This is a genomic window from Pseudomonas putida, from assembly GCF_002741075.1.
GTDB lineage: Bacteria > Pseudomonadota > Gammaproteobacteria > Pseudomonadales > Pseudomonadaceae > Aquipseudomonas > Aquipseudomonas putida_T.
Window position 1 is genome coordinate 655743 of sequence record NZ_CP016634.1, and the last position, 114768, is coordinate 770510.

General features: G+C 60.3%; 98 protein-coding genes, 1 tRNA gene and 3 pseudogenes (2 of these 102 running past the window's edge). 59 read left to right on the plus strand and 43 right to left on the minus strand.

Annotated features, from left to right (window positions below; all coding sequences use genetic code 11):
* The 7 genes from rraA to IEC33019_RS03510 all read left to right on the plus strand — a co-directional run.
* Positions 1 to 85, plus strand: partial view of a ribonuclease E activity regulator RraA gene (gene rraA, locus IEC33019_RS03480; RefSeq protein WP_043206744.1) — the 3' end only. 407 nt of this gene lie to the left of the window's left edge; the window shows 85 of its 492 coding nt (coding positions 408–492); its start codon lies beyond the left edge, outside the window; it ends in the stop codon at positions 83 to 85.
* A gap of 27 nt (positions 86 to 112) precedes the next feature.
* Positions 113 to 1108, plus strand: a complete 996-nt coding sequence (locus tag IEC33019_RS03485; RefSeq protein ID WP_070092518.1) for a zinc transporter ZntB — start codon at positions 113 to 115, stop codon at positions 1106 to 1108.
* Between the two features lie 113 nt (positions 1109 to 1221).
* The gene (locus IEC33019_RS03490) at positions 1222 to 1473 is read left to right on the plus strand and encodes a CrfX protein (RefSeq protein WP_070092517.1); all 252 of its coding nucleotides are present in this window, start codon (positions 1222 to 1224) and stop codon (positions 1471 to 1473) included.
* Between the two features lie 2 nt (positions 1474 to 1475).
* Positions 1476 to 2300, plus strand: a complete 825-nt coding sequence (locus tag IEC33019_RS03495; protein WP_070092516.1) for a mechanosensitive ion channel family protein — start codon at positions 1476 to 1478, stop codon at positions 2298 to 2300.
* A 112-nt stretch (positions 2301 to 2412) separates the two neighbouring features.
* The gene (gene sigX, locus IEC33019_RS03500) at positions 2413 to 2979 is read left to right on the plus strand and encodes an RNA polymerase sigma factor SigX (RefSeq protein ID WP_043206738.1); all 567 of its coding nucleotides are present in this window, start codon (positions 2413 to 2415) and stop codon (positions 2977 to 2979) included.
* A 110-nt stretch (positions 2980 to 3089) separates the two neighbouring features.
* Complete coding sequence (locus IEC33019_RS03505) at positions 3090 to 4124, plus strand: OmpA family protein (RefSeq protein ID WP_070092515.1); 1035 nt, start codon at positions 3090 to 3092, stop codon at positions 4122 to 4124.
* A gap of 240 nt (positions 4125 to 4364) precedes the next feature.
* Entirely contained in the window at positions 4365 to 5390 is a 1026-nt protein-coding gene (locus tag IEC33019_RS03510; RefSeq protein ID WP_070092514.1) for a quinone-dependent dihydroorotate dehydrogenase, read from the plus strand.
* Between the two features lie 100 nt (positions 5391 to 5490).
* On the opposite strand, the gene rmf is transcribed toward IEC33019_RS03510, so the two are convergent.
* A complete protein-coding gene (gene rmf, locus IEC33019_RS03515) occupies positions 5491 to 5706 on the minus strand; it encodes a ribosome modulation factor (protein ID WP_080642046.1) in 216 nt (71 codons plus the stop codon).
* Between the two features lie 552 nt (positions 5707 to 6258).
* Between rmf and rlmKL the strand changes: the two genes are divergently transcribed.
* On the plus strand, positions 6259 to 8451 hold the full coding sequence (gene rlmKL / locus IEC33019_RS03520) for a bifunctional 23S rRNA (guanine(2069)-N(7))-methyltransferase RlmK/23S rRNA (guanine(2445)-N(2))-methyltransferase RlmL (RefSeq protein ID WP_070092513.1): 2193 nt from the start codon (positions 6259 to 6261) through the stop codon (positions 8449 to 8451).
* Positions 8452 to 8548: 97 nt separating this feature from the next.
* The gene (locus tag IEC33019_RS03525) at positions 8549 to 10942 is read left to right on the plus strand and encodes a sensor domain-containing diguanylate cyclase (protein WP_099593045.1); all 2394 of its coding nucleotides are present in this window, start codon (positions 8549 to 8551) and stop codon (positions 10940 to 10942) included.
* A 304-nt stretch (positions 10943 to 11246) separates the two neighbouring features.
* Here IEC33019_RS03525 and IEC33019_RS03530 read toward each other — a convergent pair whose 3' ends face one another.
* Together IEC33019_RS03530 and dacB are read right to left on the minus strand one after the other, a co-directional pair.
* Complete coding sequence (locus IEC33019_RS03530; RefSeq protein ID WP_099593050.1) at positions 11247 to 12209, minus strand: IS110 family transposase; 963 nt, start codon at positions 12207 to 12209, stop codon at positions 11247 to 11249.
* A 597-nt stretch (positions 12210 to 12806) separates the two neighbouring features.
* On the minus strand, positions 12807 to 14270 hold the full coding sequence (gene dacB / locus IEC33019_RS03535) for a D-alanyl-D-alanine carboxypeptidase/D-alanyl-D-alanine endopeptidase (RefSeq protein ID WP_070093504.1): 1464 nt from the start codon (positions 14268 to 14270) through the stop codon (positions 12807 to 12809).
* Positions 14271 to 14457: 187 nt separating this feature from the next.
* Between dacB and IEC33019_RS28100 the strand changes: the two are divergent.
* A pseudogene (locus IEC33019_RS28100) lies at positions 14458 to 14520 on the plus strand (hypothetical protein); the annotation flags it as partial.
* A 413-nt stretch (positions 14521 to 14933) separates the two neighbouring features.
* Here IEC33019_RS28100 and IEC33019_RS03545 read toward each other — a convergent pair.
* Positions 14934 to 15398: a helix-turn-helix domain-containing protein gene (locus IEC33019_RS03545; protein WP_099594126.1), complete on the minus strand. Its 465-nt coding sequence runs from the start codon at positions 15396 to 15398 to the stop codon at positions 14934 to 14936.
* A 217-nt stretch (positions 15399 to 15615) separates the two neighbouring features.
* Here IEC33019_RS03545 and IEC33019_RS03550 point away from each other — a divergent pair, with 217 nt between their 5' ends.
* The 5 genes from IEC33019_RS03550 to IEC33019_RS03570 all read left to right on the plus strand — a co-directional run bounded on the left by IEC33019_RS03550 (position 15616) and on the right by IEC33019_RS03570 (position 20523).
* Positions 15616 to 16362, plus strand: a complete 747-nt coding sequence (locus IEC33019_RS03550) for a metallophosphoesterase (RefSeq protein ID WP_099594129.1) — start codon at positions 15616 to 15618, stop codon at positions 16360 to 16362.
* Positions 16363 to 16377: 15 nt separating this feature from the next.
* Complete coding sequence (locus IEC33019_RS03555; RefSeq protein ID WP_099593052.1) at positions 16378 to 16686, plus strand: hypothetical protein; 309 nt, start codon at positions 16378 to 16380, stop codon at positions 16684 to 16686.
* A gap of 78 nt (positions 16687 to 16764) precedes the next feature.
* Entirely contained in the window at positions 16765 to 17295 is a 531-nt protein-coding gene (locus tag IEC33019_RS03560; protein ID WP_099593054.1) for a hypothetical protein, read from the plus strand.
* Between the two features lie 22 nt (positions 17296 to 17317).
* Positions 17318 to 18468, plus strand: a protein-coding gene (locus tag IEC33019_RS03565) for an IS3 family transposase (protein ID WP_087535084.1) whose coding sequence is annotated in 2 segments (ribosomal slippage) — positions 17318 to 17552 and positions 17552 to 18468 — 1152 coding nt in all. Because the reading frame shifts where the segments join, the coding sequence is not laid out codon by codon here.
* 258 nt (positions 18469 to 18726) lie between these two features.
* Entirely contained in the window at positions 18727 to 20523 is a 1797-nt protein-coding gene (locus IEC33019_RS03570) for a hypothetical protein (RefSeq protein ID WP_157765865.1), read from the plus strand.
* Positions 20524 to 21051: 528 nt separating this feature from the next.
* On the opposite strand, the gene IEC33019_RS03580 is transcribed toward IEC33019_RS03570, so the two are convergent.
* The gene (locus tag IEC33019_RS03580; protein ID WP_099593058.1) at positions 21052 to 21393 is read right to left on the minus strand and encodes a YggL family protein; all 342 of its coding nucleotides are present in this window, start codon (positions 21391 to 21393) and stop codon (positions 21052 to 21054) included.
* A gap of 291 nt (positions 21394 to 21684) precedes the next feature.
* Here IEC33019_RS03580 and IEC33019_RS03585 point away from each other — a divergent pair, with 291 nt between their 5' ends.
* The gene (locus tag IEC33019_RS03585; RefSeq protein WP_172959800.1) at positions 21685 to 22851 is read left to right on the plus strand and encodes a tetratricopeptide repeat protein; all 1167 of its coding nucleotides are present in this window, start codon (positions 21685 to 21687) and stop codon (positions 22849 to 22851) included.
* 20 nt (positions 22852 to 22871) lie between these two features.
* Here IEC33019_RS03585 and IEC33019_RS03590 read toward each other — a convergent pair whose 3' ends face one another.
* Genes IEC33019_RS03590 through IEC33019_RS03605 form a run of 4 tightly spaced genes read right to left on the minus strand, consistent with a single transcriptional unit; the run spans position 22872 to position 29416 of the window.
* Positions 22872 to 24356 carry a site-specific integrase gene (locus IEC33019_RS03590; RefSeq protein ID WP_099593063.1) on the minus strand — a complete coding sequence of 495 codons (1485 nt, stop codon included), beginning with the start codon at positions 24354 to 24356 and terminating at the stop codon, positions 22872 to 22874.
* Positions 24353 to 24976 (minus strand): hypothetical protein, encoded by a 624-nt coding sequence (locus IEC33019_RS03595; RefSeq protein WP_099593065.1) that lies wholly within the window; start codon positions 24974 to 24976, stop codon positions 24353 to 24355. Before IEC33019_RS03595 ends, IEC33019_RS03590 begins: the two co-directional genes overlap by 4 nt.
* Positions 24976 to 27108: a hypothetical protein gene (locus IEC33019_RS27260; RefSeq protein ID WP_157765866.1), complete on the minus strand. Its 2133-nt coding sequence runs from the start codon at positions 27106 to 27108 to the stop codon at positions 24976 to 24978. Before IEC33019_RS27260 ends, IEC33019_RS03595 begins: the two co-directional genes overlap by 1 nt.
* Positions 27092 to 29416, minus strand: a complete 2325-nt coding sequence (locus IEC33019_RS03605) for a hypothetical protein (protein WP_099593069.1) — start codon at positions 29414 to 29416, stop codon at positions 27092 to 27094. Before IEC33019_RS03605 ends, IEC33019_RS27260 begins: the two co-directional genes overlap by 17 nt.
* Before the next feature lie 40 nt (positions 29417 to 29456).
* On the opposite strand from IEC33019_RS03605, the gene IEC33019_RS03610 reads away from it, so the two are divergent.
* Positions 29457 to 29795, plus strand: a complete 339-nt coding sequence (locus IEC33019_RS03610; RefSeq protein WP_099593070.1) for a 50S ribosome-binding protein YggL — start codon at positions 29457 to 29459, stop codon at positions 29793 to 29795.
* A 29-nt stretch (positions 29796 to 29824) separates the two neighbouring features.
* Here IEC33019_RS03610 and IEC33019_RS03615 read toward each other — a convergent pair whose 3' ends face one another.
* The 6 genes from IEC33019_RS03615 to IEC33019_RS03640 form a co-directional block, all read right to left on the minus strand.
* A complete protein-coding gene (locus IEC33019_RS03615; RefSeq protein ID WP_070093502.1) occupies positions 29825 to 33445 on the minus strand; it encodes an ATP-binding protein in 3621 nt (1206 codons plus the stop codon).
* A gap of 8 nt (positions 33446 to 33453) precedes the next feature.
* Positions 33454 to 34074, minus strand: coding sequence for a response regulator transcription factor (locus IEC33019_RS03620; RefSeq protein ID WP_070093501.1), 621 nt, complete (start codon positions 34072 to 34074; stop codon positions 33454 to 33456).
* 274 nt (positions 34075 to 34348) lie between these two features.
* Entirely contained in the window at positions 34349 to 35680 is a 1332-nt protein-coding gene (locus IEC33019_RS03625; RefSeq protein WP_099593072.1) for a deoxyguanosinetriphosphate triphosphohydrolase, read from the minus strand.
* A gap of 75 nt (positions 35681 to 35755) precedes the next feature.
* Entirely contained in the window at positions 35756 to 36085 is a 330-nt protein-coding gene (locus IEC33019_RS03630; protein WP_070093500.1) for a hypothetical protein, read from the minus strand.
* Positions 36082 to 36456 carry a phage holin family protein gene (locus tag IEC33019_RS03635; protein ID WP_070093499.1) on the minus strand — a complete coding sequence of 125 codons (375 nt, stop codon included), beginning with the start codon at positions 36454 to 36456 and terminating at the stop codon, positions 36082 to 36084. Before IEC33019_RS03635 ends, IEC33019_RS03630 begins: the two co-directional genes overlap by 4 nt.
* 9 nt (positions 36457 to 36465) lie before the next feature.
* The gene (locus tag IEC33019_RS03640; RefSeq protein WP_070093498.1) at positions 36466 to 36780 is read right to left on the minus strand and encodes a DUF883 family protein; all 315 of its coding nucleotides are present in this window, start codon (positions 36778 to 36780) and stop codon (positions 36466 to 36468) included.
* A 299-nt stretch (positions 36781 to 37079) separates the two neighbouring features.
* On the opposite strand from IEC33019_RS03640, the gene IEC33019_RS03645 reads away from it, so the two are divergent.
* The 4 genes from IEC33019_RS03645 (at position 37080) to IEC33019_RS03660 (ending at position 39905) form a co-directional block, all read left to right on the plus strand.
* Complete coding sequence (locus IEC33019_RS03645; RefSeq protein ID WP_070093497.1) at positions 37080 to 38288, plus strand: ammonium transporter; 1209 nt, start codon at positions 37080 to 37082, stop codon at positions 38286 to 38288.
* Between the two features lie 73 nt (positions 38289 to 38361).
* Positions 38362 to 38598 carry a glutaredoxin family protein gene (locus IEC33019_RS03650; protein ID WP_070093496.1) on the plus strand — a complete coding sequence of 79 codons (237 nt, stop codon included), beginning with the start codon at positions 38362 to 38364 and terminating at the stop codon, positions 38596 to 38598.
* Positions 38599 to 38661: 63 nt separating this feature from the next.
* Positions 38662 to 38970 carry a transcriptional regulator gene (locus IEC33019_RS03655; RefSeq protein WP_070093495.1) on the plus strand — a complete coding sequence of 103 codons (309 nt, stop codon included), beginning with the start codon at positions 38662 to 38664 and terminating at the stop codon, positions 38968 to 38970.
* A gap of 50 nt (positions 38971 to 39020) precedes the next feature.
* Positions 39021 to 39905 carry a pseudouridine synthase gene (locus tag IEC33019_RS03660; protein WP_070093494.1) on the plus strand — a complete coding sequence of 295 codons (885 nt, stop codon included), beginning with the start codon at positions 39021 to 39023 and terminating at the stop codon, positions 39903 to 39905.
* Between the two features lie 75 nt (positions 39906 to 39980).
* Here IEC33019_RS03660 and IEC33019_RS03665 read toward each other — a convergent pair whose 3' ends face one another.
* From IEC33019_RS03665 to acnA, 3 genes are all read right to left on the minus strand, one after another.
* Positions 39981 to 41546: a methyl-accepting chemotaxis protein gene (locus IEC33019_RS03665; RefSeq protein ID WP_099593074.1), complete on the minus strand. Its 1566-nt coding sequence runs from the start codon at positions 41544 to 41546 to the stop codon at positions 39981 to 39983.
* Positions 41547 to 41743: 197 nt separating this feature from the next.
* Positions 41744 to 42514 carry a CPBP family intramembrane glutamic endopeptidase gene (locus IEC33019_RS03670; RefSeq protein ID WP_070093492.1) on the minus strand — a complete coding sequence of 257 codons (771 nt, stop codon included), beginning with the start codon at positions 42512 to 42514 and terminating at the stop codon, positions 41744 to 41746.
* 145 nt (positions 42515 to 42659) lie between these two features.
* Complete coding sequence (acnA, locus tag IEC33019_RS03675) at positions 42660 to 45401, minus strand: aconitate hydratase AcnA (RefSeq protein WP_070093491.1); 2742 nt, start codon at positions 45399 to 45401, stop codon at positions 42660 to 42662.
* 278 nt (positions 45402 to 45679) lie between these two features.
* On the opposite strand from acnA, the gene rlmM reads away from it, so the two are divergent.
* From rlmM to pdxB, 3 genes are all read left to right on the plus strand, one after another.
* On the plus strand, positions 45680 to 46744 hold the full coding sequence (gene rlmM, locus IEC33019_RS03680) for a 23S rRNA (cytidine(2498)-2'-O)-methyltransferase RlmM (RefSeq protein WP_070093490.1): 1065 nt from the start codon (positions 45680 to 45682) through the stop codon (positions 46742 to 46744).
* A gap of 101 nt (positions 46745 to 46845) precedes the next feature.
* Complete coding sequence (tusA, locus tag IEC33019_RS03685; protein WP_043206710.1) at positions 46846 to 47088, plus strand: sulfurtransferase TusA; 243 nt, start codon at positions 46846 to 46848, stop codon at positions 47086 to 47088.
* Positions 47089 to 47146: 58 nt separating this feature from the next.
* Entirely contained in the window at positions 47147 to 48289 is a 1143-nt protein-coding gene (gene pdxB / locus IEC33019_RS03690; RefSeq protein WP_070093489.1) for a 4-phosphoerythronate dehydrogenase PdxB, read from the plus strand.
* A gap of 165 nt (positions 48290 to 48454) precedes the next feature.
* Here the strand turns inward: pdxB and IEC33019_RS27470 are convergent, their stop codons facing one another.
* Entirely contained in the window at positions 48455 to 48628 is a 174-nt protein-coding gene (locus tag IEC33019_RS27470) for a PA1571 family protein (protein ID WP_170831791.1), read from the minus strand.
* A gap of 263 nt (positions 48629 to 48891) precedes the next feature.
* Here IEC33019_RS27470 and IEC33019_RS03695 point away from each other — a divergent pair, with 263 nt between their 5' ends.
* From IEC33019_RS03695 to mqo, 4 genes and pseudogenes are all read left to right on the plus strand, one after another.
* Positions 48892 to 50655: an ABC transporter transmembrane domain-containing protein gene (locus tag IEC33019_RS03695; RefSeq protein WP_070093488.1), complete on the plus strand. Its 1764-nt coding sequence runs from the start codon at positions 48892 to 48894 to the stop codon at positions 50653 to 50655.
* 767 nt (positions 50656 to 51422) lie between these two features.
* Positions 51423 to 51533, plus strand: a pseudogene (locus tag IEC33019_RS28105) (hypothetical protein); the annotation flags it as partial.
* Between the two features lie 228 nt (positions 51534 to 51761).
* On the plus strand, positions 51762 to 52466 hold the full coding sequence (locus IEC33019_RS28110; RefSeq protein ID WP_372340673.1) for a methyl-accepting chemotaxis protein: 705 nt from the start codon (positions 51762 to 51764) through the stop codon (positions 52464 to 52466).
* Positions 52467 to 52868: 402 nt separating this feature from the next.
* On the plus strand, positions 52869 to 54455 hold the full coding sequence (gene mqo, locus IEC33019_RS03705; RefSeq protein ID WP_070093486.1) for a malate dehydrogenase (quinone): 1587 nt from the start codon (positions 52869 to 52871) through the stop codon (positions 54453 to 54455).
* 190 nt (positions 54456 to 54645) lie between these two features.
* Here mqo and IEC33019_RS03710 read toward each other — a convergent pair.
* Positions 54646 to 54722, minus strand: a tRNA-Pro gene (locus IEC33019_RS03710).
* An 82-nt stretch (positions 54723 to 54804) separates the two neighbouring features.
* A complete protein-coding gene (locus IEC33019_RS03715) occupies positions 54805 to 55026 on the minus strand; it encodes a YgdI/YgdR family lipoprotein (protein ID WP_099593077.1) in 222 nt (73 codons plus the stop codon).
* Between the two features lie 178 nt (positions 55027 to 55204).
* Between IEC33019_RS03715 and moaB the strand changes: the two genes are divergently transcribed.
* Positions 55205 to 55744 (plus strand): molybdenum cofactor biosynthesis protein B, encoded by a 540-nt coding sequence (gene moaB, locus IEC33019_RS03720; RefSeq protein WP_070093484.1) that lies wholly within the window; start codon positions 55205 to 55207, stop codon positions 55742 to 55744.
* 22 nt (positions 55745 to 55766) lie between these two features.
* Positions 55767 to 56954 (plus strand): molybdopterin molybdotransferase MoeA, encoded by a 1188-nt coding sequence (locus tag IEC33019_RS03725; RefSeq protein ID WP_099594131.1) that lies wholly within the window; start codon positions 55767 to 55769, stop codon positions 56952 to 56954.
* Here the strand turns inward: IEC33019_RS03725 and IEC33019_RS03730 are convergent.
* A complete protein-coding gene (locus tag IEC33019_RS03730) occupies positions 56943 to 58190 on the minus strand; it encodes a glycosyltransferase family 4 protein (RefSeq protein WP_070093482.1) in 1248 nt (415 codons plus the stop codon). The two genes, IEC33019_RS03725 and IEC33019_RS03730, sit on opposite strands and share 12 nt — an antisense overlap.
* Positions 58191 to 58373: 183 nt before the next feature.
* On the opposite strand from IEC33019_RS03730, the gene yegS reads away from it, so the two are divergent.
* Entirely contained in the window at positions 58374 to 59261 is an 888-nt protein-coding gene (gene yegS, locus IEC33019_RS03735) for a lipid kinase YegS (RefSeq protein WP_070093481.1), read from the plus strand.
* Here yegS and IEC33019_RS03740 read toward each other — a convergent pair.
* The 3 genes from IEC33019_RS03740 to IEC33019_RS03750 form a co-directional block, all read right to left on the minus strand.
* Entirely contained in the window at positions 59245 to 59904 is a 660-nt protein-coding gene (locus tag IEC33019_RS03740) for a response regulator (RefSeq protein ID WP_070093480.1), read from the minus strand. The two genes, yegS and IEC33019_RS03740, sit on opposite strands and share 17 nt — an antisense overlap.
* Complete coding sequence (locus tag IEC33019_RS03745) at positions 59894 to 60790, minus strand: sensor histidine kinase (RefSeq protein ID WP_070093479.1); 897 nt, start codon at positions 60788 to 60790, stop codon at positions 59894 to 59896. The genes IEC33019_RS03740 and IEC33019_RS03745 overlap by 11 nt, the downstream gene beginning before the upstream one ends.
* Positions 60791 to 61157: 367 nt before the next feature.
* Positions 61158 to 61670: a histidine kinase gene (locus IEC33019_RS03750; protein WP_081337489.1), complete on the minus strand. Its 513-nt coding sequence runs from the start codon at positions 61668 to 61670 to the stop codon at positions 61158 to 61160.
* A 350-nt stretch (positions 61671 to 62020) separates the two neighbouring features.
* Here IEC33019_RS03750 and IEC33019_RS03755 point away from each other — a divergent pair, with 350 nt between their 5' ends.
* Positions 62021 to 62956, plus strand: a complete 936-nt coding sequence (locus IEC33019_RS03755) for a chemotaxis protein (RefSeq protein WP_070093477.1) — start codon at positions 62021 to 62023, stop codon at positions 62954 to 62956.
* 58 nt (positions 62957 to 63014) lie between these two features.
* Positions 63015 to 63818: an MOSC domain-containing protein gene (locus IEC33019_RS03760; protein WP_070093476.1), complete on the plus strand. Its 804-nt coding sequence runs from the start codon at positions 63015 to 63017 to the stop codon at positions 63816 to 63818.
* Between the two features lie 865 nt (positions 63819 to 64683).
* On the opposite strand, the gene IEC33019_RS03765 is transcribed toward IEC33019_RS03760, so the two are convergent.
* On the minus strand, positions 64684 to 66612 hold the full coding sequence (locus IEC33019_RS03765) for a transglycosylase SLT domain-containing protein (protein ID WP_070093475.1): 1929 nt from the start codon (positions 66610 to 66612) through the stop codon (positions 64684 to 64686).
* Positions 66613 to 66834: 222 nt separating this feature from the next.
* Between IEC33019_RS03765 and IEC33019_RS03770 the strand changes: the two genes are divergently transcribed.
* Positions 66835 to 68769, plus strand: coding sequence for an ATP-binding cassette domain-containing protein (locus IEC33019_RS03770; RefSeq protein ID WP_070093474.1), 1935 nt, complete (start codon positions 66835 to 66837; stop codon positions 68767 to 68769).
* 111 nt (positions 68770 to 68880) lie between these two features.
* Here IEC33019_RS03770 and IEC33019_RS03775 read toward each other — a convergent pair whose 3' ends face one another.
* On the minus strand, positions 68881 to 69324 hold the full coding sequence (locus IEC33019_RS03775) for a universal stress protein (RefSeq protein WP_070093473.1): 444 nt from the start codon (positions 69322 to 69324) through the stop codon (positions 68881 to 68883).
* Positions 69325 to 69432: 108 nt separating this feature from the next.
* Between IEC33019_RS03775 and IEC33019_RS03780 the strand changes: the two genes are divergently transcribed.
* The 7 genes from IEC33019_RS03780 to IEC33019_RS03810 all read left to right on the plus strand — a co-directional run bounded on the left by IEC33019_RS03780 (position 69433) and on the right by IEC33019_RS03810 (position 77634).
* A complete protein-coding gene (locus IEC33019_RS03780) occupies positions 69433 to 69870 on the plus strand; it encodes a hypothetical protein (RefSeq protein ID WP_070093472.1) in 438 nt (145 codons plus the stop codon).
* Positions 69871 to 70273: 403 nt separating this feature from the next.
* Positions 70274 to 72421, plus strand: a complete 2148-nt coding sequence (gene fadB, locus IEC33019_RS03785; protein WP_070093471.1) for a fatty acid oxidation complex subunit alpha FadB — start codon at positions 70274 to 70276, stop codon at positions 72419 to 72421.
* Positions 72422 to 72452: 31 nt separating this feature from the next.
* Positions 72453 to 73628 (plus strand): acetyl-CoA C-acyltransferase FadA, encoded by a 1176-nt coding sequence (fadA, locus tag IEC33019_RS03790; RefSeq protein ID WP_070093470.1) that lies wholly within the window; start codon positions 72453 to 72455, stop codon positions 73626 to 73628.
* Between the two features lie 78 nt (positions 73629 to 73706).
* Complete coding sequence (locus IEC33019_RS03795; RefSeq protein WP_070093469.1) at positions 73707 to 73958, plus strand: DUF1653 domain-containing protein; 252 nt, start codon at positions 73707 to 73709, stop codon at positions 73956 to 73958.
* A 100-nt stretch (positions 73959 to 74058) separates the two neighbouring features.
* Positions 74059 to 76668: a type I DNA topoisomerase gene (gene topA, locus IEC33019_RS03800; protein WP_070093468.1), complete on the plus strand. Its 2610-nt coding sequence runs from the start codon at positions 74059 to 74061 to the stop codon at positions 76666 to 76668.
* A gap of 158 nt (positions 76669 to 76826) precedes the next feature.
* Entirely contained in the window at positions 76827 to 77348 is a 522-nt protein-coding gene (locus IEC33019_RS03805) for a DUF6586 family protein (RefSeq protein ID WP_070093467.1), read from the plus strand.
* A gap of 52 nt (positions 77349 to 77400) precedes the next feature.
* Positions 77401 to 77634, plus strand: coding sequence for a hypothetical protein (locus IEC33019_RS03810; RefSeq protein ID WP_043215749.1), 234 nt, complete (start codon positions 77401 to 77403; stop codon positions 77632 to 77634).
* Positions 77635 to 77687: 53 nt separating this feature from the next.
* Here the strand turns inward: IEC33019_RS03810 and sulA are convergent, their stop codons facing one another.
* Both sulA and lexA read right to left on the minus strand, forming a co-directional pair.
* Positions 77688 to 78176, minus strand: a complete 489-nt coding sequence (sulA, locus tag IEC33019_RS03815; RefSeq protein ID WP_070093466.1) for an SOS-induced cell division inhibitor SulA — start codon at positions 78174 to 78176, stop codon at positions 77688 to 77690.
* A gap of 13 nt (positions 78177 to 78189) precedes the next feature.
* Positions 78190 to 78798, minus strand: a complete 609-nt coding sequence (lexA, locus tag IEC33019_RS03820; protein WP_070093465.1) for a transcriptional repressor LexA — start codon at positions 78796 to 78798, stop codon at positions 78190 to 78192.
* A 242-nt stretch (positions 78799 to 79040) separates the two neighbouring features.
* On the opposite strand from lexA, the gene IEC33019_RS03825 reads away from it, so the two are divergent.
* From IEC33019_RS03825 to nagZ, 3 genes are read left to right on the plus strand one after another with little or no spacing between them, the layout of a single operon-like run.
* Positions 79041 to 79754, plus strand: coding sequence for a TetR/AcrR family transcriptional regulator (locus IEC33019_RS03825; protein WP_070093464.1), 714 nt, complete (start codon positions 79041 to 79043; stop codon positions 79752 to 79754).
* Positions 79755 to 79793: 39 nt separating this feature from the next.
* A complete protein-coding gene (locus IEC33019_RS03830; protein ID WP_070093463.1) occupies positions 79794 to 80318 on the plus strand; it encodes a L,D-transpeptidase in 525 nt (174 codons plus the stop codon).
* A gap of 23 nt (positions 80319 to 80341) precedes the next feature.
* Positions 80342 to 81340 (plus strand): beta-N-acetylhexosaminidase, encoded by a 999-nt coding sequence (gene nagZ, locus IEC33019_RS03835; protein WP_170831792.1) that lies wholly within the window; start codon positions 80342 to 80344, stop codon positions 81338 to 81340.
* Positions 81341 to 81472: 132 nt separating this feature from the next.
* Here nagZ and IEC33019_RS03840 read toward each other — a convergent pair whose 3' ends face one another.
* Genes IEC33019_RS03840 through mfd form a run of 3 tightly spaced genes read right to left on the minus strand, consistent with a single transcriptional unit; the run spans position 81473 to position 88823 of the window.
* Positions 81473 to 84790 carry a DEAD/DEAH box helicase gene (locus IEC33019_RS03840; RefSeq protein WP_081337487.1) on the minus strand — a complete coding sequence of 1106 codons (3318 nt, stop codon included), beginning with the start codon at positions 84788 to 84790 and terminating at the stop codon, positions 81473 to 81475.
* A gap of 1 nt (position 84791) precedes the next feature.
* The gene (locus IEC33019_RS03845) at positions 84792 to 85364 is read right to left on the minus strand and encodes a CsiV family protein (RefSeq protein WP_099593079.1); all 573 of its coding nucleotides are present in this window, start codon (positions 85362 to 85364) and stop codon (positions 84792 to 84794) included.
* 9 nt (positions 85365 to 85373) lie between these two features.
* Positions 85374 to 88823, minus strand: coding sequence for a transcription-repair coupling factor (gene mfd, locus IEC33019_RS03850; RefSeq protein WP_070093460.1), 3450 nt, complete (start codon positions 88821 to 88823; stop codon positions 85374 to 85376).
* A 167-nt stretch (positions 88824 to 88990) separates the two neighbouring features.
* Between mfd and IEC33019_RS03855 the strand changes: the two genes are divergently transcribed.
* The 3 genes from IEC33019_RS03855 to sthA all read left to right on the plus strand — a co-directional run bounded on the left by IEC33019_RS03855 (position 88991) and on the right by sthA (position 93182).
* A complete protein-coding gene (locus IEC33019_RS03855; RefSeq protein ID WP_070093459.1) occupies positions 88991 to 90454 on the plus strand; it encodes a glyceraldehyde-3-phosphate dehydrogenase in 1464 nt (487 codons plus the stop codon).
* A 132-nt stretch (positions 90455 to 90586) separates the two neighbouring features.
* On the plus strand, positions 90587 to 91585 hold the full coding sequence (locus IEC33019_RS03860; protein ID WP_070093505.1) for an FAD:protein FMN transferase: 999 nt from the start codon (positions 90587 to 90589) through the stop codon (positions 91583 to 91585).
* A 202-nt stretch (positions 91586 to 91787) separates the two neighbouring features.
* Positions 91788 to 93182 carry a Si-specific NAD(P)(+) transhydrogenase gene (gene sthA / locus IEC33019_RS03865; RefSeq protein ID WP_070093458.1) on the plus strand — a complete coding sequence of 465 codons (1395 nt, stop codon included), beginning with the start codon at positions 91788 to 91790 and terminating at the stop codon, positions 93180 to 93182.
* A 42-nt stretch (positions 93183 to 93224) separates the two neighbouring features.
* On the opposite strand, the gene IEC33019_RS03870 is transcribed toward sthA, so the two are convergent.
* Together IEC33019_RS03870 and IEC33019_RS03875 are read right to left on the minus strand one after the other, a co-directional pair.
* The gene (locus IEC33019_RS03870; protein ID WP_099593081.1) at positions 93225 to 93947 is read right to left on the minus strand and encodes a glycerophosphodiester phosphodiesterase; all 723 of its coding nucleotides are present in this window, start codon (positions 93945 to 93947) and stop codon (positions 93225 to 93227) included.
* A gap of 31 nt (positions 93948 to 93978) precedes the next feature.
* Complete coding sequence (locus IEC33019_RS03875; protein WP_070093456.1) at positions 93979 to 94563, minus strand: PilZ domain-containing protein; 585 nt, start codon at positions 94561 to 94563, stop codon at positions 93979 to 93981.
* A gap of 93 nt (positions 94564 to 94656) precedes the next feature.
* On the opposite strand from IEC33019_RS03875, the gene IEC33019_RS03880 reads away from it, so the two are divergent.
* The 3 genes from IEC33019_RS03880 (at position 94657) to IEC33019_RS03890 (ending at position 97901) form a co-directional block, all read left to right on the plus strand.
* Positions 94657 to 95907: a lipoprotein-releasing ABC transporter permease subunit gene (locus IEC33019_RS03880; RefSeq protein WP_070093455.1), complete on the plus strand. Its 1251-nt coding sequence runs from the start codon at positions 94657 to 94659 to the stop codon at positions 95905 to 95907.
* The gene (gene lolD / locus IEC33019_RS03885) at positions 95900 to 96595 is read left to right on the plus strand and encodes a lipoprotein-releasing ABC transporter ATP-binding protein LolD (protein ID WP_043212877.1); all 696 of its coding nucleotides are present in this window, start codon (positions 95900 to 95902) and stop codon (positions 96593 to 96595) included. The genes IEC33019_RS03880 and lolD overlap by 8 nt, the downstream gene beginning before the upstream one ends.
* Positions 96596 to 96656: 61 nt before the next feature.
* Positions 96657 to 97901: a lipoprotein-releasing ABC transporter permease subunit gene (locus tag IEC33019_RS03890; protein WP_070093454.1), complete on the plus strand. Its 1245-nt coding sequence runs from the start codon at positions 96657 to 96659 to the stop codon at positions 97899 to 97901.
* A gap of 72 nt (positions 97902 to 97973) precedes the next feature.
* Here IEC33019_RS03890 and IEC33019_RS03895 read toward each other — a convergent pair whose 3' ends face one another.
* A complete protein-coding gene (locus tag IEC33019_RS03895) occupies positions 97974 to 99323 on the minus strand; it encodes a heavy metal sensor histidine kinase (RefSeq protein ID WP_070093453.1) in 1350 nt (449 codons plus the stop codon).
* Positions 99320 to 100000: a heavy metal response regulator transcription factor gene (locus tag IEC33019_RS03900; RefSeq protein WP_070093452.1), complete on the minus strand. Its 681-nt coding sequence runs from the start codon at positions 99998 to 100000 to the stop codon at positions 99320 to 99322. The genes IEC33019_RS03895 and IEC33019_RS03900 overlap by 4 nt, the downstream gene beginning before the upstream one ends.
* 205 nt (positions 100001 to 100205) lie before the next feature.
* Here IEC33019_RS03900 and IEC33019_RS03905 point away from each other — a divergent pair, with 205 nt between their 5' ends.
* Both IEC33019_RS03905 and queF read left to right on the plus strand, forming a co-directional pair.
* A complete protein-coding gene (locus IEC33019_RS03905) occupies positions 100206 to 100733 on the plus strand; it encodes a cupredoxin domain-containing protein (protein ID WP_070093451.1) in 528 nt (175 codons plus the stop codon).
* Between the two features lie 65 nt (positions 100734 to 100798).
* Positions 100799 to 101629, plus strand: coding sequence for an NADPH-dependent 7-cyano-7-deazaguanine reductase QueF (gene queF / locus IEC33019_RS03910; RefSeq protein ID WP_070093450.1), 831 nt, complete (start codon positions 100799 to 100801; stop codon positions 101627 to 101629).
* Between the two features lie 44 nt (positions 101630 to 101673).
* Here queF and IEC33019_RS03915 read toward each other — a convergent pair whose 3' ends face one another.
* Both IEC33019_RS03915 and IEC33019_RS03920 read right to left on the minus strand, forming a co-directional pair.
* Complete coding sequence (locus IEC33019_RS03915) at positions 101674 to 101937, minus strand: DUF4404 family protein (RefSeq protein WP_043212894.1); 264 nt, start codon at positions 101935 to 101937, stop codon at positions 101674 to 101676.
* A gap of 123 nt (positions 101938 to 102060) precedes the next feature.
* Entirely contained in the window at positions 102061 to 102624 is a 564-nt protein-coding gene (locus tag IEC33019_RS03920; RefSeq protein WP_070093449.1) for a phosphonoacetaldehyde phosphonohydrolase-related protein, read from the minus strand.
* A gap of 192 nt (positions 102625 to 102816) precedes the next feature.
* Here IEC33019_RS03920 and IEC33019_RS03925 point away from each other — a divergent pair, with 192 nt between their 5' ends.
* Both IEC33019_RS03925 and IEC33019_RS03930 read left to right on the plus strand, forming a co-directional pair.
* The gene (locus IEC33019_RS03925; protein ID WP_070093448.1) at positions 102817 to 103524 is read left to right on the plus strand and encodes an MlaA family lipoprotein; all 708 of its coding nucleotides are present in this window, start codon (positions 102817 to 102819) and stop codon (positions 103522 to 103524) included.
* A gap of 104 nt (positions 103525 to 103628) precedes the next feature.
* A protein-coding gene (locus IEC33019_RS03930) for an IS3 family transposase (RefSeq protein WP_099593083.1) occupies positions 103629 to 104848 on the plus strand; the annotation gives its coding sequence in 2 pieces (ribosomal slippage) (positions 103629 to 103977 and positions 103977 to 104848; 1221 coding nt in all).
* 52 nt (positions 104849 to 104900) lie between these two features.
* Here the strand turns inward: IEC33019_RS03930 and IEC33019_RS03935 are convergent.
* Positions 104901 to 105200, minus strand: a complete 300-nt coding sequence (locus IEC33019_RS03935; RefSeq protein WP_099593085.1) for a PilZ domain-containing protein — start codon at positions 105198 to 105200, stop codon at positions 104901 to 104903.
* Between the two features lie 266 nt (positions 105201 to 105466).
* Between IEC33019_RS03935 and rssB the strand changes: the two genes are divergently transcribed.
* Both rssB and rssC read left to right on the plus strand, forming a co-directional pair.
* Positions 105467 to 106651, plus strand: coding sequence for a two-component system response regulator RssB (rssB, locus tag IEC33019_RS03940; RefSeq protein ID WP_070094528.1), 1185 nt, complete (start codon positions 105467 to 105469; stop codon positions 106649 to 106651).
* The gene (rssC, locus tag IEC33019_RS03945) at positions 106648 to 107130 is read left to right on the plus strand and encodes an anti-sigma factor antagonist RssC (protein WP_008099230.1); all 483 of its coding nucleotides are present in this window, start codon (positions 106648 to 106650) and stop codon (positions 107128 to 107130) included. The genes rssB and rssC overlap by 4 nt, the downstream gene beginning before the upstream one ends.
* A 116-nt stretch (positions 107131 to 107246) precedes the next feature.
* Here the strand turns inward: rssC and IEC33019_RS03950 are convergent, their stop codons facing one another.
* From IEC33019_RS03950 to dusA, 3 genes are all read right to left on the minus strand, one after another.
* A complete protein-coding gene (locus IEC33019_RS03950) occupies positions 107247 to 109133 on the minus strand; it encodes an alkaline phosphatase D family protein (protein WP_070094527.1) in 1887 nt (628 codons plus the stop codon).
* A gap of 121 nt (positions 109134 to 109254) precedes the next feature.
* Positions 109255 to 110181, minus strand: a complete 927-nt coding sequence (gene tal / locus IEC33019_RS03955) for a transaldolase (RefSeq protein ID WP_070094526.1) — start codon at positions 110179 to 110181, stop codon at positions 109255 to 109257.
* A 122-nt stretch (positions 110182 to 110303) separates the two neighbouring features.
* Entirely contained in the window at positions 110304 to 111314 is a 1011-nt protein-coding gene (dusA, locus tag IEC33019_RS03960) for a tRNA dihydrouridine(20/20a) synthase DusA (protein WP_070094525.1), read from the minus strand.
* Positions 111315 to 111418: 104 nt separating this feature from the next.
* Between dusA and IEC33019_RS27700 the strand changes: the two are divergent.
* Both IEC33019_RS27700 and IEC33019_RS03970 read left to right on the plus strand, forming a co-directional pair.
* Positions 111419 to 111580 (plus strand): annotated as a pseudogene (locus IEC33019_RS27700) (site-specific integrase); the annotation flags it as partial.
* A gap of 170 nt (positions 111581 to 111750) precedes the next feature.
* The gene (locus tag IEC33019_RS03970; RefSeq protein WP_081337535.1) at positions 111751 to 113025 is read left to right on the plus strand and encodes a sensor domain-containing diguanylate cyclase; all 1275 of its coding nucleotides are present in this window, start codon (positions 111751 to 111753) and stop codon (positions 113023 to 113025) included.
* Positions 113026 to 113343: 318 nt separating this feature from the next.
* Here IEC33019_RS03970 and IEC33019_RS03975 read toward each other — a convergent pair whose 3' ends face one another.
* Complete coding sequence (locus IEC33019_RS03975) at positions 113344 to 114258, minus strand: LysR family transcriptional regulator (RefSeq protein ID WP_070094523.1); 915 nt, start codon at positions 114256 to 114258, stop codon at positions 113344 to 113346.
* Positions 114259 to 114432: 174 nt separating this feature from the next.
* Between IEC33019_RS03975 and IEC33019_RS03980 the strand changes: the two genes are divergently transcribed.
* Positions 114433 to 114768 carry the 5' portion of an ABC transporter substrate-binding protein gene (locus IEC33019_RS03980; protein ID WP_070094522.1) on the plus strand. Its footprint extends 633 nt past the window's final position, so the window shows 336 of its 969 coding nt (coding positions 1–336); its start codon is at positions 114433 to 114435; its stop codon lies off the right edge, out of view.

Here is a 114768-nt window from a genome sequence, read left to right on the forward strand (position 1 = left end):
GGTGACCTTCCGCCCGGGCGAATACGTGTATGCCGACAACAATGGCGTGATCGTCTCGCCAAGCCCGCTGAAGATGCCGGAGTGATGCGCCGCGCGCGCTGATGGAGCAGGAATGTTCGAGGAAGACAACGCGCAGTGGGGGCTGGTCCACGCCCTGGTGCTCGATGGTAAAGGCGGTGCGCGCTCGATTGCCCGGACAGCACTGGACGATCTGCAGTTGCAGCCAGGGGAAAGCCTCTGGTTGCACTGGGATCGCAGCCATCCCCAGACCCGTACCTGGCTGCTGCAGGAAAGCGGCCTGAGTGAGTTCGCCTGCGACCTGCTGCTGGAGGAGAACACGCGTCCGCGCCTGCTGCCTTTGGCCGATGAACAAATGCTGTTGTTCCTGCGCGGCGTGAATCTCAATCCTGGCGCCGAGCCTGAGGACATGGTCTCGGTGCGGATCTTCGCCGAGGCCCGGCGTGTGATTTCGTTGCGCCTGCGGCCGCTGCGTGCCAGTGATGAAGTGCTCCAGCAACTGGATGAGGGCAGGGGGCCGAAGTCGGCCTCCGAACTGTTGCTGCTGATGGGCGAGCTGCTCACCGAAAAGGTCCAGGCGTTGGTCAGTGACCTGTCGGAAGTGGTCGATCTGGAAGAAGAGAAGGTGGAAGCCGACGAGCGGTATGCCCCGGCCCAGGGCAGCTTGCAGCAGATCCGTCGTCGCGCCGCAGGCTTGCGGCGTTTTCTTGCCCCGCAGCGAGAACTCTATGCCCAGCTCTCGCGCAATAAATGGAGCTGGTTCGCCGAAGGTGATGCCGATTACTGGAACGAGCTGAACAACAGCTTGATCCGCTATCTCGAAGAGCTCGAGCTGACTCGCGAACGGGCCGCGCTGGTGCTGGAAAGCGAGGACCGACGGCGCAGCGAACGGATGAACCGGACCATGTACCGTTTCGGCATCATCACTTGCATCTTCCTGCCGATGAGCTTCGTCACCGGCCTGCTGGGTATCAATGTCGGCGGCATCCCAGGGGCTGAAAGCTCGTATGGTTTTTTGCTCGCCTGCGCCGTGGTGCTCGGGCTGGCGGCAGGGCAATGGTGGCTGTTCCGGCGATTGCGCTGGGTGTGATGGGCTGTCCGGGCAGGGGTGATGCATGAGGCATTTTGAAACATTCGTCCCACATTCATGTGTGACCTGTAGTCCCGAGCCCTCGTCTTTGACAGACATTGCGCGAGGTGCCTATGCACGATCCGTTTGAAGAATCCTTGCGCGACCTGCTCAAGGCATCGCCGTCCGGCAAGGACCGAGACGATGCCGCATGCTTGGGTCGCGTCCTGAAGACCGCTAACCGCCAGGTCGGTGCGGGCGATCTGTTCAGCTTGCTGGGGCGCTGGAGCCAGGCACTGATGATCGCTGTGAACAATGGCTCGGCGCATATCGCGCCGGTGCGTCGCAACCCTGCCGCTGGCAGAAAAGCAGATAAGGCCGATTGAATATGGAACTCGATCTCTGGACCCAGAGTCTGGTCACCGCCATGACCGCCCTTTGGACCAAAGTGGCGAACTTCATCCCCAACCTGTTCGGCGCCCTGGTCGTGGTGCTGCTCGGTTTCGTGGTAGCCAAGCTGCTCGATACGCTGTTGTCCAAGCTGCTGGCCAAGTTCGGCCTGGACCGCCTGATGAGCGGTACCGGTCTGACCAAGATGCTCGGTCGGGTGGGTATCCAGGTACCGATTTCCACCTTGATCGGCAAGATCGTCTATTGGTTCGTGTTGCTGATTTTCCTGGTTTCGGCTGCCGAGTCCTTGGGCCTTGAGCGTGTCTCGGCTACCTTGGACATGCTCGCCCTTTACCTGCCCAAGGTGTTTGGTGCAGCCCTGGTGCTGCTGGCGGGCGTGTTGCTGGCGCAACTGGCCAATGGTTTGGTACGTGGCGCTGCCGAAGGTGTCGGTCTGGAGTATGCCGCAGGCGTCGGGCGTATCGCCCAGGGCCTGGTGATCATCATCAGCATCTCGGTTGCGATCAGCCAGTTGGAGGTCAAGACCGACCTGCTCAACCATGTGATCGTCATCGGCTTGATTACCGTTGGTCTGGCCGTTGCCTTGGCGATGGGCCTGGGCAGCCGTGAAATCGCGGGGCAAATCCTGGCCGGAATCTACGTGCGTGAACTCTACCAAGTGGGCCAGCAGGTGCGGATTGGAGAGGTCGAAGGGCACATCGAGGAGATCGGCACGGTCAAGACGACCTTGCTGACGGATGATGGCGAATTGGTGTCGCTTTCGAACCGAGAATTGCTCGAGCAGCGAGTCAATAGCCGCTAACCGCACAAAAGCTGTTAATGTATGCCGCCGCGAAAACGGCCCAAGGGGCCGCGCGGCGACATTGACCTGACTGTCGGCCAGATCCGTTTTGAATAAAGTTCATTCGCCGCCCATGCGCTATGACCCCCGCGAGCTCACCGATGAGGAATTGGTGGCGCGTTCGCATGAGGAGCTGTATCACGTAACGCGCGCCTATGAAGAGCTCATGCGGCGCTACCAGCGGACCCTGTTCAACGTCTGCGCGCGTTATCTGGGGAACGACCGGGATGCCGACGATGTCTGTCAGGAAGTGATGCTGAAGGTGCTCTACGGTCTGAAGAACTTCGAGGGTAAGTCGAAGTTCAAGACCTGGCTCTACAGCATCACCTACAACGAATGCATTACCCAGTACCGCAAGGAACGTCGCAAACGACGGTTGATGGATGCCTTGAGTCTGGACCCTGTCGAAGAGGCGTCCGAAGAGAAGGCACCCAAGGCCGAAGAGAAGGGCGGGCTGGATAGATGGCTGGTGCATGTGAACCCGATCGATCGGGAAATTCTGGTGCTTCGATTTGTCGCAGAGCTGGAGTTTCAGGAGATCGCCGATATCATGCACATGGGTCTGAGCGCCACGAAAATGCGCTACAAGCGTGCGCTCGACAAGCTTAGAGAGAAATTTACGGGGTTGGCTGAAACTTAGCGCCTCGGAAATATCTCTAACCAATCGGCAAGTTCTGCTAGACTTGCCGTCGAGTTGTCCCCCGGATGTTGGTGGGACTGCTTAACTATCACCAGATGGGGATTTAACGGATGAAATTGAAAAACACCTTGGGCTTGGCCATTGGTTCGCTTGTAGCCGCCACTTCGTTTGGCGCTCTGGCACAAGGTCAAGGCGCCGTCGAGACCGAACTCTTCTACAAGAAAGAGTTCTTCGACAGCCAGCGCGACTTCAAGAACGACGGCAACCTGTTCGGTGGCTCGATCGGTTACTTCCTGACCGACGACGTCGAACTGCGTCTGGGCTATGACGAAGTTCACAACGCTCGTGGCGAAGACGGCAAGAACATCAAGGGCTCCAACACCGCCCTGGACGCCGTTTACCACTTCAACAACCCGTACGACGCCATCCGTCCATACGTTTCGGCTGGTTTCTCGCACCAGAGCCTGGGCCAGACCGGTCGCGGTGGTCGTAACCAGTCCACCTTCGCCAACGTTGGCGCTGGCGCCAAGTGGTACATCACTGACATGTTCTACGCCCGTGCTGGCGTCGAAGCTCAGTACAACATCGACCAGGGCGACACCGAGTGGGCTCCTAGCGTCGGTATCGGCATGAACTTCGGCGGTAGCCCGAAGCAAGCTGAAGCTGCTCCGGCTCCTGTTGCTGAAGTCTGCTCCGACAGCGACAACGACGGCGTTTGCGACAACGTCGACAAGTGCCCAGACACCCCGGCCAACGTTACCGTTGACGCCGACGGCTGCCCGGCTGTTGCCGAAGTCGTACGTGTTGAGCTGGACGTCAAGTTCGACTTCGACAAGTCGGTCGTCAAGCCAAACAGCTACGGTGACATCAAGAACCTGGCTGACTTCATGAAGCAGTACCCACAAACCACCACCACCGTTGAAGGTCACACCGACTCCGTTGGTCCAGACGCTTACAACCAGAAGCTGTCCGAGCGTCGTGCCAATGCTGTCAAGCAGGTTCTGACCCAGCAGTACGGTGTTGAATCCAGCCGTATCGACTCGGTTGGCTACGGTGAGACCCGTCCGGTTGCTGACAACGCCACCGAAGAAGGCCGCGCCATCAACCGTCGCGTTGAAGCTCAGGTCGAAGCCCAGGCCAAGTAATTTGGTTTGATGCTTCACGAAAAACCCGGCCTCGGCCGGGTTTTTCTTTTTCCAGGGTGCAGCTTTGTCGTGCGGCCAGCCCTGGCGTTCTACCTCAAATACCGTATTCAACGGGGTGCTCGCCCTCATAGGAGCATGACGTGCGCCCGTGGCAAAGCAACCCATGTGCCAAGGGCCCTGTCGTCCGAGCCGCGTGGTGGCTATAATCGCCCCCTCACTCACCGCGAGTCTTGCCTGCCCATGTATACCCTGGCCCGCCAGCTGTTGTTCAAGCTTTCCCCGGAAACCTCCCACGACCTGTCCCTGGACCTGATCGGTGCCGGTGGCCGCCTCGGTCTCAATGGCCTACTGTGCAAGCAGCCTGCGGCCTTGCCTGTGACGGTCATGGGCTTGAACTTTGCCAATCCGGTGGGCCTTGCTGCAGGCCTGGACAAGAATGGCGCTGCCATCGATGGCTTCGCCCAGCTAGGGTTCGGTTTCGTCGAGATCGGTACCGTGACGCCGCGCCCGCAACCGGGCAACCCCAAGCCGCGGCTGTTCCGGCTGCCGGAGGCCACCGCGATCATCAATCGGATGGGCTTCAACAACCTGGGTGTCGATCACTTGTTGGCCCGGGTGCGTGCGTCGCGCTATGACGGTGTGCTTGGCATCAATATCGGCAAGAATTTCGACACCCCCGTAGAGCGTGCGGTGGACGACTACCTGATCTGCCTGGAAAAAGTCTACGCAGACGCCAGTTACATCACCGTCAACGTCAGTTCACCGAACACCCCAGGCCTGCGTACCCTGCAGTTCGGCGACTCGCTCAAGCAACTGCTTCAGGCTCTGGCTGTGCGTCGCGAGGAGCTGGTAAACAAGCACGGTAAGCGTGTGCCGCTGGCAATCAAGATCGCCCCAGACATGACTGACGAAGAAACGGCCATGGTGGCCTCGGCATTGCTCGAGACGGGCATGGACGCGGTGATCGCGACCAACACCACCCTGAGCCGTGAAGGCGTCCAGGGCCTGCCGTATGGTGACGAGGCGGGCGGTTTGTCTGGCGCGCCAGTGCTTGAGAAAAGCACTCACACCGTGAAAGTGTTGGCAGGAGAACTGGCCGGAAAGTTGCCGATCATCGCTGCCGGCGGTATCACCGAGGGGCGTCATGCAGCCGAAAAGATCGCGGCTGGTGCGAGCCTGGTGCAGATCTACTCGGGCTTCATCTATAAAGGGCCTGCGCTGATTCGTGAGGCAGTGGACGCGATCGCTGCCTTGCCACGTTCATAAAAAAGGCAGGCATAAAAAAGGGCCCCACGAAGGGGCCCCTGGGCCTCAGCCCGCCGCCCGGATAGGGCGCGCATGGTGACTCGAATTCAGTGTCCTCGTCTCAGCCAACGGCGTGATTTTCGTTGAGTCTCTGGATGCCTGCGGTGCCGGTCATACCATCCCAGTTATCGCCCCGGCCTTCCCGCCAGCCATTGATCCAGGCTTGACGCACGGACGGCAGATTGAAGGGGCAAAGCTCGCGGGATTTGCCGGTAACCCCGTATTGGTAGCCACGTGAATATGCTCTTTCCAACGGATCACGCTTAAGTCTTCTCATAGGGTGTTGCCCTCACTTGTTGACTGTAATGTCCCGTCGGCCTCTCCGAGGCCGGGCAGAATCGTTCTGCCGGTGTGCGCTCGCTGCCGGCGTGGCGAGCAGAAAGTGTTGCCTCGTTGCGAGACAACCTAAAGCCAGTTCTAACCAAAGCGAGTCACAGTGTGAATGATCGATTTGTCATAAGGACGTAACGTTTCATAGAGTCAAAGGATAAGTAAATAAATGCGACTCAACGTGATTTGCCGTTGAGCCCGCTATGATCAGGGTTCAGTGCCCCTTGCAGTCATCTGGCCAGCGTCTTGGGCCGATGTGCGGTAACAATTTGAAATGCGACGAAGGGTCACATTGGCCTCCGCGTCGCTGGAAATTTTCATACTGCCTGACGATCTAACCCACTTCGCAAGGTGTGAAGGGGCTTGTCGTTCAGGTGGCCCGGCCTTCCCGGACTGCGGGCGAGGCCACCCGGGCGCCTGCTGGAAGGGCGTGCGGGCAAACATCGGCGGGGCGATGCGTCGGCCCGTCACTCAATCAGCCCAAGGCTCTGGATTGCTCATGTCGGACCGTTTCGAACTTTATCTCACCTGCCCCAAAGGTCTTGAAGGCCTGCTCGCCGAGGAAGCCCGCAACCTGGGCCTGGACGATGTGCGTGAGCACACCTCGGCCATCCGCGGCTCGGCCGACATGGAAACCGCTTACCGCCTGTGTCTGTGGTCGCGCCTGGCCAACCGAGTGCTGCTGGTACTCAAGCGTTTCTCCATGAAAAACGCCGATGAACTCTATAACGGTGTGCATGGGGTCGATTGGCAAGATCACCTGGCGGCCGATGGCACCTTGGCGGTGGAGTTCAGTGGCCACGGTTCGGGAATCGACAACACCCATTTCGGTGCCCTCAAGGTCAAGGACGCGATCGTCGACAAGCTTCGCAACCGCGAAGGCCAGCGCCCGTCCGTGGACAAGATCGATCCGGATGTGCGCGTGCACCTGCGCCTGGATCGTGGCGAGGCGATTCTCTCCTTGGACCTGTCTGGACACAGCCTGCATCAACGCGGCTATCGCCTGCAGCAAGGTGCCGCGCCGTTGAAAGAGAACCTGGCGGCGGCGGTACTGATCCGCGCCGGCTGGCCACGCATCGCCGCTGAAGGCGGGGCCCTGGCCGACCCTATGTGCGGGGTGGGTACCTTCCTGGTGGAGGCGGCAATGATGGCCGCCGATATCGCCCCCAATCTCAAGCGTGAGCGCTGGGGCTTCACTGCCTGGCTTGGCCATGTGCCGGCGTTGTGGCGCAAGGTTCATGAAGAAGCCCGGGCCCGTGCGCAGGAAGGCCTGGCCAGGCCCCCGCTGTGGATTCGTGGCTATGAAGCCGACCCACGACTGATCCAGCCAGGGCGCAACAACGTCGAACGGGCAGGTCTGGGCGACTGGGTGAAGATCTATCAGGGCGAAGTCGGCAGCTTCGAACCGCGCCCGGACCAGAACCAGAAAGGCCTGGTCATCAGCAACCCACCCTACGGTGAGCGTCTCGGTGACGAAGCCAGCCTGCTGTACCTCTACCAAAACCTCGGTGAGCGCTTGCGTCAGGCCTGCCTGGGCTGGGAGGCGGCAGTGTTCACCGGCGCCCCTGAGCTGGGCAAGCGCATGGGTATTCGCAGCCACAAGCAGTACGCCTTCTGGAACGGCGCCTTGCCGTGCAAGCTGCTGCTGTTCAAGGTCCAGCCCGACCAATTCGTCACTGGCGAGCGTCGCCAGGCCGAGTCGGACCCAGACACCGCACGGCGCCCGACAGCGGTGGCCAATGAGCCGGCGCGCTTGTCCGAAGGCGCGCAGATGTTCGCCAACCGCCTGCAGAAGAACCTCAAGCAATTGGGCAAGTGGGCCCGTCGCGAGCAGGTCGATTGCTACCGCTTGTATGACGCCGACATGCCGGAATATGCCCTGGCGGTAGACCTCTACCACGACTGGGTGCACGTGCAGGAATATGCCGCGCCACGCTCGGTCGATCCGGACAAGGCCCAGGCGCGTCTGCTCGATGCCCTGGCCGCCATCCCTCAGGCGCTGGGTATCGACCCGCAGCGTGTGGTGCTCAAGCGTCGGGAGCGCCAGAGCGGGACGCGTCAGTACGAACGCCAAGGTGCCGAGGGCCGTTTCCAGGAGGTGAACGAAGGTGGCGTGAAGCTGCTGGTCAACCTCACGGACTACCTGGACACCGGTCTGTTCCTCGATCACCGTCCGATCCGTCTGCGTATCCAGCGCGAGGCGTCCGGCAAGCGCTTCCTCAATCTGTTCTGCTACACCGCGACGGCCACGGTACACGCGGCCAAGGGCGGTGCTCGCAGCACCACTAGCGTCGATTTATCCAAGACCTACCTGGACTGGGCGCGCCGCAACCTGGCACTCAACGGTTTCTCTGACCGCCACCGCCTGGAGCAGGGGGACGTGATGGCCTGGCTGGAAGGCAACCGGGACAGCTACGACCTGATCTTCATCGACCCGCCGACCTTCTCTAACTCCAAGCGCATGGAAGGGGTGTTCGACGTGCAGCGCGATCATGTGCAGTTGCTGGATCTGGCCATGGCCCGCCTGGCGCCGGGCGGTGTGCTGTACTTCTCCAACAACTTCCGCAAGTTCCAGCTCGACCCGAGCCTGGTCGAGCGTTATGCCGTCGAGGAGATCAGCAACCAGACCCTGGACCCTGATTTCGCGCGTAACAATCGAATTCACCGGGCATGGCGCATTCAGGCGCGATAGGCGACGTGTACGAGGTTGCGTGGCTAGTGGCCAATAGCTATAACTGACCCGAAGGGCCCGACAAATTCGCAGGACGCTGACGTGATGAGATCGCTTTATGTCGAAGTGTGGCGTTCGTGCGAAGGTGCTCGGCATGTTCCGCGAAGCGCTGCCCGCCTGGGGGGTGGCGCTGGTGGTTTTGGTCGCTGGCGGGCTGTTGACGGCGGCCTTGGCCATTGCCACGCAGAGTTTCTACCTGCAGCAACTGCGTCAGCGCTTCGAGCTGCTGGCCAATGAGCGTTTTAGTCGCATCGCCGAACGCTTCGAGGATCAGGAGCAGCGTCTGGATGGCCTGCGACGGTTTTTCAGTTACTCCAACGAAATCACCCCCCAGGAATTCGATGGCTACGCCCGGCCATTGTTGTACCGGACCCAGGCATATTCCTGGGCGCCCCGGGTCGATGCCGAACAACGCGCGGATTTCGAACGACGCGCAAGCGCGTGGCTAGAACAGCATTACCAGATCCGTGATCAGGACGCCCAAGGTGTCTGGCACCCTGCGCCTGAGCACGACCATTACTATCCGGTGCTCTATACCCAGGCTGTATCCCTGCAAGGGCAGCCCTATGGGCTGCCCTTGCAGGGACAGCCCCTACGGGAAGAGACCCTTGCTCGGGCTTCGTCACCTGGCAACATGGCGGTGTCCGCGCCGCTGGACATGATCAACGTCGAGCCTGCGTATGCCCGTGGGGTGCTGATCGTGGCGCCAGTGTTCGCCGACAGTGATCCTAGTGGATTGCCTTCTGGTTATGTCATGGCCTTGTTGAGCATGCAGCGCTTGATTGCCGAAGGGCTACCGCCTGCAACGGATGACAACTTGGTGGTGCGCATACTCGATGCTTCCGGAGCCAAAGGGGCGGAAGTGCTGTTCGACTCACGAAACACCGTCGCCTCAGTACCCCTGGCCAGTACCCACCTTTTGCATCTGGCTGATCACCACTACCAACTCGACATCCGTCCCAGTCAGGCCTTTCTCAAGGCCAACCGCTCCTCGGCAGTGGTGGCAGTCAGCTTGTTGGGCGGTTTGCTCAGCGTGTTGCTCAGTGCCTTGCTCTACAGTTTGTTCAGTCAGCGCCAGCGTGCGCTTGCACTGGTCGACCAGCGTACCGCCGAACTGCAGATCAGTGAGCAGTCCCTGCGTGAAACTCACAATCGACTGCGCAGCGTGCTGGACGCTGCGACCCAGGTCGCGATCATCGCCACCAATCTCAAGGGGCTGGTCAGCACCTTCAATGCCGGCGCCGAGCGCATGCTGGGGTACTCGGCAAGCGAAGCCATTGGTCAGTTGCGGCTCGAGGAGCTGGTACCCCCCGAGGAGCTCAGTCAGCGCGCCCATGCCTTGAGCGTGCGTTATGGGCGTGAGATGGGCGGTGGCCAGGCGATGTTCGCCGAAACCGTGCAGGAAAAAGGGGCCGAGGCGGGGGAGTGGACCTTGGTGCGCAAGGATGGCAGCCACTTGCTGGCCAACATGCTAGTCACCGCGGTGCTCGACGAGCAGGGCCTGTGGGTGGGGTATCTGGCCATCTGCATCGACGTTACTGAACGGCGGCGTGTCCATGAAGCGCTGGCGGCTCGTGATCGGTTGTTGGAGAAACTCAGTGCTGAAGTGCCCGGCGGGATCTACCAGTACCGCCTGGATGCCGATGGACACTCCTGTTTCCCTTATGCCAGCCAAGGTCTTCACGATATCTATGAAGTCGATTTGCAGATACTGCGCGAGGATGCCTCGGCGGTGTTCGACCGCATCCATCCTGACGACCTGGAGCGTGTCCGTCGCTCGGTCCGTTACTCGGCCGTGCACTTGACACCTTGGCGTGAAGAATACCGCGTGATATTGCCCCAGGCGGGCTTGCGGTGGGTTCGTGGAGAGGCCACCCCGGAGGTCGGCGAGGCGGGGTGTACCTTGTGGCATGGCTACCTGACGGACATCTCCGACCTCAAGCGGGTGGAGGAAGAGCTTCGGGCGCTCTCAGTCACCGATGCCTTGACCGGCATCCATAACCGTCGGCATTTTCAGGAACGGCTGCAGAACGAGTTGGAGCGTGCTCAGCGTGATGGGTTGGACCTGGCGGTGATCATGCTGGATATCGATCATTTCAAGCGGATCAACGATCAGTACGGTCATGCGGTGGGCGATCACGTGTTGCGCAGCCTTTGCCAGCGGATTGGCAATCGCCTGCGGCGTACCGATGTGTTTTGCCGTTTGGGTGGTGAGGAGTTCATGGTGCTTTGCCCTGGCAGCAACGCCGAGCAGGCGCGATCGTTGGCGGTGGAGCTGTGGCAGGGGGTTCGCAGTGTTCCGATTGATGGGGTGGGCCGGGTGACGGCGAGTTTCGGCGTGGCGGGCTGGCGGCCGGGGGAGGGGGCTGATGCGTTGCTGTTGCGGGCTGATGCGGGGGTTTATGCGGCCAAGCAGGCGGGGCGGGACCGGGTCGAGGCGGAGTTGCTCTGAGGCTGGGCTTTTGTGGTTTTGTGTTGGTTGTTGGTTGTTGGTGTTGTGGGCAGATCCGTTTGCTTGGGTGATGCTGCGCAAGCCTCGATCTCGCGACTTCGGCTACGCCGAAGGGCGCTACGCGCCTGCACCTCCAGACATCTCCGCTCGGCCCAAATTACAGGCGGCGCCTGGGTTGGCGTTGTTTTTTCAGTGAGGTGGGTATTGAGTTTTCCGGCCATTCGCGGGTGAATCGGAGCGCCGAACCGCCGCTCCCACAGGTATAGCGCAGCTCTTGAGAACGGCGCAGTGCCTGTAGGAGATTCTATGGTTGAGGGCAAAGCTTTTTTGCCCCTTTGCTGACGTATTCGCCTTGGGTCTTCATCAAGGCGAATGCAACTCTGGCGAGCTTGCGTGACAAGATAACCAGGGCCTGAGTCGTTGCCTTACCTGCCCGGCGATAGTGCTCGTAGACGTCTTTCCAGGCCGCAGACCTACTGGCCGCCATGGCGGCGTTATGCAGTAATCGACGGATCTCTGAACAACCCCGCTTGGTCAACCGTCGACGTCCGGCCTTTTGGCCGGAATCTGCAACTTTCAGGTCCATGCCTAGAAAAGCGATGTATGAATCACTGTTCTTGAATTCGCCCCGAATAAATGCGGTGACGAGGGCAACAGCGGTCAGGAAGCCAATCCCTTCAACTTTCTGACAGCGGGCGACTTGTTCGGCTAGGCCAGCCTCTTTTACCAAGACCTTCAGGCGTTTCTGGATCAGAAGATCAAGCGACTCGAAGTGCTTGGCAAAGCTGTTGAACGCCTCTTTGAGCGACATTTCATTGCCCCAGCTCTGAGTCAGACTTGTCCGCGCCGAAACCAGCGCTGCTCTGCGCCGGAGCAGGCTCTGGAGCTTGCCGTAGACAGCTGGAGGGGGCGACCAAGGACGAAGAGCACTGCCCTCGCGATCCAGGAAGCGAGCCAGCAGGCAGGCATCGGACGCATCGGTTTTAACGCGTCCGCCAACGCCCTTGCGGTAGTTGCTGAGTTGAAACCCGTCGACGACATAGACGGCGAAGCCCTTTTCGTATGCCATCTCAACCAGGTCCAGATGGTAAACATTGGTAGCTTCAACGCAGATAGCGGTATTGGCCGGCTGAAGTGCCAGCCACTTTTGGATTTCAGGCTTGGTGTTTCTAACGGTCTGCTGTTGGGCGGAGTCTTCGTAATAACAGACCAGCTCAGCCTTGGCGACATCGATGCCGATGATGAAATTGTCTACTCGCATTGCCATCGCCTGAACTCCCACGGTATGGTTTTTGAACTCGGAGGGGTTTCACCAAGAGGCGCTGGCTTGCTTCTATCGTCGTTTGCAAACGATGCATTCTTTATCGGCGCTTTGGTGAAGGGGTGGGGCGATGTCTCCCACGGTCTGTACTGCGCCTAACAGTCAGAATCGGTTTGTTCGTCCCACCACCCCTTCGAGTATCACCATACAAGCGGGTTTACCCGCGAATAGGCCGGCACAAACAACAAATAATTAGCTTGTTTGCCGTTGCCATTGTTTTTTATGCGCGATAGTTCAGACACCACCAATCGCGACCTCAGAAGGCCGAGTGTAGGTGTCTGTAGGGGCAGGCGCGCAGCGCCCTTCGGCGTAGCCGAAGTCGCGAGATGGAGGCTTGCGTAGCAAGCCAGAGGCCGCGAAGCCCTGAAAGGCAGCGGAGCGGAGGGAACCCCGGAGCGCAGCGCAGGGGCCGTATGTGGGAGCAAGACGGCTTTGGTGACTTTGGCCAAGACCAAAGTGACCCGCCGTGAAGGCGGAAAGCGCCAGTGGCGCCCCCACCCAGAATGGATAATCACACTCTCTGAAAGCCCAAGCCCAGGCCGATCAAGGCACCCCAGCCGCCGCAGTGCTCCCTACCTTCGGCTGCCGATAAAGATCCAGCAACACCTGATCCAGCACCTGCGATGCCCCCCAAGGCTTGGGATCATTCAGAATCGCTGCCACCGCCCAGGTGTTCCCGTTGCTATCCCGGCTGTATCCGGCAATCGCCCGAACGGTGTTCAGCGTACCGGTCTTGATGTGTCCTTCACCGGTCATGGCCGTGCGTTTGAGTCGCTTGCGCATGGTGCCATCCATGCCCACCAGCGGCATGGAGCTGATGAACTCGGCGGAGTAGGGGCTTTGCCAGGCTGCTTGCAGCAATGCCGCCATCTCGCGGGTGCTGACCCGCTCGGCGCGGGAGAGCCCGGAGCCGTTTTCCATAATCAGGTGTGGCGCGGTAATGCCTTTTTTCGCCAGCCACTGGCGTACCACTCGCTGGGCTGCGCGGGCGTCGTCGCCGTCGGCATCCGTGCGGAACTGTGCACCCAGACTCAGGAACAACTGCTGGGCCATGGTGTTGTTGCTGTACTTGTTGATGTCGCGGATCACCTCGACCAGATCCGGCGAGAATGCCCGTGCCAGCAGGCGTGCGTTCTTGGGCACGTTCTCGATACGGTCGCGACCCTGAATGCTGCCGCCCAGTTCGTTCCAGATCGCTCGCACCGCACCGGCTGCATAGGTCGGGTGATCGAGCAGCGACAGATAGGTCTGGGAGTTACAGCCTTCGCCAAGTTGGCCACTGACGACTACGCTGACGCCGTCGGCCTGAGTCACAGGGTTGTAGCGCACATCGCCAGCGCATTTTCTGGAGGCGACGGCCTTGACCTGGTTGTCGATGCGGACGTTCGCAAGCGGTGGCTCCATGGCTACGGTGACTTTTCCGCCATCGTTGCGGGCCACGAAGCGCAGGGCCTTCAGGTTGACCAGCAGCGAATCGGGGCGGACCAGAAACGGCTTGTTCACATCGCCGCCATCGTCATTGAACTGCGGCAGGTTGGGCTGAACGAAGTGGCTGCGGTCCAGCACCAGGTCGCCGGTCACCGTGCGCACGCCGTTGGCGCGCAGGTCACGCATCAACAGCCAGAGCTTTTCCATGTTCAGCTTCGGGTCGCCACCACCCTTGAGATACAGGTTGCCGTTGAGCACGCCGTTGCTCAGGGTGCCATCGGTGTAGAACTCGGTTTTCCACTGGAAGGTCGGGCCCAACAGTTCCAGGGCTGCATAAGTGGTCACCAGCTTCATGGTCGAGGCCGGGTTGACCGAGACATCGGCGTTGAACACGGTTGGCGTGCCGGGGCCGTTGAGCGGCAGCATCACCAGGGACAGGGCCGAATCCTGCAGTTTGTTGGCTTTGAGCGCCTGTTGCACTTTCGGCGGGAGGGTGGTGTTGGCGGGCGCGGCCTGGCTGGGCATGGCGAGCGGCAGGAACAGGCCGGCGAGAATCAGGGGACGGAGCGTTTTGATCATGTGCAATTTGAACCCTGCGGACGAGGGAAAGTGACATTGGGGCTGAACAGGATGATGGCCCCACGACGAAATATAGTGCGCATTATGCCCCAAGCACACCCTCCATGGGGCATGTTCGACGGAAAAGCGCCGCAGCCGTCCGGAAACTGGTAAAGTGCCGCGCGTTAATACTCAAGAGGATTGTTTCATGGCCACCAACCGTTCCCGTCGTCTGCGCAAGAAACTGTGCGTGGACGAATTCCAGGTTTTGCTAATTTGCTCCAAACCCTGAAAATCTTGCCAAAAATGCACCGCCCCTTTGCCCACTACCTCTGATCGCCCCCGCGCCTAAGCCTTGCCTGTCCACTCATCGGACACCAGACCGTCACATGGATGACTGTCTGAACCTTGCAGCACTTCCAACCCTTCAAACCCGCATGCCTTTGATCGGGAGTGGAACTGAGCCACTTTCACATATCGAACACAATCCCTTAGCCGCAAATCTCTCGACGCTCTGATCACAGCGAATTTGTGCGTGCACGGCAGGGAGTGATGATGGCGTAAGGCTCCTGCAGAAAATGCTCTACAAGGATAGTGATGGGGAGTGCTCAGGCTCAGTCCTTATTTGATCCATCCCGGATATATGGTTGTCCCGGTACCGTTATCCCATAGTGCCCACGTGCCTTAGTCGGCGGTGGCCTTCCAATATCTCTGCACCGTAGTCTTAGAAAGCCCCAACTCCTGAGCAACCTCCAGCCGACTCATACCCTGAGCCTTGAGCCTTTGCACCTCAGCATTCGCCTTGTTTGCACGTGCAGTGGTGGGGTGAGGTGCGTCAATGGCACCAGGCTCAGCAGGGGGGACAGCGTCGAGGAGCTGCAGCTTCTCCAGATCGGCAGTGGCTAGAGCCAGCAGTTGATTTGGAGTAACGCCTCGTTCGGCTGCGAGCGCGATAGCGAGAAGAGCGACCGGCTCCACGCCCAGAGCCCCTGCAAGCTCCACACTGAGCTTAAGGGTCGGGCTAGTCTTTCCTGCTTCCAACTGACTGATGTGTGACGAAGCAATCTGGCCGCCAAGATCTTTTTGATTCAACTGGCGGCTGACTCGCACTAGGCGTAACGCGGACGCGAAGCCTTTGGGAATCGACATTTCACGGCTTCCAAAAAAGGAACGGTATGCCGTGTTTGCGATGATCCAAACAAATCTATATATTTGAATCGTATGGATCTGGTCGTGTGCACGTCGCTGCCTCACCATTTGCCTCACCTGAGTCCCGCCGGCCTCAAAGGGAAGGCAGTTTCAATATAAGACTAAATCGACTTTTACCACCAGGCTCCAAGCGCCTGGCCAAATGCTGGAGAACTTCTTGCGCGTCCGAATCTACTCTGACCTTCACGTCGAGTTCGCCTCCCAACCGAAGCTCGATTTCGAGGGCACCGTTGATGACGACCTCGTGGTCTTGGCGGGTGATATCCACACCAAGGGGCGGGGCGTCTCTTGGGCACAAGACGCCTTCTCAGTCCCGGTTGTGTACATTTGTGGCAATCACGAATTTTATAAGGGCCATATCGATCGCACGCTTCAGTCGATGAAGAGGTCGGCTGCCGGCACTAATGTCCACGTGCTCGATAATGAGTCGATGACCATTGGCGATCTCCGCATTTTGGGAGCCTGCGCTTGGACAGATTTTTCTTCGAAGGGAAGCGTCTACCAGTCTTCTCTAGAAGCTCGCAGTGTCATGAACGACTTCCGTCTGATCAGGGCAGGTGAGGAATACCGGAAATTAAGAATCGACGATATCATTCGGCGAAATCACCAGACCTATGACTATCTAAGTCAAGAACTAGCCAGGGGTTTTGACGGCAAGACTTTGGTGGTCACTCATCATTGTCCCCTTGTTGAATTCTCAGGGCCTGAGAAAGATTCAGAGTTGATGCCTGCGTATTCCAATGAATGGCCAGAACTAGTAGGCCAGGCTGATTATTGGGTGTTTGGGCACACTCACCATCGAGTAGATGCGATGGTTGCCGGGTGTCGCCTAATTAGTAACCCTAGAGGCTATCCCGGTGAAAAGTGCGGGTTTGATCAAGAGTTTGTCCTTGAAATTATTTGAGTTGGTTGGATTGTAATGCCAAATTATGTAGAAAAGTTGGCGGCGGCAGCTCAGCAAAATTTCAGTCGCGCTGTAACCGGCTACTTGCTGGACGCGCGGCTCAAAGAAAATGGCGTCAGAGGTGCGATCTTCAGTGACTCTCTCAACAGACACGAGGATGGCGATAGCATCACGACGAGTGCTATCCAGGAGACACGTCAGGAGCACGGCTACACGCTGTTTTTGACTGTCTCAGGGTCGTGCTATGTAGCTGTCACTCATCTGCTATTCGTAGAGGAGAGCTTCGGCGGTATTTCGCAGACGGTCATACTGCGCGCCAGTTAAATAGGTGTAGATGATGGTTGCTCGGCTAATCGCGGCGTCATAAAAAGTTACTAAGATAGACATAGTTAAGGGAAGTGCATGTCTGAATTGAAGAAGGCCAAGGTCGTCGTAAAAAATTACGATGTTCAGAATGTTGCTGAAATTGATGCGCTTTACACGCGCGTCAGGGTTGAGGATGAGCAGGGCAGGACGTTCTACTACAAGCAAGTCGTGGTTCCAAAGTATCTGCGGCGTCATGGTGCGCTCGTCACGGATTCACCACGCACTTGGTATTATAAGCATTCCTCCAGGAAGTCGATCATTATCGTGGCAGTCGAGAAGTCTGGTGGTAAGGTCGAGTATGATTTTGACGATCTACGAATTATTGCTAGGTCGACTTTGTTGAAAGGCATTCTGATGTCTGTGGCGGCCATTCCAATGGGAGTTATCGCCGCGACGGCCACGTTTGGTCTCGGGCTAATTTTGATTCCTATGGCGTTTTGGTACAGCTACAGAAACATTTTCAAGCTGCCAGGCCTGTTGAGTCGGAAGAAATTGGTGGGCGAGTTTGCGGCTTATGGAGTCACTGTGAATCGCCCCTGGTTTCGTAGACACCTCCAAGCCTCATAATGAGGCCCAAATAGGAGGTGCCATGAGTCGTCAGCGTTACCCCGAAGAATTCAAGATCGAAGCGGTCAAGCAAGTGACCGAGAAAGGCAAACCTGTCGCCGATGTCGCCCAGCGCCTGGGCATGTCCGTGCACAGTCTTTACGCCTGGATCAAGGTCTACAGCAAGCCCCAAGAGCAGCGTCAGCAAGACGACGATCAGCAGGCCGAACTGCGCAAGCTACGCGCTGAACTCAAGCGCGTGACGGAAGAGCGAGACATCTTAAAAAAGGCCGCCGCGTACTTTGCCAAGGAGTGCGGCTGAAGTACGCCTTCATCAAGAAGCACTCGACTGATTACCCGGTGCGGCGCCTTTGCCAAACCCTCAAGGTGCACCCCAGCGGCTATTACGCCTGGCTGGCCGAGCCTCAATCTGCCCGAGCAAAAGAAGATCAACGTCTGCTTGGCTTGATCAAACACGCTTGGCTGGAAAGCGGAGGTGTATACGGCTACCGCAAAATTCACGATGACCTGCGTGAGCTGGGAGAGGAATGCGGCCGAAATCGAGTCAGGCGCTTGATGCAGGCGGAGGGGCTGCGTTCTCAAACGGGCTATCGGCGGCGTCCAGGGTTCTATGGTGGAAAACCAACAGTGGCCTCGCCCAACCACCTCGCGCGGCAGTTCAAGGTAAGTGAGCCGAACAAGGTCTGGGTGACAGATATCACTTACATCCGCACCTATGAAGGGTGGCTCTACCTCGCGGTAGTGCTGGATCTGTTCTCACGCCAAGTAATTGGTTGGTCAATGAAGCCAAGGATGTGCAGCGACCTGGCTATCGACGCGATGTTGATGGCTGTTTGGCGACGCAAGCCTCAGCAGCAAGTTATGATTCACTCAGATCAAGGCAGTCAGTTCAGTAGCTCGGATTGGAAAAGCTTTTTGAAGGCCAACAATGTAATCAGCAGCATGAGCCGGCGGGGAAACTGCCACGACAATGCTGTAGCCGAGAGCTTTTTCCAGCTTTTGAAGCGAGAGCGAATCCGACGAAAGATCTACACAACCCGTGAAGAAGCCCGAAGTGATATTTTCGATTACATCGAGATGTTCTATAACCCTAAACGCCGACACAGCAGTGCTATGCAGCTGTCTCCAGTAGAGTATGAGAAACGCTATTTCCTGAGCTTGGAGAGTGTCTAGAAAACCAGGGGCGATTCACTGTTAGGTAGAGGAAGTGTCGAGGGACTGGGCCCTACCCAGTCTGCTCATGCGTAATAATCACTTCATGGGCTTCTGATCGGAGGCGTCACTCGGTCACAATGAAAGCTGATTAGCCCAAGCTTGGGTGATGAATCTCATGGGCCCAAACGTTAAGATAATCAGGTTGGCCCCCTATGGCTTCGCACCTTGAGTGGTCGCGAGGCAGCCCGCGTGATTGGAGCGTTTTACCGAATGGACATGTCAGCCATCAAGGCACGCCTGCATAGAACCTATGCACTCACTGTCATGCGGATCTTTCAAGCTAAGACAAAATTCGGGTTCTGGCGGTCGCGTCACGGCATGAAATTGATTGCCATCCCCGTCCTCGGTGGAGTGGCTGTGAGCATCCTGGTGATTCCCTTCTTACAGTCTTTAGTAGGTGACTTCTTCAGTAGGCAAGAGAACCTGGGTGCGCTCAGAAGTCTTCTCGCAGGGATGGGGGCGGCATTGATTGGGGCTGCAGCGATAGCATTCTCCATCATCGTTTTCGCGATGCAGACGAACGTTGAGCGGATGCCCCATGGTCTTTTCAAGCAGTTCAGTTCTGATCGGCGGTTGCTCTGCTCATTCGTCGGGTCGTTCCTCACCGCCATCGCAATATCCGGCACATCGTTGATCCCGGATGCGGGTTGGGCGATCCCAGCGATGCTCACCGCTATCTGGGGTATTGCAGCGATCGTGCTCTTTTTTCTTTACGCCTACCGTCGAGCGCTCCAGCTCATCAATCCAATGGAGCAGCTCAACATCATGTCGAACACGGTGAGTCGCGATTTGCGGAGATGGAGCCGACTAGCTGATAACGCCACCATCTTCATGAGAAAGGGGGCGGTTCCTGCGGTCAATGGGGAAGGTGAGGGGTTCCAGTTCAACGAAACGAAAGCGGCCTTTTACCAAGCCAACCCCCAATGGGTCACCGCCGCGCACCAAGCGATTCACTACGGAATTTCATATGCGAAGCGCTTCGCAGGCCAAGGCGATTACGAAGTTACCGACTCTGCTTTCCATCACCTAATGCTGATCAATGCCGCTTACTGCGCTGCCAAAAATGGCACATTTGTTGGTGGCAACGGTTTTTTTGCCGTGCCTGATGAGAGCGACCACACCATCAATACTTCTCTTGAGCAATTGAGGCAGACGATGCAAGACGCGCTATCCAGGGGTGATGAGCGACTTGCAGAGAGCACTATCCGCGCGTTTGGTGGGCTTTATGGGGTGTATCTGGGGATCGACTATTCCGGGCGCGTGCGCAGAAAGCATCACGCCCTGCTTGCCTCAACATATTTGGCTTCCGCAGTTGAATCTGTCGCAGCTCACGACATGCCTGATCTGATGATGCAAGGCATTCGAATAATGGGTAAAGCATCAGCCGTGGCTCTCGAACACATGCCATCCAGCGACATTGGTACTTTAGTGGAGAAAATCGGCACCTTCTCGCTAGTGGGGGTGGTGAAGGCGAGCCATCAACCTGTCACGCTCACCGGCGTCGAGCAGCTCGCCACCATAACCCTTGATCTTCTAGTCAAGGGCGACCGCGATGTAAGCGCGCTTGTCAGTAAGCTGCGTTCTGCAGTGGCGACAGTCTCGAAGAGTTATCTCGGAACTGTGGATGGGGGGCTTGCATCCATTCACAGCACGACGCTCGGCCCATATTTTTCGGGCACCAGCGTAGCTTCATTTAGGGGTCAGCTTACTGCCCTTGTAAACGAGTTGTTGGCAGCGCCTCAGGAGCACGACCAGGCGGCAAGGATCATTGGCAATATCGAGACCTGGGCCCATCAAATCTTCATTACCCATAAGGAGCTCCTCCTAGCAGCTATGCAGAGCCGATCTCAGTTCACCTTTGATGCTATCGGCTGGGCTATCGACATTTCGGCACTCTTGAGTGCCCTGTCCCAAGCCCCCGCCTGCCCGGAACTGTCCAGTCCTATTTGTTTGCATCAACGCCTTCTACGCCTCGCTACAAAAGCCGCTGGGGGAGAATGGACGAGAGCTTAAGGCCAGTGACTTTGTAGACTTGATCCACGCCCTGTACATCCCTTACGTCTCCTATTTCCGGGCAAATCGATACATGTGTGGCGGGTTGCAGCCGCTGGCCAAAATTTTTGGCACGGAGGTGGTGGCATCACCTGTCGCGATTATTGATGCATTGGCGGGAACTGGTCATGTAACAAGAGAGAGGGAGGCCGGACGAGGCAGTCAGAGCTGCCGGGGTGATCACGTGCAAAAGGATCAGGCGCCCTTGAAAGAGCTAGAAAATGTGCGGGGAGCACCATTTCATCAGTCGTTGCTTGGACAATTTTGTCATGCGCGAGCAGGATGGAGAGAGTTTGCGTGGTGACTCTCGCTCTCGACGCACGTTCAGATCAATGAGGGTTTGGGACGTTAAAGTGCGGCCAAAATCTCAACAGTTTTGACCCGGGAGATCGGCGATCTTGAGAATGAGCTGAACAAATGCATGGCTGCGAAAGCTCAATGACGGAGGGATGTCTGGGGCGTCGAATCGACGGCCCAGACTGACCACAGTTAGCCTTTGTTGACTGGCTTTTCTGGGTACCAGGCGTCCAGCAGTGGGCTGACTTCAATTTTAGTCAGCTCGCTACGGCCCTTCAGCCAGGCTTCAACAGTGGCACGCTGCTCCTCGGAAACCGAGCCGCGCTTGGCCAGGCACACCAGGCCGAAATCATCACCACCGACATAGTCCAGGCCATTGGCATCCATGGCTTCTGCAAGGAAGGCGTCCAAGAAAGCGTCGATCGCTTCGTCGCTCAGGTCTTCCTTGAAGTCCAGGTTGAGCTCGAAGCCCAGTTCCTGGAACTCATCCACGCAGAGCTTTTTGCGCAGACGACGGGAGCGGTTAGTGGCCATGAAAAAATCCTCGTAAGTAAATGCGGTGCGGAGTTTAACAGCAACGTGAGGAGCTTGCTTGACCAACCGGTAAGCTCGCTCAAACTGTCTCTGGCCCACCCCTGCTTGGAGTCATCGCTTCACATCTCAATTTGACAGGTGAGGGCGTCGACCTATGCTCACTGAGGCTTCTTGATGACGCTAGCGTAGCGTCACTTGCCTGCAATGGCCCACCGTAGGGGGCCAGACAATGTGAATCGACCATAGCCCCGTATGGCGGGGAGTTCGTTTTCTATTGTCTGGAGACCCTTGATGAGACCAGACATTTCACCTGTTTCACCTTCCTGCATTGATTCCTTATCACCGCAGCTCCCTGTTTGGAGCAGGCTCAGGCTACCTGATGGTCAGAGGGCGGGGGAGGTAGCTCAGCTCGAAGACGAGTTGGAGCAATATTGTCGGACGCATTTCAAGCAAAGCTGGTCAAGCCTGAGACAGGCAGCGGCCCAGCGGCAGGTCGAGCGCTTAGCCGGTATCGAACGGCGTGTGCATGCATTTGAAGCCCTGCTTAAGGCGGGGCAGGCGCCTCATACGCTCAAGCGGGTATTCAAGCAAATCCTCTCTACGCTTGAGGAGATGGTGGGGGATGGATGTCTGGCCGCTCAATTGCTATTGGGGCAGGTGCATCTGCGAATCGGTTACTATTTTCATCCCGAGATTGCAGAGTGTTTTGGTCTTTCTGCGCTCCAAGCCGCGATCAACGAAGGATGTACGCATGGCTACTCAGTACTGGGTGATTACTACCTCAGCGAGGGACATAGCGAGGCTGCTGTTGAAGCCTATACCGAGGGTGCAGCTCACCATTGCGCGAGGTGCTGTTACCAGTTGGCCCAGCTTCATACGCATGGTGTGAATCTGCTGGAGCGCAATCCCGTCATTGTGTTTTCGCTCTTCGAGCGAGCCTATACGCAAGGATTTTCTCTCGCCGCCGTCGGCATGGTGCGTGTTTGGCTGGAGAGCTCGGAGCCTCTGCCGCTTCCCGCGTGTCCTATAGAGATGATGAGGGAGGCGATCGAAAAGGGGTGCGTCGGCGCGAAGCTTGTCCTGGCTGACCTTCACGCAGGTGCTGCAGGCCGCATGCAATCACTTCGAGAAGCGGTATCGTTGTACCGCTGTGCCGCCATCGAGGGGGACGTCGACGCGCAAATGGTGCTGGCAGAAATTCTTCAGAATCCGGCGCTTCGCGGCCTGCCGGTTGAACCAGACATAGATGAAGCAATTGAGTGGTACAAAAAGGCTATCGAAACCGGTGCCGGGTTGGCACGCATTCTCAAAGATGCCCACGCGGAGTTGGGACGACTGTACATGTGGAGGAAGCGGTACTGTGGTGCAGCTGCCGTATTTGAGCGCGCGATAAGCTTGGGAGCTACTGACTTGATACCACTTCTGGACGCTTGCAAGCGACTCGCTGAAGAGGCTTAGGCGCGCTGCTTGCTGGCATCTCACTCTCTGCTTTCGCCGTCGATGTCATCTGGCGGCGTTAGTTCAGCATCGTCCATGGTTGTTTCAACCCTAACCATGGCACTGGTAACATCTTTGTTCTTGTGGATGATGAGCTCGCGCGCGCTCGCACTGAATTCACGAGGATCAAGGCCATTATCGAGTTCCGTAAGTAACCGAAGCAAGTGTGACTCAAATTCTTGTTGGAGCATGGCAAGCTGCACAACACTTACGGTCTCGGGAATTTTGTTGATGCGCGCGTAGGCGCTTTTGATGTAGCGACGCAGTGTTTCGAGATCGCTGTGTGCTGTGTATTGCCTAACTGTTCCTAGGAAAGCTTCATCGCTTAGCAATCGGATTTCGAAATGCTTGTCTGACCTGAACTTGTGTCGTTCGAAGAGTATTACGAACAGGTTAGTGCAGAATGCGTGCCTGAACATGTGTGCGCAGGTTTGTTCGCTCATGTGGGCTGCCTTGGCCAGCACATTAATTTCGTTTGTAATGGTTGTGTCGGCAAGGGGTTTGCCAGTGATTTCAGAGATAAACAATAGGTCGTGGTCAGCTCTGCCGGATTTTGTGAATTTGGCAATAATATCACTTCGAAGATATTTAATATGCGTTCGAGCTTCTTGCAGAAGCATTCTGGAAACAGGTATCTTTCTCGTTGCGCGCACACCCTTTTTCAGTGTAGTGAGAGTGAGCATAGGCTCTTTCATGTAATATGCTTCATTGATCGCCGAAATCGTCAAGTCTGCAAGCTCGCCGCGCCGTGGCCCGATGTACTCCAGAAAACTCATGTGCAGATGTCTTCTAGATTTTAAGAACTGTGAATTATTTGCAGCATCGACTGCACTTCTCAGTGATTGAATTGATCCGTCGCTGATAGGGTTTCGAGTGTCTCCTGAATCCCCGCCAATGGAAAAGGAATGGTGGTGTATCGACTCTGTTTTATATATTTGTCCATTTCTGCCAGTGCGGGTTGACCATCTAAAGGTGACATTGATTATTCCAAGTGGGGCGACAAAATTTGGTTGATTGCTGAGAACCCCTAAAAACTGCAGAAATCTCAAGCACTGCTGCCCTGTTTTATTGGTTGTGTCGGAGTTTTTTTGGTGTTGTCTTATGTTGTCTTTGAATCTCTGCATACGAATTTCAGACATGAAGCGAGTGAAGTCAGAGTCATTGAGTTCAAGAAATGTCTTTTTTATGTTGTAACAAAACCTTATGAGCTGTGATATTTTTCCAGCATACTCTCCAATAGTTCCGCCCTTTCTGCCGTGCCTACTAAGAAGGCCGCCTCGTCCATTGTTGGTGTCGCGAAGTTTCAGCATGTAAAGGTTGGCTGGCGTGCATGCTGTGCCGTCTGGCCAAGTCATGAAAGGAAGATTTGAACCATCCTTGGTATATACCTTGTCGGTCACATGATAGTTAAATAGCTTTAAGTTAGGTAGCGTAGTGTAGCGTAATGGCTCTCCTGCGAGCTTCATGGCTTTTTATCCGGGTGCAATGTGACGATGGTGGCAGTTCGATCGATTTTGTTAAACGGGAATTCGTTGAGACTAAGACACTTGTAAATTATTTCCTTTGCGTCACGGGTGCGCTTGGCTCGCAGTTCTTCGTCTGCAATGGAGACCACGCCATCAAGAATCGTAAGGGCCTGCCCCACCGCTTGAAGTATCCTGAAATTCATTTCCCTTTGTCTTTCTAAATGCAACTCGGCGATGCTTAGAGATTCCTTTAGACCTATCTTTGTGGTCTTTTGGTCTTGTGCTTTTTGTACGTGAGCATGTTCAATTGCGTCATGCGCTTGAATGCGAAGCTTGTCAAACGTCTCCCATGTAAAGCCATCGCTTAGTGTCGACATTTTGGCTTTCAAAGTAGTAATGCTGAGAGGCTTTATGCAATATGTAATGTTGTCATCCTCAAATGTATGATTGAGTGACGCGACGCCTCCCTGGCTCTTTAAGGCATTGCAAATAACAGCGTTATCAAAAAAACGTTTTGGGTCGGCTATCGCGCTTTCAAATAGTTTGATAAGAGCGATAATGGAGTCTTCTATTTGTTTCGATTTGTTGGTTTTGCGTCTCATCATCTGTGCCTTGATCACTAAAGCTCATGGAGTTTGGTCTGATGTTTCCTAGGGTTGGAGTTAGAATAAAACGTTACGATGATTTCCATGCGTGTGCCACATTCATCGGTGAAATAATCAGGCGCGACAGTGATATTTCCTTTTTTTATCTGGGTTTGAATGTACCTGTGAGCCAATTCATCGTCAATTACTGTGACGTCAGTTATGCCGTAATGTTCTTTGAAGAAGTCTTGAAGGTCATGAAAGTTCTTTTCCCTGCCTTTCATGATTTTTTCTACCACGAATTGAGCTTCGGCACCGCGCAAGCTTTCACCGTCTACCACTTGGGTGATGTAGTGCCAGAGGTGAGTGAGATCAGCATGGCCCAAGTGCCAACGCAGTCCGTTGATCCGAACTCCATCATAAAAGTGGAAGAACATTAACGCGAAAAATCTACGGAGCTGGTGTTGGCGGATATAGTAGCGCTCACCGTCTTTGTTCGTTGGTACCTGGAAATAATCGAAGAGAAAGTCAAGGTTTCGGGTGAAGGAAAATACTGAAGCCGGGCACGAGAACATCCCGCTAAGATGGCTTGGCGAATCAAATAGTGTGCCGTACTCATTAATAAACCCGATTTTCTTAAAGTATCGCTGCATCCGCTGCAACTCGCGGATCATCTGAACACCTAAGGGGTCAATGGGGCGTGCTTGTTTATCTCGGATTCCCCACAGTCCCATCGAAGTTTTGGCAATATCAATGATCAACCATTGCTTAGTTCTGTCTAAGCATTTCCGCGTGGGTAGGTCTATAAGTTCGACCGATCGTCGCGCCATTAGTACCCCTACGACGAATTGGACACAACCAACGTAAACGCTGACAAGTTCGATCAATCCCTTATTTGCACGGAGGTTTTTATAGAATGAATTTTTTTCTTGCTTGCGTGAAACATTTCCTGTCCCATCCGTTGCACTGAGATTTCGGCATGCAAGCCCTAGCTTTGTAACTCCAAGGGAAGTCAGCTCTGGGCCAATAATATGTTGAACTTCTTTGTTGGTTAGTTTATCCATTCTTGTTTCTGTCGTAACACAATGCCTGGCTAGTTTCATGTAGCCGTCAAGGATGGTGCGGCCATACTTAAAATGAAATTCAATGCTATTTTTGAGCTGCTCAAATATGATCCCGCTAGGAACTAAGCGGTAACGCTGGGTGGGAACTACTTCAATCGAAAACTCTTCAATGGCTAAAAGGTCTTCTTGTGGAGGTGCATCTAATCCTAATGCATGCAGAATCCTTAGAGAGAAAAGTTTTTGGCGATATGCGTTGTAGGTGTTCTGCGTAACTCCGTCGCCGCCGCTGCTGCGAACTGGAGCGGCAGGCATCTCTCTCCGGTACTTGGGCTCTTCAGGGTAAAATGAGAGTATGTGAATACGAGCCTTCCCAACTTTCTTGCGTAACGTATTTGAATAAATTTCTTTAGCAAGTTTTGCTGTGTTTGCCGTGCGTCCTGAGGCGTAGCAATCTTTGTAGAAGCCATGATGCAGGAGTGCCGCTCGGATTGATGGGATCGTGTGACTAGGACAGTCGAAAGTGCTCTCATCCAAGATTGATTCGCTGATATGTGACAATGCAGGGATTGTGCGCAGCAGATTTTCAATCTTATGGCTGGGAGTCTCTGACATTAATTTTAGGCAGAATTCACTAGCCTTCTGGGTGAATTTGTAAATAGACTCAGAGATTAAGTTTGAAGAGGCAAAATCGGATAGTAGTTGTTTCAAGTTGTTGACGTTAATAGCTGCTAGCCCGTATCTAGCTAGCCCGAAATTTTTTGAGTTTATCAAGATGCTATCTATGACATGAATTGCGCTGTTGAAGTCAGCGCGTTGCGTGGCAATCGAATTCCTGGTTCGATGTATTTTTCGAGTTAAATTTTCAGTGGATGCGGCAAGAAAATATTTGAGGCTTGTAAGAAGTTTTTCATTCTTTGCGTCAGTAAGTAGGCTGTCATCGTCAAGTTGTATGCCCCAGTCGATACTGTCTGGTGTTTTGTGGTCTAGAGAGACTAACCAGATCGGCGCGTCAAAATCTGACTTCAACCACCAAACCTCTCGTAGGCGTTGTTTCGGTTCAAGGGCTGCATTGGTTAGAAAATTAAGGTTATTGAGCTTTTGCATAAATTATCTTCTCCATTTTACTGGGGGCAGCAAAAGCTTTTGCAGTTTTCAAATGCTGTTTTAAAACGCTGTCTGTACCTTCCTCAATGTGTTTCACGATCAATGGTGTCAGTTGTGCCCAGTACTTTGCTGTCTCTTTGACGAGTCGTTGGTCTTGGGACTTTCTGACTGCGTGTTCCAATGAGATAAGTGCGGTCAAGCTCCCCGCGCTTAACTTAACAAGCGCCTCATCTTCGGTGGGATCGATGTTTTGCATTTCGCCCTCCGGGTCAGTGAGAAAACTTGGTATGGTTGTGATAGCGTAGTTTTTCAGGAATTCATCCAGTATTTCGACCGAGTCGAAGTTTGCTCCCGCAACCAAGAATGGGCTATCTTTTAGGGAGTGACAGATCATCGCCTTGTGTAATACTCTGATACCGTGACCTTCTATGAATTGAACGAAGATTTCAGGTAAGTATGATTCCAGTAATGTGATGTCTTCTTTCTCATGCCCTAGGCATTGCCGCATGAGTTCCGTGCTTCCTGTATTTAGGTACTCCTCAACGCACCTTGAAGCTCGGATTTTTGATGGTGATATACGGGTCAAAAACTCCTTCAGCTCATCGTCGCGTAATTCAGTGTGCGGGTGAAATTGTTCGAGAAGGATTTCGTTAGAAGGGTAGTTTATTGTTGTCTTGTTCCAGCGAGGAATTAAGGAAGGTATCGGCTTGTTTACGCAATAAGAGCTGGCAATGAAAAGTTTTCGCGCATTTTCACTTCCGATGGAGCGGAGGTAATGCCTCGCGGGTTCAGTGATTTTCACTACATCAGCAATGATGCTTGCTCCAGTCTCGGACAATTCTACCTTTTGATTCTGATGTCTTGCACCTTTACGTGGTTTCTTTCCTGATATGAGATTTGACTCGCTGCCAACAACTAAATAAGTTTTTCCGCCTTCCTTAATAATCCCTGTTTGCTTTCCATTTTTATCCAATAGGTTGAAATTTGTCAGGAAGCTATTGGTGATGAAAGGGTGCTCTAAAATCAGCAGGCACTGGAAAGGATACAGGTTCCGGGTTGTGGGAATACCGATGGCTTTACTGATCTCAACTGTCGAGATGTCAATTCCGGTTCTTCTTATGTAGGAAAGACGCAAGTCTGCGATTGGCAGATCGTAGGAGTACTTGTCGAAGGCTGCCGCTACATTGCCGATGAAATTGTCTTTGTAGAATTTTTCATGCTGAGTGTTAAGCTGCTTTGCAGTTGCCGCTAGTTTTACACGGTTATCAAACTGCTCAGTTATTTCGAGGGTTTGCTGTGTCGCCCAATTTCGAATTGTCTGAATTTCCGACTTGATGGTTATGATCAGTTGCTCTACCGCTCTCTGCTCGGTCAAATGAAGGGGGATATGTGTGACGAGCTTGGTTCTGACGCTGAAACCATCTCGATTCTTCTCTACGTGGGTACTATTTCCGGGGAGTGCTTTGGCGTCGGCTAAGGTCAACCCGAGGAAGGGAGTGCACCAGATGCGGGAGTCGATATACGTCCTGTAGATTTGACCGATAAATCTGTTCCAGGATTTTTTCATGCTGTCCAAGACAGGGTCATCATGGTTTATACCTCGAAAGAAATATTCCATGAACGCGATAAAAAAATCGTGAATTTTGAGTGGGTCATGAAAAGTATCTGGCTGCCAAGTGCTCTGTTCCTTTTCAAGGAATCTGAGCATGATTGGAAATATGTAGTATACGTGCGCAGCCGATCCTTCCATTCGGATTTTTAAGCCAAGATGGAAGCTTTCAGTAAACTCTTTGCCATGTGAGAGCCAAAGATTCTCCAGCGGAAGATACTGTATTTCTCCATTTTTAGTTTCTACTAACCATCCGCTCCAGTATGCCACCTTATCTGGATCAAGCACGCTATAGTCTTTTTCCCACTGAGAAGCGGCTTCAGGATATCGCTTGGCGAACCACTCAATCCGGGGAAGTAATATATCTATCGTTCGAAGTTCTACCAGAGTGTCTCTAATAGATCGGCAAAACGCTTGACGTTTTACCTTGCTGAAATTTGTAAGACTTGAGGCGTAAACAGCAGAGCAGTAAAGGTCGAAAAGTGATTGCGCTTCTGATGATAGCAATGTGCTCGCAGTCAAGCGTTTCCCGGCCAGATGGCACACACAGTCCAGGAGATGGACAGCCGCCATAGGGTGGACACCCTCTTGCTCCCGGCTTTTGGATGCTGCGGAGCACAGCATCTCGACCGCGTCGTCATCAATGGCGAGGAACGGGTAACGTTTGAGCCGTTCGAGGCGAGTTGTGATAATCGCCATCTTGAAAATCCGCCTATGATATGCTCTTAAGCTAGATAGAATAAGGTCTAGACAAAAATGGCAAGATTGTCAAATTAGCCAAACGCAAGAGCTGGGTTTCGAACTGAACCTGGAATTCAAGGAAGACCTGTCCGACGAAGCCATCGATGCTTTCCTCGATGCCTTCCTCGCTGAAGCCATGGATGCCAACGGCCTGGATTACGTCGGTGGTGATGACTTCGGCCTGGTTTGCCTGGCCAAGCGTGGCTCGGTCAGCGAAGAGCAGCGCGCTATTGTCGAAGCTTGGCTCAAGGGCCGCAGCGAACTGACCAACATCGAGCTCAGTCCGCTGCTGGACGCTTGGTATCCGGACAAGCCGATCAACACCCAGGCTTCCTGATCCGCCTGAGCGGCGCATTTCTGCGCTGCTCATCCAGCCCTGGCCGGGTGTTGTAGATGCCTGGCCAGCGCTTTCTCCGTTCGGCGCATATGCCGTGCCAATACCTGTCTTCGCAGCTTGAGCTGCGCCAATGACAAGGTTTCCTGCTCCAGCGCTTCACACGCCTCCATCAGATCCCTGGCCTCCAGCATCCGGGCCGTGCTGAGGATCTTGTGCGCCTGCGCGGCGATGGCCTGTGCATCCTCCGAGTCGATGGCCATCAGTGTGGCTAGGTCCTGTATCAAACTCTCTTGTAAGGCGTTCAGGAGTCGAGTGCGGCTGTCAGGATCATCGCCGACGATGGCAGACAGGCCCTCGAGCGCCAAGCGCTTGCGTGGCCTGGGCCCTGGCGCCGCATGCCGACCCGGCGCGACGCCCGCCAGGCGCTGGTTCAGCGTGTGCAGGCCAATCGGCTTGAGCAGGCAGTCATCCATGCCGACATCCAGGCATCGCTGACGAACTTCCGGCTGGGCGTTGGCGGTGTAGCCCAGGATCAGGCAGCGCGGCCAGTCGCGTTGGCGCTCTGTGGCACGGATGGCTTCAGCCACTTGATAGCCGTTCATTTGCGGCATGTTGCAGTCGAGGATCACTACATCGAAACCGCCCGCGCGCCATTTCTCCAGTCCCTCGCGTCCATCGCAGGCGGTGGACAGGCTCAGCCCCAGGAAACTCAGTTGCTGCTCCATCAACAACAGGTTGGCTGGGTGGTCATCGATGACCAGCACGTTCAACCCGCTGTTCGGTGCCTCGACGTCCTGCACGAGCGGAGTGGGCACCGGTGGCGCTTCGACGCATTGCAGCGGCATGACGAGGCTCACCTGAGTGCCGACACCAGGCAGGCTCTTGATGGTTAGCGTGCCCCCCATCATTTCGCTCAGGCTGTGGCTGATCGCCAACCCCAGACCGGTTCCCGCCCGTGCACCTTCGCTATGCGGATTGGCCTGGACGAACGGGTTGAACAGCTCCTTGAGCGCCTCCTCGTGGATACCGATGCCGGTGTCGCGGACCTTGAGTTCCAGGCGCGGTCCATTGCAGTCGGTGCCTTCGTGCACGTGCAGATTGATCTGGATCTGGCCATGCTCGGTGAACTTGATGGCATTGCTGACCAGATTCGACAGCACTTGCTTGAACCGCAGCGGGTCGAGCAGCGCGTGGCAGCGGGCGTTTGGCGCGATGACCACCTGTAGGGCCAGGTCCTTCTGTCGCGCGAGACCATCGAACACCCGGGCCACCGACTCGACCAGAACGCTGGGGTCGACCGACTCCGGGGAAAGGCACAGGTGGCCGGACTCGATCCTGACGATGTCCAGGATGTCACCGATGAGCCCCAGCAGGTCCTTCGCCGAATGGTAGGCGACCTCCAGGGACGGTCGGTCCAGTTGCCCGCGATCCGCCCTTCGCACTGCCAGCTCCAGCATGCCGATGACCGCATTCATGGGCGTGCGAATCTCGTGGCTGATGGTTGCCAGGAAGGTGCTCTTGGCACGATTGGCATCGTCGGCCCGTTGCTTGGCCAAGCGCAGCTCCTGAACCAGTTCGCGACGGTCGCTGATGTCGATCCAGCCACCGATGATCCCCTGGACTTCACCCAGGGAGTCGCGATAGGGCAGGATCCAGTGGTAGATGGTCAGCTCCCGTCCTCCCATGCGTAAAGGACGGTCGAGGATAAGGGGGGTGCCGGCGGCGATGACTTGCTGATAGTCGGCCTCCATCTGCTGGGTGTATTCCCGGTCAGCGCCCGGGCTCTCATCCAATCGCTTGCCCATGACTTGGTCGGTCTGGGCTTCGACGGCCTGCAAATAGCTGTCGTTGCAGCTTTGCAGTCGTCCTTCGCGATCGCGTACATACATCGGATGGGGGGTACCGTTGAGCAGGGCGCGCATGAACTCTAGCTGGTCGTTGAGTGCCCGCTCGGCGCATTTGCGCTGCCTGATCTGCCATCGCAGGTGGGCGTTCCAGATCAATGCCAGGAGCAACAGCAAGCCGACGGCCAGCAAGAATTTCAGCGCCAGGCGGCGAAACTCCCGCCAATACACGTCGTCGTGCAGCCGATAACCTCCCCACCGGTTGTTGATCACGCCAAGCTCTTCCGGCGAGATGCTTTGCAGGGCTTTGTCCAGGATGGACGCCAGCGCATGGGCCTGGCTGTTGGTGGCCATCGCGACCGTGGCTGGCTCGCTACCGATTGTACTGCGAATGACCAGGTCCGGGTTTCCGGCCAGGGCGTGGTTGGCGTCGATCAGGGTAGTGATGGCCGCATCGACCTCACCGCTGCCCAAAAGCGCAATGGAGAAGAACGGACTGTCGGTTTCGATCTTGCTGATCTTCGGGTATCGAGCCGAGAGCAACCCGGCCATGATGCTGTCGCGTGTGATCGCGACTTGCCGATTCTGCAGGTGCTCCAAGGACGCCGCTTGGTCACTGCCCGCGCGGGTGACCAGCACATAGGTGCTTTCCAGGTAGGGCCGGCTGATGTGCAGGGCGCCATCGTGCTTTTCGTCACTGGAGATGGCGGCGATGACATCGGCCCGGCCGTCCTTGAGGCGGGCCAGCATGTCCCGTATGCCGCTGGCCCGCTCGATCTCGAAGCGCAGGCCGGTGCGCAACCGGATCAGGTCCAGCAGGTCGGCGGCGATACCGCGGAAATTGCTGTTACTGTCGAAATAGGAAACGGGGGCGGCGGTCTCGTTGATGGCCACGCGCATCACGGGATGTTCCCGCAACCATTGCTCTTCGCTGGGAGAAAGTTGGAGCTTGCGATCGGTCAGCAGATGGTCGCTCCCCGCACCCCAGCGCTTGAAGATGCTGGCGGCCATGATGGGCGTCTGGCTCTCGAGGGTCGTATCGACCAACTCCTTGAGGATGGTGTCCTGACGGCGCAGGGCGAAACTGAAGCCAATGGCCTCGTGCTTGCCAAAGCTGGCCATGCGCAAAGGAGGGAGGTGACCGCGATTGAGTTGATAGTGGGTCGAGATGGTATCGCCAATGAACACGTCGGCCTGGCCGAAAGCGACAGCGTTCAGGGCCAGGGTGGAGGAGCGAAAGGCCAGCAGCTCGGCCTTCGGGTAGGCGCTGAGCACCTCCTTGGGCGAGAGATAGTGATAGAGCATGCTCAGGCGCAGCCCTTTGAGTTCGTCATCGAGTACGCGACGTTCGTGTTCGCGGGTCACCAGCACTGGCTGATCGATCGCGTAGGGGCGTGACAGCGCAAGGCCGGCAACGGCTTCATAGCCGTTGGCGCTGCCAAGCAGATCGATCCGGCCATTCTTCAGTGCCTCGATCGCTGACTGACGGCTGTCGAAGCCCAGCACGCGGACTTTCAGCCCCAGCGCAATGCCGATCAGGCCGGCGTATTCAGCGGTGAGCCCCTGGTAGTCGCGCCCGCCCGTGGTGATATCGAAAGGCGGGTAGTCCGGGAAGGATGTACCGATCACCAACTCCTTTTTTTCAGAGAGCCATTGGCGTTGGGTCGGCGTCAGCACCGGCAGCACCGGCTTGAGCGATGAACGCGTCAGTAGATTGAGTGCCTTGGGCCTGTATTGCGCGGCGTGCGCTGGGTGGCAGGCCAACGCAATGGCAACGATGAACAGGCAGGTTAGATACCGCCCCATGTTGCACCTCAAACCAGCGCGTTGCGCTTGGCAACATCAATCAGGTCGACCAACGTCTGAACCTGAAGTTTTTGCATCAAACGCTTCTTGTAGGTGCTGACGGTTTTGTTGCTCAGAAACATGCCCTTGGCAATTTCCTTGTTGCTCTTTCCTTGGGCGAAAAGTTGCAAAACCATAAGTTCTCTGTCGTTAACGTGTCGGAAAAGTCGTATCTCCTGGTCTGGAATAACCTGGCTGGTGTTAACCGCTTGGCTGGGAAAATAATTGTAACCAGAGAGCACGGCCTTTATTGCGCTAAGCAGTTCACTCAGGTCTTCCTGTTTACCAACATATCCGGCGGCCCCTGACTGCATGCAGCGAACCGCGAAAAGCGCAGGGCTTTGTGCGGTCAATACCAGCACTTTCAGGGGCAAGGCCATGCTCTGGAAGCGGGACAGGATCTCGAGGCCATCGAGTTTGGGGATGGCAATGTCGAGGATGACCAGGTCGGGGCGTGTCTCTCGGACCATCTGCATGGCATGAACGCCATTGTCCGATTCACCGACGACCTTGTAGTTCTGATTTTCCAGCAACATGCGAACCGCCATGCGGATAACGGGGTGATCATCGACAATATATACAGAGTGCATATTCAACTTCCATGCGGCAGGTGTCGGAAATAGTGCGCACCTTAGCTCAGTTGGAAGTCATCGGACATGCGAGGAAGGGCCAGGGCTCGCATATGGGAAAATACCTACAGTAAAAAGCTACGCGCGCTACGAATGGGGCGTATTGATGCCGAAAATGGCGCGGAGTTTGGTAACTTTTTATTTGTAAATAGGGAGTGGCGTTTAATTCTATTGAGGGCTAATAAGAAATTTCCTTCAAATACTAGCCCCCAAGACTATTGGTTTGTCACAACGCTCACAGGGGGCTGGAACGTCCAGTCATTTCACTGGCCATTTCGCTGGCGTAGCTGTCTGTCATCCCAGCGATGAAGTCGATCATGCGCAGGAAGGCGGTATGCAGCGAGTCATGCGGGTCGGGTGCATGATTTCCGATCAAGTCCAGTACACGTCGGCTCTTGAATGAAGGCGTGCGCCCACCGTGCTGTTCCAATGCCGCCCCACAGAAGGCATTGAGGAGAATCTCAAGGGTGGTGTACGCGCCGATTTCGTGCAGGGTCTTACGTTTGTCTTGGAAGATTTTCTTACGCGCCATGTCCTTGGCCTGGAGCACGCAGCGCTTGGCTGGGCCGTGCATGTGCTCGACCAGATCGCCGGACAGGTGCCCCGCCAGCAAGGCGGTCTGTTGCTCGACGAAGGCCTGGGCCGCCGCGTTGGTCAGGTGCTCGATGGCCTTGCCACGCAGGATCGCCAGTTTGCGTCGCCGTGAGTCAGTGGGCCCTAGTTGACGGTAGGTTTCGGGCAAATCGTCGCCCACCAAATCGAGCAGCAGGGCCTCGACCTCGGCGTACTGCAGCAACTCCATCTCCAGGCCGTCTTCGAGGTCGATCAAGGCGTAGCAGATGTCGTCTGCGGCTTCCATCAAGTACACCAGCGGATGGCGCGCCCAGCGCTGTTGTTCAAGCTGCGGCAGGCCGAGCTTGCGGGCGATCTGCTCGAGCAGCGGCAATTCGCTCTGGTAGGCGCCGAACTTGTGTTTCTTGTAACCCAGGGCGTCGGCGTGGCGGGCGCTCCACGGGTACTTGAGATAGGTACCCAAGGTGGCGTAGGTCAGCCGGGTGCCGCCATCGAACTGGTGGTATTCCAGTTGGGTGAGTACACGAAATCCCTGGGCATTGCCTTCGAAGTTGAGAAAGTCGGCGCGCTCGTCCTCCTTCATGTCGTCCAGCCAGCCACGTCCGGCAGCCTGCTGGAACCAGTGGCGGATGGCATCTTCACCGGAGTGGCCAAAGGGCGGATTGCCGATGTCATGGGCCAGGCACGCCGACTGCACGATCATGCCCAGGTCGCTGGGCTCGCACCAGGCTGGCAGGTGGTCGCGCAGGGTTTCACCCACGCGCATACCCAGGGAGCGGCCGACGCAGCTGACTTCCAGGGAATGGGTCAGGCGCGTGTGGATATGATCGTTGCTGGAAACGGGGTGGACCTGGGTCTTGCGCCCCAGGCGGCGAAAGGCACCGGAGAAGATGATGCGGTCATGGTCTTTGTGGAAGGGGCTGCGCCCCAGTTCTTCGGGGCTGTACAGGGCTTTGCCCAGGCGTTCGCGGGTCAGCAGGGTGTGCCAGTCCAAGGCTCGATCTCCCGTCAGGTGGAAGCCATAGCTTCCCGTGTCGGGCGCGCCCGCGCAAGCAGCGGGCGCGATCGATCAGGGACGGCGGCTATTGCGCAAGAACAGTCGCACCAGCGGTGCCAGGCTGGTACCCAGGCGCAGCAGGCGGGTCAGGTTACCGCTGCGCACGCCTTTGCCGGTGAGGAATCCCAAAGCGACCACCGCGCTCAGGCCCCAAAGCGGCGCATGCTTGATCCCTAGGCCTCCGTGCAGTGAATCGCCCATGCCACGCAGGCGTCGGACCGGCTCGAGCAGTTGTGCCGACTCGTGGTGGATCTGTTGGCGATGCATTTCAAGGCGCAGGCGCAGCAACGCCTTGCGCAGCTCACGCGGATTACGGGTGTTGGGCAGTTCGGGCAGGCTCATGGCAACAGGCGCTCCCTGTCCTTGGCGAGTTCTTCAAGGGTGGCGCTGAAGGGGGACGACTCGTCGAACACCGCCGCCTTCAACCGCAGCCCACAGTACAGTGCGGCGATGCCGTAGAACACGCACAAGCCGATGATGCCGGCCAAGCGATAGCTGTCCCACAGCAACACCAGCACCAAGCCCGACAGGGCCGTCAGCAGCAAGAGGGCGAACACCAACGCGAGCCCTGCGAACAACAGCAGGCTCAGGGTGCGGGATTTCTGCTCCTGCAGCTCGATGCCGAACAGTTCGATGTGACTGTGCAGCAGGCCGAGCAAAGCCGCGCCGAGGCGCTTGCCGGAAGCGCTGGCGCCTGGGGCGTCGTTTTCCATGCTCACCCCTTAGCGTCGACTGGCCAGCAGGCCGATCAACAGGCCAACGCCCGCAGCGATGCCAATGGCTTGCCACGGGTTTTCCTGGACGTACTGCTCGGCGCTGCCCAAGGCTGCCTGGCCACGTTCGCGGACCGAGTCCTGAGTCAGTTGCAGGGTTTCGCGGGCTTGGGTCAGACGGTCATGAAGCTGCTCTCGCAGTTCGTCGGCCTGATCGCCGGCCAGATTGGCGGTGTCGGCGAGCAGTTTCTCGGTGTCTCGCACCAAGGCCTGGAAGTCAGCCATCAGTATCTCTTGAGCAGTCTTTGCCGATTTGCTGGCCATGGAGGCTCTCCCTGTAGAAGTGTATGGCTATTTCGAGTGATGGGGTTGGCGGAAGGTTCAGTATGGTCGCTGGTACGGCCCTTGCTATGTCCCGGAGCGTGGTTATCCATCATTGCGCCGAATGCGTGCGCAGGTCACGCAACACCGATAAACCTTAACCCAATCCACGACAAACCCAAGAAAAAACCACGCAGGCCTCGCCCGACTCACCGAAACAGGGCAGGGGCCTGGCACCGAATCGGTGCACGGATGCGGGTTCTTGAACTGTCCTGGTGCCTTTTCAGCAGGTCTGCCTATTCATGGAAAACATGCACAGCGCGATGGACTCCCTCGTTCACGGCTCCAATACCTTGTTCATTCTCATGGGCGCCATCTTGGTCCTGGCCATGCACGCAGGGTTCGCCTTTCTGGAGGTCGGGACCGTACGCCACAAGAATCAGGTCAATGCCTTGTCGAAAATTCTCAGTGACTTCGCGATCTCGGCCTTGGTGTACTTCTTTGTGGGCTATTGGGTGGCCTATGGGGTGAGCTTCTTCCAGCCGGCTGCGGCGCTGGCCGCCGACCATGGCTATGCGTTGGTCAAATGCTTCTTCCTGCTGACGTTCGCGGCGGCGATTCCGGCAATCATCTCCGGAGGGATCGCCGAACGCGCCCGTTTCGTTCCTCAGCTGTGCGCCACGGCGTTGATCGTGGCGGTGGTGTATCCATTCTTCGAGGGGGTGGTGTGGAACGGCAACTTCGGGTTGCAGGCCTGGCTGCAGGCGCGTTTTGGAGCGCCGTTCCATGATTTTGCCGGCTCGGTGGTGGTGCACGCCATGGGCGGTTGGCTGGCGCTGGCAGCGGTGCTGTTGCTTGGAGCGCGTCGTGGACGGTACCGCGAAGGCCGGCTGGTGGCCTTCGCACCCTCGAGCATCCCGTTTCTGGCGCTGGGTTCGTGGATCCTGATCATCGGCTGGTTCGGGTTCAACGTCATGAGCGCTCAAACCTTGCAGGGGGTCAGCGGACTGGTGGCGATCAATTCGCTGCTGGCGATGGTTGGTGGCACCTTGTCCGCCTTGCTGGCCGGGCGCAATGACCCGGGCTTTCTGCACAACGGCCCGCTGGCCGGATTGGTGGCAGTGTGTGCCGGTTCGGATGTCTTACACCCTGTCGGTGCCCTGGCCACGGGCTTGGTCGCCGGGGTGTTGTTCGTCTGGTGTTTCACCGCGGCGCAGAACCGCTGGAAGATCGACGATGTACTCGGGGTCTGGCCGCTGCATGGCCTGTGTGGCGTGTGGGGCGGTATCGCCTGCGGTATTTTCGGGCAGGTGACTCTGGGTGGGATGGGCGGTGTCAGTCTGGGCAGCCAGTTGCTGGGCAGTCTGGCGGGCGTCGTCGTGGCGTTGGTCGGTGGTTTTGCGGTCTATGGCCTGATCAAGCGGGTGCATGGGCTGCGTCTTAGCCATGAAGAGGAGTTCCAGGGCGCCGACTTGTCGCTGCACCGCATCGGGGCGACCAGTCAGGATTGACGCGCATCAGATGCACGAGGGCGGGCATGGTCCTAGAATGGTTATCCCATTCCCGCAGACTCGAGGCGTGTCCATGCTGCCTGAATGCCAATTGTTCGGCACCCTGGGGTGTCACTTGTGCGAAGTCGCCGAGGCCATGCTGATGCCGTTCATCGAGCATGGCCTGTTGGTGGAGCTGGTCGATATCGCCGAAAGCGAGGTGCTGTTCGAGCGCTATGGGCTGAGCATTCCGGTACTGCGCCGGTGCGACACCGGCGCTGAACTGGGCTGGCCGTTCGATGCCGAGCAGGTCGTGGCGTTTCTGGGGTGAGCCGTTGACTCAGGCTTGGGCGAATCCGTATGCTGTATATAAATACAGTATATGGATGCGCCCATGTTCAACGTCGAGCAACTGAAGTACAGCGTCAATCGCATGCCGCCCGAGACGGTATGCGAGGCCGTGCTGGAACTGCGCCTCGAAGGCCTGGTGACCGACGACCGCACACCGTTCGGCAAAGTCCATTTCAACACCTGTTTCGCCGAGATCGAAGCGTTGTTCCAGCGTGCGGGCTATCACCGTGCGTTGGATGTAGTGGGTTATCAGGGGCTTATCTATGCCCTTTACGATCCCGCCCGTTGGGAGCCTGTGCAGGTACTGCGCTGGCTCAAGGAGCGCAGTGAGCTGCAGGCCGAGGCTGGTTGAGCCTGTGGCCATGGGGGATAATGCCCGCCTTTGAATGCCCGAGCCCTCTCATGACTGCCTCTTTCGACCCCGCCCATCAGCAAGCCAGCACTGTTTGTCTGCCTCCGGGCTCGTGGCGAACGGTGCTCGATTGCCTGTGCGACCACTTCAAGGGCATCGGTCGTGAGCAATGGCTGGACCGGTTCGCCCGTGGTCGTGTGCTGGATGCAGAGGGCCAGCCCATAGCGGCGGACTTTCCCTATCGCCGGGGGCTGCGTCTGCATTATTTTCGTGAAGTGCTCAACGAAAAGCCGATCCCTGTCCAGGAGTCGGTTCTGCACGTCGATGAGCACCTGGTGGTGGCGGACAAACCGCATTTTCTGCCGGTCACGCCGACAGGCGAGTATGTCGAACAGACCTTGTTGCGCCGTCTGATCCGGCGCCTGGACAACCCGCATCTGGTGCCGTTGCACCGCATCGACCGGCATACCGCGGGCCTGGTGCTGTTCTCCGCCAATCCGCAGACTCGCAGCGCCTATCAACGGCTGTTCCCCGAGCGGCGTATCGACAAACGCTATCAGGCCATAGCGGCGGCACTGCCCGAGCGCGAGTTCCCGTTGGTGCACCGTAGCCGCCTGGTGCATGGTGAGCCTTTCTTCCGTATGCATGAGGTGGACGGCGTGGAGAACAGTGAAACCCTCGCCGAGGTGCTGGAGAAGAACGGCGAGCTGTGGCGCTATGGCCTCTCGCCGGTGACGGGCAAGACGCATCAGTTGCGGGTACACATGGCAGCGCTGGGCGCAGGTATCTGCAATGACCCGTTCTACCCGGAGCTGTCGAAGGATGAGGATGATTACCAGCGGCCGTTGAAGCTGCTGGCGCACAGTTTGCGGTTCGAGGATCCCCTGACCGGGGAGATGCGCCACTTCCAGAGCCAGTTGGCGCTGGACTGGTGAGCTGTTGTGCTTCTGCGTCGGGTCCAGTCCGCTCCTGTAGAAGCGGGCTGGACCCGACGATAGCACCGACTCGCGTTAGCGGTTGAAGCGTTCCACCAGCGAGTATTGGCTGCCGGCGGTGCTGGTCAGCTCTTCGCTGAGCAAGGCCGAGCGCTGGGCCTGTTCGGCAGTCTGGTCGGCGAGGTTGGCGATGGTGCTGATGTTGCGGCTGATCTCATCGGCCACGGCGGTTTGCTCTTCTGTGGCCGCGGCGATCTGGGTCGCCATGTCGGTGATGTTGGCCACGGCTTCGCTGATCCCTACCAGGGCCTGGTCAGCTTCCATCACCCGCTCCACGCCTTCCTGGGCCTGACGATGGCCATTTTCCATGGTCTGCACGGCATTGCTGGCAGTCTGCTGCAATTTGGCGATCAGGTTGTGGATCTGCCCTGTGGACTCGGCGGTGCGTTGAGCCAACTGGCGGACTTCGTCGGCCACGACCGCGAAACCACGGCCCATCTCACCGGCACGCGCGGCCTCGATGGCGGCGTTGAGGGCCAGCAGGTTGGTCTGGTCGGCGATGCCTTTGATGACATCGACCACGCCGCCGATCTCGTCGCTGTCCTTGGCCAACTGGGTGACTGTCTGCCCGGTTTCACCAACGGCTTGGGACAGGCGAGAAATGGCCTCGCGGGTTTCTCCGGCGATCTGCCGCCCTTGGCTGGTCAGGCGATTGGCCTCCTGGGTCGCATCGGCGGTGCGCTGCACATGGTTGGCCACTTCCTGGGTGGTGGCTGCCATCTGGTTGACCGCGGCGGCGACCTGTTCGGTCTCCACGCGTTGACGCTCCAGGCCGGTGGAGCTCTGGTGGGCCAGGGTGTCGGACTCGCGTGCCTGGTCACTGAGCTGTTCGGCGCTGTCCTGCAGGCGGGTCAGGCAGGTCTTCATGCGGGCGTCCTGGCTGAGCATGGCCATTTCCAAGCGTGCCTGGACACCGCGGCTGTCGGTAAACATCTGCGCGATCAGTGGGTCAGAGGTGGTCTGTTCGGCCAGGCGCAGCAGGCGCTTGAGGCCACGTTGCTGCCAGCTCAGGCCGAGCAGCCCCAGCGGTACCGACAGGCCCGCGGCCAGGGCGAACCCCCAGGAATGGCCGAGCCAGTTGCCGATCAGGAAGCCGATCTGGCTGACCAGAATGAACGGCAGCCAGTCCTGCAGGACGGGCAGCCACTTGTCACGGCGCGGGACCGCAGGCTTGCCCTGGTTGATGCGCTGGTACAACGCCTCGGCGCGGCGGATCTGCTCGGCAGTGGGCTTGATCCGCACCGACTCGTAGCCGATCACCTGGTTATTGTCGAAGATCGGCGTCACGTAGGCATTGACCCAGTAATGATCGCCGGACTTGCAGCGGTTCTTGACGATCCCCATCCACGGCAGGCCCTGCTTCAGGGTTTGCCACATATGGGCGAACACGGCCGATGGCACGTCGGGGTGGCGGACCAGATTGTGGGGCGCTCCCGTCAGTTCCTCGCGGGAGAAGCCGCTGATATCGATGAACGCATCGTTGACGTAGGTGATCACCCCCTTGGCATTGGTGGTGGAGATCAACCGCTGTTCGGCAGGAAACGTCCGTTCTCTCTGGGTAATCGGTTGGTTGTTACGCATGAGGTTCAATCCGCAAGGCTTTGGATACGTATCGGCCAGCCGCTGGTTTTATTGAATGTTTATTTAATTTACTTGATCTAGCGCAATGATTAGCGCCAGATTTTGAGTAAAGAAACGTCTGTTTTTGCGTCATTTATCGTCAATATTGCCGATTTTTTAAGTTTATGTGACGCTGTAGTCCGATCATGACCGATTGCTTAGCCAAGTGCCAGCATCGGATAGCTAAAGCCTGCGAAGTGCGCAAGGTTGACGCCGAAGTGGCAGAGGACCGCTGCCATCAATCCGCCGTGGCGATAAGCCAGGCCGTAACCCATGCCAGCGAGGCTGGCCAGGCAGAACCATTGCCAACCGGCCCCAAGGTGGGCCGAGCCGAACAGCAACGCGGCGGCGAATAGCGCCAGATGGTCATGGCCGAACAGGCGTTGCAATCCTCCTTGGATGTAGCCACGAAACAGTAGCTCCTCGGAAAGGCTGACCAGCAACAGATTGTTCAGCAGCCAGAGCCAGGCCTGATTTGGCCATTTTGGTGCCCAGGTCACGATGCCCAGCGCCCAGGCGCCGCCGAGGCAGACGAGCACGGTAAGGGGCAGAATGAACACAAGGCTGGTGCGCCACATGCGCCAGGCCAGTACCCAAGGGCAGGTCAACAACAGCCAGAAGCCGATCAGCGGCTTGTCGAGATTCAAGTACATGGAAAAGGGCAGGGCGCCTTCGCTGAAGATCGCTTGGTCGATCACCTTGGCGCCATGAAAACCAGGCAGCCAGTGCACTGCCAAGGCGATGGCAAGCGCGATGAAGAGTATGTGCCCGGCCACCTGTTGCCAGCGTACCGGACGGCGGGCCAGCAGCGCGGCACATACCAGGGCGCCGAATGTCGGCAGACTGGCCGGTCCCAGGTTGCCGTAGACCAAGGCCAGGCTGTAGCCGAGCCCGAGTGGAAGCAGAGCGGGCCAGGAAAGAGCAGGCATGGGAATTCCTTGTCATGAACGCGTCGAATACCGTTTCGACAGAGCTGCGAGTGGCCAGGACACGTGCGCCCACGCGCAGGCTGACGCCAGCTCCTATCCATCGGTCTGGGAAAGGCGTTGCCTGCGATGGGCGCAAAGCGCGCGATCAGGCGGCGATCAACTGGCGCAGCACATAGTGGAGGATGCCGCCGGACTTGAAGTACTCCACTTCGTTCAGCGTGTCTATCCGGCACAGTACTTCAATTTGTTGCTGCTGCCCGTCCTCGCGGGTGATACGCAGCGGCAGACTCATGCCGGGGCGCAAAGGCGCATGGGTGAGGCCCAGCACGTCGATGCGCTCCTTACCCGTCAGCCCGAGGGTCTTGCGGTTTTCGCCGGCCTTGAACTGCAACGGCAACACGCCCATGCCCACCAGGTTGGAACGGTGGATACGCTCGAAACTCTCCGCCAGCACAGCCTTCACTCCCAGCAGGTTGGTGCCCTTGGCGGCCCAGTCGCGGCTGGAGCCTGTGCCGTATTCCTGACCGGCGATCACCACCAGCGGGGTGCCTTCGCCCTGGTAGCGCATGGCGGCGTCATAGATCGACAGCTTTTCGCCGCTGGGCACATGCAGGGTGTTGCCGCCTTCTTCACCGGCGAGCATTTCGTTGCGGATGCGGATGTTGGCGAAGGTGCCGCGCATCATGACTTCATGGTTGCCGCGTCGTGAGCCATAGGAGTTGAAGTCCCGTGGCTCCACGCCCTTGCTGCGCAAGTATCGCCCCGCGGGGCTGTCGGCCTTGATGTTGCCGGCGGGAGAAATGTGGTCGGTGGTCACCGAATCGCCGAGCAGGGCCAGAATGCGCGCGCCCTGGATATCGCGGACCTCCGGGAGCGGGCCGCCGATGGTGTCGAAGAACGGTGGGTGCTGGATGTACGTGGAGTCGTCCTGCCAGACATAAGTGGCTGCCTGGGGGACCTCGATGGCCTGCCATTGGGCATCGCCCGCGAAGACTTCGGCGTATTCCTTGTGGAACATCTCCGTGTCTACCTTGGCCACGGCCTCGGCGATTTCTTGCTGGCTGGGCCAGATATCGCGCAGGAATACCGGTTGGCCGTCCTTGCCGATGCCCAGCGGGTCGCGGGTCAAGTCGGTGCGCACGCTGCCGGCCAAGGCATAGGCCACCACCAGGGGCGGGGAGGCCAGCCAATTGGTCTTGACCAGCGGGTGCACACGGCCTTCGAAGTTGCGGTTGCCCGAGAGCACCGAGGCCACTGTGAGATCGGCGGTGCCAATGGCCTGCTCGATGGCGTCGTCCAGCGGGCCGGAGTTGCCGATGCAGGTGGTGCAGCCGTAGCCGACGAGGGCGAAGCCGAGTTGATCCAGGTAAGGCGTCAGGCCGGCGGCCTTGAAGTAGTCGGTGACCACCTTGGAGCCTGGGGCCAGTGAGCTTTTCACCCAGGGTTTGCGGGTGAGGCCTTTTTCGAGGGCTTTCTTGGCCACCAGGCCGGCGGCCATCATCACGCTTGGGTTGGAAGTGTTGGTGCAGGACGTAATGGCGGCGATCACCACCGCGCCGTCACGCAGGGTGTGGGTCTGGCCGTCATGGGTATAGTCGATTTCCCCGGCCTGGTCGGCGTTGCCCACGGCCACGCCACCACCCCCTTCGCTCTCCAGGCGTCCGACCTCCTTGGTCATCGGTTTGGGCTGCAGTTCGATGAAACCATCGAAGGCTTGGCTGACCTGTGAGAGGGCCACGCGGTCTTGCGGGCGCTTGGGCCCGGCCAGGCTGGCTTCGACATCGTGCATGTCCAGCGACAGGGTATCGCTGAAGACCGGCTCATGGCCGGGCAGGCGCCACAGGCCCTGTTCCTTGCAATAGGCCTCGACCAGTTGCACCGCCGCTTCCGGACGTCCCGAAAGACGCAGGTAGTCGAGTGTCACCTGGTCCACGGGGAAGAAACCACAGGTGGCGCCATATTCCGGCGCCATGTTGGCGATGGTGGCGCGGTCGGCCAGGGGCAGGTCGGCCAGGCCATCGCCGTAGAACTCGACGAATTTGCCCACCACGCCCTTCTTGCGCAGCATCTGGGTGACGGTCAGCACCAGATCGGTGGCGGTGATGCCTTCGCGCAGCTTGCCGGTCAGCTTGAAGCCAATCACTTCGGGTATCAGCATCGATACGGGCTGGCCGAGCATCGCCGCCTCTGCCTCGATCCCGCCTACGCCCCAGCCGAGCACACCCAGGCCGTTGATCATGGTGGTGTGCGAGTCGGTCCCGACCAGGGTGTCGGGGAAGGCATAGGTGCGGCCGTTCTCCTCGCGTGTCCAGACGGTGCGGCCGAGGTATTCCAGGTTGACCTGATGGCAGATGCCGGTTCCCGGTGGTACCACGCGGAAGTTGTCGAAGGCGCTCTGACCCCAGCGCAGGAAGGCGTAGCGCTCGCCGTTTCGCTGCATCTCGATGTCGACGTTCTGGGCAAAGGCGGCGGGGCTGGCGTAACGGTCGACCATCACCGAGTGGTCGATCACCAGATCCACCGGCGACAACGGATTGATTCTTTGCGGATCGCCGCCGGCCTTGGCCATGGCGGTGCGCATGGCGGCCAGGTCGACCACGGCGGGCACGCCGGTGAAATCCTGCATCAGGACTCGCGCAGGGCGGTACTGGATTTCCCGATCGGAATGACGTTCGCCCAGCCAGCCGGCCAGGGCGTGCAAATCGTCACCGGTGACGGTCTTGCCGTCTTCCCAGCGCAGCAGGTTCTCCAGCAGCACCTTGAGCGACATGGGCAGGCGCTGCAGGTCACCCAATTGCCGGGCGGCCTCGGCGAGGCTGAAATAATGATAGGTGTGGTCGGCCACCGTGAGTGTCTTGAGGGTCTTCAGGCTATCGAGCGAGGGCATTGCCAACTCCTTCTGCGCCGGTGCCCGGTCATTCCTGTATCGAGTGTGCGGACTCGCCACACAGGCCAAGGGGATGCCGGTGTCACCGCTCTGTGACGGTCCGTAGGCAACGGACCTGGCTGAATGGTCAGGGTAGACCGGTTTGCCGGCCCTGACCCACTTCTGGACAGGTGGGGCGTGTCGCAGGTTCCGATCTTCCTTTATCATCGCCGCCCTGCCGGCGCCAGCCTTGCGCCGGATCAAGGCTGGCGATCCAGGCCAGCGACGTGGAGTGAAAGATGAATACCCTGTTCATGCATTGCCGGCCCGGTTTCGAGGGCGAGGTCTGCGCCGAAATCAGCGAACACGCCGCCCTCCTGGGCATCGCCGGCTACGCCAGGGGCAAGCCGCAGAGCGCCTGTGCCGAGTTCGTCTGTGCCGAGCCCGACGGCGGCGAGCGCTTGATGCGTGAATTGCGTTTCGAGCGGCTGATCTTCCCGCGCCAGTGGGCCCGCGGAGCGTTTGTCGAGCTGCCGGAGAGCGACCGGATCAGCGTTCTGCTTGAACACCTGGCCGATTACCCGGTATTCGGCAGTCTGTGGCTGGAGGTGCTCGACAGCAACGAGGGCAAGGCGCTTTCGACCTTCTGCCGCAAGTTCGAGATGCCACTGCGCAAGGCGCTGCAGAAGGCCGGGCGCCTGTCGGAGAGTGCCGCAGGGCCGCGCTTGTTGCTCACGTTCATCAGCGGGCGCCGAGTATTCGTCGGGCTGGCCGAGTCGAACAATTCGGCCCTGTGGCCCATGGGTATCCCGCGGCTGAAGTTCCCCCGTGAAGCGCCCAGCCGCTCGACCCTCAAGCTGGAGGAGGCGTGGCATCAGTTCATCCCGCGCGAGCAGTGGGACCTGCGCCTGAACGACGACATGACCGGTGTCGACCTGGGCGCCTCGCCAGGCGGCTGGACGTATCAACTGGTCAAGCGCGGCATGCTGGTGACCGCCATCGACAACGGCCCAATGGCTGAAAGCCTGATGGAAACCGGCTTGGTCCAGCACCTGATGGCTGATGGATTCACCTGGCAGCCCAAGCAGACCGTGGACTGGATGGTCTGCGACATTGTCGAGAAGCCTGCGCGTACCGCTTCGCTGATCGAAACCTGGCTGGGCGAGGGACTGTGCCGCGAGGCGGTGGTCAATCTGAAGCTGCCGATGAAGCAGCGCTATGCCGAGGTGCGCCGCCTGCTCGACCGGATCGAGGCAGGCTTCAAGGCGCGCAAGGTCAAGGTATCGATCGCCTGCAAGCAGCTGTATCACGACCGTGAGGAAGTGACCTGCCACCTGCGTCGGCTGGACCTCAAGCCGCGTTGAGCGATGGCAGCCTTTGCCAGCCTGCCATCGTCGGGCTGGCAAAGCCCCTTGGACCCTGCCGCCCGATGCGCGACAATGCCCCATCATTTGTGGAGCCTCCCATGACCGAATTCACCCCTGATGCCATCCTCGATGCCACCGGCCTGAACTGCCCGGAGCCGGTGATGATGCTGCACCAGCACGTGCGTGACCTGGCGGCCGGTGGCCTGCTCAAGGTCATCGCCACCGACCCCTCGACTCGCCGCGATATCCCCAAGTTCTGCAACTTCCTCGGCCACGAACTGCTCGAGCAGCAGGAGCAGGCTGGCACCTACCTGTACTGGATCCGCAAGAAGGCCGACTGAGCCTGGATCGCGCACCGCAATAGGGCCTACACTGCGCTCCCCCTGACAGGAGAGCGCCATGCTGATAGTTGCCGACGAGAATATCCCGCTGCTCGATGCCTTCTTTGCCGGGTTCGGCGAGATCCGCCGCTATCCCGGCCGCAGCATCGATGCCGCCTGCGTCAAGGACGCCGATGTGTTGCTGGTGCGTTCGGTGACCCAGGTCGACCGGCGACTGCTCGAAGGCAGCCAGGTACGTTTCGTGGGTACCTGCACCATTGGCACCGATCACCTGGATCTGGATTACTTCGCCCACGCGGGCATTCACTGGAGCAGTGCGCCAGGCTGCAACGCCCGTGGCGTGGTGGATTACGTGCTGGGCAGCTTGCTGACCCTGGCCGAGTTGGACGGCGCCAAGCTGAGCGAGCGCGTCTATGGAGTGGTCGGGGCAGGGCAGGTCGGCGAGCGCCTGGTGCGTGTGCTGCATGGCCTGGGCTGGAAAGTGCTGGTCTGCGATCCTCCCCGTCAGGCGCGGGAGGGCGGGGACTTCGTCAGCCTCGACACCCTGCTGGAAACCTGTGACGCAATCAGCCTGCACACCCCACTGCAGCGCGATGGTGAGCACCCCACCTGGCACCTGCTGGGCGCCGATCAGTTGGCGCGTCTGCGTCCGGGGACCTGGTTGATCAATGCCAGCCGTGGCCCGGTGGTGGACAACCATGCCCTGCGCGAACTGCTGCTCGACCGAGAGGATGTGCATGCCGTGCTCGATGTTTGGGAGGGCGAGCCGCAGGTGAACCTGGACCTGGCTGACCTGTGCACCCTGGCTACGCCGCACATCGCCGGTTACAGCCTGGACGGCAAGCAACGTGGCACGGCGCAGATCTACCAGGCGTTCTGCCGTTGGCGGGGTGAACCGGAACAGGTGCAATTGGCCGAGCTGTTGCCTGCCCCGGCGCTGGCGCAGATCGATCTGGACGCGAGCTGTGAGCCGGACTGGGGATTGGCCACCCTATGCCGGGCGGTCTATGACCCCCGTCGGGACGATGCCGATTTTCGTCGCAGCCTCAGTGACGACCCGGCCGAGCAGCGCGCTGCGTTCGACCTGTTGCGCAAGCACTACCCGCAGCGGCGGGAGATCGAGGGGCTGGCAGTACATCTGCGTGGCGAGGCGCCACAATTGGCGCAGATGGTCTGCGCGCTGGGGGGCGTGCTGGTCTGATTCGGCAGGTTGAAATCGCGGTGGTCGATTCGTGGGTGAACCCGCTCCCAGACTCACCGCTGCCCGCGAACACGGGCGAAGCCCGTGCCATCCTTCGCGCTCCGGCATCTACGGGCCTGCCAATAAAAAACCGGCGCATGCGCCGGGTTGTAAGGAATGCTTGGCTCAGGCCTTTTTCACACGTTCGACCCGGCTTTGCTCCAGGTCTTTGCAGGCCTTCTGGATCATCTGCTCGGTGATCGGGATTTCCCGTCCCTGTGCGTCGATGATCGAACCACAGACCTGAGGTTGTGGTGGGGTGGGGGCCTTGGGTGTTTCACTGCCATGTTGCAGGCTCATTTCCTGTCTCCTCATCAGGTTCAAGCTCAGGATAAACCGTTGCCGTGACTGCCTTGTGACACATTCCTGGCGTCGCGACAGGGGTAGTCCACCAGAAAGTTCATGAAAGCTCCAGCTTCGTTTTAGAACGAAGGCGCATAGGTACTGATCTATGCTCCCTTGCACGGCGTCTCGCTTGTTAACGATGGCTGCAGACTGGGTACAGTTCCGCGCTGTCCGATGAGTGGTAGGCTGCTGGCTCTTCGCAGTGGATGGCTCCTTTCATGCCTGAACCGGTTTCCATGCGTCAACGTCGGGCCTTGCGCCTGGCTTGGCAGTTCATCCGCCCGTACCGCAAGCAGGTCGTGCTGGCTTTGTTGGCATTGGTCGTGACAGCCGCCATCACCTTGTCGATGGGGCAAGGTATCCGCCTGTTGGTGGACCAAGGCTTCATGACCGGCTCGCCGCAACAGCTCAACCAGACCATCGGCCTTTTCCTGGTGCTGGTGCTGGCCTTGGCGGTCGGTACCTTCAGTCGTTTTTACTTGGTTTCATGGATCGGCGAGCGTTGCGTGGCGGATATCCGCAGGGCGGTGTTCGATCACTTGCTGGGGCTGCACCCTGGGTTCTTCGAGGACAATCGCAGCTCGGAGATCCAGTCGCGGCTGACGGCCGACACCACCTTGCTGCAATCGGTCATCGGTTCGTCGCTGTCGATGTTCCTGCGCAACGCCTTGATGGTCGTCGGCGGTGTAGGGCTGCTGTTTGTAACCAACCCCAAGCTCACCAGCATCGTGGTATTGGCCCTGCCGCTGGTGCTGGCGCCGATCCTGCTGTTTGGCCGGCGGGTGCGCAGCTTGTCGCGCCAGAGCCAGGATCGGGTCGCGGATGTCGGCAGCTATGTGGCCGAGACTCTGGGTCAGATCAAGACTGTGCAGGCTTACAACCACCAGCCGCTGGATCGCGAACGCTTCGCCGAGACCGTGGAAGCGGCCTTTGCCGTGGCCCGGCGGCGTATCGCTCAGCGCGCCTGGTTGATCACTTTGGTGATCGTGCTGGTGCTGGGCGCGGTGGGGGTGATGCTCTGGGTCGGTGGTATGGACGTGATCGCCGGGCGCATCTCCGGTGGCGAGCTGGCTGCATTCGTGTTTTACAGCCTGATTGTCGGCAGCGCCTTCGGCACCCTCAGCGAAGTGATGGGCGAGTTGCAGCGCGCGGCAGGTGCGGCTGAGCGCATTGCCGAGTTGCTGGCGGCTCGCAGTGCGATCCTGGCGCCGGTCCAGGCTGGTGAGGTCTCGGCCTGGCGGGCGAGTGGGCACATCGCGTTGCGGGAGCTGCACTTTGCCTATCCTTCGCGCCCGGGCGTGGCGGCCATCGATGGTCTGAGCCTGACCATCGAACCAGGACAGACCGTGGCACTGGTCGGGCCGTCCGGTGCTGGCAAGTCGACCCTGTTCGACTTGCTGCTGCGTTTCTACGAGCTCCAGCAAGGGCAGATCCTGCTCGACGGGCAGGTGATCACGGCGCTGGATCCCTCCTGCTTACGCCGTCAGTTCGCCCTGGTGGCGCAGAACCCGGCGTTGTTTCGCGGCACCGTGGAGGCCAACATTCGCTATGGTCGACCCGAGGCCAGTCTGGCCGACGTCGAGGCCGCGGCGCGTAGTGCCTATGCCCATGAGTTCATCGAACAACTGCCCCAGGGTTACCAGACGCCATTGGGGGAGGGCGGTATCGGTTTGTCCGGCGGGCAGCGTCAGCGTCTGGCGATCGCCCGGGCCTTGCTGGTGGATGCGCCGATTCTCCTGCTTGATGAAGCCACCAGCGCCCTGGATGCCCAGAGTGAATACCTGATCCAGCAGGCTTTGCCACAGCTCATGGCCGGGCGCACCACCCTGGTGATCGCCCATCGCCTGGCCACCGTGCAGCATGCCGATCGCATCGCGGTGATCGACAAAGGGCGCTTGGTGGCGGTGGGCAGCCATCGGCAACTCATCGAACAAAGCCCGCTCTATGCACGCCTGGCAGCGCTCCAATTCGCATCGGGTTAAGCGTGTAGCGAGTTTGTAACATTTCTGTAGCAATTGCCTGAGACTATCTAGCTCAACTGTTGCGTAAGTGCTCGACCTGGCTGCTATCGATTGATGGCAGCTTTTTTTTGGCCTGCGAACGAAGACAAGGATGTCTTGCGCGGCATTGCCTTCGGCCTGTCGTTTCCCCAAGCCTTGCTCCCGAGATCCTCCCGATGTTGCATAAATCCCTCAGAGTGCAAATTCTCACCTTGCTTGGTGGCAGCCTGGTGGCGATGCTGCTGATCGCCCTGGTGTGCTTCCAGTTCCTGTCTGCCAATGTGCGTGGCTATGCCGAGCTGGTCGATGGCCCGCTGCGTGACTCGCAGTTGATCGACGAGGCCAACCTGCAGTTCAAGATTCAGGTGCAGGAATGGAAAAACGTGTTGCTGCGTGGTCGTCAGAGCGCCGAGTTGGACAAGTACTGGCAGCAATTCCAGGCCCGGGAACAGCAGGTGCAGCAGTTGCTTGGGCAGTTGATCGACACCCGCGAGGGCGAGCTGAAGACCCGCTTGGAGCACCTGCGCGACAGCCATCGGCAACTGGGTCAGGCCTATGTCCAGGGGCGTGAGGCGTTTTTGGCGGCAGGCGGTGATCCGGTGGCGGGTGACCAAGCGGTAAAAGGTGTGGACCGCGCCGCCAGTGAGCAAATGAGCGAGCTGGTCGAGCAATTGCGAGCCGATGCCCGTGAACGCGCGACTCAGCTCAGTGCGGCAGCCGAGCGTACGGTGTGGCTGGGCATGTTGGTGATGCTTGGCTCGGCGGTGCTGGTGGGGCTGTTCAGCCTCTGGTTGGTCAACCGCAGCCTGGTCGAGCCTATCCGTGGTTTGATCGAGTATGTGGCGCAGTTGAGTCAGGGCCGCTTTGGCGCTCGGGTCGACAGTCGCCGGCAGGATGAACTCGGGCGTCTGGCCCGTGCCGCCAATACCCTGCGGGACTTCCTGGCCGAGACCGTTGGCCGGCTCAAGGACAACGCCGAGGAACTGGAAACCGCCAGCGGCCAATTGCGCACCATCGCTGGTGGCATGGCCCGGGGCACGGATGATCAATTCCAGCGCACCGACCAGGTGGCCACGGCGATGCACGAGATGTCCGCCACGGCCCAGGAGGTGGCCCGCCACGCTGCCGAGGCGGCTCGGGCGGCAGACGATGCCGACCACAGCGCCCAGGCCGGTGAACAGGTGATGCAGGCGACCATCGATATCATTGGCGTGGTCAATCGTGAGATCGCAGGCACGGCCCAGGTGATCCGCGACCTGGAAAGTGACAGCACACGGATCGGCAAGGTGCTGGAGGTCATTCGTGGCATCGCCGAGCAGACAAACCTGCTGGCGCTCAACGCGGCTATCGAAGCCGCTCGGGCCGGAGAGGCGGGGCGTGGCTTCGCGGTGGTCGCCGACGAGGTCCGCAGCCTGGCCCAGCGCACGGCGGCGTCGATCGCCGAGATCAATCAGATCATCGAGGCCGTGCAGGTGGGCGCGGTACACGCGGTCAAGGCCATTGAAAGCGGCCAGCGGCGCAGCGAAGAGGGCGCCGAGCAAGTCGAGCAGGCAGGGCAGATGCTGCAGCGCATCACCACGGCGGTGGAGGCGATCCGCGACATGAACCGGCAAATCGCAACGGCAGCCGAAGAGCAGACCAGCGTGGCTGAGGACATTTCCCGCAACCTGGTGGAGATCACCCGCATCGCCACGGCCAACCAACAGGCCGTGCAGCATACCGAGCAGGCGGGTCAGCGCCTGCATGGGTTGTCCGGGCAGTTGGGTGAAGTCACTTCACGTCTGAGTGCGTGATCCCGTTCGGGGCCGCGATGCGGCCCCCCAGTACATCCGGCGGCGCCTGCTCAAGCGCGCAGTGGGGAAACCCGCCATTTCGCCCCTAGTAGCCTCTTCAATGTGGCGGATTGTCGCCAGCCAAACCGCTAAAGATGGGCTGCGACCAAACGTCCTGGCTATTAGCCGTTGGTCTTGGCATAACTGGCACAACTTCTGCTTAAGGGCGAGCCGGGCCAAAGCCCACGGCGATCCTGTCCCGATCCCTCGAAACCCCAGGCGTTGACCTTCAGCGACCCTGCCGGCCAGTTGCCGCAGGATGCAGCGTCGCCGACGCGAAGGTCGCGTGAGTCAGAACAACAACCGGGCGTGCACAGCAAGGGCAGCGAAAGGCCAGTCACTTCACTTCAATTGGATTGAATCATGAAAAAAATCCTGCTGACGCTCCTGTGCCTGAGCGTCATCGGTTGCTCCAAGCCCGGTGAACCGGAAAAATCCGTCGACGTCCTGCTGATTGGCGGCGGCATCATGAGCGCGAGCCTGGGGACTTACCTCACTGAGCTCGAGCCAAGCTGGAAAGTCGATGTGTACGAGCGCATGGACCAGGTCGCCGAAGAAAGCTCCAATGCCTGGAACAACGCCGGTACCGGCCACTCTGCCTTTTGCGAGCTGAACTACACCAGCGAAGGCAAGGACGGCAAGATCGACATCAGCAAGGCGGTCAATGTCAACGAGCAGTTCGAGGTGTCCAAGCAGTTCTGGGCCTATCAGGTCGAGCAGGGCGTGCTGAGCAACCCGAAGACGTTCATCAACAATGTGCCGCACATGAGCTTCGTCTGGGGTGAGGAGAACATCGCCTTCCTGCACAAGCGCGTCGAAGCCCTGCAGCACAGCTCGTTGTTCCGCGGCATGGAGATTTCCGAAGACCACGAGCAGATTCGCAAGTGGGTGCCGATCGTGATGGAAGGCCGTTCGCCTGAACAGCGGGTCGCAGCGACTCGCATGGCCATTGGCACCGACGTCAACTTTGGTGAGATCACTCGTCAGCTGTTCGCCTCCATGGCCCGCAACCCGAACGTGCAACTGCACCTGCGCCATGAAGTGCGCGACATCGTGCGCAACGATGACGGCTCCTGGAATGTGGTGGTTGCAGACCTGGCCGATGGCGGCAAGCAGACCCGCGTCAAGGCCAAGTTCGTGTTCATCGGCGCCGGTGGTGGCGCGCTGAAGCTGTTGCAGAAGTCCGGCATTCCTGAGGCCGAAGGCTATGCAGGCTTCCCGGTAGGTGGGCAGTTCCTGATGACCGACAAACCGGACATCGTCGCCCGTCACAAGGCCAAGCTGTACGGCAAGGCTTCGGTCGGTGCGCCGCCCATGTCGGTGCCGCACCTCGATACCCGGGTGATCGATGGCAAGGAGGTGCTGCTGTTTGGCCCGTTCGCGACCTTCTCCACCAAGTACCTGAAGAACGGCTCGCTGCTGGACATGTTCGCGTCGTTGACCAGCCACAACATCATGCCGATGATGCACGCCGGTATCGACAACATCGACCTGAGCACCTACCTGATGGGTCAACTGATGCTCAGTTTCGATGACCGCATGAATGCCCTGCGCGAGTACTTCCCCAACGCCAAGAACGAAGACTGGAAGCTGCTGCAGGCTGGCCAGCGTGTACAGGTGATCAAGAAGGATCCCGAGCACGGCGGCATCCTGCAGTTCGGTACTGAAGTGGTTGCCTCCCAGGATGGCTCCATCGCAGCGCTGCTGGGCGCCTCGCCAGGTGCCTCCACTGCCGCGCCCATCATGCTGACCGTGCTGGAGAAGACCTTCAAGGATCGCGTCAAGAGCCCAGAGTGGCAGGCCAAGCTTCAGCAGATCGTGCCGACCTACGGCCAGAAGCTGAACAACAACCTCGAGCTGACCAACAAGACGCGCGAATGGACCAGCTCGCGCCTGCAGTTGCTGTACGTTCCGGTGCAGCCTGAACAGGCGGTGGTTCAAGCGCAGTGAAGAGGCATTGAAGAACGCCCTGCGGGGCGTTTTTCTGTGTCAGCTTTTTCGTGGGGAAAACCACTCCACCGATACGGCGCTGTACTTAGTGCAGTGCCGAACCTTGGGGGTACCCGCGAAAAAGCAGCGCCGTGATTTTCAGCGCGCAACAAAAAGCCCGCACAAGGCGGGCTTTTTGAAAATCAGGATTTGGTCGGAGAGACAGGATTCGAACCTGCGGCCTTCTCGTCCCGAACGAGACGCGCTACCTGGCTGCGCTACACTCCGATGAACAAAATCCTACTGCATCGTATTTTTCAACGCAAGCCCTTGTTGCGAAAAGGAGGTTTGCAAAAAAGGGCCTGTCAAATCACAGCTCTTTGACCGTGCGGATCTGGTCTTTGTTGACGCGAGTGCGCTTGCCATCGAGCTGTTCGAATTCGTAGAAACCGGAGTCCTCGTCATAGGAAGGGGTATCCACTGCCTGGATCTCGCGGCCGTCGTTCAGCGTGATGACGGTCGGCGATGCACACCCGGCCAGGGCACCCAGGCCGAGGGCGAGCAGGAAGGCGGAAAGGGTCCGTTGAATCATTGCTTTTCTCCAGTACGATCGTGCTTGATAAGTTGTAGGACGCTCGGTGTCCCTGCAAGTTCCTTCTCAGTGCAGCATAGCGGCAATACGCTGGCATTGACGGAGAACAACGGCGGCGTCGCGCCGTGCTGGCCTGTGATATAACAACGGCCATCTTTTCCTCCTGCGACGCACTCTCATGAAAGCCAAGGCAGACACCCCCTTCGTGCCGCTGAACATCGCGGTGCTCACCGTCAGCGATACCCGTACCTTCGAAACAGACACTTCCGGCCAGTTGTTCGTCGACCGCCTGAGCGCAGCCGGGCATCGCCTGGCAGACCGTGTGCTGCTCAAGGATGACCTTTACAAGATTCGCGCCCAGGTCGCTGCCTGGATCGCCGACGAGCAAGTGCAGGTGGTGTTGATCACCGGCGGTACCGGCTTTACCGGCCGAGACAGCACGCCGGAGGCGGTGGCGTGCCTGCTGGACAAGCAAGTCGAAGGTTTCGGTGAGCTGTTCCGGCAGATCTCCGTCGCGGATATCGGCACCTCTACTGTCCAGTCCCGTGCCTTGGCAGGCCTGGCCAATGGCACCCTGGTGTGCTGCCTGCCGGGCTCGACCAACGCGGTGCGCACCGGATGGGACGGCATTCTTGCCGAGCAGCTCGATGCGCGTCATCGCCCATGCAACTTCGTGCCTCACCTGAAGCAGGCAGCGGCCTGTGACAGCCGTGGTTGAGGTCAAGCAGCCACGGCCTTTGATGCCGGTTGAAGAGGCCCTGGAGCGCTTGCTGGCGCTGGCCGAGGCCGCCCCGATCAAAGACAGCGAAGAAGTGACGCTGGCCGAGGCCGAAGGCCGTGTGCTGGCTCGCGACCTGGTGGCGAGCCTGGACCTGCCGCCTTGGCCGAACAGTGCCATGGACGGCTATGCCTTGCGCGTGGCTGACTGGCAGGGCGAACCTTTGCCGGTGAGCCAGCGCATCTTTGCCGGCCATGCCCCAGCGCCGCTTCAGCCGGGCACCTGCGCACGGATCTTTACCGGGGCGCCATTGCCCGAGGGTGCCGATTGCGTGGAAATGCAGGAAAACGCCGAGGTCCTGGAGGACGGTCGGGTGCGTTTGCTCGAGCCGCTCAAGGTCGGTCAGAACGTACGCCCGCAAGGGCAGGAGACCCGCGTCGGCGAACAGGTGATGGCCGCTGGCACGCGCCTGGGGCCGATCGAGCTGGGACTGGCGGCGACCCTGGGGCATGCTCGCCTCGAGGTGGTGCGCAAGGTCCGTGTTGCCGTGCTATCCACTGGCGACGAGTTGGTGGAACCGGGGCTGGCACTGGGCCCGGGGCAGATCTACAACAGCAACCGACGCCTGTTGGTCAGCTGGTTGCAACGCCTGGGGTGCGAAGTACTGGACGTTGGGATTCTCGCCGATGACCTGCAACGTACCCGTGACTGCCTGGCCGGTCTGGGCGAGGTCGACCTGATTCTTTCCACAGGCGGTGTCTCGGTAGGTGAGGCTGATTACCTCGGTATGGCCTTGCGCGAGGCCGGCGAACTCGCTTTGTGGAAGTTGGCGATCAAACCAGGCAAACCCCTGACATTCGGGCACTTCCGTGGTGTGCCGGTGATCGGCCTGCCGGGTAATCCGGCCTCGACGCTGGTGACCTTCGCCTTGCTGACCCGTCCTTACCTGTTGCGTCGCCAGGGCGTCGAGCAGGTAGCGCCCCTGCGTTTTCCCGTTCCGGCGGGTTTCGAGTGGACCAAACCCGGCAGCCGGCGCGAGTACCTGCGTGCACGCATCGAAGAGGGCAAGGTACGGATCTACAAGAACCAGAGTTCCGGCGTGCTGCGCAGCGCAGCCTGGGCCGAAGGGCTGGTGGAAGTGCGCGAGGGCACCACGGTGCGTGAAGGCGACAGCGTGGCGTTCATCCCCTTCAGCGAACTACTTGGCTGACCGGCCGAGCCACGCATTGTCCAGGGGCGAGGCGTCCGCCGGCCCCAGTTGGCTCAGGCGCATGTGCACGTTGGTCAGTTGTTGCGCCGCCACGCTCCAGTCGTGGCGCTGGCGCGCGAACTTTCGGCCTGCCTCGCTCAACTGACACATGCGCCAGGGCTGGTTGAGCAGTTGGGTGATCAACAGCGCCAGTTGGCCGCTGTCGTCGCTGCCCAGATAGTGCTCGCCATTGTTGGCTGCCAGGCCTGATACGCCCTTGCTGGTGGTAATGACCGGCAGGCCGGCGGCCATGGCTTCAAGGATCTTCACCTTGGAGCCGCCCGCGTAGCGCAGCGGTGCGAAGAACAGCGCCGAGCGCCGCTGCAGCTCACGCAGGTCCGGGCGGTAGCCGACCCATTCGATGCGCGGGTCGTTCCAGTGCAGTTTCCAGCTCGCTGGCAGGGCATGCCCGGCAATGGCCAGACGCACGGCCGGATTGCTCATCCAGACTTGCGGCAGGATTTCTTCGAGTGCCCATTCGATGGCTTCGAGGTTGGCGCCGTACTCGAAGTTGCCAACGAACAACAGGCGCTGGCTGTGGTAGGCGGGGTGCACGTCCTGGTAGTAGTCACAGTCCACCCCATTGACCACCACGTTCACGGGCCGTCCGCTGATCTGACCGATCAGCTCGGCGTCATGGGGACTCACGGCAACCACTTCGCTGGGCTGACGTAGCACGCGTTGCTCCCACCGCCGATAGCGCCAGCGATCGAAGGCATTGAGAGGGCGTAGCCACAGCGGCAAGCGGTCGTGACAGGCCGCACCCATCACCGATTCCAGATTATGCTCGCAGAGCACAAAGGGTAGGCGTCGGGCCTGCAGGGCTTTTTCGAAGGGCTGGAAGCTGTAGCTGTGTTCGATTTGGATGATGTCCCAAGGCTCGTCCAGCAGTTGCTCGAAGCGATGGCGCAGGCAAGGCGCCAAACCATTGATGATGGCGCGCATGGGGTAATCGATGATGGGTGAGGCCAGCAGGTTGAGCGGGCTGTGCAGCGGGCGCCTGGGCAGGACGATCAAGCGTTCGACCACCGCTTCCAGCGCTTGCCGGGCGGCGTCGCCAAGCGGGACTTTGGACTGCGCCAACAAGGTGATCCGGTGGCCCTGGCGCGTCAATTCGCGCAGAAGGTGGTATTGCCGGGTCTTGCTGCCGCTGGTGGTGGGCCAGGGCAGGTAGGGCAGTGTCCAAAGTATACGCATGGCCCCGCTACCTCGTAGTCGGCTGGTATGGTCGGTCCGCTGTATGGCAGAAGCTTAGTCAATAAAATGGCCTGCTAGCCGTGCAGATGGTCCGATAGCCAAGTATCTGGCGAATGGTGTGTGCAGCAATTGGTCTTCGCCGGTGGTCGAGATTGAAAACCGTAGCTTTCAGGGAGAGGCGTGATGGACGAACGCAAGGCAATGTTGATCCTGCATGGCAAGCAAGCCATGAACGACGAGGTGCGCAGCGCCGTGGGCGCGCTGCGCGAGCGCGGATGGACGTTGGATGTGCGCCTGACCTGGGAGGCTGGCGATGCTCAGCGATTGGTCACCGAGGCGTTGGCCGCAGGCGTGCGACAGATTGTGGCTGGCGGTGGAGACGGCACCCTGAGGGATGTGGCCGAGGCCATGGCGCATGCCCCAGGGGGGGCGAGCCTTGCACTGCTGCCCCTGGGCACAGCCAACGATTTCGCCAAGGCCGCAGGCGTACCCCTGGAGCCTGCGGCCGCCCTGGATTTACTGGAGCAGCCGGCGCGGCCAGTGGATCTGGGCAAGGTGGGTGATCAGTTGTTTCTCAACATGGCCACTGGCGGCTTCGGCAGCCAGGTCACGGCCAATACGTCCGAGGACTTGAAAAAAGTACTGGGCGCTGCCGCTTACCTGTTCACCGGCCTGTCTCGCTTCAGTGAGCTGCAGGCGGCCTCCGTGGAGCTTCAGGGGCCGGAGTTTCATTGGCAGGGCCAACTGCTGGCGCTGGGTATCGGCAATGGTCGCCAGGCGGGCGGTGGGCATGTGCTGTGCCCGGACGCGTGGGTGGACGATGGCTTGCTGGACATCGGCATTCTGCCTGCCCCCCAGGAAATGGTCGGGGCCTTGCGCGATTTGCTTGCAGGGGAGGAGTTGTTCGTTCGAGCACGTCTGCCTTGGGTCGAGATCAAGAGCTCCCAGGGGTTGGACATCAACCTCGACGGTGAGCCATTACAGGCCGACAGTCTGCGCTTCGAGGCGTGTCCGGCGGCATTGCGCCTGCATTTGCCCGCGGACTCGCCCTTGCTCAGTCGTCCAGGCTGATGATCTTCTCGCGTACGGCGAACAGCACCAGGCCGGCCACGTCATAGATCTGCAGGCGTTTCATGATCTGCGAGCGATGGGTCTCGACGGTCTTGATCGACAGGCCAAGGCCGTTGGCGATTTCCCGGGTGGATTTGCCACGTACGATCAGGCGCAGGATTTCCAGCTGGCGAGCGGTCAGGTTGTGGCGGTCGCTAGCCGTTTGCTTGCTGTCCTGGGCATGCAATAGCGCCTGGTTGATGACGGTATGGGCGATCGCCGGACTCAGGTAACGCTCATTGTTGCGCAAGGCAGCCAAGGCCTGTCCCAGTTCGTTGGCTGTGGTGTCCTTGAGCAGGTAGCCATGGGCACCGCTTTGTAGGGCGCGCATGATCAGGTCCGGGTCGGTGTGCATGGAGAGGATCAGCACCTTGCACACGAAACCGTTTGCGCGCAGTTGGCCGAGGGCATCCAGTCCGCTGGTCGAGCGCATGGATATATCCAGTAGGACGATGTCCGGCGCCAGGCGCTGGACCATTTCCAGCAACTGGCTGCCATCATCGGCTTCGCCCACCACGCAATACCCAGGGATATCGCTCACCAAGGCGCGGACGCCTGCGCGGATCAGCGAATGGTCGTCCACCAACAGCAATCTACAGGTCATGGGAAGTGGAAGTCCTGGCGCGCTCTTCGGTGCGCGGTGGCCATGGGAACAGGGCATCGATGCGGGTCCCTTGACCCGGTTGGCTTGAGACGCAGAGGGTGCCCTGCAGGGCCGCCGCGCGTTCCAGCATCCCCGCCATGCCCCGTTGTCCGGCCTCGGCAGGGTCGACGGCAGGTTCGAAGCCCTGGCCGTCATCCTGGATCGACAGGCTCAGGCCCGCGGGCGTACGGCGCAGGCTGATCGTGAGATTGCGTGCATTGGCGTGACGCAGCATGTTGGTCACCGCTTCCTGGGTGATCCGAAAGGCGGCCATGGAAACCGCTTCGCCAATACCGCCAAGGCGCTGGTGGCACTCCAGGCTCCAGTGCACGTCGCTGCTCTCCAGCGTGCGCACCAGATGGGCCCGCAGACTGGCCTCGAGCCCCAGGCTTGCCAATTGACGTGGGTTGAGAATCGCAGAGACATCTCTGACATTGCTCAAAGTGCTTTCAAGGGTCTTGCGCAGGGTCTGACAGTGCGCTTGAAGCTCTGTCGGGATGCGCCGTTGCAGCCAGTCGAGCTGAAGCTTTGCGGCAGTGAGCGATTGGCCGATGTCGTCATGCAGTTCGCGGCTCAGGCGCTGGCGCTCGCCTTCCTGGACCTTGAGCATGCGGTCGGCCAGCTCCGCTGGGCGCAGACTGATCGATCTGGCCCATTGGCGCCAATGCCAGAGGACCCCGATTACGGCGGCCAGTTGCACCGATAGCAGGCTCGCGGGGAGGGGGACGGCGCGCAGGGTAAACGTCAGGTTGGCGAGCAGTGATCCCACGCACAGCAACCCGGTCGCCCAGCGCAGCAAGGTGGCGCGGGAGCGGCAATGCTGAGGGAGTTTCAAGCGTGGAAGCATAGATAGAAAAGCCACTGAATTGTTGCTGTTGGAGGCCTTGCATGGGACTGATCAGAGGCTTTGGCGTCCTGCTTTCAAGCAATTACCGACGACGGTTCACTCAATTGAACAATACCTGCGACGCGTGCATTCAAGTGCGTGCATGGTATCACTTCAGGTTGTTTTGGTCGCGGTGACCGACTGCCTGAAACCTCAGGTTTTTCGGGGCTATGCCGTGGCATTACCCGGCTCGATGAATGTCAAAATGCCATTATTCATCGAAATGGTTTTTCTTCAAGTACAACTAATGCACTCATATCCGTTAGAGCGTTTTGGGAACTAAGGAAACTAGGCGCTTGTATGTTAGTTGGTTGTTCGTTGCGAGCGCTCAGTGCCGGTGGCGGGGCACGATGGTGGATGAGCCAACAAGAGCATGAGACAAGTGAGAGTGGGTGCACAGTTCGCCGCGCGTCTGGCATGGCCCGCACAGTTCCGGCAGTGGTTGCCCCAGGGCATTCGCCAGTTCTTCGAGCAGCAGGGACTGCTCCGCGTTATCCAGGTTCAAGCGGCCTGTCGAGATGTCCACCAACTCCAGTTGCCAGGCCAATAGATTCATGCAGGCATGCAACGTGGCCAATGCCTTCTGGCCCAGGTGTTGTCGCTGGCAGACCGGCGCGAGCAATTGCTGGAGCGCGGCGGTGTAGTGGGCGACTTCGAGCAGCCCAAGCGCATCCGCACGGCGGGCAAGAGTGTCGAGTGTCTCGTTCAGGCATTGGCATGCATCGGGATCGTTGTCGATCAGTTCCAGGTGCTGAAGGCATTCCTGGGACTTGGTCAGCCACACTTGTGCATCCAGCAGGAAATCCTGCAGGGCTCCGTTGTTCAGTGGTGCGCTGTCCATTATGAAACGCCTGCGCACAGGGCAGGATCTGCGCTTGGCAACACCGAGACCGTCGCTAGCAAAAGCCTGACTCCATTCATGCATTGAGAATGGCGTCACATTAATGGCTAATGGATACGGGGAACATCAGGTCACACCCGATTGCTACTAGGGGATTCCCTGATGTGTGTCGGATGAATGGCCTGTTGGCGGTGAATATGTCTACACGAGGCGTGGCGTCAGTAAAGCATGATGGTAAAGTGATATCAAATGTCGGTGATGCAATTTCCCTGAGGGGTCAAGCTGCGCGCGGATCCGCCGATACAAGGCAGATGAATTCACATTCCTGACTCAAGCCTGGGGGTTTTCCAATGGCTGGCATTCTCGATACGGTCGATCAACGCACACAATTGGTGGGTGAGAACCGCCTGGAAATCCTCATGTTCCGGCTGGCGGGGCGTCAGTTGTTCGCCATCAACGTGTTCAAGGTCCAAGAAGTGCTGCAACTGCCGAAGCTGACCTTGATGCCGCAGCGCCACGCTTTCGTGTGTGGGGTTGTCAATCTGCGCGGCCAGACACTGCCAGTGATCGACCTCTCCCAGGCGATTGGCATGCGGCCGCTGCAGCCTGGTCCGAACAGCACCATCATCGTTACCGAGTACAACCGCTCGGTACAGGCGTTTTTGGTGGGTGGGGTCGACCGCATCGTCAACATGAACTGGGAAGCCATCATGCCGCCGCCATCCAGCGCCGGGCGCCAGCACTATCTGACCGCGATCACCAAGGTCGATGAGCAGTTGGTAGAGGTGATCGATGTGGAAAAGGTTCTGGCCGAGATCGTGCCTTACAACACTCGCGTTTCGCGGGACAAGCTCGATGATCCGGTCCTGGCGCGTGCCCGTGGGCGTGAAGTGTTGTTGGTGGACGATTCCAGCGTGGCCCTGGTGCAGTTGCGCGAGACCTTGTCTCAGTTGGGCATGAAGTTGCACGTGGCAAGCGATGGCCTCAAGGCCTTGCGCATGCTCAAGGGGTGGGCGGATGCCGGGGAGGATGTTTGCGAGAAGTTGCTGATGGTATTTACCGACGCGGAAATGCCCGAAATGGATGGGTACCGACTGACCACCGAAATCCGTGGTGACGCGCGCTTGCGAGGGCTTTACGTGGTGCTGCATACCTCCCTCTCGGGCAGTTTCAACGAGTCCATGGTGAAGAAGGTGGGTTGTGACAACTTCCTTTCCAAGTTCCAGCCTGACCGCCTGGTGGATGTGGTGCGACAGCGCCTGATGCTGGATCACGCTACAGCCTAGTGGCCTGCCGTGGCCGGGTATAAGCTTGACATTTTCGACTGGCACGAGGCGGGCAGGGATGTTTTTGAGCGCGTTGTATCGATACCCGGTGAAATCGGGGCAGGCCCAGAGCCTGCCGGACTCGCCGGTCGACCTTCTGGGATTGCAGGGTGACCGGCGCTGGATGGTGGTGGAGCAGGACAATGGACGCTTCCTCACCCAGCGCGCCTGGCCTGGTCTGGGGCAGATCAACGCCAACTATGACGAGCACGGGCAATTGCTGCTCAAGGCCCCAGGACAGGCGCCGTTGGCCGTGCCCGTGCCCGGGGCGGATGACGACCTGCGTGGTGTGACCATCTGGCGTGACACCCTGCGAGTGCCGGATGCCGGGGATGCTGCCGCCGCCTGGTTGAGCGAACTGCTCGGCAAGTCGGTACGACTGGTGCATTGCCCAGAGCAGCGGGCACGGTATCTACCCAATGGCTATGGCCTGAACAGCGACCGGGCGGCGTTTCCGGACGGATTTCCGTTGTTGCTGATCGGGCAAGGGTCGCTGGACGAACTGAGCCGGCGGGTCGGGCGCCCTATGGAAATGCTGCGGTTTCGGCCGAATCTGGTGGTGGAAGGGGCTGCACCGTTTGCCGAGGATGGCTGGAAGCGCATTCGTATTGGCGACCTGACCTTCCGGGTGCTCAAGCCTAGCGTGCGGTGCATCTTGACCACGCTTGACCCTGCCACTGGGGAACGCAGTGCGGATCGTGAGCCTTTGACGACGCTGAAGACATTTCGGGAGAAGGAGGGGGATGTGCTGTTTGGGCAGAACCTGGCGGTCGATGGTCCTGGGACGTTGCGGGTTGGGATGGCGGTCGAGGTGATCGAGTAATACGTTGTGGCTGGCCTGGCTGGTTTGTGGTTTGAGGTTTGTGGGTTTATCCGTTTGCTTGGGTGACGCTGAGTCACCTTTGCGCCCTCACGGCGGGTCACTTTGGTCTTGGCTAAAGTAACCAAAGCCGCTGCGCCCCCCGCATACGGCCCGGCGCTTGACACCGGGTCCCCTCGCTGTGGTGTCTTACGGGGCCTCGCGGCCTCCGGCTGGCTGCGCCAGCCTCCATCTCGCACGCCGAAGGGCGTTACGCGCCTGCACCTCCAGGCACCTCCGCTCGGCCTGCTGATGGGGCGCAAGTTACAGGCGGCGTCTGGGCTGGCGTTGTTTTTTCAGTGAGGTGGGTGTTGAGTTTTCCGGCCATTCGCGGGTAAACCCGCTCCCACAGGTACAGCGTCGTTCTCAAGGACAGCGGTGAGCCTGTGGGCGGGTTTACCCGCGAATAGGCCGGCAGAAACAACAAATTAATTAGCTTGTTTGCCGTTGCCGTTGCCGTTGCCGTTGCCGTTGCCGTTGCTTTTGATGCGCGATAGTCCAGGCGCCACCAATCGCGACCTCAGGAGGCCGAGTGTAGGTGTCTGGAGGGGCAGGCGCGCAGCGCCCTTCGGCGTAGCCGAAGTCGCGAGATGGAGGCTGGCGCAGCCAGCCGGAGGCCGCGAAGCCTGAAAGGCACCGGAGCGGAGGGAACCCCGGAGCGCAGCGCAGGGGCCGTATGTGGGAGCAAGACGGCTTTGGTTACTTTGGCCAAGACCAAAGTGACCCGCCGTGAAGGCGGAAAGCGCCAGTGGCGCCCCCACCCAAAATGGATATTCACACTATCTGTAAGCCCAAGCCCAAGCCCAAGCCCAAGCCCAAGCCCAAGCCCTCACATATCGTCAAAATACCGCTCATGCCAATCTACCAACGGCTGCGGCGAATTCAGCTTCTGCCCATAGATCACCGAATAAGACAACACGTTCTGCACATATTGCCGCGTCTCGTCGAACGGGATCGACTCCACCCATACATCGAAGCTCAGGTGCTTGGCTCCCTTGAGCCACTGCCGTACCCGCCCAGGACCTGCGTTGTACGCCGCCGAGGCCAAGACCCGGTTGCCGTTGAACTGCCCATGCACCTGACTCAGGTAGGCCGCACCCAGCTGAATGTTCTTGTCCGGATTGAGCACCTGCGAAGGTGAGGCCAGCGGAATGTTGAACTTGCGCGCTGTCTCTTTGGCCGTCGCCGGCATCAGCTGCATCAGGCCACTGGCCCCTACGCTGGAGCGGGCATCTTCCATGAAGGCGCTTTCCTGGCGGGTAATGGCAAACACCCAGCTCGAATGCAGCCCGCGTACCTTGGCTTCGCGCACCAGCGTGTCGCGATGGGCCATGGGGAAGCGGATGTCCAGATCATCCCAGTACTGGGCCTGGCTGATAGTACGGATCGCCGGGAAGTACCAGCGCAGGTCATAGGCCAGGCGGGCCTGGGCGACCATCTCGTCGCGGTTGAAGTGGCGGCTGACGTGGTACCACTCACGACGACCCTCGACGATCTGACCACGAGCATGGAATTCCAGGGCGCGACGCACGCCTGGGGTGTTACGCACCTTGTTGATCAACTGCTGGCTCAGCATCAATGGCTTGTTGTTGAGCTGATAGGGCGTTTGTGCGCGGTCGGCGGCGAGAAAACCGTAGAAATCACGCTCGCGGGCCACTGTCTTGTACAGCAGCGGGATCTGCGGGTTGTTCGGCTGCGCCAGTTCCAGGCTACGCGCTTGCCAGTAACGCCAGCGGTTACTGCTGGCCAGGTCCTGTGGCAGGCGCTTGGTCAGCTCGTAGGCATCTTCCCAGCGACCCAGGCGCAACAGCAGGCGCAGGCGCCACTCGCTGACAGTGTTGTCGCGTAGCTCGGGGTCGTAACGGGTCATCAGGTCCAGGGCGCGAGGGTCATAGCGGCGCGCCAGGGTCAGGCCGATCTCGCGGGCGATGGCGACCTTCTCGTCGCGGGAGAAGTGCATGCGCTGGGCGTAGTCGTCGAGCAGTGACATGGCCCGCTCAGGGTCCTGACGAGCCAGACGGCGCAAGCCCAGGCTGACCACATCGGACATGGCCTCGTTGACGGGAGTGAAGCGGGAAGGCTGATTGAGCAGTTCAGGCTTTTGCGCCACCTCGATCAGCAGTCGGCCCTGGGGGGCGAGGGTGGTCAGCGTCTTGACCAGGTTGTTGGCCAGGCTGTAATTGCGTGCCTGGGCCGCGAGCTTGGCCCGCTGCCAGCGTTTGGCTTCGGTCAATTGGCCTTCGGCCGCCCACAGACCGAACAGGGTGTCGCAGGCCGCAGGTTGTGACTTGCCGACGTTCCACAACTTTTCGGCACTGGCAAAACCTTCCGCGCGCAGGCCATGGGTCAGCTGGTATTGGCCGTTCAGGCAGTCCAGTTCGGTGAAATTGAGCTTGGGGTCATAGTACTTGACGAAGGTGTTCCATTCGCCGCGCTCGGCCAGCCAGCGCAGCCAGCGCAGTTTCATCCAATTGGCTTGGGGCAGGTCGCCATGCTGGGCGAGAAAGCTTTCGATTTCTTCATTGCTGGCGCTCTTGAGGCGAGCGGTGAGCTCGTCGTAGGCCAGGTAAGGAGTCAGCGGATAGTCGCGAAGCGCATTGGCATAGCGCAGGTAGGGCCCCTTGTCGCCCTTGGCCAGGGCACGCTTGGCCTCGTCATAGTATTGACGTTGCTGGGTGATATCGATGGCTTGTGCCGCGCTCGCGGTGGTGGCGGTGAGCAGCAGGCAGGAAACGAGTTGGAGCAGGCGGCTGCGCATGAGACGTCCGGGCAAGTGAACCAAGGAAAAAGTGACGGCGAAGCCAGCACTGTTGGGATCTATTGCCTTAGCTTAGCCGTTTGCCGGTAGAGGGTGAAAGCACTGTGCTTGTATCCAATCATTATCTTCGACCGGATGTCGCAAAGCCTGTCGGGTACGGTCTAGCTGATGCCGGGAAGGGGCAAGTCAGGTAGAATGCGCGCCCGGTTTTTGGAGATGACTATGACCCTGCTCAAATTCAGCGATGTGTCCCTTGCGTTCGGCGCCATGCCGCTACTGGACAAGGTGTCCTGGCAGATCGCGCGTGGCGAGCGGGTGTGCATCATCGGCCGTAACGGCACCGGCAAATCGAGCATGCTGCGGCTGGTCAAGGGCGAGCAGAAGCCTGACGACGGCGAGATTTGGCGTGCCCCAGGCCTGAAGATCGGCGAACTGCCGCAAGAACTGCCGGTTGCCGACGAGCGTACGGTGTTCGACGTGGTGGCCGAAGGCCTGGACGGCGTCGGCGCGCTGCTGGCCGAGTATCACCACCTGAGCCAGAACATCCAGGGCGATGCCGACCTTGAGAAGCTGATGCACGTCCAGCATGAGCTCGAAGCCCGCGATGGCTGGCGCCTGCAGCAGGTGGTGGAAAGCACCCTGAGCCGCCTGCAACTGCCCGCAGACAAGACCCTCGCCGAGCTGTCCGGTGGTTGGCGTCGGCGTGTGTTGCTGGCCCAGGCACTGGTATCCGAGCCAGACCTGTTGCTGCTCGATGAGCCGACCAACCACCTGGACATCGGTGCCATCGCCTGGCTCGAAGAGGCCCTGAGCGGCTTCAACGGCGCCGTGCTGTTCATCACTCACGACCGTTCCTTCCTGCAGAATCTGGCTACCCGCATCCTGGAACTGGATCGCGGCGGCCTGATCGACTGGAACGGCGATTACGCAAGCTTCCTGGTGCACAAGGAGGCCATGCTGGCTGCCGAGGAAACCGCCAACGCGCTGTTCGACAAGCGCCTGGCTCAGGAAGAGGTGTGGATTCGCCAGGGCATCAAGGCCCGACGTACCCGCAACGAAGGCCGCGTGCGTGCCCTGAAGGCCTTGCGCGTGGAGCGTGGGGAGCGTCGCGAGCGCCAGGGTAAGGCGAACATTCAGATCGAGGTTGCGGACAAGTCCGGCAAGCAGGTCATGATGCTGGAGAATGTCAGCTTCGCGCATGCCGATGGCCCGGCGCTGGTCAAGAACTTCTCCATGGTCCTGCAGCGCGAGGACCGCATCGGTCTGCTGGGTGCCAACGGTACCGGCAAGACCACATTGCTCAAGCTGATGCTGGGCGATCTGGAGCCCACCTCGGGCAAGGTCGAGCGCGGTACCAAGCTGGAGGTCGCCTACTTCGACCAGTTGCGCCATCAACTGGACCTGGAGAAGACGGTCATCGATAACCTCGCCGAAGGGCGGGACTTCATCGAGATCGACGGCCAGAACCGCCACGTGCTCAGCTATCTGGGCGACTTCCTGTTCAGCCCACAGCGTGCCCGTACGCCGGTCAAGGCGTTGTCCGGAGGCGAGCGGGCGCGGCTGTTGCTGGCCAAGCTGTTCAGCAAGCCGGCCAACCTGCTGGTGCTGGACGAGCCGACCAACGACCTCGATGTGGAAACCCTCGAACTGCTCGAGGAAGTGCTCTCCAACTTCAAGGGCACCGTGCTCATGGTCAGCCATGACCGGGCGTTCCTCGACAATGTGGTGACCAGCACCCTGGTGTTCGAGGGCGAAGGTCGAGTGCGTGAATACGTCGGTGGCTATGAAGACTGGATTCGCCAAGGTGGCTCGCCCAAGCTGCTTGGCGTGGCCGAGAGCAAGGGCGGCAAGGCCGAGCTGGGCAGCGCCGTGGTGGAGAAGCCTGTCGAGCAGGCAGCACCTGTGGCGAGCGTATCGGTGGCTGCGGCGGATCCTGCGAAGAAGAAGTTGAGCTACAAGCTGCAGCGCGAGCTCGAGGCTCTGCCTGGACAAATCGATGAACTGGAACAGCGCATGGCCACGGTGCAGGAAGAGGTCAATGCCCCGGGCTTCTACCAGCGCCCGATCGACGAGACCTCAGCGGTGCTGGCCAAACTTGAACAGATGCAGGGCGAGCTGGATACGCTGGTCGAGCGTTGGGCAGAGCTGGAAGGGTAAGGCCGGCTCAAGCCGTCCGCGGAGCGCCTTGCGCATCAACGGGTTTCGCCAGCTCCCTTGGCTGGAAGCTGGCGAAACCTGTGATGGATTGTTGCGCGGCTTGGGGTGCGTTCAGCTTTCTTTCTTCTGCAGGCGCACCGCGAGCACGTCACAAGGCGCGCCGTGCAGCACATCGTTTGCAGTAGAGCCAAGCAACAAGGCCAGGCCGTGGCGGCCATGACTGCCGACCACGATCAGGTCGCAGTTCTGGTCCTTGGCCAGTTGATGGATTTCCTGGCGTGGCTGGCCGTAGGTCAGGTGCGAATCGCCACGGTTGATGCTCGGGTACTTGTTGAACAGGCGCTCCATGCGCTCCTTGGCCTGATCGAACTGTTGTTGCTGCAATTGCGACAGGTCCATCGGCACGTCGCCACCAAAGGCCATGGCCATGGGTTCGACGATGTGCACCAGCGAAACCTTGGCCCCAGTCGGTTCGGCGAGCTTCATGGCGCGCTTGATCACCGGGTCGCATTCTTCGGTCAGGTCGACAGCAACCAGAAGATGTTCGTAGGACATGGTGGTACTCCTGACATTTGCGATAGTAGAAGTATGGTCGCTTTCGGGCCGAGTGCCGAGAAACCTGGCTAACCGGCTCATTTGCAACGCTTTATGGAATCTACAGATATGACGGTATTGCTGGTGGTGTCAATCCTTGCGCTGATTCTAAGTCCCATGGCGTGGCTTCGCCCTTCGCGAAAACAGAGCGAGCAGATGAACCTGCGCCTGGAAGGCCGGCGCATGGGGTTGGCGATGCAGCTGGCGCCTCAGCAGTGGCCCCATTGGCTGGAAAAAGAGCCTCCCAGCCCTTGTCCGCAGTACCATCGCGCCCGTCGCAGGGGTAGCGACGATACGTGGAGTTACTGGCAAATCACGCCAGGGGTCTGGTGGAACCAGTGGCGCGAGCCCTGCGAAGATCCACGGCTGAGCGAGGCCTTTGCGCGCCTGCCGGCAACGGTCTACAAAATCGAGGCCGACAGCCGCATGCTGGCTTTGTACTGGAGCGAGCGGGGCGACAAGTCTGTTTTGCAGGATATTGCCCAAGTGCTCGACACCCTCGCCTGACCTCTACCTCCCCAGGGCCGCTTTCGCGGCCCCGCTGGCGCCATAAACCACTTTTTGACCTTGAACTCCCGCTTACACAGGTGCATTCCTGGGGTATTGGCCGTCTATCTTCCTGCTGAATGTGTGGCAATCACTGTCATCATGTTTCATGCCCGTGCGATGCAAAATGACTGGAAAGTCGCGTTTTAAGGGTGCTTTCGAGCATTTGACAACGCCGATCTTTTCGGTGAATGTGTGCATACCCAAATCAAACGGGCGTATGAATTGAGCGTTTGTATGTCAGATCGCTCGTACAGAATCCCGACTATCGCGCTGACGGGTGTGCCTGGAAAGAAGGCTTAGTCGGCCTTCGCACCAGCGATCGGCGTGTACAGTTCAGCTTCCATATCGTGGAGATCAGTTGATGATTTACGAAGGTAAAGCCATCACGGTTAAGGCTCTTGAAAGTGGCATCGTCGAACTGAAGTTCGATCTCAAGGGTGAGTCCGTCAACAAGTTCAACCGCCTGACCCTGGAAGAACTGCGCCAGGCCGTGGACGCCATCAAGGCCGACGCCGCCATCAAAGGCGTGATCGTCAGCAGCGGCAAGGACGTGTTCATCGTCGGCGCCGACATCACCGAATTCGTCGACAACTTCAAGCTGCCCGAGGCCGAGCTGGTCGCCGGCAACCTGCAAGCCAACCGCATCTTCAACGACTTCGAAGACCTCGACGTGCCGACCGTAGCTGCCATCAACGGCATCGCCCTGGGCGGTGGTCTGGAAATGTGCCTGGCGGCCGACTACCGCGTCATGTCCTCGAACGCCAAGATCGGCCTGCCGGAAGTCAAACTGGGCATCTACCCAGGCTTCGGTGGCACCGTGCGGCTGCCGCGCCTGATCGGTTCGGATAACGCCATCGAGTGGATCGCCTCCGGTAAGGAAAACCGTGCCGAGGACGCACTCAAAGTCGGCGCCGTCGATGCCGTGGTTGCCCCCGAACTGCTGCAGAGCGCTGCTCTGGACTTGGTCAAGCGCGCCATCAGTGGTGAGCTGGACCACAAGGCCAAGCGTCAGCCAAAGCTTGAAAAGCTCAAGCTCAACGCCATTGAACAAATGATGGCCTTCGAGACGGCCAAGGGCTTCGTCGCCGGTCAGGCCGGCCCGAACTACCCGGCACCGGTCGAAGCCATCAAGACCATCCAGAAAGCCGCCAATTTCGGTCGCGACAAGGCCCTGGAAGTCGAGGCCGCAGGCTTTGCCAAGCTGGCCCGCACCTCGGTTGCCGAGAGTCTGATCGGCCTGTTCCTCAATGATCAGGAACTCAAGCGCAAGGCCAAGGCGTACGACGAGATCGCGCGCGACGTGAAGCAGGCCGCCGTGCTCGGCGCCGGCATCATGGGGGGCGGCATCGCCTATCAGTCCGCTGTCAAGGGCACGCCGATCCTGATGAAGGACATCCGCGAGGAAGCCATTCAGTTGGGCTTGAACGAAGCCTCCAAGCTGCTCGGCAAGCGCGTCGAGAAGGGGCGTATGACCCCAGCGAAGATGGCCGAGGCACTCAACGCCATTCGCCCGGCTCTGTCCTACGGTGATTTCGGCAATGTCGATATCGTCGTCGAGGCGGTGGTCGAGAATCCGAAGGTCAAACAGGCAGTCCTGGCGGAAGTGGAAGGGCAGGTCAAAGAGGATGCGATTCTCGCCTCCAACACCTCGACCATTTCCATCAACCTGCTGGCCAAGGCCCTCAAGCGCCCCGAGAACTTCGTCGGCATGCACTTCTTCAACCCGGTGCACATGATGCCGCTGGTGGAAGTCATCCGTGGCGAGAAATCCAGTGAAGTGGCGGTCGCCACCACCGTCGCCTACGCCAAGAAAATGGGCAAGAACCCAATCGTGGTCAACGACTGCCCGGGCTTCTTGGTCAACCGCGTGCTGTTCCCGTACTTCGGCGGTTTCGCCAAGCTGGTGAGCGCCGGTGTCGACTTCGTGCGCATTGACAAGGTGATGGAAAAGTTCGGTTGGCCGATGGGCCCGGCCTATCTGATGGACGTGGTCGGCATCGACACCGGCCACCACGGTCGAGATGTCATGGCAGAGGGCTTCCCGGACCGCATGAAGGACGATCGTCGCTCCGCCGTCGACGCCCTGTACGAGGCCAATCGCCTGGGCCAGAAGAATGGCAAGGGCTTCTACGCCTACGAAACCGACAAGCGCGGAAAGCCGAAGAAGGTCGCCGATGCCTCGGTGCTGGATGTGCTCAAACCGGTGGTCTTCGAGCAGCGTGAAGTAACCGACGAGGACATCATCAACTGGATGATGATCCCGCTTTGCCTGGAGACCGTCCGCTGCTTGGAAGATGGCATCGTCGAGACCGCGGCCGAGGCCGATATGGGCCTGGTATACGGCATTGGCTTCCCTCCCTTCCGTGGTGGCGCGCTGCGTTACATCGATTCGATCGGGGTCGCTGAGTTCGTTGCCCTGGCCGACCAGTATGCCGATCTGGGGCCGCTGTACCACCCGACCGCGAAGCTGCGCGAAATGGCCAAGAACGGCCAGCGCTTCTTCAACTGAGCGCCCAACGAGTTAGAGCGAGAGTATTGATATGAGCCTGAATCCAAGAGACGTGGTGATTGTCGACTTCGGTCGCACGCCGATGGGTCGTTCCAAAGGCGGCATGCACCGTAACACCCGTGCCGAGGATATGTCCGCGCACCTGATCAGCAAGCTGCTGGAGCGCAACGACAAGGTCGATCCGAAAGAAGTCGAGGACGTGATCTGGGGGTGCGTCAACCAGACCCTGGAGCAGGGCTGGAACATTGCCCGCATGGCGTCGTTGATGACCCCGATCCCACACACCTCCGCTGCCCAGACCGTCAGCCGGCTGTGCGGCTCGTCGATGAGCGCGCTGCACACCGCCGCCCAGGCGATCATGACTGGCAACGGTGATGTGTTCGTCGTCGGTGGTGTCGAGCACATGGGCCACGTCAGCATGATGCACGGCGTGGACCCCAACCCGCACCTGTCCCTGCATGCCGCCAAGGCGTCGGGCATGATGGGCCTGACCGCGGAAATGCTCGGCAAGATGCACGGCATCACCCGTGAGCAGCAAGACCTGTTTGGCCTGCGTTCGCACCAGCTTGCCCACCAGGCGACGGTCGAGGGCAACTTCAAGGATGAGATCATCCCGATGCAGGGCTATGACGAGAACGGTTTCCTGAAGGTCTTCGATTACGATGAGACCATTCGCCCGGAAACTACCCTCGAAGGCCTGGCGTCGCTCAAGCCGGCGTTCAACCCCAAAGGGGGCACCGTCACCGCTGGTACTTCGTCGCAAATCACCGATGGCGCTTCGTGCATGATCGTCATGTCCGGCCAGCGTGCCATGGACCTGGGGATCCAGCCTCTGGCGGTTCTGCGCTCGATGGCGGTGGCCGGGGTCGACCCGGCGATCATGGGCTACGGGCCGGTGCCCGCGACCCAGAAGGCCCTCAAGCGCGCCGGCCTGACGATGGCCGACATCGACTTCATCGAACTCAACGAAGCGTTCGCGGCGCAGGCCTTGCCCGTGCTCAAGGACTTGAAAGTGCTCGACAAGATGGATGAGAAGGTTAACCTGCACGGCGGCGCCATCGCATTGGGCCACCCGTTCGGTTGCTCAGGGGCACGGATTTCCGGCACTCTGCTCAACGTCATGAAGCAAAAGGGTGGCACCCTCGGCGTTGCCACCATGTGCATCGGCCTGGGCCAAGGCATCACCACTGTCTTCGAGCGCGTCTGATCGCGGCGCTGACAGCGACCGGGGCCTTGTGCCCCGGTTTTTGTTTTTTACAGGATTTGTTTCAAGAGGGTGGGCGACATGCAGATACAGCCAGGCGTATACCGGCATTACAAAGGGCCGGAGTACCGTGTGCTGGGCGTTGCACATCACACGGAAACCGATGAGTTGCTGGTGATCTACCAGTTGCTTTACGGTGATTTCGGCTTGGGCGCCCGGCCGCTGGCGATGTTCCATGACACGGTCGAGGTTGACGGCGAGCAAGTGCCACGCTTTGCTTTGGTCAGGGCCGAGGAGGGGATGCTCAAGCATCCCGATACGGCAAGCGACTGAGCCTGAGCGCTTGACCTCACTCTGTTGCCACTATATATAGCGGTGCCGCGTCTGGCACCTGACGCGTTTTTCATCTTCAGATTCAGGAATACTCCGATCCATGGGCAAATCGCTGGTCATTGTGGAATCCCCGGCCAAGGCCAAGACCATCAACAAGTACCTGGGCAGCCAGTACGTGGTGAAGTCGAGTATCGGCCATATCCGAGACCTCCCCACCAGCGGTTCGGCCAGCGCTACCAAGGAACCGGCGGCCAAGCGCGGCAAGACCGCGTCCGAGGCCCCAGCGCTGTCGCCGAAGGAGAAGGCACGCCGCCAGCTGGTCGCCCGTATGGGTGTCGACCCGGAAGCCGGCTGGAAAGCCAAGTACGAAATCCTGCCCGGCAAGGAAAAGGTCATCGACGAACTGCGTCGTCTGGCCAAGGATGCCGACACCATCTATCTCGCAACCGACTTGGACCGCGAAGGGGAAGCCATTGCCTGGCACCTGCGCGAAGCCATCGGTGGCGATGACAGCCGCTACAAGCGCGTGGTGTTCAACGAAATTACCAAGAAGGCCATTCAGGAGGCCTTCTCCCAACCGGGCGAGCTGGATATTGACCGGGTCAACGCCCAGCAGGCGCGCCGCTTCCTCGATCGCGTGGTCGGCTATATGGTCTCGCCGCTGCTGTGGGCCAAGATCGCCCGTGGTCTGTCCGCCGGCCGCGTGCAGTCGGTGGCCGTGAAGCTGGTGGTGGAGCGTGAGCGCGAAATCCGGGCCTTCAATCCTGAAGAATACTGGGAAGTGCACGCTGACCTGGGGACTGCCAAGAATGCCAAGGTGCGTTTCGAAGTGGCACGCGAGAAGGGCGAAGCCTTCAAGCCGCTGAACGAAGCTCAGGCCATGGCGGCGCTGGAGAAGCTCAAGGTCTCCAGCTACAGCGTCGCCAAGCGTGAAGACCGCCCGACCAGCAGCAAGCCGTCGGCGCCGTTCATTACCTCCACCCTGCAGCAGGCGGCGAGCAACCGCCTGGGCTTTGGTGTGAAGAAAACCATGATGATGGCCCAGCGTCTCTACGAGGCGGGCTACATCACCTATATGCGTACCGACTCGACCAACCTGTCGGTCGATGCCCTGGACATGGCGCGCAGCTACATCGAGCGAGAGTTCGGCAAGCAGTACCTGCCGGAGACGCCGGTGGTCTATGGCAGCAAAGAGGGCGCCCAGGAGGCGCACGAGGCGATTCGCCCCTCCGATGTCAATACTCACCCGACCAAGCTCAGTGGCATGGAGCGTGACGCCGAGCGCCTGTACGAGTTGATCTGGCGCCAGTTCCTGGCCTGCCAGATGCCTCCTGCGCAATACCTGTCCACCAGCGTCACGGTCAATGCCGGTGATTTCGAGCTGCGCGCCAAGGGGCGTATCCTCAAATTCGACGGCTATACCCGTGTATTGCCTCAACAGAGCAAGCCTGGCGAAGACGACGTGCTGCCGGAAATGGCCCAGGGCGAATCGCTCAAGCTCATCCAGCTCGATCCGAGCCAGCACTTCACCAAGCCGCCGGCGCGCTACACCGAAGCCAGCCTGGTCAAGGAGATGGAAAAGCGCGGGATCGGTCGCCCATCGACCTACGCGGCGATCATTTCCACCATCCAGGACCGTGGCTATGTGACGCTGCACAACCGCCGCTTCTACTCCGAGAAGATGGGCGACATCGTCACCGAGCGTCTGTCGGAGAGCTTCTCCAACCTCATGGACTATGGCTTTACCGCCGGCATGGAAGAGAACCTCGATGACGTGGCCCAAGGCGAGCGCGACTGGAAGAATGTTCTGGACGAGTTCTATGGCGACTTCAGCAAGAAGCTTCTGACGGCCGAATCCGCCGAGAACGGCATGCGCGCCAACCAGCCGACCCTGACCAACATTCCTTGCAAGGAATGTGGCCGGCCAATGATGATCCGTACCGCGTCCACCGGCGTGTTCCTGGGGTGCTCGGGCTACAGCCTGCCACCCAAGGAGCGCTGCAAGGCCACTGTGAACCTGGTGCCGGGCGATGAAATCGCTGCCGACGATGAAGGTGAGTCCGAGTCCCTAGTCTTGCGTGGCAAGCACCGCTGCCCGATCTGTGCTACGGCGATGGATGCCTATCTGCTGGATGAAAAGCACAAGCTTCACATCTGCGGCAACAACCCGGACTGCGCCGGTTACGAGATCGAGCAGGGCAGCTACCGCATCAAGGGCTATGAAGGACCGAGCCTGGAATGCGACAAGTGTGGTAGCGAGATGCAGCTCAAGACTGGCCGTTTCGGCAAGTTCTTCGGTTGCACCAATCCTGCGTGTAAGAACACCCGCAAGCTGCTCAAGAGTGGCGAGGCGGCACCGCCGAAGATGGACAAGGTGGACATGCCCGAACTCAAGTGCGAGAAGGTCGATGACACCTACGTGCTGCGTGATGGCGCTTCGGGGCTGTTCCTGGCTGCCAGTCAGTTCCCGAAGAACCGAGAGACCCGCGCGCCCTTGGTGCTGGAGATCATTCCGCACAAGCACGAGATCGATCCGAAGTACCACTTCCTGTGCGATGCCCCGCAGAAAGACCCCGAGGGTCGTCCGGCGGTGATTCGCTATAGCCGTAAGACCAAGGAGCAGTACGTGCAGTCCGAAGTCGACGGCAAGCCGACCGGTTGGAAGGCATTCTTCGATGGCAACACCTGGAAGGTCGAAGACAAGCGCTGATTTAAGCGTCGAGACTGGGGCCGCTTGGCGCCTATCGCGGGATAAGCCCGCGATGGGTGCCAAGCGGCCCCAGTCTTTTGTGACATTGCGCTTGCGGCAGGGCAGGGCAATCCCTGACACTGAGGTATCGCCTTGCAGCCTCAGGGAGGTCACTGAAGATGGCCCAGGAACTCTATACCCGCACTAATCAGAAACTCTTCTTCGCCGGGCTTGCCTTGGAGTCCATGGCCAAGGCTGAGGGCAGTCAGGCGATGAATGCACAGGGTCTGATCCAGGCCGAGCGCGAGTCGGCGCTGTTTCATTTGTATGGCGCCCTGCTGGGGCTGTGCCACGAGATCGCAGGCTTCTACCGTTTGCCTCAGGCCACTGCGTCGCGGGTAGAACTGTTGCTCAATGACGAGGCGCTGGACGGCATTGCCATCCCTGAAGTGGCCGAACTGCTGGAGTTGGTGCGTCAGCCAGAAACCTGGCTTGCGCAATTGCTGCGTGCTTATGCCGATTTGTTCCGACCGCCGGTCGCCAAGAAAGCCCCGAAGACCGACGTCACCCAGCCGCTGATCCAGGCCGTCAATCTGGATGAGCCCGAGCATCCAGCGCTTTCCCGCCAAGAGCTGGAAAGCTGGCGGGCCAATCTAAAGGACGTGGTCCGACGCTTCCGTGACGCGTTGAGTGAGTGCTGATAGCGCTGGTGGCTGGTACAATATTCGCCTTTCGTGAAAAGCAGGCCCTAGTATGTCAACGTCCTTTCTAGAAATTGTCGAGTTGCCTGATGGCCGGATCGAATTGCGCCGCGCCGAGGACGAGGGTTCCCTGGTGACCCTGGATTTCTCCGAGGACGCCAAGGCGTTCCTGCAGGGCCAGCATGTTGAAGTGGCCAAGGCCATGTTGAGCGTGGGTGTGCAGATGGCGGGTCGCCTGGTCGAAGGCGATTTCGAGCGTGACGAAGGACCGCGCGTTCTGCACTGAGCATCGCGCTTTCCGGATTCAAGGATTGGATTGATACAGGCAAAGCCTGAACATCAGCCGAGGCGGATGTTCAGGCTTTGTGCGTTTCCGGTGTTGGCGGCGCGTATTAGTTGCTGGCGTGCGTTGGCATTGACGTTGCCAAGCCAGCTGACGACGGTGTGACTATGGCCCAGGCGTAGTGCCTCGCAGGCCAGTTGCAAGTCGCTCTGGTTGGCGCCCGGTTGCAGCAGCAGGATACGCTCGCGGTTGAGGCCCGCATCGCGCAGCCAGGCTTGGGTCAGGCTGGAGGGTGGGGCAATGAGGGTCAGCCAGCGGGTCTCGTCCTCTTCGCTCAGCTCGCGCAGGATCGGGGCGAGCAGGCCCTGGCAATGACCGGGGGCGCCGCGCAGGGACAGTTCGCTGAACAGCTCCGGCTGGTTACCCTTGCGCGGCTGCTCCGCAGCAGTGTCCCGGGGCTTGAGGCCGGGCAGCGCCGGTTGGGCCAGGAATGCCTCGAACAGCGGTAACTGGACTTGCTGGGGTGCGTGGATGAACTGCTGCATGACGCCTCCTGGATCAGCGGCGAATGACGCCGACGCTCAAGCCCTCGATCACCAGTTCCTGTTCTTTCAGGTCGACTTCGATGGGGGCGAATTCGGGGTTCTCGGCGATCAACCAGACCTTGCTGCCTTCGCGCTTGAAGCGCTTGACGGTCACTTCATCACCGATGCGGGCAACCACGACCTGGCCATTGCGGGCTTCCCGGCAGGTATGGACCGCCAGCAGGTCGCCGTCGAAGATGCCGATGTCTTTCATGCTCATGCCATGGACGCGCAGCAGATAGTCCGCACGAGGGTGGAAGAAGGCAGGGTTGATGTTGCAAGATTCTTCGATGTGTTGCTCGGCGAGGATCGGTGCGCCGGCCGCGACCCGACCGATGATAGGCAGGCTGCTGTCTTCGGCCTTGGCCTCGAGCCCTGGGATGCGAATGCCGCGAGAGGCGCCTGGGGTCATCTCGATCGCGCCCTTGCGGGCGAGTGCCTTGAGGTGCTCCTCGGCGGCGTTGGGTGATTTGAACCCAAGCTCCTGAGCGATTTCCGCGCGGGTCGGCGGAAAGCCGTTGTCTTCCAGGCAGCGTTTGATGAAAGCCAGGATCTCGGCTTGGCGTGGCGTCAGTTTAAGCATGGCAAGCGCTCTGTCTTTTTATACAGTGACTGGAATTATATACAGTGGGCGGCCAGTTGCAAGCACTGTGGGGCCGGAAAACGTGCCAGGTGCGCTGTTCGCATGGATGAAGCCAGCGCCAGCCGTGGCTTGCAGCGAATATTTGAATGCTGTGGTTAAATGGCGACTGGTCGGTCACCCGGCTTGACAGATGAGGGCTTGAAACGTATGTTTCAAACAACTGTTTGTCAGGCGGAGTAGTCATGGCCCAATCGGAAACCGTTGAACGCATTCTCGATGCTGCAGAGCAGCTGTTTGCGGAGAGGGGGTTCGCGGAAACCTCGTTGCGGCTGATCACCAGCAAGGCCGGGGTCAACCTGGCGGCGGTGAACTACCATTTCGGTTCCAAGAAGGCTCTGATCCAGGCAGTCTTCTCGCGTTTTCTCGGCCCGTTCTGCTCCAGCCTTGAGCGTGAGCTGGATCGCCGCCAGGCGCGCCCCGAACCCAAGCCGAGCCTGGAAGAACTGCTCGAGATGCTGGTCGAGCAAGCGCTGGCCGTGCAACCTCGCAGCAACAACGACCTGTCAATCTTCATGCGTCTGCTAGGGCTTGCTTTCAGCCAGAGCCAGGGCCACCTGCGTCGATACCTCGAAGACATGTACGGCAAGGTCTTCCGTCGCTACATGCTGCTGGTCAATGAAGCCGCGCCACGTATCCCGCCGCTGGAACTGTTCTGGCGCGTGCACTTCATGCTCGGCGCCGCCGCTTTCAGCATGTCGGGCATCAAGGCGCTGCGGGCTATCGCCGAAACCGATTTTGGTATCAACACCTCGATCGAGCAGGTGATGCGCCTGATGGTGCCGTTCCTGGCCGCCGGCATGCGTGCCGACAGCGGGGTCACTGATCCAGCCATGGCCACCGCGCAACTGCGTCCGCGCAGCAAGAGCGGCACTGCACAAGCGCCAGTCAAGGCCTGACACTGTGCGCTAAGAGGCGCTTGGGCTAAGCTAGCGCCCATGCCTGACCTCGACTTCCTGCATATTTCCCTTGCCGATCAACGCCTCTACGGGTTCACCCGAGGGGTGCTGTGCGTGCGCCTGGAGGTGTCCACGGCGCGTAACGGCGCTGGGGAGCTCAACGGCTCAGGTTGTACGCCGCGAGGCCTTCACCAGGTCCGCGCGAAAATCGGTGCCGGTCTGCCGCAGGGCGCTGTACTGCGAAGCCGGCGTTGGACGGGCGAGGTCTGGTCCCCGGCGCTGCATGAGCAATTTCCCGGGCGCGACTGGATCCTGAGCCGCATTCTCTGGCTCAGTGGTTGCGAGCCAGGGTTCAATCGGCTTGGCAGGGTCGACACCTTTCGCCGCTACATCTATCTGCACGGTACGCCGGACACTGAACCTATGGGCATCCCGTTGTCCCATGGTTGCATACGTCTGAGAAACAGCGATCTGATGGCGCTGTTCGAGCGAGTACCGGAACATTGCGCGGTGCGGATCGACGAATCCGCCTGCCCGCACTGGGGTGTCTTGCCCCTCCCATGAAGGAATCCAATATGACTGCCCGCCTGCAAGGCTCCCTGATGGTGGATATCGCCGGTAAATGGCTGACCGCCGAAGACCGCCATCTCCTGCGCCAGCCCGAAGTGGCCGGCCTGATCATTTTCGCCCGTAACATCGACAGCCCGCGTCAGGTGCGTGAACTGTGCGCGTCCATTCGCGCCGTGCGGCCCGATCTGATCCTGGCCGTCGACCAGGAAGGCGGGCGGGTTCAGCGCCTGCGCCAGGGTTTCGTGCGGCTGCCGGCCATGCGTGCGATCGCAGACAACGCCAATGCCGAGTACCTGGCCGAACAGTGTGGTTGGCTGATGGCGACCGAAGTGCTGGCCGTCGGCCTGGACCTGAGCTTTGCCCCGGTACTCGATCTGGATCATCAGCGTAGCGCCGTGGTCGGCAGCCGTGCCTTCGAGGGCGATCCGGCGCGCGCCACGCAGCTGGCCGGCGCGTTCATTCGCGGCATGAATGCCGCCGGCATGGCTGCCTGTGGCAAGCACTTCCCAGGGCACGGCTGGGCGGAAGCCGACTCTCACGTGGCCATCCCCACGGATGAGCGCAGCCTCGAGCAATTACGCCAGGCGGACCTGGTGCCCTTCACCCGGCTCAGCGGTCAATTGGCGGCCGTGATGCCAGCCCATGTGATCTACCCGCAGATCGATAACCAGCCCGCCGGATTCTCGCGTCGCTGGCTGCAGGACATCCTGCGCGGTGAGCTGGGCTTCGAGGGGGTGATTTTCAGTGATGACCTGTCCATGGCAGGGGCCCATGTGGTCGGCGATGCCGCCAACCGCATCGAAGCGGCACTGAGCGCAGGTTGCGACATGGGCTTGGTGTGCAATGACCGGGCGGCGGCGGAGCTGGCACTGAGCGCGGCCCAGCGCCTGAAGGTCAAGCCATCGCCGCGGATCGCGAAGATGCGTGGCCGTGGCTTCGCCCGTACCGATTACCGGCAACAGCCGCGCTGGTTGGAGGCGCTGAGTGCCTTGAGGGAGGCGCAACTGGTCGATTGACCGTGCGCGCAGGCGATCCGCAGGGCGGGGCGCTTTCGCGAAGGTGGCGGTGATACATTGGCCATTCGCGGGTAAACCCGCTCCCACAGAGGCCACCACCGCCAACCCCTTCGCGGGCAGGCCTCGCCAGGATCAGCGGCCGCGCTTACCCGGCAGTGGCGCGAACAGGGCGTCGATCTCCTCATCGCCCAGGCGCCACTGGCCGGCCGATCCGCCATCAAGCAGGCCGGCCGCCAGGGCTGCTTTCTCCTGCTGCAATTGCTGGATCTTTTCTTCCACCGTTCCTCGGGTGATCAGTTTGAACACGAACACCGGTTTGTCCTGGCCAATGCGATAGGCGCGGTCGGTGGCCTGGCTTTCGCTGGCCGGATTCCACCACGGATCATAGTGGATCACCGTGTCGGCAGCCGTCAGGTTCAGGCCCGTGCCGCCGGCTTTGAGGCTGATCAGGAACACCTCGCTTTCGCCATTCTGAAATTGCTGCACTGGCGTGCGCCGATCGCGGGTGTCGCCGGTCAGCAAGCTGTAACGGATGTTGCGCTTGCCAAGCTCGGCCTCGATCAGGGCCAGCATCGAGGTGAACTGGGAGAACAGCAGCACCCGACGCCCCTCGCTGAGCAGCTCTTCGAGCATTTCCATCAGGCTGCCGAGCTTGCCTTTGTCAGCCTGGTTGCCCTTGGTCTCCACGCCCTTGACCAGACGCAGGTCACAGCACACTTGGCGCAGTTTGAGCAACGCATCGAGAATGACGATCTGGCTGCGCGCGGCCCCATTGCGGGCAATCTCGTCGCGGACTTTCTTGTCCATCGCCACGCGCACGGCTTCATAGGTGTCGCGTTGGGCGTCGCTGAGGTCGACCCAATGGATCATCTCGGTCTTGGCCGGCAACTCGGTAGCCACCTGCTCCTTGGTGCGGCGCAGCAGGAATGGGCGGATGCGACTGGCCAGATGCGCCATGCGTTCGGCGTCGCCGTGGCGCTCGATCGGCGTGCGGTAATCCTGATTGAAGCGCTTGAGATCACCCAGCCAGCCGGGCATGAGGAAATGGAACAGCGACCACAACTCGCCCAGGTTGTTCTCCATCGGGGTGCCGGTCAGGCACAGGCGCTGGCCGGCCTTCAGATCGCAGACCGCTTGGGCTGCCTTGCTGGTGCTGCTCTTGATGTTCTGCGCCTCGTCGAGAATCAGGAGGCTCCAGTGAACGGCACGCAGGTGCTCCAGGTCCCGCGGGAGCAGGGCGTAGGTGGTCAGGATCACATCGTAGTCGTGCAGCGCGGTGAAGTGCTTGCTGCGGCCCGGGCCATGCAGTGCCAGGACGCGAAGTGCGGGAGCGAAGCGTTGGGCTTCATCGAGCCAGTTGGGCACAAGGCTCGTGGGCATCACCACCAGGGCCGGTTGCTCCAGGCGCGCGCTTTGTTTTTCAAGCAGCAGGTGGGCGAGGGTCTGCAGGGTCTTGCCCAGGCCCATGTCGTCGCCCAGGATGCCGCCGGTGCCCATTTCGCGCAGGGCCTGTAGCCAGTTCAGGCCCTGCTGTTGGTAGGGGCGCAGGTTGGCCTTGAGCCCCTTGGGCGGCTCGATCTGCAAATCACGCGCATCGCGCAGCCGTCGGCCCAGATCACGCACATGCTCGCCGCCTTCCCAGTGCAGGGGCAGGTGCTCGATGTCGTTCAGGCGCGCCGCATCGGCACGCTCCAGTCGTAGGGATGGGCCGACAGCATCCTCGTGCAGGTAGAGCTCGCCGAGGGTGCCCATCACCGCCTTGATGCGGCCATAGGGCAGGGCGACACGCAGGGCAGGGCTGTCCTGGCGCCCACGGTTCAGGTCGATCAGCAGGTGTTCATCTTCGCTGCGTCGTGCCAACTCGCTGGTTCGCAGCAGTTCAGGACTGCTACGCAGCAGCTGCAGCACGATCGGCAGCAAACTGTGGCGTTGCCCGTCGACCACGATACCCAGCTCCAGGTCGAACCATTCATGGCCTGGTGCTTCTTCGACGGTGGCGTACCAGTCGTCCACTTCCTGCAGATCGAAGGCGAAATCCCGGGGAATGTCGATCTCCCAGCCAGCCTGACGCAAGTGCGGCAGTCCTTCGCGGGCAAAGCGCAGCCAGGCTTCATCGTCGGGTAGCTGGAGCATCTCGCCTGCACTGTCTGGCAGGGCTTTGCTCTGTCGGGTGGCGGGCTTGAAGCCCAGTTCACGCAGGGTTTTTCGGATGGCTTGCTCGGCCTTGGGCTCGCGACGGATGCGCTGGATGGTTTCTCCTACCAGGCGGCTCAAGGGTTTTTCGTCGTTGCCGCTGGCCATCAGGCCGTCGTAGTTGAACGCCAGCGCGGCGCGGTGCTGCATTTGACGCTGCATGCGACCGGTCTTGGGCATGTAGGCGCTGAACTCAAGGCTGCCCAGGGTCAGGTGCGGGCGTGGCTGGATGTCGTCATGCTCTTCGCTGCGCACGGTGGTGGGGGTGGGGACCTGGCGGTTCAAGGCGTTCAGGCGGTGACTCAAAGGGACTACCAGGTGTTCGGGTACGATGGGTGCACGTGCCAGCTGACTGGCGATGAACGGATCCAGATTGTGTCGCAACCTGCCGGTTTGGTGGGTCTGTGGATTGACGTAGTACAGCGGGTCCAGTGGTAGGACCTGAAGCGGCGCGTCGCTGTCATGATGCCAATCCCCCCGGTAGGCACCATCCTCTAGTCGGACCCAGCGAAATTCGGCGGCCTGATCCGGGCCGGGAGCCAGCGGTTCCTGCTGTTCGTCGAACAGCAGGCGACCGCTGGCCAGGGCGTATTCGAGCAGCTCGGCGCCTTTCTTGCCTTCCAGGCGGGTCACCGGTGAGGCGACGCTGCTGTTCTGGGCGCTGATCAGGCGCAGCAGTCTTGCATCGGCTTCGGTCACATAGCGGGGGGTGTAGTAGATCATTTCCTGCAGCGAGGTGATCCGCCCCACCTTCAGTGTGCCGTCGCCCTGGCGAGTGCCTTTTATGGCCTCCAGGCGCCATTGGGCCTGGTTCAGGCTGATCTGGTAGTAGATGGCCGGCCCTTTGCGCGAGGGGCTTTGATCGGGTGGCGCAGACTCCGGTTTCTCCAGCGTCTTGACCCATTGGCTCAGCTCTGGCGGGAGGGACAGCCCATCACTGCTGGCATCGGGATCATCGATGGATGCCTGCAAATGGAAAAGCGTCGCTGCGCAATGCTTGCAGTTGATGCCCACAGGGCAGGTGCAGCGCCCCAGCACCCGCAGCCCGCCAGCGTTCGGCTGGAGGTGGATCTTCTGGGTGTAGCGCTGGCCTGCCGAGCCCAGGCAGGCGGCCTCTATCGTTCTGTCATGGATCGAAAGCGTTTTTGTCCGGCCCTGTGTGGCGTAGGTCTGTCCACGGGCGAGCGTTCCGGCGTCGAAATCCGACGTCCAGCTTTCATCGCACTGAAGCAGGTGCCGCACATCGCTCTCGCTCACCTCACTGCTCCATCATCTCCGGATCCATCACCGGCATCTTGCGCATGCCCGCAGGTGTCACCTTCAGCAGCAGGGCCAGATGCCCGCCGTCGAGGAAGGTCAGCTGGTTGCCCTTCATGTTGCTGTTGCTCTGCTTGAACTGCTCGCTGCGCACCACGGCACCGTTGCCGTCGAGTTGGTTCACCCAGAAGTTGGCCTGTACAGCGATGAAGCGGCCATCGGCGATGCTCAGGTTGCCCTCGATGGGGAAATGACCGAACTGCTCCTGGCCCACGTCCAGGGCGATCCGGCTCGGTTCACTGCCCACTTCCTGTTGCCAGGCCTTGTGCATCAGTACGGTGTAGTCGGCGGTCGCTTGCAGCCGAGTGACTTCGTCTTCCAGCGCCAGGGGGCGCTCGGCACCCTTGTCCAGGCGTGGGGCGCCGGCGCTCCAGTCTTCGGGGGCGAACGGGCTGGTTACCGCAGGCACGGCGTTCTGCCGTACCAGGATCATTTCCACCTGATAAAGGCCTTCGGCGAAGGCGGCCGGCGCGAACAGCGTCAGCATCAAGGTCAGGCAACGAATGGCACGCATGGATCTTCCTTAGGCAGGCTGTGGGGTCAGGCGCTCGAACAGCGCCTCCAGGGTGTTGAAACGTTCATCGGGGCGCTCCATCGGCACGAGGAAACGGAACTGCGTGGCACCCTCGAACTTGTAGCGCTTGGGCTGGCCCTGGATCAGCTTGATCAGGGTCAGTGGGTCGACCGGGGTTTCGGCCTCGAACTCGAGCTTGCCGCCATTGGGGCCGGCGTCGACTTTCTTGATGCCGAGTTTTTCCGCTTGCAGCTTGAGCAGGGTCAGGCGCATCAGGTTCTTGGTCGGTTCAGGCAGTAGGCCGAAGCGGTCGATCATCTCCACTTGCAGGTCCTTGAGGCCGTCTTCGTCGGCGGCCGAGGCGATGCGTTTGTAGAGGATCAGACGGGCATGCACGTCCGGCAGGTAGTCCTCGGGAATCAGTGCTGGCAGGCGCAGGTTGATCTCCGGGCCGCCGCCAAGCGGTTGCTCGAGGTTCGGCTGGGTGCCCTTGCGGATGGCCTTGACGGCGCGCTCGAGCATTTCCATGTACAGGGTGAAGCCCACGGCCTGGATCTGTCCGCTCTGGCCTTCACCGAGCAGCTCGCCGGCGCCGCGAATCTCCAAATCGTTGGTGGCCAGCACGAAACCTGCGCCCAGGTCCTGGGTGTTGGCGATGGCTTCCAGGCGTTTCTCGGCATCGGCGCTGATCTGCTGGCGCGGCGGCGTCAGCAGGTAGGCGTAGGCCTGGTGGTGACTGCGCCCGACCCGACCGCGCAATTGGTGCAGTTGGGCCAGGCCGAACTTGTCGGCGCGCTCGATCACGATGGTGTTGGCGCTGGGCACGTCGATGCCGGTCTCGATGATGGTCGAGGCCACCAGCACGTTGAAGCGCTTGTGGTAGAAGTCGCTCATCACCTGTTCGAGTTCGCGCTCGCGCATTTGTCCGTGGCCTATGCCGATGCGTGCCTCGGGTACCAGTTCGGCCAGCTCCGCGGCGCATTTCTCGATGCTCTTGACGTCGTTGTGCAGGTAGTAAACCTGCCCGCCACGCAGTAGCTCACGCAGCAGGGCCTCTTTGACCGTGCTCTTGTTCTGCTCCATGACGAAGGTGCGCACCGACAGGCGTCGCGCTGGCGGGGTGGCGATGATCGACAGATCACGCATGCCCGCCACGGCCATGTTGAGAGTGCGCGGAATGGGCGTGGCGGTCAGGGTGAGGATGTCCACCTCGCTACGCAGGGCCTTGAGCTGTTCTTTTTGGCGCACACCGAAACGATGCTCTTCGTCGATGATGACCAGCCCCAGGTCCTTGAAACGTACGTCGTCCTGCAGCAGCTTGTGGGTGCCGATGAGGATGTCGATCTTGCCTTCGGCCAGGTCTGCGGCGGCTGCGCTGACTTCCTTGGCCGACTTGAAGCGGCTCATCACCTCGACGGTCACCGGCCAGTCGGCGAAACGGTCGCGGAAACTGTTGTAGTGCTGCTGGGCGAGCAGGGTGGTGGGCACCAGTACCGCCACCTGGCGGCCACTGTGCACGGCAATGAAGGCCGCGCGCATGGCCACTTCGGTCTTGCCGAAGCCAACGTCGCCACAGACCAGGCGGTCCATCGGCTTGCCGGCGAGCATGTCGGTGCGCACGGCCTCGATGGCCGATTGCTGGTCCGGGGTTTCTTCGAATGGGAAGCCGGCGCTGAAGGTGGCGTAGTCGGCGGCCGGGTCGGCGAAGGCATGGCCCTTGCGCGCGGCGCGTCGGGCATAGATGTCGAGCAGCTCGGCCGCCACGTCACGGACCTGCTCGGCGGCCTTGCGCTTGGCCTTTTGCCAGGTTTCGGAGCCAAGGCGGTGCAGCGGGGCCAGGGCATCGTCGCTGCCGGTGTAGCGGGCGATCAGGTGCAGGTTGGCCACCGGCACGTAGAGCTTGGCGCCCTCGGCGTATTCCAAGGTGAGGAATTCGGCGGCCTGGCCTTCGATTTCCAGGGTGGCCAGGCCCAGGTAGCGCCCCACGCCATGGTCGATGTGTACCACTGGCGCGCCTTCGCGCAGTTCGGTGAGGTTCTTGATGACGGCATCGTTGGCCGCGTCGCCGCGTTTTTCACGGCGCCGGCGCTGCATCACGCGCTGGCCGAACAGCGGGCTTTCGGCGATCAGGGCCAGGCCTGGGTCATCCAGCAGCAGGCCATCGTCTAGCGGGGCAATGGTGATCGCCAGGCGATCCTTGCCAGTGACGAAATCGTCCCAGCCTTCGACGGTCTGTGGGCGTAGCTTCAGGCGCTCGAGCAGCTCCAGCAGCACTTCTCGGCGGCCCGCCGACTCGGCTGTGAACAGCACGCGACCAGGGAACTGTTCGAGGAAGTTCGACAGCTCCGCCAGTGGCTGGTTGGCCTTGGCTTCGATCGCAAGATTCGGCAGGGCGCGCGCCGGGAATCGCAGGCGCCCCGCACCGGCTTCGATTTCATCGCTGCTGACCACGACCCGGGGCCACTGCTTGAGTTGGGCGAAGCAGTCCTCGACCGGCAGGAACAGCTCGGCCGGTGGCAGCAGGGGGCGGCTCAGGTCGCCGCGTCGTTCTTCGTAGCGTCCGCGGACGTCGTTCCAGAAATGCTCGGCAGCTTGCTCTACGCCGGGCAGGGAGAACACCTGGGTGTCGGTCGGCAGGTAGTCGAAGAGGGTCGAGGTCTCTTCGAAGAACAGCGGCAGGTAGTACTCGATGCCCGCAGGAATGATGCCGCTGGTGAGGTCCTGGAAGATCGCGCTGCGCCGGAAGTCCACGTCGAAGCGCTCGCGAAAGCGCGCCTTGAACCGGGTGACTTCGTCCTTCTGCATCGGGAACTCGCGTGCCGGCAGCAGGCGGACCGAGTCGACCTTGTCGATCGAGCGCTGGGTCTCGGGGTCGAAGGTGCGCAGCGTCTCGATCTCATCGTCGAACAGGTCGATCCGATAGGGCAGCTTGCTGCCCATGGGGAACAGGTCGATCAGGGCGCCACGCACGGCGAACTCGCCATGCTCGTAGACCGTGTCGACGCAGCGGTAACCGCTGGCTTCCAGCCGCGTGCGCATCTGTTCCACATCGATCGTCTGACCGACGTCCAGTACCAGGCCGCTACCTAGCAGGAAGCGGGTCGGGGCCAGGCGATGCAGGGCGGTGGTGATCGGCACCACGAGGATGCCGTGATCGAGCTCCGGCAATCGATAGAGGCTGGCGATGCGCTGGGAAATGATGTCCTGGTGAGGCGAGAACAGGTCGTAGGGCAGGGTTTCCCAATCGGGGAACGGCAGCACCGGCAGGTCGGGGGCGAAGAAGCGCAGCTCCTGTTCCAGGCGGTCGGCAGCCTGGCTGTCGGCGGTCAACAGCAAGGTGAAGCGACCAGCGCTGCTGGCGGCTTCGGCGATGGCCAGGCTCAGGGCGGCCCCGGGCAGGTTTCCCCAGGTTTGTTTGCCGGCCGTGGCCGATAATTGCGGTAGGCGCAGAACTGACACGGGAGATCGGACTCCAAGCGTTGCGGCAAAGAGGACAATTGTACCGGTGCCGGTGCGCGCTGTCAGGCTCGGAAGGGCCTGGCGACGGGCTCGGGCGGCGGCGACAGGCGCTCATTGCCCGATACGCCGAGGGGCGTCATAATGTAGCCCCTTTTTTCTCCCCCTACATGTGGAAGGTTCCCGTGACTCAGAAGCCCGACCAGTGTCTTGGTGAGTGGATCGATCGTGAAGCCCTGGCTGAAGCGATGATCCCGCTTATCGGTCAGCTCTACCGCAACAACAACGTGGTGAGCTCGATCTATGGCCGCAGCCTGATCAATCGTTCGGTTATCTCGATCCTCAAAGCCCACCGCTTTGCCCGTCACCGTCAAACCGACGAAACCGAGCTGTCCGTCCACGAGACATTCCCCCTGCTCAAGGCCATGAGCGAGCTGAAACTGGGCGCCGCTTCGGTCGACCTGGGCAAGCTGGCCAACAAGTTCAAGCAGGAAGGCAACGGCCGCAGCGTCGAGCAGTTCGTGCGTGAAGAGCTGGCCGATGTCGTTGGCCAGCAGAACCTGTCCGCTCGCAAGGGTACCGACGTCGTCCTGTACGGCTTCGGTCGTATCGGCCGCCTGCTGGCGCGTATCCTGATCGAGAAGACCGGTGGTGGCGACGGCTTGCGCCTGCGTGCCATCGTCGTGCGCAAGGGCGCCGAGAACGACCTGACCAAGCGCGCCAGCCTGCTGCGCCGTGACTCGGTGCATGGTCCGTTCGACGGCACCATCGTCATCGACGAAGAGCACAACACCATCACTGCCAACGGCAACCTGATCCAGGTGATCTACTCCAACGATCCGGCCTCGATCGACTACACCCAATACGGCATCGACAACGCCCTGCTGGTGGACAACACCGGTAAATGGCGCGACGCCGAAGGCCTGGGTCAGCACCTCAAGTGCCCTGGCATCAACCGTGTGATCCTCACCGCTCCTGGCAAAGGCGCGCTGAAAAACATCGTTCACGGCATCAACCATGGCGAAATCAGCGCCGATGACAAGATCATCTCCGCTGCTTCCTGCACCACCAACGCCATCGTGCCGGTGCTCAAGGCCGTCAACGATCAGTACGGCATCATCAACGGCCACGTCGAAACCGTTCACTCGTTCACCAACGACCAGAACCTGATCGACAACTTCCACAAGGGCAGCCGTCGTGGCCGCGCCGCGCCGCTGAACATGGTCATCACCGAGACCGGTGCCGCCACTGCTGCCGCCAAGGCACTGCCCGTGCTCAAGGGCAAGCTGACCGGCAACGCCATTCGCGTGCCGACGCCGAACGTCTCGATGGCCATCCTGAACCTGAACCTGGAAAAGGCCACCAACCGCGACGAGATCAACGAGTACCTGCGCCAGACCGCCATGCACTCGGAACTGCACAAGCAGATCGACTACGTCAGCTCCCAGGAAGTGGTCTCCACCGACTTCGTGGGCTCTCGCCACGCCGGTGTGGTCGACGCCGAAGCGACCATCTGCAACGACAACCGCGTTGTCCTGTACGTCTGGTACGACAACGAGTTCGGTTACAGCTGCCAGGTGGTGCGTGTGATGGAAGAGATGGCTGGTGTGAACCCGCCAGCGTTTCCACGCTGATCCGCTTGTAATGCGTTGAAGAAACGGGAACCTTCGGGTTCCCGTTTTTTTTGGGCTTCTATATGCCGTTTGCGGGCCTCTTCGCGGGTTGACCTGCGAAGAGGTCAGGGCGGCCAGTCGAGAAACTTGAAATTGCGTACAGGTCTTCTGCTCACCCTGATGTTCCTGGCTGGCTGCGACCAGGCTCCGAGCCTGGAGCGCTTTGGCGGCCCCTCCATGGGCAGCAGCTACAGCATCCAGTATGTCCGCGAGCCGGGCGGGCCGTCGCGCCTCGAGGTGCAGGAGGCGGTGGAGGCAATCCTGCGTGATATCGACGAGCAGTATTCAACCTACCGTGGCGATTCTGCGGTCAGCCGCTTCAATCAGTTGCAGGCAGGCCAATGCCAAGCGCTGGGAAAGGACATGCTGACCCTGGTCGGGTTTGGTCAGCAGTTGGCCGAACAAAGCCAGGGCGCTTTCGACCTGACCGTCGAACCATTGCTCGACCTCTGGGGCTTTGGTCCTCAGGCGCGTCAGGAACACGTTCCCGACCCATTGCAGTTGGCCCAGGTCCGCCAGCGCGTCGGCTACCACCACCTACGGATCGAAGGCGACGCCCTGTGCAAAGACGCTGCGGTAGAGCTGGACTTCAACAGTATCGCCGCAGGGCACGCCGTGGACCTGATTGCCGAACGCCTGGAGGCAATGGGGGTCGTAAACTTTCTCGCCGAAGCCACGGGAGAACTCAAGGCGTTGGGCCACAAGCCCGATGGTAGCCCGTGGCGAGTGGCGCTGGAACTGCCGCGCGAAGACCGCCAGATCACCCGCCAGGTCATCGCCGTGGATGGCCTGGCCGTATCGACCTCGGGTGACTATCGGCATTATTTCAAGGACAATGGCCGACGCTATTCGCACACCTTCGATGCCCGCCTGGGGCGTCCGGTCGAACATGACCTGGCTGCTGTCACCGTGCTCGATGCCTCGGCGCTTCAAGCCGATGGTTACTCGACGCTGTTGTTGATCCTGGGGCCGGAACAAGGCTGGGACTTCGCCGTGGACCATGGCATTGCCGCGATGCTGGTGACCCGGGCCGAGGGTGGCTTCGTCTCCCGTGCTACGTCTGCCTTCGAGCAGGCACTGAAAGGCGAGTGAAAGCGTAAACACGGATGATCGTCGCCAGGGAACCGGTGAATGACATGTAGTGCAGGCAAAATTGGCCTACGACGCGACCAAGGGTTAATGTGCGCGGCGTTCACGCTTGATTAGACTGCACCCGAATTTTCTCATGGCGCCCCGGCGACATGATCGCGCCCCGCGGCCATCCGGTCGGCGGGCCAGTTCTGAAGGAGTACGCATGGCTGTCTACAACTACGACGTAGTGGTGCTGGGTTCCGGCCCGGCCGGAGAAGGTGCGGCAATGAATGCCGCCAAAGCAGGACGCAAGGTGGCCATGGTCGACAGCCGTCGCCAGGTCGGCGGCAACTGCACCCACTTGGGCACCATCCCGTCCAAGGCCCTGCGTCACTCGGTGCGCCAGATCATGCAGTTCAACACCAACCCGATGTTCCGCGCCATCGGTGAGCCGCGCTGGTTCTCCTTCCCCGATGTGCTCAAGAGCGCCGAGAAGGTGATCTCCAAGCAAGTGGCCTCGCGCACCGGCTACTACGCGCGCAACCGCGTCGACGTCTTCGTCGGCACCGGCAGCTTCGCCGACGAGCAGACCGTGGAAGTGGTGTGCTCCAATGGCGTGGTCGAGAAGCTGGTCGCCAAGCACATCATCATCGCCACCGGCTCGCGTCCGTACCGTCCGGCCGACATCGACTTCCACCACCCGCGCGTCTACGACAGCGACACCATCCTCAGCCTGAGCCATACCCCACGCAAGCTGATCGTCTATGGCGCTGGCGTGATCGGCTGCGAATACGCCTCGATCTTCAGTGGTCTGGGCGTGCTGGTCGAGCTGGTGGACAACCGCGGCCAACTGCTGAGCTTCCTGGATTCGGAAATCTCCCAGGCGCTGAGCTACCACTTCAGCAACAACAACATCACCGTACGCCACAACGAGGAGTACGAGCGGGTCGAGGGGCTGGACAACGGTGTGATCCTGCACTTGAAGTCGGGCAAGAAGATCAAGGCCGACGCATTGCTGTGGTGCAACGGCCGTACCGGCAACACCGACAAGCTAGGCCTGGAGAACATCGGTATCAAGGTCAACAGCCGCGGCCAGATCGAAGTCGACGAGGCCTACCGCACCACCGTGCCGAACATCTATGGCGCCGGTGATGTGATCGGCTGGCCGAGCCTGGCCAGTGCCGCCCATGACCAGGGCCGCTCCGCCGCTGGTAGCATCGTCGACAATGGCAGCTGGCGTTTCGTCGATGACGTGCCGACCGGCATCTACACCATTCCGGAGATCAGCTCGATCGGCAAGAACGAGCAGGAACTGACCCAGGCCAAGGTGCCTTATGAGGTGGGCAAGGCCTTCTTCAAGAGCATGGCCCGTGCCCAGATCGCCGGTGAGCCGCAAGGCATGCTGAAGATCCTGTTCCACCGCGAGACCCTGGAGATCCTGGGTGTGCATTGCTTCGGCTACCAGGCCTCGGAGATCGTCCATATCGGCCAGGCGATCATGAACCAGCCCGGTGAGCAGAACAATCTGAAGTACTTCGTCAACACCACCTTCAACTACCCGACCATGGCCGAAGCCTATCGGGTAGCGGCCTACGACGGCCTGAACCGGCTTTTTTGAGCGGCTCCGGCCGGTGGCCTGAGCCGGTCGGGGAGTCCGGATTCAGCCCTTCCCAAGGGTGGTCATGGCCAAACCGGGAAAGTCTGTAATCAGGCTGTCTACGCCAAAGTCGGCGAGCCGGCGCATCAGTGCCGGTTCGTTGACCGTCCACACCGACACATGCAACCCCTGACGCTGGGCCTTGAGCAGGCGCTCGGGCGTGCAGAGTGTCCAGTTCAACGCCAGCATCTGGCAGCCATAGTTCTGGGCCACCTTCAGCGGGTCTAGCCAGGCATACTCGGCGACCAGCCCGCGAGACACGTCCGGAACCAGTTCCAGCGCGGCGCCCAGCACCTCGCGGGAGCTGGAAGTGATGGTGATCTTGTCCAGCAGGCCGTACTGTTGCGCCAGCTCGCGAATCGCCAGTACGGTGCTGGCGGCACGGGTGCGCGAGGCGCTTTTGACCTCCAGTTGCCAATGCGCGAAGGCGCACTTCTCGAACAGTTCTTCCAGGCGTGGAATGGGGCAGGGTTGCACCCAGCCCGGGCCGCCCTTGCGTGCGTCATAGGTGACCAGCTCGGCGGCGGGGTGCTCGACCACCTTGCCGCGTCGGCCAGTGGTGCGTTTGAGTGTCGGATCGTGGATCACCATCAGCTCATTGTCGGCCGACAGGTGCAGGTCCAGCTCGCACCGATCGACGCCATGAGACAAGCACTGGCGGAAGCTGTTCAGGGTGTTCTCGGGCGCTTCGCCCTTGGCGCCGCGATGGCCATAGATCAGGGTCACGTTCGTTCCTTCAGGTCAAAATAGAAAAGGCTCAAGAGGCGGGGTCGTTCTGTTCCAGCGCCTGGCGTCGTTGCTGTTGCTGGCGCTGCAGGATGTACCGCGCCAACAGTTGGCGCTGCGCGTCGGTCATGTCGATGAATTCGGTGCCGATCTCGTGACCGCCATCCGGGCGAGGGGCGCAGTGGGTGACCCGTGCGCGCAGCAGCAGACCAAGGGCGCGGGGCATGAGGATCATCTTCACCGCCAGTCGGGTGCCGGGGGCGATCGGTGTGGTTTGGGCGAACTCGATGCCGCCTTCGGAGAGGATCACCCGCTGGGGCTTTCCGATTTCGCCCAGCAGGGTCTGGGCGAGCACCGCGCTGAGCAGGTCGATGCGTTTGTTCTGCACCCGCAGGAAGGCGGCGAGCGTGCGGTCCTTCTCGCTCAACTGGCGCATCAGGTGCTGGGACTCGAAGTCGGCCAGGTGCAGTTCGCTGAGCAGGTTGAACAGCGGTGAAGCATCCTGCAACAGGTCTGTCTCCTGGGCTTGGGCCGTGTCCAAGGCACTGATTTCAAGTGCGATACTGTCTTCGATGCGGTAGTATTCGCGGCGATCTTCTTCGTCTAGTGTCGTCATGGCGAACCCATGGTTACGGCGGTGGTCCGAGTGTAAAGCCGCTGCAGGCGCCCTGCCACAAGGACGTTCCCTTTCATCCGAACAAGCCCCGACATGTTCAGACCTCTTTTCGTATTCATCGGCACGCGTTACACCCGTGCCAAGCGTCGCAACCACTTCGTCTCGTTCATTTCGCTGACTTCGATGATCGGCCTCGCCCTGGGCGTGGTGGTGATGATCGTGGTGCTGTCGGTCATGAACGGCTTCGACCACGAGATGCGTACCCGCGTGCTGGGCATGATTCCCCATGCCACGCTCGAAACGGGCCAGCCGCTGGACAACTGGTCGGGCCTTGCTCAACAAGTAAAGCAGAATCCACAGGTGCTGGCGGTCGCGCCCTTCACCCAGATGCAGGGGTTGCTGACCCACGACGGCAGGGTGCAGAAGGTGCTGCTCAATGGCATCGACCCCGTCCAGGAGCGGCAGGTGTCGATCATCGACAACTTCCTCCTGCAGGGCAGCCTCGACAAGTTGGCGCCGGGCGAGTGGGGCATCATGATCGGCGACAAGGCCGCGGCCAAGCTGGGCGTTGGCGTTGGCGACAAGCTGACCTTCGTCGCCCCGGAGGTCAGCGTGACCCCGGCGGGCATGTTCCCGCGCATGAAGCGCTTCACCGTGGTCGGCACTTTCCACGTGGGGGCCGGCGAAATCGACGGCTACCTGGGCCTGACCAACATCAGTGACCTCTCGCGCCTGCACCGGTGGAAGGCCGATCAGGTCCAGGGCCTGCGCTTGAAGTTCGACGACCTGTTCCAGGCCCCGCGCGTGGCATGGGACATCGCCCAACGCCTGGGCGAGCAGGAGTTCTACACCCGCGACTGGACCCGCAGCCACGGCAACCTGTACCAGGCCATCCGCATGGAGAAGGCCATGATCGGCCTGTTGCTGTTGCTGATCGTGGCGGTGGCAGCGTTCAACATCATTTCCACCCTGGTGATGGTGGTCAACGACAAGCGTGGCGACATCGCCATTCTGCGTACCCTTGGCGCCACGCCGGGGCAGATCATGGCCATCTTCATGGTGCAGGGCACGGTGATCGGCGTGGTCGGCACCTTGATCGGCGCGGTCGTCGGCATCGTCGCCGCACTCAATGTCAGTGCAGTGATCGCCGGCATCGAGAAGCTGATCGGGCACAAGTTCCTGAACGCGGATGTGTACTTCATCGATTACCTGCCGTCGCAGATCATGGCCGAGGACGTGTGGATGGTCTGCGGTGCGGCACTGGTCCTGAGTTTCTTCGCCACCCTGTATCCGGCCTGGCGTGCGGCCCGCACCCAGCCTGCAGAGGCGCTACGTTATGAGTGAGTCGCGCATGAATAAAGCCGTACTGAGCTGCCGCAACCTGGGCAAGTCCTACGAGGAAGGGCCAGAGTCGGTGAAGGTGCTGTCCGGGTTGAACCTGGAGTTGCACGCAGGTGAGCGGGTGGCCATCGTCGGCAGTTCCGGCTCTGGCAAAAGCACCTTGCTCAACCTGCTCGGTGGCCTCGACACCCCAACCCAAGGCAGCGTCTGGCTGGCAGGCGAAGAGCTGTCGGCCCTCGGCGAGCGTGCCCGGGGCCTGCTGCGCAACCGTGCGCTGGGCTTCGTCTATCAGTTCCACCACTTGCTGCCAGAATTCACTGCCCTGGAGAACGCCTGCATGCCGCTGCTGATCGGTCGCACGCCGATCCCCGAAGCGCGCGAGCGTGCCGAGGCACTGCTCAAGCGGGTGGGTCTGGGGCATCGCCTCAATCACAAGCCGGCCGAGCTCTCAGGTGGCGAGCGTCAGCGCGTGGCGATTGCTCGCGCGCTGGTTAACCGCCCTGGCCTGGTGATGCTCGACGAGCCCACCGGCAACCTGGACCACCACACGGCCCTGGGCATCCAGGAATTGATGCAAGAGCTTTCCAGTGCTTCGCAGACAGCGTTCCTGGTAGTGACGCACGACCTGAACCTGGCGCGCCAGATGGACCGTGTGCTGCACCTGGAAGACGGTCGCCTGGTGCCGATCTGAGTCGATTGCACGGCGCGGCACGGGCTGCGCCGTAACCTTTTTTCATTGGGTGTTCTCGTACATGTTCAGACCCTTGCCCTTGTTCATCGGTGCTCGCTACACCCGTGCCAAGCGCCGCAACCAATTCATCTCGTTCATCTCCATGACCTCGATGATCGGCCTGTCCCTGGGCGTGCTGGCGATGATCGTGGTGCTGTCGGTGATGAACGGTTTCCAGCGGGAGATGAGTTCGCGCATCCTGGGCCTTGTGCCTCACGCCAGCATCCTGGGGGTGCAGCCGCTGGATGACTGGCGCAAGGTGGCCGATGCGGCGCTGAAGAACCCGGCCGTGGTGGCGGCTGCGCCGATCACGGAGATGGAGGGTATGCTGTCGTACAAAGGCGCGATGCAGCCGATCCAGGTCAGCGGCATCGACCCGGCCGAGGAGGGTAAGGTCTCCATCGTCGGTCAGCATATCGTTCAGGGGCACCTGCAGGACCTGGTCCCGGGCGAGTATGGCGTGGTCATCGGTGAGCTGACCGCGCGGCGTTTTCGCCTCAATACCGGCGACAAGCTGACACTGATCGTTCCCGAAATCAGCAAGGCCCCCGGCGGCATCACGCCGCGTATGCAGCGCCTGACTGTGGTCGGCATCTTCAAGGTGGGCGCCGAGCTCGACGGCTCCCAGGCCTACATCCATGTTGCCGATGCCGGCGAGATGCAGCGCTGGGCGCCGGGCAGCGTGCAGGGCGTGCGCCTGAAACTGCACGACCTGTATGCCGCGCCCGAAGTGTCCAAGGTGATCGCTGCGGGCCTTGGCAATGACTACCGCGCCGATGACTGGTCGCACACCCAGGGCAGCCTGTTCAGTGCCATGAAGATGGAAAAGACCATGATCGGCCTATTGCTGATGATGATCATCGCGGTGGCGGCGTTCAACATCATCGCCACCCTGGTGATGGTGGTGAACGACAAGGGCTCGGATATCGCCATCTTGCGGACCATCGGTGCGACGCCTGCGCAGATCATGGGGACGTTCATGGTTCAGGGGTCGCTGATCGGTATCGTCGGTACCTTGGTCGGTGGCGTGCTCGGGGTGATCGCGGCCTTCAACGTCAGCCAGATCGTCGGCTGGCTGGAGCGGATCAGTGGGCAGCACATCTTCACTTCCGATGTGTACTTCATCAGCAGCCTGCCGTCGGACCTGCAATGGGAAGATGTGGCGATCATCTGTACCGCTGGGCTGGTCATGAGCTTCCTGGCCACGATCTACCCGGCATATCGGGCTTCCCAGGTGGAACCGGCGATGGCGCTGCGTTACGAATAAGTGCCTGTGGGGGCGCTTTTGCACCCCTCTCGCCACACAAGGCCGCTCAGATTGGGCTGCGAGGCAGCCCCGTCACACTTCAGGCAACTCGATCACGAACCGCGTCCAACCCTCTGCGCACTCGGCGCGGATGTCCCCACCATGGGCCTGGATGATCGAACGGGTGATCGCCAGCCCCAATCCCGCATGTTCGCTGCTGCCTTCCCGCCGTGCCGGGTCTGCCCGATAGAAGCGGTCGAAGAGCCTTGGCAGCACGACCGGCGCAATCGCGGGGCCGGTGTTGGCCACGATGATGTGTGCCCCCGGGCTCAGCGACACACGGATATCGCCACCTTGCGGGGTGAAACGCAGGGCGTTGTCCAGCAGGTTGGACAGCGCTCGGCGCAGCATGTGTCGGTCACCCTCCAGCCGTGCCTCACCTTCGCGCATCAAGCGGACCTCTGCGTCTTCGGCCAGCGGCGCGTAGTACTCCAGCAGGGCATCCACTTCCGCAGCCAGGTCCAGTGCCTCGCGGTTGGGCATCAGCAGGCCGTGATCGGCCTTGGCCAGGTAGAGCATGTCGTTGACCAACTGCGCCATCCATTGCAACTCTTCCAGGTTGCCGTGCAGAGCCTCGCGATACTCGTCGAGACTACGCGGGCGGGTGAGGGTGACCTGGGTGTGGGTCAGCAGGTTGGACAGTGGCGTGCGCAGCTCATGGGCGATGTCGGCGGAAAACGCCGAAAGGCGCTGGAAGGCATCGTCCAGGCGTTGCAGCATGGCATTGACGGTACTCGCCAACTCGGCCAGTTCCTCGGGCATCTGGGTCACAGGCAAGCGGGTTGTCAGGGAGCGGGCATTGACGCTGGCAGCCACTTCACCCATCTGGCGCAAGGGGCGCAGCCCGCGACGGGCAGCCCAGGCCCCGAGCAGCGCGGTGGCCAAAGCCGAAAGGCCGACGGTCAGCCAGATCAGGCGCTGCATGCCTTGCAGAAAGTGCTGGTGGTGGGTGATGTCTAGCAACAAGGTCAACCGGGCCGAGCCAGGGTTGCCTTCGTCGAGCTGGATGCACAGGCTGCGATAGTCCACGCCGTCGGCATGCAGGGTGGCGAGCCCTGCGTGTGTGGGGGTGTCCGGCAGGCCGCTGCGGCTGTCGAACCACAGCGCGCCATCGGCGCCGCGGATGCGCAAAGCCAGATCGGCCTGGTGGCTCAGTTCGTTGCGCAGGGCCGGCAGGCGCGACGCCAGGTCGCCGGGACGGGCGACGCCGTCGAGCAGGGTGCGCATCAAGGACAGCCGGCCATTGAGCAGTTGCTGGTCCAGTTCGATGAAATGGCGTTCGCTGGCGCGGCTGAACAACAGGCCAGCGGTCAGCGAGACGGCTGCGGTGCAGGCGGCGAACAGCAGGGCCAGGCGCCCGCCCAGCGACAGGCGTGGCATCAGTCTTGGCGCTCCTCGAGTACATAGCCCATGCCGCGCACGGTGTGGATCAGCTTGTTGTCGTGGTGATCGTCGATCTTCAGGCGCAGGCGTCGGATCGCTACCTCGATGACGTTGGTGTCGCTGTCGAAGTTCATGTCCCAGACTTGCGAGGCGATCAGTGATTTGGGGAGTACCTCGCCCTGGCGGCGCAACAGCAGTTCGAGCAGGGCGAACTCCTTGGCGGTCAGGTCGATGCGCTGGCCGGCGCGCTCGGCGCGTCGGCGGATCAGGTCCAGGCGCAGGTCAGCCAGGCCCAATTGTGTATCTTGGCTGGAATTGGCGCCGCGGCGCAGCAGCGTGCGCACCCTGGCCAGCAGCTCGGAGAAGGCGAAGGGTTTGACTAGATAGTCGTCCGCGCCCAGCTCCAGGCCGTGGACCCGGTCCTCCACGGCATCGCGGGCGGTGAGGAACAGCACGGGAGTTTCCAGGCCCGCCTGGCGAACAGCCTGGAGGATCTGCCAGCCGTCGCGCCCTGGGAGCATGACATCGAGGATCAGCAGGTCATGGTCGCCGGTCAGGGCCAGGTGCTGGCCGATGTCGCCATCGCAGGCGAGCTCGGTGGTAAAGCCGGCCTCGCTCAGCCCTTGGCGCAAGTATTGGCCCGTCTTGATCTGGTCTTCGACGATCAGCAGTTTCATGTCCTGTCCATAGTTCAGAAAAGGGCGTGCCTATCCCTGAGGGTGTGGTCAAAGACTCCCTGTTGGGGACGAGGTGATGGCTGAAATGATACGTGACTCTGGCGATCATCACCGAAGCTGACAACGTTGTAATGTTTCTGTCAGCTAACCGCCAGCAGCACCCTTATAGAGTGGAACTCATCCCGCTGTAACCGTTGGAGTCTTCATGAAACACCTGTTCATCGCCGCCGCCCTGGTTCTAGTCAGCCTGCCCACGCTGGCAAGTGAGGCAAAAACCTTCGCCTTTGGCGAGCCGGCCCCAGCGTCCAAGGCCACCCGGACCGTCGAGGTCGTACTCAAGGACATTGCTTTCGAGCCTACGAGTCTCGAGGTCAAGGCTGGCGAGACTGTCCGCTTTGTCCTGATCAACCAGGGCAAACTGCCTCATGAGTTCAACTTGGGCGACAAGGCCATGCATGCCGAGCATCAGAAGCAGATGCTGGCCATGCCAGGCATGAGCATGAGTCACGAGGGCATGAACCACGAAGGCATGGACCACGGCGCCATGGCTGGCATGGATCACGGCCAGATGATGGGCGAACATGGCCATGACGCCGGCAACACGGTCCTGGTGCAGCCTGGTCAGCGAGCCGAACTGACCTGGACCTTCCGCAAGTCTGCGCCTATCGAGTTCGCCTGCAACGTCCCTGGTCATTACCAGGCCGGTATGGTCGGGAAACTGACCATCGAGTGACTTCGATCCCAAGGCGGGAAGCAAAACCGGTAGAATGGCCCATCACGATTTTTCAGGTCAGCTCCATGCATCCCGCCGCCGAACATTCCCCGCTGGGTAAAGCCAGCGAGTACATCGCCACGTACACTCCTTCGTTGCTGTTCCCCATTCCGCGCGCGGCCAAGTGGGCCGAGTTGGGCGTGACCGCCCAGACCCTGCCGTGGCAGGGTGTGGACTACTGGAACTGTTTCGAGCTGTCCTGGTTGCTGCCTTCGGGCAAACCCGTGGTGGCCATCGGTGAGTTCGCCATCCCGGCCGATTCGCCCAACATCATCGAATCCAAGTCGTTCAAGCTGTATTTGAACTCCTTGAACCAGACCGTCTTCGCTTCCAGCGGCGAACTGCAGGCCTGCCTGGAAAAAGACCTCTCCGCTGCTGCCGGCAAGGCTGTCGCTGTCCGTGTGCGCACCTTGGCGGCCCTTGAGGCCCAGGGTGTGGTGGCGTTGCCAGGCCAATGCATCGATGAACTCGAGGTGAGCATCAGCAACTACGAGCAGCCCCAGCCGGAGCTGCTGCAATGCGACTCGCAACGTGTGGTGGAGGAGGCGGTGCACAGCCATCTGCTCAAGTCCAACTGCCCGGTCACCGGGCAACCGGACTGGGGAAGCGTCGTGGTGGAGTACAAAGGCCTGGCGCTGGATCACGCGAGCCTGCTGAGCTACCTGGTGAGTTTCCGCCAGCACTCGGACTTCCATGAGCAGTGCGTCGAGCGCATTTATCTGGACCTCTTGCGCCTGCTCAAGCCAGAGCACCTGACCGTGTATGCGCGCTATGTGCGTCGTGGCGGCCTGGACATCAACCCGTACCGCAGCACCGGCGCGATCAGCCCAGACAATCAGCGGTTGGTTCGGCAGTAAGGAAAATCGGGGCTGCTGGGCAGCCCCGAGACAGGCTTTTTGGGTCAGATACCCATGCTATGCAGGTAGTTGGCAATATTGCGCAGCGTGGCGGTCAGGTCGGGGTGGTCGACCTCGAAGCGTTCGATGGCGAGGTTCACACCGTCAACCAGGTTGTTGTCGGGCGTGGCTTCCTCAAGCTTGAGTTGCGCCTCTATCTGTCTCGCTTCTTCGTGCAGGCTCGCGAGTTCTTCGTCCGACAGCGGTACATTCCGATCCAGTTGCTCGCGCAGGCTATTGAGTCGCTCTTGCAGTTCGCGGGCGGGCATTGGGTGTTCTCCCTCTATGGCTTGGCAAGGCATGGACCTTCGCGACGGTGCAAAGGTTCTGGCCTGTCTCCAAGCGTAATCCACCTGCAGGCGCTTTGCATGATCGGCGTCAACGACCCTGTATCAGGGCTTTTCGCCCTTGCGTCGACGTAGCGCGATGTCCGCCAGGCATGTTTCGAGCGCCTCCAGATGGTCGATCACCGAATGCGCGCCGAGGCCGAACAACTCCAGTGTCGCCTTGCCGCGGGCCAGTTCGCGCGCTTGCTCGGTCATCGCCTGCCATTGGCTGGAGCCGACATCGCACGACGGGCTGCTGTTGGCCAGGCCGACGGTCCACAGCCCTGCGTTGAGGCCTGATTGCAGCAGGCGCGGATCGCCGCTGACCAGCACGCAGCCGTCCAGGCGAGCGCTCTGCAAGGTCATCAGCGCCTGCCAGCAGGCATTGGGGGCGGGCCAAGGACTATCATTGACGGCGTGCCCTGGCAGCCAGTCTGGCAACACGTTGGCCAGACGCTTGCCCTGGCTGGTGCTCAACTCATCGAGCCATATGCAGGGTACTTGGTGCTTGCGCAGAACCGAGAGGGTGTCCAGCGCCCCAGGCGCGGGCAGGGGACTGCCGTTGACCGCCTGGACCAGGCAGCCACGCAGGCCAAAGAGCACGGCGGTGAAGGCGGATGCATCTTCCATGGCAGCGTCCCTCAAATAGTCCGTAGGCTAGCGAGCGCGCGTTACTGCTGGATGACAGCGCAACAGTTGTTCACATAAATTTGAATAAAAAAGTGTAAAGCTGCTTATCAGCCGATGAGCCTTTATACTGGTGTCTTAATTTTGCAGTGCACCAGCGTGCCTGTTGCCGTCAAATCCGATGGAGAAACATCTATGCGTAGGATCGGTGCCGGAGTGATCGAGCGAGTCACCCAGGCCTGTGTCTGCGCCAGCCTGTTGCTGGCGCCCGTGGCAGCCACCCAAGCGGCCACCGAGGAGGATCCCTGGGAGGCGGTCAACCGACCGATCTTCAAGTTCAACGATACCCTCGACACCTATGCCCTCAAGCCATTGGCCAAGGGTTACCAGGCCGTCACCCCACAGTTCCTCGAAGATGGCATCCACAACGTCTTCCGCAACCTGGGCGATGTCACCAACCTGGTCAACGACGTGCTACAGCTCAAACCCCATGCCGCGGGCGTCGACACAGCGCGCTTGATCGTCAACACCACGTTCGGCCTGGGTGGCTTCTTCGATGTCGGCACCAAGATGGGCCTGCAACGCAACGACGAAGACTTCGGCCAGACCCTGGGCTACTGGGGCATCGGCAGTGGCCCTTACGTGGTCATTCCGTTGCTGGGTCCAAGCACCGTGCGCGATGGCCTGGCCAAGTACCCAGACACCTACACCGAGCCCTACCGCTATATCGACCACGTGCCGACCCGCAACTCGACCTTCGCCCTGGACGTGATCGACACCCGGGCCAACCTGCTGTCGGCGGAAAAGCTGATCACCGGCGACAAGTACGTGTTCATCCGCAACGCCTACCTGCAGAACCGCGAATTCAAGGTCAAGGATGGGGAAGTCGAAGACGACTTCTGATCTGTGCGGTATGAAAAAGGCGACCTTTGGGTCGCCTTTTTCGTTTTGTGTGTCCCGTCCTGAATAAGGTTTACACCTCCCATCCCGAATTTCCGGAGAGTCAGATGGAGCAAGGTGTAAAGCGCACACAGCGAGATTACTCACTGTCTTTTAAATTGGCGGTGGTTGATCAGATTGAAAAAGGCGAGATGACCTACGGCCAGGCCCAGGAACGGTATGGCATCCAGGGTCGATCGACGGTTCTGGTATGGTTGCGTAAGCACGGTCGGCAGGATTGGAGCCAAGGGGCATCGATCCGAGCCGAGAGGAGCTGCGCGATGTCTGACCCCAAACCGCTCACTCCAGAGCAGCGGATCAAAGAGCTTGAGCAGCAGCTTGAGCTGATGAGCCAGAAGGCCCAGTTCTTCGAGACGGTCGTCGATGTTCTGAAAAATGACTATGGTGTTTCGGTCGTAAAAAAGCGATCCGGCAAGTCCTCTCGCAAGGTCAAGTCGCAGGACTGAGCATTGCCAGGGCTTGTCAGTTTCTAGGCATCAGTCGACAGGCTTACTACAAACGCAACCGAGCCGCTGATGGCAAAGAGCGCCAGGCAGACCGGGTGGTTAAGTTTGTTCAGCAAGTCCGGATGCGCCAGCCTCGTCTGGGTACACGCAAGCTGCACTATCTGCTGCATTGCCAGCCTGACAGACGACTCCAGATCGGCCGAGATAGGCTGTTCCAAGTCTTGGGAGAGCGCCGTTTGCTCGTACTGCCTAAGCGGGCCTACCACAAGACAACACAAAGCTTTCATCGCTTCTACCGCCACCCCAACTTACTCAAGCCCGGGCCAAGCCAGATTGTTCCGACAAGGCCGGAACATGTCTGGGTGGCCGACATTACTTACCTGCCCGCACGTAACGGCCCGCTATACCTGAGCCTGATAACGGATGCGTACTCCAGGAAAATCGTTGGCCACCACGTCCATGAAAGCCTGCATGCCGAGTCAGTGGCGCAAGCTTTCAAGCAGGCACTACGAAAGCGACGTCGTCGCCAGCCATTAGTCCACCATTCGGATCGAGGCATCCAATATTGCTCGGCGCTATACCAGTCACTGCATCAACGGCACGGCGTTCAGTGCTCCATGACTGATGGGTATGACTGCTACCAGAACGCGCTGGCCGAGCGAATCAACGGAATCCTCAAGATGGAGCTGCTGTTGAGTAGCCCTGCAGATTTGGAGCAAGCGAGACAGATGGTTGACGAGGCAGTGCAGATCTACAACACAGAACGGCCTCATATGGCCCTGAAAAACAAAACGCCCGATGCTGTGCATCGGGCGTTTTGAGGCCTGTCGGCCTACCTGAACAGGTGTAAACCTATTTCAGGACTAGACAGTGTCAGTGCAGGGCCAGGATGCGCAAGCCGAACTTCTGCTGGCCGCTGGGTTGATCGGCGATCCACACCACCTCGGTGCTGGCTTCAAGGCCTTTGAGGGCAGGGTGGTCGGATTCGATACGCGTCTGCACCTTGTCACCCACCTTGAAATGTTGCTCGGCCTGGACCTGCATGCCGCCACTGGACAGGTCGAGGCAGACGGCCGAGATCACCTGGCCCGCATGCAGCAGGGTGACGTCGGCATCGATACGCATGCGGATGAAGTCGCGTTTCTCGCTGTGGTTCGTGGGGGTCTGAGACATGCTGCATCCTTCCCATTGGGTTGCACTGGTCGGCTTTCTTATAACTCCCGGTGATTTGCCCTGTAAAGTGCGGGGAAGTCGACCCTCGCATGGCTTGAAACGCCTGGCGGATGGGAGTACCGTCTGCGCCTTACAAGGCACCTCTGCCAGTTGCCGGGCCAGTTTTCTTGTCCTACAACTCAAGTAGAGTCGTCACAGATATCCCTGTAGCCGCCGTCCGCCTTGCTGACGTCGCTACGCCAACCAATCCGGCGCCGTTCGCCCACATGCAGAAAACCAGTGCAACGCTGCTGATCATCGATGACGACGACGTGGTCCGTGCCAGCCTCGCCGCCTATCTGGAAGACAGTGGCTTCAGCGTCCTCCAGGCCGGCAATGGCCAGCAGGGGCTTCAGGTCTTCGAAGAACACCAGCCCGACCTCGTGATCTGCGATCTACGCATGCCGCAGATGGGCGGCCTCGAACTGATCCGTCGGATCAGCGAGCGGGCGCCGCAACTGCCGGTGATCGTCGTATCCGGGGCCGGTGTCATGAACGATGCGGTCGAGGCTTTGCGCCTGGGCGCCGCCGACTACCTGATCAAGCCCCTGGAAGACCTGGCCGTGCTCGAACACTCGGTGCGCCGCGCCCTCGACCGTTCGCGTCTGGTGCTGGAAAACCAGCGCTACCGCGACAAGCTCGAAGCCGCCAACCGTGAGCTGGAAGCGAGCCTGCACCTGCTCCAGGAGGACCAGAACGCCGGTCGCCAGGTGCAGATGAACATGCTGCCGGAAAGCCCGTGGACAGCGGGCGATTTGTCGTTCGAGCATCAGATCATCCCGTCGTTGTACCTGTCGGGTGATTTTGCCGACTACTTCCGGGTCGATGAGCGACGTATCGCCTTCTACCTGGCGGATGTCTCCGGCCATGGCGCATCGTCGGCGTTCGTCACCGTATTGTTGAAGTTCATGACCACCCGCTTGCTCTTTGAATTCAAACGCAGCGGCAAGATGCGTGAGTTCAAGCCCTCCGAGGTGCTCAGCCACATCAACCGTGGGCTGATCAACTGCAAACTGGGCAAGCACGTGACCATGGTGGGTGGGGTGATCGACGAGGAAACCGACCTGATGACCTACAGTGTCGGCGGCCATTTGCCGCTGCCGGTGCTCTATACCCCGGGCCAGGCCCGTTACCTGGAAGGCCGCGGGCTGCCGGTGGGGTTGTTCGAAGAGGCCAGCTACCAGGATCAGGTGCTGGAGCTGCCTTCGCGCTTCAGCCTGACCCTCATGTCCGATGGCATTCTGGACCTTTTGCCAGGGGATACACTCAAAGATAAGGAAGCGACCTTGCCGGAGATCGTCAAGGACGCGGGGGGCAGCCTGGATGGGCTGCGCCAACGATTTGGATTGGCTACGCTTGGGGAGATGCCGGATGATATCGCCCTATTGGTGTTGAGCAGGAACCTTGAATGAGTACCGGTAGAATCCAGTTCGCCGAGCAGAGCGGGACCTTTGTTCTGAAGTTCGTCGGTGAAGTGCGCCTGACCTTGTGCTCGGCGCTGGATGCAACGATCGAAAAGATCTTCACCGCGCTGAACTTCTCGGCCATCGTCATCGATCTGACCGAGACCGAGAGTATCGACAGCACCACCCTTGGTTTGCTGGCCAAGCTGTCGATCCTGTCCCGGCAGAAGGTTGGCCTGCTGCCGACCGTAGTCACCACCAACCCGGACATTTCCCGGTTGCTGCAGTCCATGGGCTTCGATCAGGTGTTCAATATCGTCGACCGTCCGGTGCCCTGCCCGGAGTGCCTGACCGACCTGCCATCCCAGGACCAGAACGAAGATGTCGTGCGCTCCAAGGTGTTAGAGGCGCACAAGATCCTCATGGGGCTGAACGACTCCAACCGCGAGGCCTTCCACGACCTGGTCAGCGCCTTGGAGCGCACCTGATCCCTATCTTGTATCGATCCTTTCGCGGGCAAACCTCACAGGCACATCACAAGCCGCAAGGCGGATGAAATTTCTGTTGGGGCTACCCGCGAAGAGGCCGGTAGAAACAGTCGCTGTCACTCCCGCCGCGTAAACTCCGTAGCCTCGCTCCCATTGGCGCTCAGTTGAAACACCCGCGCCGGGCGCCCCTGCTCATCGAAGAACACCTGCCCCAGCCCCGCACCATTCCACAGCCGCTCGCCAGCCTGGCTGCGGCTGGGCGTGCGCGGCACCACCTCCATCTGTCGGCGCTTGGTGAACCAGTTGAGGGGCGAGCGGGGGGCATAGAGCCAGCGGTTGAGGCGATCCAAGACGTCCAGCAGGCGCTTGGGAAACTGGTTCTTGATGCCGCTGCTGGTGATTTGCCACAAGTGCGGGCTGCGCTGACGGTGGCGGATCAACACCTCGTAGACGAACGAATAGTGCACGTCGCCCGACAGGACTACATAGTGCCCTGGGGTGCGCGAATGGCTGAAGATGTTGAGGATCACCTGTGCCGCGCCGCGATGGGCCATCCAGTTTTCCGCATCCACCAGCAAGGGGTAGCCCAGCCAGCTGAACACGCGCTGAACCGTCTCGATCAGCTTGACCCCGAAGATCGGTGCTGGGGAGACGATGATCGCCGAAGGGTGGTCCAGCAGTGCCTGTTGCAGTTCGCACAAGGCTTCCCAGTCGAGCAGGCCTGAAGGCTTTTTCAAGCTGCTCTCGCTGCGCCAGCGGCGGGTGCGGGTGTCCAGCACCAGCAGCGGTGGCTGAGTGGGCAGGTTGAACTGCCAGCCCTGAAAGCGCAGTAACTGGTCGATCAGCGCGTCCTGGGCCTGGAGGTCCAGGTGTTGCTGCTGGTGGCGCTCGCCCAGGGCCTTGCACGGCTCGATCAACGCCTGGCAACTGTCTGGATCGTTGCCCCAGCCTTGGCAGAGCAGATAGCCCAGCAGCGCATTGCCAATTATCCGACGCGAGAAGGGATGTCCATAGGCTGTCTCTTCCCATTGCGCCGAGAGGTTCCAGTCGTCGGTGATGTCATGGTCATCGAAGATCATCAGGCATGGCAGGTGCGCCATCACCCGGGCTACCTGATCGAGGTTGGCGGCGAAGGCTTCGATCTGGGGCCGTTCTTCCCGGTAGCGCGCCTGACGCTTGTCGGTCAGGCCTTCGGGCATGTCCAGGCGTATCAGCGTCCACGGCACGGGTGACCAGACCAGCAGGTACATGGCCATGACTTCAGCGAAGGTCACCAGGTGGTTGTCGGCGTTGCTGCTGGAGAAGATCGGTTTGCGCTTACCGCCGAAGAAGCGCTCGCGCAGGGTTTCGTTGCTCTCCTGAGCGGGTAGCAGGTCCGCGCGGTGGTAGTAGCTGGCCGGGTGGCGGTACAGCGCGGTGCTGTCGGCGACCAAGGCGCCTTCCAGTGTTTCGCCGAACAGGCCCAGGTGCTCGATCAGCGTGTGGATGGCGCGCAGCATAGGGCCGGCGACATCGTCGGCATAGACCTGGTCACCGGTCATCAACAGCAGCGCCGGGCGCTCCTGGGGTCGCTGGCACTGTTGCAGAAGCCGGTCCGCACACAGCAGGCCATCGGCAGCTGGGTAGTGGGGCTTGCGGCAGGACCCGTGGAGCAACTGCTCGAGGCGATCGCGCAACACGAAGCTTGGGCGTTGGCTGCCGGGGTAGAGCAGGTGAGGGGCCCAGTCGGCGATGCCCTGGCCGTCATCGAGCAGCAGGTCATAGTGGATGGCCTCGTTGCAGGGCAGCGGCTGGTCGAAGTGGATATCCAGCAGGTGAACGAAGGCCTGCGTGCCGATGGCGATCACTTCGCAGGCCAGGTTGACGGTGAGGGCTGGAACGTCGAGGACGAACGTCGGCTGCAGCGGCTGCGTGGCGACGAGCCAGATGGCCAGGCGTTGAGGCTCTAGCCGGCGCAGGACGGGGCCGGCAAGGACAAGGGGAAGTGCGGTGGTCGGTGGCATCGATTGGTTTTCAGTCGTGTGTGCCTGGTCTTTCGCAGGCCAAGCAGTTTGAACGCGCCTCAAATGAAAACGGGCGGAAAATGCTCGGCATCTCCCGCCCGTTGGGCAACCCCGATGTGTATCAGGCTTTGTCAGCCATCAGGGCTTCGAGCTTTTCCTGGTCACGGGCGAACTGGCGGATGCCTTCGGCCAGTTTCTCGGTGCCCATGGCGTCTTCGTTCATCGCCCAGCGGAACTGGCTTTCGCTCAGGTGCTGCTTGGCTTCGCCGGCATTGCCTGGCTTGAGGATGCGCGGCAGTTGGCCCTGGTCATCGCTCAATTGCTGCAGCAGCTCGGGGCTGATGGTCAGGCGGTCGCAGCCAGCCAGTTGTTCGATCTGGCCGATGTTGCGGAAGCTCGCGCCCATCACCACGGTGTCGTAGCCGTTGGCCTTGTAGTAGTTGTAGATGCGCGTCACCGACTGCACACCCGGGTCTTCGGCGCCGACATACTCCTTGCCGGTGCTCTTCTTGTACCAGTCGTAGATGCGGCCCACGAAAGGCGAAATCAAGAACACCCCGGCATCGGCGCAGGCCTGGGCCTGGGCGAAGGAGAACAGTAGGGTCAGGTTGGTCTGGATGCCTTCTTTTTCCAGTTTCTCGGCGGCGCGGATGCCTTCCCAGGTGGAGGCCAGCTTGATCAGCACGCGATCACGCGGCACGCCGGCCTGCTCGTACAGGCCGATCAGTTGGCGCGCCTTGGCCAGCAGCGCAGGTTCGTCGAACGACAGGCGGGCGTCGACCTCGGTGGAGATACGCCCGGGAATGACCTTGAGGATGCCCGAGCCCACGGCCACGGCGAACTTGTCGCAGGCCAGGTCCACATTGCCCTTGGCATCGCTCTTGACCTGCTTGAGCAGGTCCGCGTAACCCGGAATCGCCGCGGCCTTGAGCAGCAGCGAGGGGTTGGTGGTGGCGTCGACCGGCTTGAGGCGGGTGATGGCGTCCAGGTCCCCGGTGTCGGCGACCACGGTGGTGAACTGCTTGAGTTGTTCCAGCTTGGAGGTCATGGGCGTGCTCTGTCCTGTGCAATGACTCGACATTACCCGAGCCCCGACGGCCACTCAAGGGCCGGCGGGGCAGGTCGGGCGAGGGAATGAAGGTTCGAGTCGAAAGCGCGCGGCAGGTTCCGTCAGCGGCCTTGCAGCAGCTCGGCGGCCTGGTCGAGGATGGCCAGCGGTTGCGGGGCCTTGTGGATGTCCGCCGACAGCAGTTGGCGGAAGCGCCGGGCACCGGGAAAGCCCTGGCCCAGGCCGAGGATATGGCGGGTGATGTGATGCATGGCGCCACCGCTTTCCAGGTGCGCGACGATGTAGGGGCGCAGCTTCGCCAGCACCTCGCTGCGGCTGACCACCGGGGCGGAGCTGGCGAACAGCTGCTGGTCCACTTCGGCCAGCAGGTAAGGGTTGTGATAGGCCTCGCGGCCCAGCATCACGCCGTCGAAGGTCTGCAGGTGCGCATGGCACTCTTCCAACGTCTTGATGCCGCCATTGAGCACCAGTTCCAGATCCGGGAAGTCGGCCTTCAGTTGCGCAGCCACGTCATAGCGCAGCGGCGGGATCTCGCGGTTTTCCTTGGGCGACAGGCCTTCGAGGATGGCGATGCGCGCGTGCACGGTGAAGCTGCGGCAGCCCGCGTCACGCACCTGGCCCACGAAATCGCACAGCTCGGCGTAGCTGTCGCGGCCATTGATGCCGATGCGGTGCTTGACCGTGACCGGAATATCCACCGCATCGCGCATGGCCTTGACGCAATCGGCCACCAGCGCCGGATGACCCATCAGGCAGGCGCCGATCATGTTGTTCTGCACTCGGTCGCTCGGGCAGCCAACGTTGAGGTTGACCTCATCGTAACCCGCGTCCTCGGCCAGTCGCGCGCACGCCGCCAGCTCCGCCGGCACGCTACCGCCCAGTTGCAAGGCCAGCGGATGCTCGGATTCGTCATGGCGCAGGAAGCGATGGGCATCGTTGTGCAGCAGTGCACCGGTGGTGACCATTTCGGTGTAGAGCAGGGTGTGCCTGGAGAGCAGGCGCAGGAAGAACCGGCAGTGACGGTCGGTCCAGTCCATCATCGGTGCAACGCTGAAGCGGCGGGAGGGCTCAGGGCGCGTGGTTTGTGGTGTTGGGGCTGTTTCTAAGGACATTCTGGTCTACGCATTCTTGTACCATTTTTCGCGGTTTTGGGACGTTTTTAGTGTGACGGTGGTGCAATGTGCCACCGCCTGCCACGCTTGTACCACCGCAAATCATGGCAACGATTAAAGCAAGGAAAAAGGCCGACGGAACGATCAGCTATACCGTCCAGATCCGCCTCAAGAAAAAGGGTGCCCTAGTCTACCAAGAAGCCCAAATATTCGCCCGTAAGCAGGCAGCTAAGGCTTGGGCGAAGCGACGAGAGACCGGGTTGGCGAAGGTGGATCGGGACATACCGCGGGTATCGACCCATAGCAATCGTCCGTGGAAGGTAGCAAACGCTCAAAAACGGTAAATAAGCGGGTTGATAGCGTTTGTGGGCGAACTGCCATCAGAAGATAGGCATAATGGAGGCATTGCCTGGCCTCTCGGATTAGCCGCTGCCCGATGATTGCCCTGTTCATCCTACTCGCCGCCTTACCCTGCCTGACTCTGCTGTGGGTACTGCACCGCCAGCGCCAGGAGCACTGTGCTCTGCTGGCGGAGCTGGACGTGGGCGTATTGCAACTGTCCCGTAATGGCCGAGTATCCTGGCATAACCGGGCAGCGGCCGAATTGCTCGGTCATGCCAGCACTCCACTGTTGGGCCTGCGCCTACGAGAACGTTTGCCTCAGTGGACCGCGCCAGCCAGCACGGTGCAGGTCACGGGCGACAATGGCCAACAACGCGCGCTACACATCAGCCAGCAAAGTGCGACCCATGCAACGCAATGGCTGCTGATCCGTCCGATTCTGGTCGAGGCCGAACGCTTTCAGCGCAGCCAGTATTTCGCCCGCATCGGTACCTGGGACTGGGACATCGACACCAACCATCTGTACTGGTCCGACGCCATCTTCGGCATGTTCGGCTATTCGATCAACGAAGTGACACCAAGCTACGAGCTGTTCTGCAACGCGGTTTATCCGGACGATCGGGCCCGTGTGCGCGCCGGCGAATTACGCTGCATCGAAACCGGCGAGAATCACGACGAGGAGTATCGGGTGGTCTGGCCGGACGGTACGCTGCACTGGCTACGTGAGACCGGAAACGTGGTCAAGGACGAACTTGGCACGCCCATCAAGATGATGGGCGTGGTGCGTGATATCACCGAGGAGAAAGCCTGGGCCAATCAATTGCACCGATTAGCACACCATGACCCGCTGACCGGCCTGCCCAACCGCTTAGTGTTCGAGGAGCGTCTAGAAGGTGCCCTGGCTTTGGCCCGGCGTAACAACAGCCGCGTTGCGCTGGTGTTCATCGACCTCAATGGTTTCAAGGTGATCAACGACAGTCTTGGCCACGCAGCCGGCGATCAGGTGTTGAAGATCACTGCGACCCGCCTGCACGAAACACTGCGCAACTCGGACAGCGTGGCGCGGCTAGGGGGCGACGAGTTTGTCACCGTGCTCGAAGGTCTATCGGCCGAGCGCACCCCCGAAGACGAGGCCCGGGTGATCGCACAGAGGCTGCTGGCAGCGCTGGACGCACCAATCAGCGTGGGTAACGCGCGCCAGCGGGTCGGAGCCAGTCTGGGCATTGCCCTTTTCCCCGATCACGCGCAGACGCGCGACCAACTGATTCATGTGGCCGATCTGGCGATGTACGAGGCCAAGCGCAGTGGCGACAACCAGTACCGCCTGGGCCAGGCGCAGACGCAGGTGCTGCGCGCCCGCAACGACTGACTTAGATACCGACGCACTTGCCACGCATGAAGTGGATCAGTTTTTCGGCATGCGCGCCTCGCTGATCGCCCATCGGTCAAGGAACCCAGGGCGATGCACTGGAAACCGTCGCAGGTCACCTCGATACGGGCCGGGAAGCAATCGTACCCCTGAGGGCGAGCGATCTACTCCTCTACGCTAACTGGCCGCTTTGGGTCGATTGCGGCTTATTCGACAGTTCGGACGCAGCAACTGGAAGACAGGTTGCTCCCTACTTCGTGCCAGAGCAGTGATGTACTTGGCGTGGGCAATCGGTCACCCACGGCTTGCCCCCGTTGTTCATTCGGATGCAAACGGCGGTCTTTCCGCGAACCATGCCACCGCCAACTCCTTGAACGCCTCAGCCGAAGGCGTCAGCGGATAGCGCTGATCATGCGCCAGTACGATGCTATGCGTGGGCAATTTTTCCTCGGTCGGCCGACATACCAGCGCTTGACCGTCATAACTGCGGTCACCAAATGGCCGGGTGTAAATCAGTGCAACGCCAAACCCATTTGCGACGAGGCTACGCTGCAACTCGAACGTGCGCACACGGTGCACGACGGCGGGTGTCAGATCGTAAAAGCTGAACAGGTCCAGCACATGCTGCCAACTTTGGGCCTGATCGGTGACGACCAAGGTGTATTCGGACAGCGCCTTGAGACTGACACGCGACTGTTTGGCCAGTGGGTGATCGGCTGACAGCAGCACCTGGGCGGTCAACTGACACAGTTGAGTGCATTGAGTGTTCGGCGGTAAACCCAGGTCGTAGGTGATCGCCAACTCTATCGCCCCCTCAGCAAGCCGCTTGCCAACATAATCGAAGCTGCCATCGCGCATATCGACAGTGACCCTTGGGCAGGACTCCTGCATCCGTCGCACGATTTGTGGCAGGCAGTAGGGCGCCAGGTCTTCAAAGCATCCGACCACCAATTCCCCGATGCACTCGCCTGCGTTGGTATTGATCTCGGCAAAGGTCTGAGCCTCTGCCAGCACGCGACGGGCCTGGACCATGACACTACGACCGAAAGGGGTTAGCGATATGCCAAGGCCACGTTGGCGGATGAAGATGGATTGACCCAGTACCTCTTCCAGTTCGGTGATGGCCGCCGAGATGGAGGGTTGTGAAACATGAAGCTCCATGGCGGCAGTGGTCAGGTTTCCGTGCTTGGCCGCTGCGAGCGCATAGCGAAGCTGCCGCAGTGTGAACTTCATAGGTTTTACCTTTGTGATGCATCAGTACTTATTATTTTATCCTTTTTTAGGGTTATGAAATATTTCTCCCACGCAGTGCTTACCAAGGCAAGGTTCGTCAGTCAGTCTGGCGTCCCTCTTTGGGCCGGATGCCCTCGACTGCTGCAATCAATGTTCTTGTTTGGGAGCGTCACAATGACAATTACAAAGGCTCTGCTGACCACGACACTTTCTCTCGGGCTGCTGGCGTCCGCTGGGGTCAGCCAGGCGGCCGGCTGGTGCGAGTCTGGCAAGCCGGTGAAATTCGCCGGCTTGAACTGGGAAAGCGGGATGCTGCTCACCGATGTGATGCAGTTCGTGCTGAAAAATGGTTATGGCTGTGATACCGACAGCCTGCCGGGTAATTCCATTTCCATGGAAAACGCCTTGAGCAGCAACGATATCCAGGTGTTTGCCGAAGAGTGGGTAGGGCGCAGCGAGGTCTGGAACAAGGCTGCGGCGGCCGGCAAGGTCGTCGGCATCGGTTCGCCG

Coding starts and splice junctions, on each gene's coding strand:
- IEC33019_RS03485 (WP_070092518.1), top strand. CDS start 113: ATGTTCGAGGAAGACAACGCGCAGTGGGGGCTGGTCCACGCCCTGGTG.
- IEC33019_RS03490 (WP_070092517.1), top strand. CDS start 1,222: ATGCACGATCCGTTTGAAGAATCCTTGCGCGACCTGCTCAAGGCATCG.
- IEC33019_RS03495 (WP_070092516.1), top strand. CDS start 1,476: ATGGAACTCGATCTCTGGACCCAGAGTCTGGTCACCGCCATGACCGCC.
- sigX (WP_043206738.1), top strand. CDS start 2,413: ATGCGCTATGACCCCCGCGAGCTCACCGATGAGGAATTGGTGGCGCGT.
- IEC33019_RS03505 (WP_070092515.1), top strand. CDS start 3,090: ATGAAATTGAAAAACACCTTGGGCTTGGCCATTGGTTCGCTTGTAGCC.
- IEC33019_RS03510 (WP_070092514.1), top strand. CDS start 4,365: ATGTATACCCTGGCCCGCCAGCTGTTGTTCAAGCTTTCCCCGGAAACC.
- rmf (WP_080642046.1), bottom strand. CDS start 5,706: ATGAGAAGACTTAAGCGTGATCCGTTGGAAAGAGCATATTCACGTGGC.
- rlmKL (WP_070092513.1), top strand. CDS start 6,259: ATGTCGGACCGTTTCGAACTTTATCTCACCTGCCCCAAAGGTCTTGAA.
- IEC33019_RS03525 (WP_099593045.1), top strand. CDS start 8,549: ATGTCGAAGTGTGGCGTTCGTGCGAAGGTGCTCGGCATGTTCCGCGAA.
- IEC33019_RS03530 (WP_099593050.1), bottom strand. CDS start 12,209: ATGGCAATGCGAGTAGACAATTTCATCATCGGCATCGATGTCGCCAAG.
- dacB (WP_070093504.1), bottom strand. CDS start 14,270: ATGATCAAAACGCTCCGTCCCCTGATTCTCGCCGGCCTGTTCCTGCCG.
- IEC33019_RS03545 (WP_099594126.1), bottom strand. CDS start 15,398: ATGTCGATTCCCAAAGGCTTCGCGTCCGCGTTACGCCTAGTGCGAGTC.
- IEC33019_RS03555 (WP_099593052.1), top strand. CDS start 16,378: ATGCCAAATTATGTAGAAAAGTTGGCGGCGGCAGCTCAGCAAAATTTC.
- IEC33019_RS03560 (WP_099593054.1), top strand. CDS start 16,765: ATGTCTGAATTGAAGAAGGCCAAGGTCGTCGTAAAAAATTACGATGTT.
- IEC33019_RS03570 (WP_157765865.1), top strand. CDS start 18,727: ATGTCAGCCATCAAGGCACGCCTGCATAGAACCTATGCACTCACTGTC.
- IEC33019_RS03580 (WP_099593058.1), bottom strand. CDS start 21,393: ATGGCCACTAACCGCTCCCGTCGTCTGCGCAAAAAGCTCTGCGTGGAT.
- IEC33019_RS03585 (WP_172959800.1), top strand. CDS start 21,685: ATGAGACCAGACATTTCACCTGTTTCACCTTCCTGCATTGATTCCTTA.
- IEC33019_RS03590 (WP_099593063.1), bottom strand. CDS start 24,356: ATGAAGCTCGCAGGAGAGCCATTACGCTACACTACGCTACCTAACTTA.
- IEC33019_RS27260 (WP_157765866.1), bottom strand. CDS start 27,108: ATGCAAAAGCTCAATAACCTTAATTTTCTAACCAATGCAGCCCTTGAA.
- IEC33019_RS03605 (WP_099593069.1), bottom strand. CDS start 29,416: ATGGCGATTATCACAACTCGCCTCGAACGGCTCAAACGTTACCCGTTC.
- IEC33019_RS03615 (WP_070093502.1), bottom strand. CDS start 33,445: ATGGGGCGGTATCTAACCTGCCTGTTCATCGTTGCCATTGCGTTGGCC.
- IEC33019_RS03620 (WP_070093501.1), bottom strand. CDS start 34,074: ATGCACTCTGTATATATTGTCGATGATCACCCCGTTATCCGCATGGCG.
- IEC33019_RS03630 (WP_070093500.1), bottom strand. CDS start 36,085: ATGAGCCTGCCCGAACTGCCCAACACCCGTAATCCGCGTGAGCTGCGC.
- IEC33019_RS03635 (WP_070093499.1), bottom strand. CDS start 36,456: ATGGAAAACGACGCCCCAGGCGCCAGCGCTTCCGGCAAGCGCCTCGGC.
- IEC33019_RS03640 (WP_070093498.1), bottom strand. CDS start 36,780: ATGGCCAGCAAATCGGCAAAGACTGCTCAAGAGATACTGATGGCTGAC.
- IEC33019_RS03645 (WP_070093497.1), top strand. CDS start 37,080: ATGGAAAACATGCACAGCGCGATGGACTCCCTCGTTCACGGCTCCAAT.
- IEC33019_RS03650 (WP_070093496.1), top strand. CDS start 38,362: ATGCTGCCTGAATGCCAATTGTTCGGCACCCTGGGGTGTCACTTGTGC.
- IEC33019_RS03655 (WP_070093495.1), top strand. CDS start 38,662: ATGTTCAACGTCGAGCAACTGAAGTACAGCGTCAATCGCATGCCGCCC.
- IEC33019_RS03660 (WP_070093494.1), top strand. CDS start 39,021: ATGACTGCCTCTTTCGACCCCGCCCATCAGCAAGCCAGCACTGTTTGT.
- IEC33019_RS03665 (WP_099593074.1), bottom strand. CDS start 41,546: ATGCGTAACAACCAACCGATTACCCAGAGAGAACGGACGTTTCCTGCC.
- IEC33019_RS03670 (WP_070093492.1), bottom strand. CDS start 42,514: ATGCCTGCTCTTTCCTGGCCCGCTCTGCTTCCACTCGGGCTCGGCTAC.
- acnA (WP_070093491.1), bottom strand. CDS start 45,401: ATGCCCTCGCTCGATAGCCTGAAGACCCTCAAGACACTCACGGTGGCC.
- rlmM (WP_070093490.1), top strand. CDS start 45,680: ATGAATACCCTGTTCATGCATTGCCGGCCCGGTTTCGAGGGCGAGGTC.
- tusA (WP_043206710.1), top strand. CDS start 46,846: ATGACCGAATTCACCCCTGATGCCATCCTCGATGCCACCGGCCTGAAC.
- pdxB (WP_070093489.1), top strand. CDS start 47,147: ATGCTGATAGTTGCCGACGAGAATATCCCGCTGCTCGATGCCTTCTTT.
- IEC33019_RS27470 (WP_170831791.1), bottom strand. CDS start 48,628: ATGAGCCTGCAACATGGCAGTGAAACACCCAAGGCCCCCACCCCACCA.
- IEC33019_RS03695 (WP_070093488.1), top strand. CDS start 48,892: ATGCCTGAACCGGTTTCCATGCGTCAACGTCGGGCCTTGCGCCTGGCT.
- IEC33019_RS28110 (WP_372340673.1), top strand. CDS start 51,762: ATGTCCGCCACGGCCCAGGAGGTGGCCCGCCACGCTGCCGAGGCGGCT.
- mqo (WP_070093486.1), top strand. CDS start 52,869: ATGAAAAAAATCCTGCTGACGCTCCTGTGCCTGAGCGTCATCGGTTGC.
- IEC33019_RS03715 (WP_099593077.1), bottom strand. CDS start 55,026: ATGATTCAACGGACCCTTTCCGCCTTCCTGCTCGCCCTCGGCCTGGGT.
- moaB (WP_070093484.1), top strand. CDS start 55,205: ATGAAAGCCAAGGCAGACACCCCCTTCGTGCCGCTGAACATCGCGGTG.
- IEC33019_RS03725 (WP_099594131.1), top strand. CDS start 55,767: ATGCCGGTTGAAGAGGCCCTGGAGCGCTTGCTGGCGCTGGCCGAGGCC.
- IEC33019_RS03730 (WP_070093482.1), bottom strand. CDS start 58,190: ATGCGTATACTTTGGACACTGCCCTACCTGCCCTGGCCCACCACCAGC.
- yegS (WP_070093481.1), top strand. CDS start 58,374: ATGGACGAACGCAAGGCAATGTTGATCCTGCATGGCAAGCAAGCCATG.
- IEC33019_RS03740 (WP_070093480.1), bottom strand. CDS start 59,904: ATGACCTGTAGATTGCTGTTGGTGGACGACCATTCGCTGATCCGCGCA.
- IEC33019_RS03745 (WP_070093479.1), bottom strand. CDS start 60,790: ATGCTTCCACGCTTGAAACTCCCTCAGCATTGCCGCTCCCGCGCCACC.
- IEC33019_RS03750 (WP_081337489.1), bottom strand. CDS start 61,670: ATGGACAGCGCACCACTGAACAACGGAGCCCTGCAGGATTTCCTGCTG.
- IEC33019_RS03755 (WP_070093477.1), top strand. CDS start 62,021: ATGGCTGGCATTCTCGATACGGTCGATCAACGCACACAATTGGTGGGT.
- IEC33019_RS03760 (WP_070093476.1), top strand. CDS start 63,015: ATGTTTTTGAGCGCGTTGTATCGATACCCGGTGAAATCGGGGCAGGCC.
- IEC33019_RS03765 (WP_070093475.1), bottom strand. CDS start 66,612: ATGCGCAGCCGCCTGCTCCAACTCGTTTCCTGCCTGCTGCTCACCGCC.
- IEC33019_RS03770 (WP_070093474.1), top strand. CDS start 66,835: ATGACCCTGCTCAAATTCAGCGATGTGTCCCTTGCGTTCGGCGCCATG.
- IEC33019_RS03775 (WP_070093473.1), bottom strand. CDS start 69,324: ATGTCCTACGAACATCTTCTGGTTGCTGTCGACCTGACCGAAGAATGC.
- IEC33019_RS03780 (WP_070093472.1), top strand. CDS start 69,433: ATGACGGTATTGCTGGTGGTGTCAATCCTTGCGCTGATTCTAAGTCCC.
- fadB (WP_070093471.1), top strand. CDS start 70,274: ATGATTTACGAAGGTAAAGCCATCACGGTTAAGGCTCTTGAAAGTGGC.
- fadA (WP_070093470.1), top strand. CDS start 72,453: ATGAGCCTGAATCCAAGAGACGTGGTGATTGTCGACTTCGGTCGCACG.
- IEC33019_RS03795 (WP_070093469.1), top strand. CDS start 73,707: ATGCAGATACAGCCAGGCGTATACCGGCATTACAAAGGGCCGGAGTAC.
- topA (WP_070093468.1), top strand. CDS start 74,059: ATGGGCAAATCGCTGGTCATTGTGGAATCCCCGGCCAAGGCCAAGACC.
- IEC33019_RS03805 (WP_070093467.1), top strand. CDS start 76,827: ATGGCCCAGGAACTCTATACCCGCACTAATCAGAAACTCTTCTTCGCC.
- IEC33019_RS03810 (WP_043215749.1), top strand. CDS start 77,401: ATGTCAACGTCCTTTCTAGAAATTGTCGAGTTGCCTGATGGCCGGATC.
- sulA (WP_070093466.1), bottom strand. CDS start 78,176: ATGCAGCAGTTCATCCACGCACCCCAGCAAGTCCAGTTACCGCTGTTC.
- lexA (WP_070093465.1), bottom strand. CDS start 78,798: ATGCTTAAACTGACGCCACGCCAAGCCGAGATCCTGGCTTTCATCAAA.
- IEC33019_RS03825 (WP_070093464.1), top strand. CDS start 79,041: ATGGCCCAATCGGAAACCGTTGAACGCATTCTCGATGCTGCAGAGCAG.
- IEC33019_RS03830 (WP_070093463.1), top strand. CDS start 79,794: ATGCCTGACCTCGACTTCCTGCATATTTCCCTTGCCGATCAACGCCTC.
- IEC33019_RS03845 (WP_099593079.1), bottom strand. CDS start 85,364: ATGCGTGCCATTCGTTGCCTGACCTTGATGCTGACGCTGTTCGCGCCG.
- IEC33019_RS03855 (WP_070093459.1), top strand. CDS start 88,991: ATGTGGAAGGTTCCCGTGACTCAGAAGCCCGACCAGTGTCTTGGTGAG.
- sthA (WP_070093458.1), top strand. CDS start 91,788: ATGGCTGTCTACAACTACGACGTAGTGGTGCTGGGTTCCGGCCCGGCC.
- IEC33019_RS03875 (WP_070093456.1), bottom strand. CDS start 94,563: ATGACGACACTAGACGAAGAAGATCGCCGCGAATACTACCGCATCGAA.
- IEC33019_RS03880 (WP_070093455.1), top strand. CDS start 94,657: ATGTTCAGACCTCTTTTCGTATTCATCGGCACGCGTTACACCCGTGCC.
- lolD (WP_043212877.1), top strand. CDS start 95,900: ATGAGTGAGTCGCGCATGAATAAAGCCGTACTGAGCTGCCGCAACCTG.
- IEC33019_RS03890 (WP_070093454.1), top strand. CDS start 96,657: ATGTTCAGACCCTTGCCCTTGTTCATCGGTGCTCGCTACACCCGTGCC.
- IEC33019_RS03900 (WP_070093452.1), bottom strand. CDS start 100,000: ATGAAACTGCTGATCGTCGAAGACCAGATCAAGACGGGCCAATACTTG.
- IEC33019_RS03905 (WP_070093451.1), top strand. CDS start 100,206: ATGAAACACCTGTTCATCGCCGCCGCCCTGGTTCTAGTCAGCCTGCCC.
- queF (WP_070093450.1), top strand. CDS start 100,799: ATGCATCCCGCCGCCGAACATTCCCCGCTGGGTAAAGCCAGCGAGTAC.
- IEC33019_RS03915 (WP_043212894.1), bottom strand. CDS start 101,937: ATGCCCGCCCGCGAACTGCAAGAGCGACTCAATAGCCTGCGCGAGCAA.
- IEC33019_RS03920 (WP_070093449.1), bottom strand. CDS start 102,624: ATGGAAGATGCATCCGCCTTCACCGCCGTGCTCTTTGGCCTGCGTGGC.
- IEC33019_RS03925 (WP_070093448.1), top strand. CDS start 102,817: ATGCGTAGGATCGGTGCCGGAGTGATCGAGCGAGTCACCCAGGCCTGT.
- IEC33019_RS03935 (WP_099593085.1), bottom strand. CDS start 105,200: ATGTCTCAGACCCCCACGAACCACAGCGAGAAACGCGACTTCATCCGC.
- rssB (WP_070094528.1), top strand. CDS start 105,467: ATGCAGAAAACCAGTGCAACGCTGCTGATCATCGATGACGACGACGTG.
- rssC (WP_008099230.1), top strand. CDS start 106,648: ATGAGTACCGGTAGAATCCAGTTCGCCGAGCAGAGCGGGACCTTTGTT.
- IEC33019_RS03950 (WP_070094527.1), bottom strand. CDS start 109,133: ATGCCACCGACCACCGCACTTCCCCTTGTCCTTGCCGGCCCCGTCCTG.
- tal (WP_070094526.1), bottom strand. CDS start 110,181: ATGACCTCCAAGCTGGAACAACTCAAGCAGTTCACCACCGTGGTCGCC.
- dusA (WP_070094525.1), bottom strand. CDS start 111,314: ATGTCCTTAGAAACAGCCCCAACACCACAAACCACGCGCCCTGAGCCC.
- IEC33019_RS03970 (WP_081337535.1), top strand. CDS start 111,751: ATGATTGCCCTGTTCATCCTACTCGCCGCCTTACCCTGCCTGACTCTG.
- IEC33019_RS03975 (WP_070094523.1), bottom strand. CDS start 114,258: ATGAAGTTCACACTGCGGCAGCTTCGCTATGCGCTCGCAGCGGCCAAG.